Genomic DNA, 113,234 nt, shown 5'->3' with positions numbered 1-113,234 from the left:
GACCAGGTTCGGTCCACGGCGCTGGATTGCGTTGATGATGATCGTCTGGGGCACGCTGTCCACCTGCCTGCTGTTCGTCACCACGCCGACGCATTTCTACACCTTGCGCCTGTTTACCGGCGCGGCTGAAGCCGGCTTCTTCCCCGGCGTGGTGCTGTACCTCTCGCAGTGGTTCCCGACGTTCCGCCGTGGGCGGATCATGGCGTTGTTCATGTCGGCGATCCCGGTGTCCGGTTTGCTCGGCAGCCCGTTTTCCGGCTGGATCCTCAACCACTTCGCCGCCGGCCAAGGCGGCTTGGCGGGCTGGCAGTGGATGTTCCTGCTGCAAGGCATCCCGACCGTGATCCTCGGCGCCCTCGCCTACTTCCTGCTCAGCGACAGCTTTGCCCACGCCAAGTGGCTAAAGCCCCACGAGCGCGCAGTGCTGGAAGCCGACCAAGCCACCGACCTGGCCAACAAGCCGAAAACCACCACCGATTCACTCGCCGAAGTGTTCAAGAACCCGGCGATCTGGGCGTTCGGCCTGATCTACTTCTGCATCCAGAGCGGTGTGTACGCCATCAACTTCTGGCTGCCGTCGATCATCAAGAACCTTGGCTTCAGCGATAACCTGGTGATCGGCTGGCTCAGCGCGATTCCATACCTGCTGGCCGCCGTCTTCATGTTGCTGGTGGGCCGCTCGGCGGACTTGCGCAAGGAGCGTCGCTGGCATCTTGTCGTGCCGATGTTGATGGGCGCCATCGGCCTGGTGATTGCCGTGAACTTCGCCACCACGCCAGCCATCGCCATCCTCGGCCTGACCATCGCGACCATGGGCGCCCTCACCGGCCTGCCGATGTTCTGGCCGGTACCGACCGCCATGCTCAGTGCGGGCGCAGCGGCCGGTGGCCTGGCGCTGATCAACTCCATGGGCCAGATGGCCGGCTTCCTCAGCCCGTATATCGTCGGTTTTGTGAAGGACGCCACCGGCTCCACGGATGTGGCGCTGTACCTGCTGGCGGCGGTAATTGTGGCGGGCAGTGTGTTGGCGTTGCGGATGACGCGGACCTTGAAGGTATAACGCGGTCCATGTGGGAGGGGCGGTGCGACGATGCGACTTGCCCCTCCCACATTTAGTCCGCGTTTACAGCAACCCGCCGCCGTCGATATCAATGACAGCACCGGTCATGTAGCCATTTTCCATGGCCAGCACATACCCCGCCGCCACTTCCTCTGCCTGCCCTACGCGCCCCACCGGCAATGCGCCACCCGCCTTGGCAAACATCGCCAGGCGCTGGTCCTCGGCCAACCCCGCATATGCCGGGGTATCAATCACACCGGGACTCACCACGTTGACGCGACGCGGTGCCAACTCCTTGGCCAACTGCTTGCCCAGGGCTTCAGTGGCCGCGTTGATACCGACTTTGATGAACTGGCCCGGCGCCAATTTGCGCCCCAGTTGCCCGGAGGTCAGGCTGATGCTGCCGCGCTCATCAAGGAAAGGCAGCGCCTGTTGGATCGCCCGCAACGCGCCCCAGAGTTTCACGTTGAAGTTGTCCTGGGCCTCGTCCAGATCGGTTTCGATCAAGGTCTTGGCCCGCACCGAGGGGCCCGAGGTGTACACCAGATGGTCAAAACGCCCGACGGTTTCGAACAAACGCTGCAGGGAGGCGGCGTCGGTGACGTCCACGGGTTCGCTGCGCAGGCCGTTTTCGCTGCCCGACGAGAGGCGTCGCCCCGCCAACACCACCTGAGCACCGCGTGCAGCGGCGGCCTTGGCCACGGCTGCGCCGATCCCGCTGCTGCCGCCGATGACGATGACCGTTTTACCGTTGAGGGGAGAAGTCATGAAGAAGTGTCCTGGGTCAGAAAGTGAGCGCTCATCTTCCCAGCTTGGCAATCAGCGAAAAATCCCGGTAAAACGACAGGATCTTTAAAGGATTTTTACAAATGAGCTCAATCCTCGACCTTGAAGTGTTCGCACGCACCGCCGACACCGGCAGCCTGTCCGCCGCCGCACGTGGGCTGGGCCTGACCCCCGCAGCGGCCAGCATCGCCCTCAAGCGCCTGGAAACCCGGTTGGGCACCCGCCTGCTGGCACGCTCCACCCGCAGCATGCGCCTGACCGAAGAAGGTCGCCGCTACCTCGACAGCGTGCGCGAAGCGCTGGCCGCATTGGCCGAAGGCGAGCAAGCGCTCAAGCAGCAGAGTCAGGGCCTGACCGGCCTGCTGCAGTTGGCGGCGCCCTCGGATTTTGGCCGCAATGTGGTCCTGGGCTGGCTGGATGAGTTCAAGCAGGAACACCCGAACATCCGCCTGCAATTGCTGCTCAACGACAGCAATGCCGACCTGTTCCGCGACACCGTCGACATCGCCCTGCGTTTCGGCGTCCCACGGGACTCCAGCCTGGTGGCGCTGCCGGTGGTCCCCGACCACCAACGCATTCCCTGCGCCAGCCCCGACTACCTGGCGCGCCACGGCACGCCGCGCACCCCGGCGGAGTTGGCGCAGCACAACACGCTGCGGTACATGCGCCAGGGCCGGGCCAACAGCACCTGGTACTTTCGCCAGGGCACGACGTTGCAGGAAGTTGAGGTGACGGGCGACTACCTGAGCGATGACGGCGAGATTGTGCGGCGCTGGGCACTGGCCGGCCACGGTATTGCCTACAAGGCCAACCTCGACATCGCCCGGGACCTCAAGGCCGGACGGCTGGTGCAACTGTTGCCGGACTGGCAGGGAGAACCCACCCCGTTCAACCTGATGTGCCCCCACCGCCTGCAAGTGTCGGAACGGGTGAAAGTGCTGCACCGGTTTCTACAAGTGCGCTGCCAGGCCCTGTTACACCTACCGCAGCCCTAAGTTTCAGCTATTAAGAGGTGGCTTTTTAAACCTGTCATTTATGACAGTATCTCAGCGTACCCATCGCATTTAGCATGTTCATTCCGAAGTCCCCTTCACGTTGCGCAAGGAACATCGAGATGACAACTAAAGCTCAACCAACCGCAAGCACGGGCAGCCTCACCGCAGCGTTTACCGGCAGCCATACCCATTCGTTCGTATCCGATCTCGACAGACAACATATCTTCAAGTCCGGAGGGCACTGGCGTTTCAGTGGGGTTGAATTGCAAAGTGGCGACCCACACCAGAATTATTATGGGCTGAACGTGGTGCTTCCGGCTGATCTTGAAGAGGACGGCAAGAAGCACATCTACAGCTTCCCCGACGAGGTCACCGGCTTTGTCTTTGCACCCTATCGAGCAGGTATTTCCGTCTATCGGATTGTAAGTGGGGAGATCACCGTTTCAGTGCTGAATGAGGAAATGTACGCAACCTTCCATTTATCGGCGGAATTTAACGAAGCGCATGTTGACCTTACCGACGGCGAGCTTCACTTGAAGGGAATATCCTACCCAAGGCTCTATACAGATACCTTCAATGGAACATTCCGTAATAGCCCGTTTCCTTCACATGAAGATTTTGTAGCAAAGACCGTTGGCATTATCAGTCACGAATCGCCCTTTTTCCCGGACAGGTGGGAAGTCTTTGGCTCGCGGGATATCGACTCTTTTCCACCCTCAAACCAAATCGTCAGCATCCAGATAACAAAAAACCTGACCGAGCATGACTATGTCATCTCCCCAAAAAACACGGAGGTTTTCGTCAACTGCAGTGCCCGTCCCGCTTACGGCCTCTATGCCGCAGTAGGAGGAAACCTGCATTTCGATTCACTCCCCGCTACAGGCCGCGCGAAAGGCACATTGAAATGCAGTTTTATTGTGAGAGAAGGCGTGGAGTTTCAGTTCGACGGTGGATTCGACGTAGGCACGCCCTTCTATATCGCTTGATCTTGTTCAAAGATGTAAGCCCCCGCCGCTCTCAACTGGTAACGCCGAATCACCCGTGGCGTTATCAGTTGCACACGGCCACGGCGGGGGGACGGGCGGGTCCGTGCACGCCGATACGCCGACGTTGAGCTTGTTCTAGAGCCTTGCTCTCTGGTATTGCATAGCACCCGTCAATGCTGTTGAGGAATGCACCATGATTTACCGCACGTTGGGCCAGTCCGGTTTGAAGGTCAGTGCCTTGACTCTGGGCACCATGATGTTTGGCGAACAGACCAACACCGAGGACTCGCTGCGCATCATCGACAAGGCCTGGGACCAGGGCGTCAATTTTATCGACACGGCGGACGTGTACACCGGCGGGCGCTCCGAGGAAATCGTCGGCGAAGCCATCGCTCGCCATCGTCAGGATTGGGTGGTGGCGTCGAAAGTCGCCATTGGCCCCACGGAGGGCCTGCCCAACCGCAGTGGCCTGAGCCGCAAGCGCATCTTCAACGCGTTGGAAGCCAGCCTCACCCGCCTCGATACCGACTACCTCGACATCTACTACCTGCACCGCGAAGATCACGACACCCCGCTGGAGGTGACGGTATCGGCTATCGGCGACCTGATCCGCCAGGGCAAGATCCGTTACTGGGGCCTGTCCAACTATCGCGGCTGGCGGATTGCCGAGGTGATCCGTGTCGCCGAACGCCTGGGCGTGGACAAGCCGGTGATCAGCCAGCCGCTGTACAACATCGTCAACCGTCAGGCCGAAGTCGAACAGATCACCGCCGCCGCCGCGTACGGCCTGGGGGTCGTACCTTACAGCCCACTGGCGCGTGGCGTGCTCAGCGGCAAATACGCACCGGACGTCACACCCGAAGCCGGCAGCCGTGCCGCCCGCCAGGACAAGCGCATCCTGGAAACCGAATGGCGCATGGAGTCACTGCGCATCGCCCAGCAGATCCAGCAATACACCCAGGGCCGTGGCGTGGGCATTGTCGAGTTTGCGATAGCCTGGGTGCTGAACAACGCGGCGGTGAGCTCGGCGATCGTAGGGCCGCGCACCGAGGCGCAGTGGGATGCCTACACCGGCGCGCTGGACGTGAAGATCACGGCTGAGGATGAGGCTTTTATCGACTCGCTGGTGACTCCGGGGCATTCCTCCACGCCGGGGTTCAATGATGTGGGCCATTTTGTCTCGGGCCGGGTGGCGCGCGCGTAGGCTGAGTGACCGGGCTGCGGTTGTAGAGCGGGCTTACTGTGGCAAGCCCGCTCGCCACAACAACAACCCGACTGACCCTACCAAGCCGACCCAGACAGCGGTAACGAGAAATTTTCCTGAAAAACGCCCCAAAACAGCGCAACCCTCTCGACTCAAAAGCACCATAATCCCCTCTTGAAATTCCCTATTTTTTTGAAATCGGTTTTCGCGAGGACAGCGTGTCTAAAGGAGTTGTGTTATCGGTGTCGGCCTCGGTGTTGTTTGCCGTGATGTACTACTTCACGTCATTGCTGACGCCATTGAGCGGCCTGGAAATTTTCGGCTGGCGCATGTTGCTGACCGTGCCGTGCATGACGGTATTCATGATCGTCAGTGGCGAATGGCGGCGGGTGTGGGAGTTGCTGCAAGTGCTCGCGGCCAAGCCTCGGCTGATCGGCGGTGTGGTGCTGTCGTCGGCCTTGCTGGGCGTGCAGTTGTGGTTGTTCATGTGGGCACCGCTGAACGGGCGCAGCCTGGATGTGTCGGTAGGTTACTTCCTGCTGCCGCTGAGCATGGTGCTCACCGGACGCCTGGTATGGGGCGAACAGCTTTCATACCTGCAAAAGATCGCGGTGTTTTTTGCCAGCCTCGGGGTACTTAACGAGTTGTTCCAGGCCGGCGGATTTTCCTGGGCGACGCTGGTGGTGATCATCGGTTACCCGCTGTACTTCATCGCGCGCAAATACCTCAAGACCGACCACCTGGGCGGACTGTGGCTGGACATGGCGCTGATGTTGCCGGTGGCCTGGTGGTTTGTGCAAAGCGGCGAACAGGGCTTCGCGGTGATGGATGCCCACCCCAGGCTGTACGGGTTGATCCCGGTACTGGGCCTGATCAGTGCCTCGGCGCTGGTGAGCTATATCATTGCCAGTCGGTTGCTTGCATTCAGCCTGTTCGGACTGCTCAGTTATGTCGAGCCGGTGCTGTTGCTGGTAGTGGCGCTGCTGTTGGGTGAAGGCATCAAGGCAGGCGAATGGTTGACCTACATCCCGATCTGGATCGCAGTCATGGTACTGGTGTTCGAAGGGTTCAAACATTTGGTGCGTCAGCGCCGGGCCTGAATGCCAAACGACAAAAAGCCCGACCGAGGCGTCCCTCGGTCGGGCTTTTTTCATGCTCAGTCGGCGGTCAACACGCCACGACGTACCTGGTCCCGCTCGATGGACTCGAACAGCGCCTTGAAGTTGCCCTCGCCAAACCCATCATCGCCCTTGCGCTGGATGAACTCGAAGAACACCGGGCCCATCAGGGTTTCCGAGAAGATCTGCAGCAACAGGCGCTTGTCGCCTTCGATTGACGAGCCGTCCAGCAGGATGCCACGTGCTTGCAGTTGATCCACCGGTTCGCCGTGGTTCGGCAGGCGGCCTTCGAGCATTTCGTAGTAGGTATCCGGCGGCGCAGTCATGAAGCGCATGCCGATCTTCTTGAGTGCGTCCCAGGTCTTGACCAGGTCGTCGGTGAGGAACGCCACGTGCTGGATGCCCTCGCCATTGAACTGCATCAGGAACTCTTCGATCTGCCCGGCGCCCTTGGACGACTCTTCGTTCAGGGGGATGCGGATCATGCCGTCCGGGGCGCTCATGGCCTTGGACGTCAGGCCGGTGTATTCGCCCTTGATATCGAAGTAGCGCGCTTCGCGGAAGTTGAACAGTTTCTCGTAGAAGCCGGCCCAGTAGGCCATGCGCCCGCGATACACATTGTGGGTCAGGTGGTCGATGACCTTGAGGCCGGCGCCTTGCGGGTTACGCTCGACGCCGTCGAGATAGACGAAATCGATGTCATAGATTGAGCTGCCCTCACCAAAACGGTCGATCAGGTACAGCGGCGCGCCGCCGATGCCCTTGATGGCCGGCAGGTTCAGCTCCATCGGCCCGGTTTCGATATGGATGGGCTGGGCACCCAGTTCCAGCGCACGGTTGTAGGCTTTTTGCGAGTCCTTGACGCGGAACGCCATGCCGCACACCGACGGGCCGTGCTCGGCCGCGAAGTAAGAGGCAATGCTGTTGGGCTCGTTGTTGAGGATCAGGTTGATCTCGCCCTGGCGGAACAGTTGGACGTTCTTGGAGCGATGGTTCGCGACTTTGGTGAAGCCCATGATCTCGAAGATCGGCTCCAGGGTGCCGGGGGTCGGCGATGCGAATTCGATAAATTCAAAGCCCATCAGGCCCATTGGGTTTTCGTAGTGGTCGGTCATGGCCGGCGCCTCATCATTCTTGTGGGTAGCAAGTGGTTATGTGCGAGCAAGGATGAGGTCGGAGGGCGGCGCGCAGGAAAGGCCTCGCACACTGCGGGCGAGGAAGTCACCAAAGATGAGGGGGGAGCCGAGTAGCTTCATGGTTACATCAGTCTCTGATGGCCGAGGCTTGCGTGAGCGCAAGTCCATATTCTTGTATGCGTAAATCGATTCTACACAGCGTAACCGTATTTGTCCGTACTCTTATCAAATCCCCATTGCCCTGGCCTGTGCAAGGGGTTTGTTGCACAGGTAGATGCCCAACAGGATGACGGCCCCGCCCGCCAGCATGGGCGCCGTCAGTTGTTCCCCCAGCAGCAGTGCGCCGCAGATCACCGCCGTCAGTGGGTTGAGTGCGATAAATACGCCGGCGCGCGTCGCGCCGATGCGCCGGATACCATCGTAGTAACCGATATATGCCAGCGCCGAGCCCAAAACCCCGAGGTAGGCCAGGCTGAGCCAATGGGTTATCGGCAAGCAGCCAAGCGCTTCTACGCTGACGCTTGCGGTGACAAGCGCGGTGGTGGTCAACATCAACGTACCCAACAGCACCGACCAGGTGACCGTCTGCAATGGCCCCAGGCTTTGGTTGAGCCCCCGGGCACACAGCGAATAAACGCCCCACCCCGCCACACAGCCAAGGATCAGTAAATCGCCGATCCAGGCATCGGCGGTGGCCTGCAACAACTGCGGGTTACGGCTGACAATGACCGTCCCGGCACCGACCAGGCACAACAGGATACCCAGCAGCTTGATCCGACTCAGCCGCTCCTTGAATAACAGCCAGCTCGCCAGGCCGATCACCGCCGGGTTCAACGCCACGATCAACGAAGCCCGCGACGCATTGATGTACTGCAACCCATAGAAGAAGCACAGGTTGTAGAAAAAAATCCCGAAGAATCCCAGCACCGCCAGTTGCGCAAACTGCCGAAGATTGGGACGCAACAGAGGAATACGCGCGCAGGCCATGAACAGCAACAACGCCAGACTGGCGAGGATAAAACGCAGGCTGGCGGCCAGCAGCGGATTGAGGTGGTCGGCCAGGAAGCGCCCGGCGACAAAGGTGCCGCCCCAGATCATGGTGACGGCGGCGAGTTTGCAATAAGTCAGGTGATCGGAGGCGAGGCGCATGAGGGATGGGCTCAAGGTACGGGAGAATTCGCGTATTCTTCAGCTAATAACCGATCATCGTAAAATGAGCTTTCACTCATGACACTGACCCAATTGGAAATTTTCTCCCTGGTCGCCGAGCTCCAAGGTTTTACCAGTGCCGCCCACCGCTTGGGCATCAGCCAATCGGCGGTGTCCCATGCCATCAAGGCCCTGGAGCAGGAACTGGGTGTGGAGCTGTTTCGGCGCCACCAGTCGCTGGTAGAACCGAGTGACATCGGCCAGCACTTACTCGGACGTGCCCGTGCCATGCTCGGCCTGGCCAACACCCTGCAACAAGAGGCGGCCGATGCCCGTGGCATGCGGCGCGGTACGTTGCGCATCGGCTCATTCGGGCCGACCGCGTCGATTCGCCTGTTGCCAGCCATCCTCAGCCAGTTTCGCAGCGCCCATCCGGGGATTGAGGTGCATGTGGACGAAGGGCCCGACCGCCAGGTGCTGCAGTGGCTGGATGAGCGACGGATCGATGTGGGCTTTGTGGTGCTGGAACAGGAGCGCTTCGACACCTTTGCCTTGTTCGAGGACCAGATGGTGGCGCTGCTGCCGGCAGATCATCCATTGGCTGCGCGGGACACGCTGGCCCTGCAGGACCTGTGTGACGATGCCTTTATCCTGACGGAAGCCGGCTCCTCGGAGTTGGTCACCCGCCTGTTCGACGTCGGCCAACTGCGGCCAAAGGTGCGCTACCGCTGCGCGCAACTGCTGAGCACCCTGGAAGCGGTCAGCCGTGGGGACGGCCTGAGCATCGTCGCCGAAGCATCGCTGCCGCAGGCACTTGATCCGCGCTATGTGAAACGACCGCTTTCGCCCCGCGTGCCGCGCCAGATTGGCCTGGCGGTGCTGGATCGGCGGCAGTCGTCACCGGCCACCCTGGCCTTTATCGAGATTGCGCAAAGCCTTGGCAGGGCGAGCAAAGTCCAAGCGGGCCATCTATCATCGAAACATTCCCCGCCGGCCTGCCGGTAAAGCCTCCTGCGCAACAGGCCTGAACCCATGCCCCTCACCGTCAAAGGCCCGCGAAAGCTCTTCACCCGCTATTCGATCAGCGTGTTGTCGGGTGTGCTGCCGATCCTGCTGGGTGTGACCATCCTGTATTGGCAAGCTGAACACACCCTTGAACAAAGCACGGCGCAAACCGCCCAGGAAGCCGTACGTCAATTCGACCTGATGCTCGACAATACCGCCCTCGCCGCCCAGGCCTTGCTGCCACTGGCCGGACAACCGTGTGACAGTGGCGTGCAACTGGCGCTGCGTGAACAGGTCACGCGCCGGCCGTTTGTGCGGGCGACGACCTTGTCCTGGCAAAAAAACATCTATTGCAGCTCCCTGTTCGGCAGTCACTACGAGTCACCGGTGAACCCGGATGACTATGTCGATGGCCGCCTGTGGTTGATGAACGGCAACCCGGTTACACCGGATACGGCGTTGCTGGTCTACCGATTGGTAGACGGGGACAAAGCCGCGTTTGCCTCAATCGACGGCTATCACCTGACCAACGCCCTGCGCCTGATCAGCCGCTATGCGCAGCTTGTGCTGCAAGTCGGGCCTCACTGGCTCGGCGCCGATGGCAACGTGCACGACACCGCAGTCCCGGTATTTGCCGTAGCCCATCATCACCTGTCGTCCGAGCGCTATCACTACAGCGTCGACGCCGGCATGCCGGCCGGTGAAGTGTGGCGCTATATGCAGGCACGTTACCCCGCGCTGTTCAGCCTGGTAGTGTTCTTTGGCGTACTCGCGGGCCTGCTTGCGCACTGGCTGCAAAAGCGTTCCTCGGCGCCTACCCATGAGCTGCAGCGGGCGTTGGGGGCCAATGAGTTCATCCCGTACTTCCAGCCGGTGGTGCGCGGCGACACCCGCGAATGGGCCGGCTGCGAAGTGCTGATGCGCTGGCAGCACCCCAAGGAAGGTTTGGTCCGACCCGATTTGTTTATCCCGCTAGCCGAACATTCTGGCCTGATCGTGCCGATGACCCGTGCCCTGCTGCGCCAGACCGCTGCCCAACTGGCGCCCCATGCGACGCGGTTCAGCCCGGGTTTCCATATCGGCGTGAATATCACCGCGCGCCATTGCCACGACCTTGCACTGGTAGAGGACTGCCGTGAATTTCTCGCCGCCTTCACGCCAGGCCAGGTGACCTTGGTGCTGGAACTGACCGAGCGCGAGTTGATCGAGCCCACGGATACTACCCGTCGACTGTTCGACGCCCTGCATCAACTGGGCGTGATGATTGCCATCGATGACTTTGGTACCGGCCATTCCAGCCTGGGTTATTTGCGCAACTTCAATGTGGACTATCTGAAGATCGACCAGAGTTTTGTCGCCATGATCGGTGCCGATGCACTATCGCGGCATATTCTGGACAGCATCATCGAATTATCCGGCAAGCTGGACCTGGGCATCGTTGCAGAAGGTGTAGAGACCGCCGAGCAGTGCGAATACCTGGCCGCTCATGGTGTGCATTTTCTCCAGGGCTATCTGTTTGGAAAGCCATTACCCAGCGATGAATTCATTAAAAACCTGGTCAGCCATTGAATAGCCATGCACTAGCGGCGTTGAAATAATGTTAATAAGGCAAAAGACATGATTTACTCGTGGTGGATTAACTACTACAATTTTTCTTGCCTGTGCAGAACTCGCAGGACGACTTCTTCTGTGAGTCGCCTTAACGCTATTGGCTTATAGCTTTGTCTGTAGTTGACATCAGCCAAATACACTATTGGAGTACAGATTTTGTCCAGACTCGCCGAATTTCGCGCAGCAGAAAAAGCCCTTCAAGAGCAGCTTGCCCAGCTGGAGTCCCTGAAGAACGACGCCGGCCTGAAGAAAGAAATCGAATTCGAAGAAAAGCTTCAAGGACTGATGAAAACCTACGGCAAAGGCCTGCGCGACATCATCCTGATCCTTGATCCAAACCCGGGCAAGACCAGCGCTGCCGCCGCCAGCGCACCAAAACAGCGCCGTGCGCGCGTAGTCAAGGTTTACCACAACCCGCACACTGGCGAACTGATCGAAACCAAGGGCGGTAACCACCGCGGCCTCAAAGCCTGGAAAGAACAGTATGGCGCCGCCACTGTAGATTCCTGGCTTCGCGGCTGATCACCACGCACTAACAAAGAGCCCCGCACATGCGGGGCTTTTTTATTCAAGGGTTCGAAACCGAACTTAAATAACATTTCACTTTGTTCAGAATCGACGGGCGAAACGCACTTAAAGTTTGAGGCCAGCGCGCACCGAACTGACTTCATCCTTGCTTGCTTGGTAAGCGTCGGCTTGACCCGCGTATGAAAAAACATACGCTTTATCGGTATCAACCGCCCCTACCAATGTTTGTAAAAGCACGTGCCGTCCATTCTCAGTAATCACACATGTAGTTTCTACGGCCTCAAGACGACTCAGTGTTGTCGAGTGCATCTTGCTGCACACACTTTGGTAGCCGCCTTGGGCAAAATCTTTCTGGATGGACTTGCGCATCTCCAGCAATACGCCCTGAAGGTTAACGTTATGCCCAGCCTCGATCGGCGTCCCCGTCAACTCCATCACCATCACTGTGTTGCCATTTTCATCGTTCTTGATCGCACGCTGCCGCGAAACCGGCTGCGGCGTGGCTGGCGCATCGCCGTCGGGTAACACCGCCTCGACCTGCCAGCCGCTGGGCCAATGAATTTCCGGCTCGCCCGCCCATACCCAAGGGCTGGACAACAGCAAACACAGAGCGCTCAACAGCGGTAAACGACATTCGATCATTGCAAAAGACACCCAAGGTTCAAGCGACAAAGTGTGAGCCCCGCCACCGGCTGGTCGCAAGACCTACGCGTGCTTTTTCATTTGGCGCGGCAGGCGGGCCTTGCGTATCATGGTCCGGCTGCACGGACGCCAGCTGCAAGCCAAGGGAACGCTCCTCTCACCTGGAGCCGCGTTTGCCCCATTTTTTTCTGGAGGGCCCATGAGCCTGCACGAACTGAACACCTTCCCGGGCGTCACCGCCCAACCTGACACCGCCACCTCGAACTTCGTGTTCAACCACACCATGCTGCGGGTCAAGGACATCACCAAGTCCCTGGACTTCTACACCCGCGTCCTGGGTTTTTCACTGGTTGAAAAGCGCGACTTCCCGGAAGCCGAATTCAGCCTGTACTTCCTGGCCCTGGTGGACAAATCCCAGATCCCGGCCGACGCCGCCGCGCGCACCCAATGGATGAAGTCGATTCCAGGCATCCTGGAACTGACCCACAACCACGGCACCGAAAACGATGCCGACTTCGCCTATCACAACGGCAACACCGATCCGCGTGGTTTTGGCCATATCTGCATCTCGGTGCCCGATATTGTCGCCGCGTGTGAACGCTTCGAAGCTTTGGGCTGCGATTTCCAGAAACGCCTGACCGATGGCCGCATGAAAAGCCTGGCGTTCATCAAGGACCCAGATGCGTACTGGGTTGAGATTATTCAGCCAGCGCCGCTGTAAGTTTCTAACACACAACAAAAAACCCCATGATCACTCATGGGGTTTTTCGTTTCCGGGCCTGGACTTACGCCGGAGCGGAGGTACGGATCAAGTGATCGAAAGCACTCAGGGAAGCCTTGGCGCCCTCGCCTACCGCAATCACGATCTGCTTGTACGGCACGGTCGTCACGTCACCGGCAGCGAATACCCCTGGCAGTGAAGTCTCGCCACGGGCATCGACAATGATCTCGCCACGCGGAGTCAATTCCACAGTGCCTTTAAGCCAGTCGGTGTTGGGCAGCAAGCCGATCTGTACAAAGATGCCTTCCAGGTCGATGGTCTTGAACTCCCCAGTATCGCGGTCCTTGTAGGCCAGACCGGTGACCTTCTGGCCGTCGCCTTTGACTTCACTGGTCAGCGCGCTGGTGATCACATCAACGTTAGGCAGGCTGTACAGCTTGCGCTGCAACACCGCGTCGGCGCGCAACTTGCTGTCGAACTCCAGCAAGGTCACGTGGCTGACGATCCCGGCCAGGTCGATGGCCGCTTCAACGCCGGAGTTACCGCCGCCGATCACCGCCACACGCTTGCCCTTGAACAACGGACCATCGCAGTGCGGGCAGAAGCACACGCCCTTGGCCTTGTATTCCTGCTCGCCCGGTACCCCCATTTCGCGCCAGCGGGCGCCGGTGGCCAGGATCACGGTCTTGGACTTGAGCGTCGCGCCGCTTTCAAAGCGAATTTCATGCAAGTCACCGGCGTTTTTCGCTGGGATCAGGCTGCTGGCGCGCTGCAGGTTCATGATGTCCACGTCGTACTGGCGTACGTGGGCTTCCAGGGCGCTGGCCAGTTTCGGCCCTTCGGTTTCCTGTACCGAGATAAAGTTCTCGATGGACATGGTGTCCAGCACCTGGCCGCCAAAGCGTTCGGCGGCAACACCGGTGCGAATACCTTTACGTGCGGCGTAGATGGCAGCTGCGGAACCGGCCGGGCCACCGCCGACGACAAGCACATCAAAGGCATCTTTGGCGCTGATTTTCTCGGCGGCTTTTTCAATGCCGCTGGTGTCGAGCTTGGCGAGGATTTCTTCCAGGCCCATGCGGCCCTGGCCGAAGTTCACGCCATTCAAGTAAACGCTCGGCACTGCCATGATCTGACGTTCGTCGACTTCAGCCTGGAACAGCGCGCCGTCGATGGCGACGTGGCGGATGTTCGGGTTGAGCACGGCCATCAGGTTCAGCGCCTGGACCACGTCCGGGCAGTTCTGGCAGGACAGCGAGAAGTACGTCTCGAAGCTGAACTCACCTTTAAGGGCGCGGATCTGTTCGATGACTTCGACACTGGCCTTCGACGGGTGGCCACCGACTTGCAGCAGGGCCAGCACCAACGAAGTGAATTCATGGCCCATGGGGATACCGGCGAAACGCAGGCTGATATCGGCACCCGGGCGGTTGATGGAGAACGATGGCTTGCGCGCATCATCACCATCGGTTTTCAGGGTAATCAGCGTGGTGAGGCTGGTTACGTCCTGCAAAAGGGCAAGCATTTCCTGGGATTTCGCGCCGTCGTCGAGGGAGGCGACGATCTCGATCGGCTGGGTGACCCGTTCCAGGTATGACTTCAACTGAGCTTTAAGATTGGCGTCCAACATACGGGCGATTTCCTATTAATTCGGTTTATTGCAGACAAAAAAACGCCCGAGCGACTCTCGCCCGGGCGTTTTGAGGGCGGATGCAGCTTACTTAAGTGCGGAGTTCCGCCCTTGAGACGTCTTCACAGACTTAGATCTTGCCGACCAGGTCCAGGGACGGAGCCAGAGTAGCCTCGCCTTCTTTCCACTTGGCTGGGCACACTTCGCCTGGGTGGGCAGCCACGTATTGAGCGGCCTTGATTTTGCGCAGCAGCTCGGAAGCGTCACGGCCAACACCGCCGTCGTTCAGTTCAACGATCTTGATCTGACCTTCCGGGTTGATCACGAAGGTACCGCGGTCAGCCAGGCCAGCTTCTTCGATCAGTACGTCGAAGTTGCGGGAGATGGTCAGGGTCGGGTCGCCGATCATGGTGTACTGGATTTTACCGATGGCTGGCGAAGTGTTGTGCCAGGCAGCGTGGGCAAAGTGGGTGTCGGTGGAAACGCTGTAGATTTCGACGCCCAGTTTCTGGAATTCGGCGTAGTTGTCAGCCAGGTCTTCCAGCTCGGTTGGGCAAACGAAGGTGAAGTCGGCTGGGTAGAAGAACACTACCGACCATTTGCCTTTCAGGTCAGCGTCGGTCACATCTACGAAGTTGCCGTTTTTGTATGCAGTCGCTTTGAACGGTTTTACTTGGCTGTTGATGATAGGCATCGTTGACTCTCCGTCAGGGGTTAAGAAGTTGATGAGGTGAATCCTACCCACTCTCTCGGCGGATGGCTCATTGGCAAACCTGATGCTGACGATTGGTTTTCCCTATCAGGTGACGGTATTAATAGAAAAAATCTCAAAGCAGCGGTTGAGTGGCCAATGTCATGCCGAGAAAGGGCGTTGCTTCAACATAGCGCATGGCGGATTTCATGTCGCTCCAGCCGACATAACTCATCAGCGACTTCAAGTCCCAGCCGCTGCGATGGGCCCAGGTGGCAAAACCCCGGCGCAACGAGTGGCTGGTGTATTGCTCGGCGGCGATGCCCGCACGCTCAAGCGCCTGGCGCAGCAGCGGGATCACGCTGTTGGGGTGCAAGCCCTCCTCCCCCAGATTTCCCCAGCGGTCGATGCCCCGGAATACCGGACCGCGCACCAGGGCCGACGCGCTGAGCCATTCGCTGTAGGCCTGCACCGGACACAGGCGCAGCAGCGCCGGGGTGTGGTAGGTCTTGCCGAGGTTGTCGCGGTCACTTTTGCTGCGCGGCAGATACAGGCTGATGCCGGCACCGGGTGTGGCCTGCACGTGTTCGATACTTAATCGGCACAACTCATCGCTACGAAAACCGCGCCAGAAGCCCAGCAGGATGAGCGCAGTGTCACGCTTGGCGCGCAGCAATCGCGGTGGGTCCTGCGCCTCACTGGCCTCTCGCGCTTCAGCCTCAAGGGAGGCCACTACCTGCTCCAGATGCCTGAGCTGCAATGGCTCGGCCTGCTTCTCCTGCGCCGGGTGCACGGCGCGAATCCCCTTGAGCACCTTGCGCACCACCGGCGCTTTCGTCGGGTCGGGAAAGCCCTGGCTGGTATGCCATTGCGCCAGTGCCGAGAGCCGCAGCTTCAGGGTGTTGACCGCCAGCACGCCCGCATGCGCCACCAGATAACGCGCCACGCTGTCGCTGGTAGCCGGCAGAAATCCGCCCCAACTGACTTCGAAGTGTTCGATGGCCGCGCGATAGCTGCGGCGCGTGTTATCGCGGGTGGCGGCGTTGAGGTAACGATCCAGATCGCTCATGGGAGGCCTATTCGTACTGCTGGCAGAGGTATAAGCGTTCCAGACGCCGATGACACGGGATAATACGCCAATATCCCATCTGTTGAATCATGAATTTAAACGGATTTTTATTCGTGATATGGTATGTATCTACATAATACATACCACAGTACTAAATCGACGGAGACCCCATGGCTCGCGGCGGCATTAATAAAGCAGTAGTTCAAACGGCACGCCTGGCGATCCTTGCCCGTGGCGAGAACCCCAGCATCGACGCGGTACGCATCGAGATGGGCAATACCGGCTCGAAAACCACGATCCACCGCTATTTGAAGGAGCTGGACGACAGTGAAGCCCGCCTGACCATCACCGAAGCCCCGATTGACGACGAGCTGGGTGAACTGGTTGCACGGTTGGCGCTGCGCTTGAAGGAGAAAGCTCAAGAGCCGATTGACCTGGCCCTTGCGCAGTTCGAACAGCAAAAAGCCGCCCTGCTCGCCCAGATCGAGGCGCTTGAAGAAGCTCACGCCGAACTCAAGCAGCAATTCGATATTCAAGCGGCCGCCCTGGCAGAAGAAAGCGCCGCCCTGCAAACCACCAGTACCAGCCTGCAAACCGAGCAAACCCGCAACGCCGGGCTCAGCCAGGCCTGCAGTGATTACGAACTGCGGATCAGCGACAAGGACGAGCAGATTCGCTCGCTGGAAGAAAAGCACCTGCACGCCCGCGAGGCGCTGGAGCACTACCGCAATGCGATCAAAGAGCAGCGCGAGCAGGAACAGCGGCGCCACGAAGGCCAGCTGCAGCAAGTACAGGCAGAACTGCGCCAAGCCCAGCAAAGCGCAATGGTTCGCCAGGATGAGATCACCCAGCTGCATCGCGACAATGAGCGCTTGCTGATCGAGCACCGAGTGACGACAAAGGAATTGGCTGCGCTGCTGGAAGAAACCCGCAAAAGCCAGGCCCAGCAACTGAAACTGAGCGAACACGTGAGCCAGATCGACAGCGAGCGCACCCTGCTTCAGGAGCGCCTGCGGGTGGCCTTGCTTGAAAGCGAGTCACGCCAACAAGCGCTGGCTGAGCACGGGCACACCAACAAGCATCTGGAACTGGAGCTTATGAAGGCCCACGCCACTATCGAAGCGTTGCGCCTGGCGGCCGCCGTTGCAGCGACGCCAGAGGCAACACCACCCACCTGATCAGTCCGCCACAGGCGTGCGCATGGTGACGAACTCTTCCGCCGCCGTGGGATGCACGCCGATGGTTTCATCGAAGTGCTGCTTGGTCGCGCCCGCCTTGAGCGCGATCGCCAGGCCCTGGACGATCTCGCCCGCATCCGGGCCGACCATGTGGCAGCCCAACACCCTGTCGGTGTCGGCATCGACCACCAGTTTCATCAAGGTTTTTTCCTGGCACTCGGTCAAGGTCAGCTTCATCGGGCGGAAACGGCTTTCGAAAATCTGCACCCGGTGCCCATTCTTCTTCGCCTCCTCCTCCGTCAGGCCGACCGTGCCGATATTCGGCAGGCTGAATACCGCTGTCGGGATCATTGCGTAATCCACCGGACGGTATTGCTCGGGCTTGAACAAGCGACGCGCTACTGCCATACCTTCGGCAAGCGCCACCGGCGTCAGCTGCACACGGCCGATCACATCGCCGATTGCCAGGATCGACGCTTCAGTGGTCTCGTACTGGTCGTTCACCTGGACGAAACCTCGCTCATCCAGTTTGACGCCGGTATTTTCCAAGCCCAGGTTATCCAGCATCGGCCGCCGGCCGGTGGCATAGAACACGCAATCGGCCTCCAGCACGCGACCGTCGTTCAAGGTCGCCTTGAGACTGCCATCGGCTTGTTTTTCAATGCGCTCGATATCCGCATTGAATTGCAGGTCGAGGCCGCGCTTGGTCAACTCTTCCTTAAGGTGCGTGCGCACCGAACCATCAAAGCCGCGCAGGAACAGATCGCCGCGATACAGCAATGACGTCTGCGCGCCCAAGCCATGGAAAATCCCGGCGAACTCAACCGCGATATAACCGCCACCTACCACCAGCACACGCTTGGGCAACTCTTTGAGGAAGAACGCCTCATTGGAGCCTATCGCGTGCTCACGCCCTGGAATATCCGGAATCTGCGGCCAGCCCCCGGTAGCGATCAGGATGTGCCTGGCTGTAAAACGCTCGCCATTGATTTCCACCTGGTGCGGATCAACCAGGCGCGCATGGCCTTCATGCAGGGTCACGCCACTGTTGACCAACAGGTTACGGTAGATGCCATTGAGGCGATTGATCTCGCGATCCTTGTTGGCGATCAGGGTCGCCCAATCAAAATTCGCTTCACCCAGGGACCAGCCAAAGCCACTGGCTTGCTCGAAGTCCTCGGCAAAATGTGCGCCGTACACCAATAGTTTCTTCGGCACGCAGCCAACGTTTACGCAGGTGCCACCCAGGTAGCGACTTTCCGCCACGGCCACCTTGGCCCCAAAGCCTGCAGCAAAGCGCGCCGCGCGAACACCGCCGGAACCGGCGCCAATTACATACAGGTCAAAATCGTAGGCCATTTCATTCTCCTCGGCAGGACATCAGCATACCGACTTACATGGGGCTGAAAAACGAAAAAGCCACCCGAAGGTGGCTTTTCAAAGGCAGGTCAGCGTGAATCAGTAAGCTTTGCCTGTCTTGTAGAAGTGCTCGTAGCAGAAGTTGGTGGCTTCGATGTAGCCTTCGGCGCCACCACAGTCAAAACGACGACCCTTGAACTTGTAAGCGATCACGCAACCGTCTTTGGCCTGCTTCAACAGGGCGTCGGTGATCTGGATCTCGCCACCCTTGCCTGGCTCGGTTTCTTCGATCAGCTTGAAGATGTCCGGAGTCAGAATGTAACGACCGATGATCGCCAGGTTCGACGGTGCATCTTCAGGCGCCGGTTTTTCAACCATGTCACGTACGCGGATCAGACCATCACCAATGTCGTCACCGGCAATCACGCCGTACTTGTTGGTCTCTTGAGGATCAACCTCTTGAACCGCAACGATGGTGCAACGGTATTTCTGGTACAGCTTGACCATCTGGGTCAGTACGCCGTCGCCTTCCAGGTTCACACACAGGTCGTCCGCGAGTACGACGGCGAACGGCTCGTCACCAATCAACGGGCGGCCGGTCAGGATGGCGTGGCCCAGACCTTTCATCTGGGTCTGACGGGTGTAGGAGAACGAGCACTCGTCCAGCAGCTTGCGGATGCCGACCAGGTATTTTTCCTTGTCGGTGCCCTTGATTTGGTTTTCCAGCTCGTAGCTGATGTCGAAATGGTCTTCCAGTGCGCGCTTACCGCGACCGGTGACGATAGAGATTTCATTCAGACCGGCATCCAGTGCCTCTTCGACGCCGTACTGAATCAGTGGCTTGTTTACCACCGGCAGCATCTCTTTGGGCATGGCCTTGGTCGCTGGCAAGAAGCGAGTGCCGTAACCGGCTGCTGGGAACAAGCATTTCTTGATCATATAAGTCCTTACAAAGGGCTGTGCGTACGGAATTCGGCGCAGTCTAATCAGGCCACAGTCACCTTACAATGGGTTCTGCTGGCGTTGCGATGTCATCATAGAGAAAAAATGTCGGCGTAAGTTCCGCTGATTTTACAAAGAGCGACTCTGCCGTCACGGTAAAAAACCCCGTTTCCTCATGTTTAAAGGGGCTGTAACCCTTTTAGCACGCTTTTCAGCCCAGAACACTGACCTGGAATAACTTGCGCGGCATTGGGACATTTGGCGCTATCATTACGGCCTTGAATCAGACCACGAGATTGTTAATAGATGTCAGAACCCAAAGGCGTGAACGGCTACCTGATCACCAAGCGAGCGGACGGCTGGCACCTGATCAACTTCCACGGAGACAGCGTCGCGGGCGTGTTCGAGAGCGAAAGCATGGCAATCGCGGTCGCCGAAGTATTTGTGGATGAAGCGGGCCACGCATCGAGCAAAAGGCCGAAGGGCAAGTAAGCCTGCAGGCCTGTGCAAAAAGCCCCGAACCAGGGGCTTTTTTGGGTTTTGCCTGTACCTAGATGGCAGTTCGCTATAATCTTTCAAAAACGCCCCACGACAGTGTCAGCGCCCCTCCCACACCCTCGACGACGAACACACATGAACAAATTTCTGGCACTGACTGCGGTACTGGCACTTGCCGGCTGCACCACCACTTCCGATGTCTACCTCAAAAACGGCGAGCAAGGCCTGACCATCGACTGTTCAGGTGAAGCCAACTCCTGGGCCAGTTGCTACGAAAAAGCCGATGCCTCCTGCGCAGGCACCGGCTATCGCATTGTCGGCACCGAGGGCACGCCATCGCTGAAAGAAAGTGACAAAACCCTGGGCCAGGATGTGGGCAACTACAAAAGTCGCAGTGTGGTGGTGGTCTGCAAGTAACCCCGAGGGTTACAGGTGGATCTCGGCAAATTTGATGCCCAGCTCCCGAAGGATCTCGCTCAGTTCGTCAAGACTGGCAAAGGACTCGACTTCATCCTGATCATCCACCAGAAAAAAGCTGCGACCGCCGCTTTTCTTGAAGAAGACGATCCACTCGCCCAGATCGGCGGGGTTCTGGATGACATGGGTGGCCGAGATTTCACCCTCGGCATGACGGGCTTTGACGTGTTCACGCTTCATATCGGCTTTCCCCAGCGGCATCAACCGGAAATGCACTCTTCCCCGGCTTTTTTCACGTCACCCGGGCGGATAGGCACGTTGGACATGCTTTCGTAGAGCTTGATGCTGCTACCGCTGGAGCGCTCTTCAATATCGAAAATTGCCGAAGGATCGGCGGAAAATTTCTGCGGCACGATGACCTGCACACCGTCTTTATGCGGTTCAATCTGCGGCGGCCGACGGGTGGCCGACAATTTTCTTACCACACACGCGGCGTACTCCTGGGGTTTTTTCCCGGAGATGACGGCCAACGTCGGCGGGGTCTGCTTGATATCTGCAACCGAAGCACACCCACCTATCGCCAAGGCCAGAACCAACACACTCCACTTCATACAAATCCTCCAATAAAGACCCTACGACAGCGGAGATAGTAATTTTCTCCCGCCCACGTAGGATTTATCTCTTATAACTCGGTAAATAACTGTTTTAAATTGTCGACGCCGTTGAAGACGGGCCGATAATAAACGCGCTGGGGCTGATAAACTCCATCTTAACCTACGTATCATTCTGATTTTTCAGAAAAAGCCCTTCTGGAGACACCCTCATGAAATTTATCCACCAGCGCGAGCACCTCAACGAGGGGGACATTGTCGTCATCGAATGCTCGCAGACTTGTAATATTCGCCTGATGAGTGACGCAAATTTTCGCAGTTTCAAGAATGGCGGCCGCCACACGTACCACGGCGGCGCGTTCGACAAGTTCCCCGCCAAGATCACCGCACCCAGCACCGGGTTCTGGAATATCACCCTGGACGTGGTGACACGCCGCGCAATCAGCGTCACGCGCAAGCCTGCGTTGTCCCACAAGATTCGCATCGTACGTCGCACCAGCACCAAGCTGAGCTGACTCGAACAGCCACAGGAAATCACCGTGACCACCACTACCAAATACGTGATCAAGTACAAGCTCAATGGCGAACGTCGCTTTGAGTTCGCCCAACTTACCACCAGCAGCGTGGAAGAGGCCCTGCAAGCCCTGGCGAAAATCCACGATACCAGCGATGAAATCACCGACATCAACGTGAGCAAGGCGCTGTAAGGCGATGCCCGGCCCCACAGATGACCTGTTCGCCGATGACGCCCTGCAACAACCAGCAGCACGTGAGCAGATCGGCGAACAGTCTTACGTGCTAAGGGGATATGCCCTGCCCTGGATTGAGCGCCTTCTGCCAGAACTGCGCCGTGTGCTGGCGCAATCGCCGTTTCGGCAAATGGTGACGCCCGGTGGCTTTACCATGTCGGCAGCCTTGAGCAGTTGCGGCGCGCTGGGTTGGACCAGCGACACCAGCGGCTACCGCTATACGCCCCTGGACCCTCGCACCCGGCAGCCCTGGCCAGCGCTGCCGGACACCTTGCGCCAACTGGCCATAGAAGCCGCAGCAGACGCCGGGTTTGTCGACTTTGCCCCCGACGCCTGCTTGATCAATCGTTATGTTCCGGGCGCGAAAATGTCCTTGCACCAGGACAAGAATGAACGTCGCTACAGCGAGCCCGTCGTGTCGATATCCCTTGGACTGCCGGCAGTTTTCCTGTTTGGTGGTCACGCGCGTAGTGACAAGACCCGCAAGGTCTCGCTGTTCCATGGTGATGTGGTGGTCTGGGGCGGGGTCGATCGGCTGCGCTTTCATGGGGTGACGCCGATCAAGGAAGGCGTGCACCCGATCATGGGCCCGCAACGTATCAACCTCACTTTTCGCACCGCCGGCTGATTTGACCGCAAGCTTCGGAGTGCCAGGCCACTGCGGCACGGCTAATCTGGCCAGGATCCGTCAAGAGTGCCAACTATGACTACCGAACAAGATCTGCGCTGGGCTGCGATTCTTGCCCGCGATCCGAAAGCCGACGGGCTGTTCGTCTACGGCGTAAAAACCACTGGTGTGTATTGCCGCCCGAGCAGCGCCTCGCGATTGCCCCGCCCGGAAAATATCGAGTTTTTCGACACTCCGGCACAGGCCGAGGCCGCCGGTTATCGCGCCAGTAAACGCGCAGCCGGTGACCAGACGCAGCTGGCTGCGCAGCATGCGCAATTGGTGGCTGACGCGTGCCGGCAGATCGAACACGCCGACACCGCGCCCAGCCTCAACACGCTGGCGAGCCGGGCCGGACTGAGCCCGTTCCATTTCCACCGCGTGTTCAAAGGCGTGACCGGCCTGACGCCCAAGGGTTACGCCAGCGCCCATCGCTCACGCAAGGTGCGCGAGGGGCTCAAGGGCCCGCATTCGGTAACCGATGCGCTGTATGAAGCCGGCTTCAATTCCAACAGCCGCTTTTATGAGTCGGCCAACCAATTGCTTGGCATGACGCCCAGCGACTACAAGGCCGGCGGCACCAACAACCAAATTCTATTTGCCGTCGGGCAATGCTCGTTGGGTGCGATCCTGGTGGCGCAGAGTGCCCGTGGTGTGTGTGCGATTCTGCTGGGGGATGACCCGGACAAACTGGTGCGCGACCTGCAGGACCAATTCCCCAAGGCCAACCTGGTGGGCGCCGACCGTCGTTTCGAACAGCTGATCGCCCAAGTGGTGGGGTTTATCGAGGCTCCCGCCCTGGGCCTGGACCTGCCGCTGGACCTGCGCGGCACCGCGTTTCAGGAGCGGGTATGGCAGGCCTTGCGCGAAATCCCGGTGGGCAGCACGGCCAGCTACGCGCAGATCGCCCAGCGTATCGGCGCACCCACGTCTTTTCGCGCGGTGGCCCAAGCCTGCGGAGCGAACAGCCTGGCGGTGGCGATTCCCTGTCATCGGGTGGTGCGCAGCAATGGTGATTTATCCGGCTATCGCTGGGGGGTTGAGCGCAAGCGGCAGTTGCTCGAACGCGAAAAAGACCACTGACGTGCACGAAATGCCCACCTCGTCCAGTGAATAAAACAGACTGGCCGGGTGCCAGGTACCCTGCTAAAACAGCGAAAAAACCGACTGACGCTGGAGACGCATCCCATGAGCACCTGGCCAGACACCCGCATTCTCGACCTGCTCGGCATCGACGTGCCTATCATCCAGGCGCCGATGGCCGGCGCCACGACCGCCGCCATGGTCATCGCCGCCAACGAAGCGGGCGCCCTGGGATCGATGCCGGCGGCCACACTGAGCATCGAGCAACTGCGCGCCGCGCTGACCAGCATTCGCCAGGCCAGTACGCGCCCCATCAACGTCAACTTTTTTTGCCACCAGCCCCCTGCCGCCGACGAAGAACGTGATCGACGCTGGAAGGCTCTGCTGGAGCCCTACTACCGTGAACTGGGTGCCGATTTTGAGGCGCCAACGCCGGTTTCCGATCGCGCACCGTTCAACGACGCGGCTTGCCAGGTGGTTGAAGCGTTCCGGCCCGAGGTCGTCAGTTTTCACTTTGGCCTGCCGGAAAAATCCCTGCTGGATCGGGTAAAAGCCACCGGCGCCAAGGTGCTGTCGTCAGCCACCACCGTTGAAGAGGCGATCTGGCTGGAGCAGCACGGTTGCGACGCGATTATTGCCATGGGCATTGAAGCCGGGGGGCATCGCGGGATGTTCCTGAGCGACGACCTCAACAGCCAGATAGGCCTGATGGCATTGGTGCCGCAGATCGTCGACGCGGTGACCGTACCAGTGATTGCGGCCGGTGGTATTGGCGATGCACGTGGCATCGTCGCAGCCTTGGCGTTGGGCGCTTCAGCGGTGCAGATCGGTACGGCGTATCTGTTCACCCCCGAAGCCACGATCACAGCCTCCCATCACCATGCGCTGCGCCATGCACAGGCCAGCGAAACCGCCCTGACCAACCTGTTCACCGGGCGCCCGGCGCGAGGCATCATTAACCGGGCAATGCGGGAGCTGGGAGCGATCAACCCCACGGCACCCGCGTTTCCCAGGTCCGGCGGCGCATTAATACCGCTCAAGGCCAAGGACGAAGCAGGCTTCAGCAACCTGTGGTCCGGCCAGGCGCTACGCCTGGGTAAAGACACAAGCACCTATGAACTGACCCGCGAATTGGCCGAGCAGGCGTTAGCAAAGCTCAAATAGCGCTTTCACCTGCGGCAACTTTGCACTGTACCGACAATGGCCAACCGCTATATATTCCCATACATAGCGGTTACATCTTCTACCTATAACAGGCCGTACAGTCCCCTAGGAGCTGCTTCATGAAGATTCACGCCTTACGCCTGACCATGCTGGCCGCCGCGTTCGCTGTCGGTTCGGCCCATGCCGATGAGGTCCAGGTAGCCGTAGCGGCCAACTTCACCGCACCGATCCAGGCGATTGCCGCCGACTTCGAAAAAGACACTGGCCATAAGCTGGTCGCGGCCTACGGCGCCACCGGGCAGTTCTACACCCAGATCAAGAACGGCGCGCCGTTCGAAGTGTTCCTGAGTGCCGACGACACCACCCCGCAAAAACTCGAAAGCGAAGGCGACACCGTCAAAGGCTCGCGCTTCACCTATGCCGTGGGCACCCTGGCACTGTGGTCGGCAAAGGAAGGCTATGTGGACGCCAAGGGTGAGGTCTTGAAGAGAAAGGAATTCAAGCACCTGTCCATCGCCAACCCGAAAGCCGCGCCTTATGGCCTCGCCGCTACCCAGGTGCTGGCCAAGGAAGGGTTGACCGAGAAGGTCAAGGACAAGCTCGTCGAAGGCCAGAACATCACTCAGGCCTTTCAGTTTGTCTCCACCGGCAATGCCGAGTTGGGTTTCGTCGCCTTGTCGCAGATCTATAAAGACGGCAAAGTCACCAGCGGTTCGGCCTGGATCGTTCCGGCAGCCCTGCACGACCCGATCAAACAGGACGCGGTGATCCTCAACAAGGGCAAAGACAGCGCCGCAGCCAAGGCCCTGGTCGAGTACCTCAAGGGGCCGAAAGCCGCTGCCGTTATCAAGTCCTACGGTTATGAGCTGGCCAAATAAATGCCCCTGTCGAGTGCCGATTTTTCCGCAATCTGGTTGACCCTCAAACTGGCGTCACTGACCACGGTGATCCTGCTGGTCATCGGCACTCCGATCGCCTTGTGGCTGTCGCGCACCCGTTCATGGTGGCGCGGCCCTATCGGCGCGGTGGTGGCCCTGCCGTTGGTACTGCCGCCCACGGTCATCGGTTTCTACCTGCTGTTGACCATGGGCCCCCATGGCTACGTTGGCCAGTTCACCCAATGGCTCGGCCTGGGCACCCTCACCTTCAGCTTCGCCGGGCTGGTGATTGGTTCGGTGATCTATTCCATGCCGTTCGTGGTGCAGCCGTTGCAAAACGCCTTCTCCGCCATCGGCACTCGCCCATTGGAAGTGGCCGCGACCCTACGCGCCAATCCCTGGGACACCTTCTTCACCGTAATCCTGCCCCTGGCGCGCCCGGGTTTTGTCACCGCGGCCATTCTGGGCTTTGCGCATACCGTCGGCGAATTCGGCGTGGTGCTGATGATCGGCGGCAATATCCCGGACAAAACCCGTGTGGTCTCGGTGCAGATCTACGATCACGTCGAAGCCATGGAGTATGCCCAGGCCCATTGGCTGGCGGGCGCCATGGTGGTATTCGCGTTCCTCGTGTTGCTGGCGCTCTACTCCAGCCGTAAAACCAAGATGGGCTGGAGCTGATGTCGATGATCAATGTGCGCCTGAACGTGAAGTACCCAGGCTTTGCCCTGGACGTGGACCTGCAGTTGCCCGGCCGTGGGGTGACTGCGCTGTACGGGCACTCGGGCTCCGGCAAGACCACCTGCCTGCGCTGCATCGCCGGGCTGGAGCGCGCCGAAGACGGGTTTATCCAGATCAACGATGAAGTCTGGCAAGACAGCCGCAACAGGCTGTTCGTGCCTCCGCACAAGCGCGCGCTCGGCTACGTGTTCCAGGAGCCGAGCCTGTTCCCCCATCTGTCGGTGCGGGCCAACCTGGAGTTCGGTCTCAAACGCATCGCGCGCCCGCAACGCCGGGTGGATATGCTTCAGGCTACGGAGTTGCTGGGGATCGGCCATCTGCTTGAGCGTCACCCCCAACACTTGTCAGGCGGTGAACGCCAGCGCATCGGTATCGCCCGTGCCCTGCTCACCAGCCCAAAACTACTGTTGATGGATGAGCCCCTGGCCGCGCTCGACAGCAAGCGCAAAGGTGAAATCCTGCCCTACCTGGAACGCCTGCACGACGAACTGGACATCCCCATGCTGTACGTCAGCCATGCCCAGGATGAGGTGGCACGCCTGGCCGATCACATCGTGCTGCTCAGCGACGGCAAGGCGCTGGCCAGTGGTCCCATCGGCGAAACCCTGGCGCGGCTCGACCTGCCCCTGGCGTTGGGGGACGACGCGGGCGTGGTGATCAACGGCAGCGTCAGCGCCTACGACGATCACTACCAACTGCTCACGCTGCAACTGCCCGACAGTGCCCAGCATCTGCGCGTGGCCCATGCACCGCTGGCGTTGGGCAAGGCGTTGCGGGTCAAGGTACAGGCACGCGACGTCAGCCTCAGCCTGCACGCCGGAGAGCACAGCAGCATCCTCAACCGCCTGCCGGTGACGGTTACCCAAGAGATTGCAGCGGATAACAGCGCCCATGTGCTCGTGCGCCTGGACGCGGATGGCACGCCGTTGCTGGCGCGTATCACGCGGTTCTCCCGTGACCAGTTGCAACTGCATCCCGGCCAATCGATGTGGGCACAAATCAAAGCGGTCGCAGTACTGGCGTAAAAAACCTTTTGGCACGACCGCATACGGCTGCGGTCAATCAGGCAGACCGGTCTGATTTTTTGCCAAGGAATTTGCCCCATGCCCGACTCCGCGCTGCCCGCCGACCTGCCCCGCGACCTGCATTACGTTGACGACACCCAGCCCGGCATCCGCCGCAAGCAAGTGCGCGGCAAGTTCCAGTACTTCGACGCCAAGGGCGAGCGCATCCAGGACGCCGATGAGATCAAGCGCCTGAACGCCCTCGCCGTCCCTCCGGCCTATACCGACGTGTGGATCTGCGCCGACCCGCGCGGCCACCTGCAAGCCACCGGCCGCGACGCCCGTGGGCGCAAACAGTACCGCTATCACGCGCGCTGGCGCGAGGTGCGTGACAGTGACAAGTACGCTCGGCTGCAGGAATTCGGCAACGCCCTGCCGAAACTGCGCAGACAGCTGGAAGCGCAGATCGCCGAACCCGGCTTCACCCGCGAAAAAGTCCTGGCCACGGTGGTGATGCTGCTGGACGCCACGCTGATCCGTGTCGGCAATACCCAATATGCACGCGACAACAAATCCTACGGGCTGACCACCCTGCGCAACCGCCATGTGGATGTGAAAGGCAGCGAAATCCAGTTCCAGTTTCGCGGCAAGAGTGGCGTGGAGCACCAGGTCAGCGTCAAGGACCGGCGCCTGGCCACAGTGGTCAAGCGCTGCCTGGAGTTACCAGGGCAAAATCTTTTCCAGTACCTGGACGAGGACGGCGAGCGGCACACCGTCAGTTCCCATGACGTCAACGCCTACCTGCACGACCTTACCGGTGCCGACTTCACCGCCAAGGATTACCGCACCTGGGCTGGCACCGCCATGGCGCTGGCGGTGCTGCGGGAGTTGGAATGGCAACCGGAATCCGACGCCAAGCGACATGTGGTGGCGATGGTCAAGGATGTCGCCAAGCAGTTGGGCAACACGCCCGCCGTGTGTCGCAAGTGTTATATCCACCCGGCCGTGCTGGAGCATTTCAGCCTGGGTGAATTGTCCAAGCTGCCCAAGCCACGGCTGCGCAAAGGCCTGAAGGCCGAGGAAGTCGCCTTGGCGATGTTCCTTGAGCAACTGGCCGCCGACTTGCCCCAGAAAGCCAAGGCGGGTTAGGCTCTGCCTCCCTTCTGACTCCCGGGACGACCGCCGACGTGAACCACTAAGCCTTCCAAAATGTATCTGCAACGAGCCGCAAGGCGCGCTTGTTGGCCTGTTCGACATTTTTTTGGAGGTGCTGATGACTGACGTCAACCGGCTGCCCGTATTGGTTTCCCTGCAACACCTTTGCTTCCAGTTCGCCAACGGCGAGACCTTGCTGGACGACCTGAGCCTGTCCATCAACCACACGCCCACCGGCATCGTGGGGCGCAATGGACGTGGCAAAAGTATCCTCGCCAAACTCATCGCCGGAGTGCTGCTACCCACCAGCGGCTCACTCGATTGCGCGGCCAGCGTGGCCTATGTGCCGCAGAACCTGGCGGTGACCGCAGCGGAAACCGTCGCCCACATTGCCGGGGTCGCCGAGGCATTGGCGGCCCTTGAACGCATGGCCCGGGGCGAAGCGCAGGTCGACGACCTGGCGCTGATCGACGATCGCTGGGACCTTGCCGATCGTTTGCGCCGGGCCCTGGATGCAGCAGGTCTGGAACAACTCGGTTTTGCAGCGCCGGCCGAGCGACTCAGTGGCGGCCAATTGGCTCGAGTCGCGATAATCGGTGCGCTGTTGGCCGCCCCCCAACTGCTGGTGCTGGATGAACCCACCAACCACCTCGACAGGGCTGGACGCACCTGGTTACTGCGTGTGCTGAAGGATTGGCGCGGCGGCCTGGTGGTGGTCAGCCATGATCGGCAATTGCTCGACACCATGGGCCGCATCGTCGAACTATCGCCCCTCGGGCCACAGGTGTATGGCGGTAACTACCAGGCTTATCGCACCCAACACGATGGGCAGCAACAGGCCGCCATCGCTGCGTTGGAACACGCTCGCCAGGCACGCAGCCGCGAACGTCGGCGCCTGCAAATGGACCACGATAACCTGCAACGTAACGCCGCCCAATCGCGCAAACACGCAGAGACCGCCAACGTGGACCGGTTTACCAGGGCCCGGTGGAAAAGCGCCGCCACCGAGGTCGTCGACACACGGCACCGCGCACACCTCGCCGACAAAGCCCGGTTGGATGACCAGGTGCGCCAGGCCTATGCGCGCGTCATCGATGAATCCCCCACCTTGTTGGCTTTGCCAGGCTCAGCGGTGCCCAATGGTCGACAGGTGTTGGCCCTGGTCAATGCCCGGTTACCGTGGCTGGACCACCCAGCGCTCACCCTTAACCTGATGGGCCCGGTGCGCGTTGCCGTGCGTGGGCCAAACGGCTGCGGAAAATCCACCTTGCTCAAGCTGCTGGCGGGCCAATGGCAGCCGCTCAGCGGTGAATGCCACGTGTATGTGCCCAGTGCCTATATCGATCAGCACCTGGCGCTGCTGGACGACCGGCGCTCCGTCGTCGAACAGCTCGAACTGCTCGACACACCACTGGCCGAAGCCGAACTGCGTACGCGCCTGGCGTTGCTGCAACTGGATGCCCTGCGGGTGACACAACCGGCCGCGCACCTCAGCGGCGGCGAGCGCTTGAAAGCCGCGATGGCGATTGCGCTGTGGCGTGAGACACCCGCGCAACTGCTGTTGCTCGACGAGCCCACCAACCACCTGGACCTGGAATCGGTGAACGCTTTCGAGCAGGCGTTGCGAGGTTTTACCGGGGCGATGGTGGCGGTCTCCCATGACGAAGCATTCGTTCAGGCGATCAAGCCGACTCACCTTTTGACGTGGGAGACTGAGGGTTGGCGCCTGGAGAGTGTCTGAGGTCATTGCGCGCGCAATCAAAGCGTCCTAGGGTAGTGGCCGGATAATCTCACCGAGGAAGCCGGCCCTATGTTGCCTTCGCCCCACAAGCCTTATGCCAACGCCGCACTGGCCCATCAAAAGCGCTGGCGCGGCCGCGTCGGCCTGATGCTGGTGGCCAGCCTTTCGGTATTGGCGGGCATGACTGACGCCATCGGCTTTATGGCCAGCGGCGACTTTGTTTCGTTCATGAGCGGCAACACCACGCGCCTGGCAGTGGCCATCAGTGTTGGGGATCTCGGCTTGACCGCACGCCTGCTGTTGCTGGTCGCCACATTCGTCGCCGGTAACGCCTTGGGTGTAGTGGTCAGCCGTCTCAGCCGGCGCCATGCCTTGCCCCTGCTGCTGTGTATTGCAACGTTGCTCTGCGGCGCAGCCTTGTTGCCCTTCGCCGATACATTGCCCGCGCTGCTGGCGGCGATTATCGCGATGGGCATGCTCAACGCAGCCGTGGAAGAGGTCAACGGCTTGCCGGTGGGTCTTACCTACGTCACTGGGGCGCTGTCACGCTTTGGGCGCGGACTGGGACGCTGGATGCTGGGGGAGCGCCGTAACGGCTGGCGGGTGCAACTGATTCCGTGGGCGGGAATGTTTGTCGGCGCGGTGATCGGCGCGTTGCTGGAGCAGCACATGGGGCTGAAGGCGCTGGTGGTCAGCGGTGTATTGGCGGGCGTGTTGGGGCTGGTGTCGCTGAAGATTCCCCGGCGCTGGCATTTGGGTTTTATGCCGCGATAAGGAACAAAGGTGCCCGCCCGACGCTTAGGCCTCGACGTCCGTGTACTGGTAAAGAGCCATTATGTCGGGCGGGCGGATTGAATCATAAGCGAATGTCCAACGGCTGTCCCGCCGGGCGTTTCCCAAAATGACTAAGGCAACGGACTACAGACAAGTCGCGAGTGCGGCCAAACGACGTTTGGCCGGCATCGTATCTTCAACGGCGTAGTACTTGACGGACGAACCGGCGCCGGCGCTTTGCACGTCGACGAAGTAATCGCCACCCGTGGTGTAGACAGTGAAACCACCGGCGCCGTTCGGCTCTTTGAAGCCTCCGGCGTCGACGCCAAACACGCTTTCGTCCTGCCAGCCAAACTGGATGCACTCGGCAACCACCAGCGTGGCCTTATCCGATGCCATGGCCTTGTACGGAGCCCCCAAGCGCGCCTCGTTCATCTTCGATCCCGCGCAACCGGCCAGTGCTACCAATACCAATGCGCCCATTACCACCTTGTGCATGCCATTGCCTCGTTGGAAAAAACGCGACTGTACCATTGCCGCAAGGCTGACTGACGCCGCCATGAATTTTGTTTCACTGTGGAGCGAGAATGTGCCGCCTATAGTGGCCTGGCTCATTTTTAGAAGCCTTCCTTCTGCCCGCCCTCCCGCGGGCTTTTTTTCGCCTGCGCTTCAGAGCCACCAGCGAAACAGGTAGAACAGCGCCATGCTCAGCAGCACGGTAATCAATACGTTGCGCGTCCAGAACATCAGCGCCACCGCGCAGATACCTGCCAGCAAATACGGATTGGCCGGGCTGAGGTTGAGCTGGTGGTCGGCGAGGAAAATAATCGGCCCGCAGATCGCCGTGAGCATGCCCGGCACCGCAAACCCGAGAAACTCCCGCGCACCACGGTTGAGGCGCACCGGCAGGCGCGGCTCGATAAACAAATAGCGGTTGAAAAAAACCACCAGGCCCATGGCCACAATCATCAGGTAAATCATCGCTGCCCAACCCCCAGTCGTTTGCAGAAAAACCCTGCGCTCATGCCCAGCACGCCCGACACCACCACGGCCGACTCCCAGTGCAGGAAGCTCAGCCATACGGAAAACAGCAGCGACACCGCCACGCAGATCACCGTCGGCACGTCGCGCACCACCGGGGTGATCAGCGCAATAAAGGTGGCGGCAATCGAGAACTCCAGGCCCAACTGATCGAGGCCGGGGATGCTTTTGCCCAGCACGATACCGGCCAGGGTGAACAGGTTCCAGATGATGTAAAACGTCAAGCCGACGCCCAGGGCATACCAGCGATTAAAGGTTTCGCGGTCATAGTGGCTGACCAGCGCAAAGAACTCATCGGTCATCAGAAAGCCCAGGCTGATGCGCCAGCGCGTCTTGAGCGGCGAAAGAATCGGGCGCAGGTGCATGCCATACAGCAGGTGCTGGGAGGTCAGCAGCAAGGTAGTCAGTACAATGGAAATAAGACTGGCGCCGCTCTTGACCATGCCAATGGCGACCAACTGCGCAGCGCCGGCAAACACTATGGCGGACAAGCCCTGGGCTTGCAGGGGGGTGAATTGCGCATCGATGGCCATGGAGCCGGCCAGCAGCCCCCAGGGCGCACAGGCCAGGGACAAGGGAATGACGGCGATTGCGCCGCGAGCGAACGCGTAATGAGGTAAGGCAGCAGGCATGGAAACGGCTCATCGACAGACAGTCGACAAGCATGCCAGCCCTCTAAGGGGCTTGTCTTGAACGATCTTGCTCAGGCGAGCCTGACCGACACCTGCTCCACCGAATCCCGCGCCTCACGCAGTTCGTGAGCGTCCTGGTTGAGACGGTGAATCGTGTTGAGCAACCTTTGGCGCAGCACTTCATCGCCGAGCTTTTCGACGGCACGCATCAGGTCGAACGCCGCGGTTTCGTTATTTTCCGCGACGGAGTCCAGGGTCTTGCGCAGGTTGCGAGTGGCACGGGTCACGCGGGTCTTCCTTCATCAGCAATGGGGAGGCACTTTAGGACATTCGTGTTTCATTTTAATTTCAATCACTTGTGGCGTTTTTCCCGAGCTTTGATCCATATCAATTGAAACAGGATTTGACCAAAATATATGGAAATACGTATATTCGAATTTTCATATATGCGTAGGTCATGGTCATGTCGGCGCCCCTTACACCGCCCACCTTGTTCAAGTGCCTGGCCGACGCCACTCGGGCGCGGCTGACGTTATTGATTCAGCGTGAAGGCGAACTTTGCGTGTGCGAACTGATCCATGCCTTGGACGACAGCCAGCCAAAAATCTCCCGCCACCTGGCGCAACTGCGCAGTTGCGGGCTGCTGCTGGATCGTCGTCAGGGCCAATGGATCTACTACCGCGTCAACCCGGCACTGCCCGATTGGGTGACCCAGGTGCTGGACATCACCCTGCAAGCCAACCAGCCATGGTTGCACAACGACGCACAGCGTCTGGGTGCAATGGGCGACAGACCACAACGAGCCAGCACCTGCTGCTGAACCACCGGAGCGTTTATTCATGCTTGTCGCAGTCGCCATTTTCATCTTCACCATCGTCCTGGTCATCTGGCAGCCCAAGGGCCTCGGGGTGGGCTGGAGCGCCACACTGGGTGCGATCCTGGCCCTGGCCTGTGGCGTGATCAGCCTGGCCGATATCCCGGCGGTATGGCACATCATCTGGAATGCCACCGGGACGTTTGTCGCGCTGATCATCATCAGCCTGCTGCTGGATGAGGCCGGATTCTTTGCCTGGACGGCGCTGCATGTGGCGCGCTGGGGACGCGGGCGTGGCCGGCGCTTGTTTGCCTATATGGTGCTGCTCGGGGCGTTGGTGTCGGCGCTGTTTGCCAACGACGGCGCGGCGCTGATCCTCACGCCCATCGTGATGTCGATGCTGCTGGCGCTGCGCTTTTCCCCGGCGGCGACCCTGGCGTTTGTGATGGGCGCGGGGTTTATCGCAGACACGGCGAGCCTGCCGCTGGTGGTGTCGAACCTGGTGAATATCGTCTCGGCGGACTATTTCAAGATTGGCTTCAATGAATATGCCGCCGTCATGGTGCCGGTCAACTTCGTCAGTGTCGCCGCCACCCTGGCGGTGCTGCTGTGGTTCTTTCGCCGCGATATTCCGCAGACCTACGACCCCGCCGACCTGGCAGACCCCGCCAGCGCGATCCACGACCGCGCCACCTTCCGCGCCGGCTGGTGGGTGCTGGGCATCCTGCTGATCGGCTGCTTTGCCCTGGAACCGCTGGGCATTCCCATCAGCGCGATTTCCGCGGTGTGCGCCGTGCTCCTGCTGGTGATCGCCGCCAAGGGCCACAAGATCTCCACACGCAAGGTTCTGAAGGAGGCCCCGTGGCAGATCGTGGTCTTTTCCTTAGGGATGTACTTGGTGGTCTACGGCTTGCGTAACGCCGGCCTCACCACCTACCTGGCGACTTGGCTCGATACCTTTGCCACTTACGGCGTATGGGGTGCGGCCATGGGCACTGGGGTGCTGACGGCGTTGTTGTCCTCTGCGATGAACAACCTGCCGACGGTATTGATCGGCGCGCTGTCCATCGAGTCCAGCCATGCCGTGGGCGTGGTCAAGGACGCAATGATCTACGCCAACGTGATCGGCAGCGACCTGGGCCCGAAAATTACTCCCATCGGCAGCCTGGCCACCCTGCTGTGGCTGCATATCCTGGCGCGCAAAGGCATCACCATCACCTGGGGCTACTACTTCAAGGTCGGGATCGTGCTGACCTTGCCGGTGCTGCTGATCACCCTCGCCGCCCTCGCGTTGCGCCTGAGCATCTGAAGGAGAGACCTCAATGAAAGTCCTGTTCATGTGCACCGCCAACAGCTGTCGCAGCATCTTGTCCGAAGCGATGTTCAACCACCTGGCCCCGCAGGGTTTTGCCGCGGTCAGCTCCGGCAGCTTTCCCAAGGGCCAGGTCCTGCCGCGCAGCCTGAGCACGTTGCAGGCGGCGGGCATCCGCACCGAAGGGTTGTACAGCAAGGGCAATGACGCATTTGAAGGCAGCCCGCCGGATGTGGTCATCACCGTCTGCGACAAGGCGGCGGGTGAAGCCTGCCCGGTGTATTTCGGGCCGGCGGTGAAGGCGCATTGGGGCTTGGAAGATCCTTCGGATGTGCAGGGCGATGAAACCAATATCCAAGCCGCATTCGACGCAACGCTGGCGACCATCGCCACCCGTTGCCGAGCGTTTTTCGCCCTGCCCTTTGCCCACCTCAGCCCTGGCGAGCTAAAGGCCGAGCTCGACCGCATCGCGCTGCTGGAAATGACCACGCCCTGACGGCTGGATGAATCCCCCGTTGGCAAGCGGGCTTGCCACAACAGTTTCTGCAGATATGGATCGCCGACCCTCTGCCAGCGTATGCTCTCGCACTTTCCTGAAAGGACGCGGGCATGCTGACGATCTTTTTTTACGCGCTGGTATTCGGTTTTGTGTTTTGCCTCTCCCCTGGCGCCGTGCTGGCGGAGACGTTGCGCCGTGGCTTGCTGCACGGTTTCACACCCGCCTTGCTGGTGCAGTTTGGCTCGCTGGTAGGCGATGCCGTGTGGGCGGTGATCGGCCTCACCGGTATCGCGCTGTTGATCCAGCATGACGCTGTGCGCGTGCCGCTGACGATCATCTGCGCGCTGTACCTGGCCTGGTTGGGCGTACGCAGCCTGATCGACGCCTGGCACTTGCCCGAAGCCGATGATGCACCGGCCAGCACCCGACAAAATGCGCTGGCCGTGGGCGCGGCAATCTCCCTGGCCAACCCGAAAAACATCGTCTACTGGGGAGCACTCGGCAGCGCGCTCTCAGGCATCGTCGGCGCCACGCCCAGCCATGGGCAGACGCTGATGTTTTTCGCCGGCTTCATGTTGGCTTCGGTGCTGTCATGCTTTTTGATCGCTGCACTGGTGAACCTGCTGCGCAAGAACGCATCGCCCACTTGGCAGCGCATCAGTTATGGCGCCTGCGGTTTGGTATTGATCTATCTGGCCATTCTCGCCGCACGCGGCATATGAAGTTATATATCGGGTAACTTTCGAAGGTCTCTTGTCTGAATGAACGCTGAATACCGGGCTATCTAATTAATCATGCGTTGACATTTGTAACTGTCTGAGTAGATTGCCCGTGCCCGCAACTGGGGCCTTTTTTAACCCTCACAAAAGAAGCCAATGGACACAGTATCCAGTCGCTGTCCGAGCACCGCATTGGCGGGCATCGGGCGCCCAACCCAGAATATGACAGGACTCGCCTCCCCGGTCCGGTAAGCTGCGCTGGAGCTTGATGCTCCACCGTAACTGCCTCGCCGGTCGCCCGTCCGGTCCCGTTGCCCCCTCCCCCAAAGACCCACAGAGACCGACGCTTTTCAGCCTGGGATATTGCTGAGCGTTCGCGCCGCTCACCCCGCTGAAACAACAACTTCCTGATTAAACCTCTAGAGTTTCTTATGAAATTTTCCAGTTGTAGTCCGCTGCGCGTCTTATAACTAACGCGCCAGTAGAAGTTATCCAAACACTTTATTTAAACCGATCGCGAAGTCAGCGACTCGACATGCTTTCGCTCGCCTGTATTCAGGTAAGTCCCGGGTATGTTTTATCGAGAATTGGCGACAGGAGTACAGACAATGGGCGCCGTAAAAAACACGCTACTGCATAAGAAAAGTGGTCCATGACAAACCGCCTTACGCCATCGTCCAGTTCCTGCAGGCACTGAACAATCCGTTCATCTACGTGCTGCTGACCAAGCAGGCGGAACGCCAGCGCAACCATTTCACTGGGCTTGGCCAGTTGCGCCAGGTGCCGTTGCAACTGCGGGTCGTCCAGGTAATTGCCTTATGATGACGGCACCATTGCCAACGAGGGGTAAAGCACGTGGACCGTATCGAACAAATGGCGCTGCTGGCGACCTACAACCAGTGGATGAACCGCAAGGTCTATGACGCGGCGGCCAAGCTCACGGACGATGAATTGCGCGTGGACCGCCGAGCATTTTTCGGCTCGATCTTCGGCACGCTCAACCATCTCACGTTGGGCGACACGGTCTGGCTCAAGCGCTTTGCCCTGCACCCCGCAGGCTATGAGGCGCTGGCGCCGCTGAGCGCCATTGCCGCCCCCTCGGACCTCAAGCAGCTGGCGTTCGCCGACCTGAGTGAACTCGCGACCCGGCGGCGTTGGCTGGACCAATTGATCATCGAGTGGGTCCACACCCTGCGCGAACCCGACCTCGACCATCGCCTGCACTACCACAACATGCGTGGCGCGGCGGCCGGTAAGCCGTTTGGCGCCCTGTTGGTACACTTTTTCAATCACCAAACCCACCATCGAGGCCAGGTCACCACGCTGCTGACCCAGGCCGGGCAGGACGTAGGCGATACGGACCTGCTCGCTTTGATTGACTGAACTCAGCGAGCACTGAACTCGGCATAGGCCTGCAACAACCGTACAAAATCCTCGGGTTGCGGCAACTGCTCGAAGCTTTCGATGGCGGGAGTGGAAGCCCAGGCCAGTTTTTCGCGGGTCCAGGTCTCCATAAAGGGCACGTAATCAGCGGCACTATCCAACAACGTCGCACGCACGTTGACGAACTCATCGATGCCATGGGGCCGGGTGAACAGCCAGCTCATGCAGTGCGGGCAGCAATAGTGACGATCGACCCCGTGCAGGCCGCCGACCACCGGGCAACCCTGGGTCACGGTGAACGCGCTGGCGGGAATCAGCGCGCTGAGGGAGAACGCACTGGCGGTCATCTTCTGGCAACCGGTGCAGTGGCACGCCATGGTAATTACCGGCGCCTGGCTCACACTGAAGCGCACCCGGTTACAACGGCAACTGCCTTCCAGGGGCAGGGTTTCGACGCTCATCACACACTCCTTTTCATGATCAGTGGCGTGGCAGGTTAGCGTCCAGGCAGGGGTATTGAACAGGTCCAGGGGCAAAACCGAACGCTGCCGCACCCACGGAGTCGAAATTTCAGGTGCCCGGATTTTTAATCCCCGCCCTCCCCGCGTGCATTGTGGGTTTACCGATGCGCGCACCCAATAAGAAGGAGACGCTTACATGGTCATTCACTTCAAGGTTGCCGGGCATCTGGCCTGCGGTCATCACGGCAATAACCTGCCCTCCAGCACCGAGCTGAAACGGGTCAAGTGCCGCACCTGCCGCAACACCGATGCCTTCAAGGAAGCGCGCCGCAACCAGCGCAACGCCGCTCGCCGTGCTTCGCGCCAAGCCAAGACCCACACCAGCACCGACTGGCGCAGTGCCTGGACGCAACGCCTGACCGAGCTGACAGGGCTGCAACGCTTGCCACGTGGCTTCGGCGCACAACCCTTCGTATAAGCCAGAAACGCAGAAGCCCCGGTCAAACCGGGGCTTCGTTTTCAATCAATCATCATTGGACACCGGCCGGTTGCGGGCCTGGTAGCCCGGCAACGTGGCGGCATACGCCAGCGCCTGTTCGCGGGAGTTAAAGGACGCCAGCCGGTCCTGGGGCGTACACACCCGCCATGGCCCGAAATTGACCTGCACGATGTCGTACCCATTCAGATGCAGCTTCTTCAGCAGTGGAGCGCTCATAGTCACCTCGCTTTCCTGAGATTAGCGTTGCACGCCCTACCTTACACCCGAGTCCAGGCTCATGACCGACCGCATGTCGCGGCGGCCAGGCTACTTGACCTTGTTGCTCAAGGTATCCACGGTGCGCTTGAGATCATCCAGGCTGCGCTTCAAACCGTCGATGTCGCTTTTCTGCCGTTCGATCGTGCTGTTCTGATTCTCGACCGTGCGCTTGAGGCTCGCCAACTGGCTGTCACTGGAGCTGGCACTCGAACCGTCCCTGCGCTTGAACTCATCGAACGCGCGGTCCTGACCCTCCAGCTTGCTTTTCAGGCCTTGCACCTCGCTATCGGTACGTTTCTGCGCGGCTTGCAGCTGTTCAATATCCCCCACCGAAATGCTCGACGCCTTCAACACATACTGATTGCCGGCCTCCAGCGAAGCCCCCGTCAACCGGTCACCGCCTGACGCGCTGAAATCCCCCCACTTCACCGCACTCCCAGCCTGTGCCGTACCGGCCAACAGTCCCATGACACCTGCAACCACCCACCAGGATCGCTTGCGAACACTCAGCATCAACTGATTCCTTTCCAGACTGCCGGGATGGCATATCGCTATGACTGTCATTTATGCCGCTTGTTCCCCTGCCGTAGGAATCCTCTGGTTCGCCTGTTAAAGCCGATGTAGATCACTGATCTGCCAAGCTTTTTCAGGCGCTCCTGAAGCAAGAAAGCGGCAGTCCGACCTTGCGTCGAAGCGCCTGGATCTATATATTCCCAACCCTGTAACAACGCGCTACCGCCCGAATGGCGAAACTGGTAGACGCATGGGACTTAAAATCCCCCGCTCGTAAGGGCGTCCCGGTTCGATTCCGGGTTCGGGCACCATATATATCAAGGGCTTGCATGATGAACTTCATGCAGGCCCTTATCTTTTTTGCTCCGCAGTTTCCATTGCTCCGGCGTCCTGCCGACCTAAATCAAATCCCAAGATCAAGCCCCCTGCTAAGCCGTCCACTCCAACGAACAGAAATGCCGAACAGCGGATCTTCGCGTCGATCACCTCGGTGAGGCCGGCAATCTGCATAGTGTTGGAGATTTTGTTGTTCTGGTTAGCAGTCAGTCGAGTGATCCGCAACAGCCGTCCGGTTGTCACGCGCGGCAGATTGACGGCGCGTGCTGCACTCCTGCTTTTCTCCAGGCAATAAAAAAAGCCCGCCGAAGCGAGCCTTTGATGAAGTGGTGCTGACTATAAGCAGCCTAGCAGCGCGACCAATCGCTTATTCGCAATCCAGTTGGCGACCACCACGTAGTAAGTGGGAGCGCATGCTCGCCTCCTTGTACTTCGGTAAGAGGAGCACGCCGCGCGGTTCTTCGAAGCCGTCGGCGCCTGAAGCCAGGTAAAGGTCGATTCATGCGCCACATAGCCCGCATCCAGCAACGCAAACGTCAAACCTGGCTCGCGCTGCCGGCCAGCGGAATAGAAGAGGTAGGCCTTGGCTGTGACCCAGGAAGAACGAACGGCCAGGCTCGCCGAGAAGCGGCAGGAACTGGGCGATGCGGCACACAGTCCCGTACGGTACCCGGCAAATGCTCGACGAGCTGATGCTCTGGCATTAGCTCGAGGAAGTCAGCGAGGCGGTGCATCTGCTGGTGCTGAATGGCCGAGCCGAGGATCTTGAGCGCGACGACGTGAACATCAAGGAGACCTTGCGAGGCTCAGCCATAAAGCTGGTGAAGCCGCAAAGGCCGCGAATGATGATGTTCAACTGCGATGGTTGCGGTCGGTTCATAAGCGACGCTCAGCGCTACCGGGAAGACTGCCGGAACTGCGGAACAAGCAACACACCTTAAGGAGCGTTACCGTGCGTGCTTAACGCTGCCTTGCTGAGCGAATTGTTCAAACTCGGCGAGCATGATAACCGCCGTGAACTGCAGTTCCCCGTACTGAGCGGCTATCTCGTCAGTCTGGAACGGCCAGTATTTGTCGTAGAAATCTTCCGCCGCTGCCTCAGCTTCGTCTTTTGCGATTTGAAGCTTATGAAGGCCTGCTTCGTAGTTGTAATCACGCATACATACCTCCTTGATCCGGCTCCATGCCGGTCACCCGCAATACCCTATATCGCTGAATAGCGCCAGACGGCTAGGCTATCAGCGCTTATCGCGAGCTTTGGCATTCCATGCATTGCAGAGAAATATGATCCCAGGAGCAATAAAGATACCCCAATAGCCATTAATGCTTGGATAGAAAAGCGGCCCGAATACCCCAGTGACAAGCAAGGCGAGCCCTGCCCATAACCGCTTACGCGGCGTGAACCACTCGCGGAACGCTTCAAGCTTTTTACCCGCCATTACCACCTCCTTGTTTGATAAGCAGCAAAGCATATCACCCACTTAAACGAATCACGCCAGCCGGCGAGGCGAAGCCATGCCTATCGCCCCTGAATACCTGAAATCGATACTTGCCTACTCGCCAGAATCGGGCGTTTTCACCTGGCTTGTCAGCCGAAGCAGAACTGTTGCGGGCACGGTAGCGGGCAGCCTGGTTTCCAGTGGCTATCTGAAGGTGATGATCGACAGAAAGCGGCACAACCTGCACCGACTCGCATTCGTCTACATGCTCGACCGGCATTTGCTCAATCATAGCAATCGCGATGGGCCTAACCTCGTTCTCCTACACCAGCATCTGGAACGATGGCGCCGGAAGGATAAGCATCACAAGCTACAGCTACGGATTTTACGTTTGGATGCTTTCTTTTTTTATAACTTGCCGCCACCTCTGTTATTGAACTTCAACGTGATAAAAGACGCTCACTGACCGCAAGCTCGTAAAACAGGCTGACATTACAACTCGGTCATGGCGTTTTGCACTTTCGGCACATCACAAAGGTCACGAGGAATGAGCTCACCAGAAAAGGACGCAGCAAGATCTACCGGTATATCGATAGCAGTAATAGGTATTGCTCTGGGCCTAGCCGTCGCCGTCTACATAAGCCCTAAAAACCAGTATTTCTTGGGTACTTTTGCATACCTCTGGTTACCGCTCCACAGGCTTGCATCATCCTTTAGGGGCTGAATCTACAGTCTTCCTGGACAGGCACACAGTGTGTATGGAATGCCAGTAACTACGTACATTACGAAATGGTAGCGTTGCGCCACACTAATTCATCAAGCGCATGAGGAAGCCATGGCAATAGGCGACAAGATAAGACAATTATCTGTAGCACCCGCCAAAGATCATCAGTGGATCCGGGGGCTGCGCTACGCGATCATGTTAGAAATTGAAGATTTCAAGGACCGCGAGGGTATGCGCTTATCTCGTTCAGCGGAACGGATAAACGCTCTCAAGGGCAACGAACGTTTCGCTCATCGACTTTCGAATCTGCAAGAAATTATGGATCTCATAGCACCTTTAGAAAACGAAGATCCTATACGGTCAGCCGAATTAGGAAATGAGTTGGCCGACTACCTATCGGCTAGAGAGAACAATCCTGATTGTAGTAGCCCGAACAGGCTCAAAGGCGAGTTGCTAGGGATGGATCTTGGCCTTTGAATTTATTGATGTCCCCAGCCCCGTCGCCCGCAGCCCAAGGAATGGGGGAGTGCCAATACCGGCGCGTTTATGACTTGGAAGTCAAATGAGCGAAAACACGTTTGCAGTAGCGGCTGGACATCTCGCACATACATCAGCATTGCTGGCTTTAATCCTTAACCTTACCGGGCGCAGCAGCCTGGCGATTACTTGGATGGGACGTGCTCATCTACTCGATCCCCAGTGCTCGTGTCGACAATGATCATGTCCCGCCAGGTATTACTGGGGGCGGTTGTGAGGTGCCAACCGATCGCGAGAAGCTTGAGACACAGTTCCCTTGGATCAACGGCGAGTACATCGAAGCGTTCAACAAGATCGCGACAATCCTCACCAGCCGCAAGGCTTTCGCAGGCGGCGGCCTGCATCGCAAGCCCGAGAGGATTGCCGATCGGCAGTTATCGCGATAGCGACCTGCGAAACCCGCTAGAAAAACTTAAACCATAGAAGTTAGTGATCGGAATGTACTTTTGCGCAGAATTTAGTCATTTAGGGACCTACCTGGCTCAGCCCTCGGCACTTTAAAGTACGCCAATCATTCAACTATCGGTGTCTGTATGAATCTCTGGTTTCGACTTCTCCTCATGCTACTTCGTCGACCTTGGCGCAGACCGGCAAAAGCGCTGGAATCGACCGTCATCCGAATGCGCGTCTGGCCACTGGACCTCGACTTCAATCGACATGTCACCAACGGCCGATATTTCACACTGGCCGATGTCGGACGCATGGATTTCGTTTTGCGCAGTGGCGCCTATCGAGTAGCTATTAGAGCAAAGGCGCTGCCCATCGTCGGAGACACTTGGGGTAAATTTCGTCGTGAGCTTAGACTGTTTGAAGCGTTTGAAATCCACACAAGGATGCTTGGCTGGGACGACAAGTGGAGCTTCATGGAGCATCGATTTGTGAGCAAAGGCAGAGTGATCGGCGTTGTCGTAATGCGAGGTCTATTTCGTTCAGCGAAAGGTGTTATTCCGCCAAGCGAGTTTGTTCGAGAACTGGGACTGCCCGAACGGTCGCCAGAGATGCCGACATGGCTGACCTCGTGGTCGCAGAGCTGCGATGCCATGAGCCGCCAGCTCAGGGATGAAGAAAGCACCAACGATTGACTTGACTTGCAGGCAGCCCGTGACCAGTGCGCTATTGGTTTACCCGCCTTAACCGTAAATTAACGCAACCCATTCCGGCATTGTTCGATGTTCAACGCTTACTCTGCGGCGCATCAAGGGGGATTTCGAGGATGAAGGTTGCGCCCTGCCCAGCCCCGTCGCTGTGCACGGTCAAGCTGCCACCCATTTCCTGCGCGGCGAGCGCGCAGCTGTGCAGGCCGAAACCGTGACCGTCTTTGCGCGTTGTGAAACCATGGGAAAAGATACGCGTGAGGTGCTCTGGCGTAATCCCGTTGCCATTGTCGGCCACCGTGATACGCAAGACTGTTCCGTCAGCAATGAGGGAGGCGCTGCACGTGATGCACGGGCCGCGATCGACCACGCCGTCCAATGCCTGCCTGGCGTTTCTGATCAGGTTCACCAGAATCAGCAGCACCCGGTGCCGGTCCAGCGACAGCAGGGGCAAGTCGGCAATGTCCTTGACCACCGTCACCTCCTGATTCATCCGTGAGCCGGCACTCATGCGCAAGGCATCATCGATCAATTCCGAAACCGGTATTGTCTCGACGACACTGACAGCAACGGCATAGGACTGCTGGGCAGCGACAATGGTCTTGATGTGGTCAATGCCTTTGGTAAGTTGCTCGAGCTCTTCGATGATGCCCTGCTGCTCTGCCGCCACCGCCTGCGCCAGCTTGAGCAGGTAGTCGGGCAGCATCTTTCCCCTCTGGTCCTGGGTGAGGAAATCGCTCAACTCATGGATGTGTTCGTTCATCATCTGCGCCACTTTGCCCAGGCCCTGGGCCTTGGAGGTGCGCATCTGGCTGCTGACCAGCTCTGCCGAAACGTTCACGCTGTTGAGGACGTTGCCGACATTGTGCAGCACCGTCGTGGCGATCTCGGCCATGCCCGCCTGACGGGATTTCGCATGCAGCTCGGATTGCACCTGGCTCATGCGTAGCGCCGCGCGTACGCGAGCCTTGAGCTCCAATGGCGAGAAAGGTTTGGCGATATAGTCATCGGCGCCACTCTCCAGCCCGGAGATGCAAGCCTCGCTGCCGCCGCGGGCAGTCAACAGGATGACGGGCAGATGGGCAAAACCGGCGCTCGCCTTGATTCTGGCGGTCAGGCCGAAGCCATCGAGCTCCGGCATCATCACATCCGAGAGAACGACATTGATCGGTTGGCGCTGCAGTATGGCCCAGGCCTGCTCTCCGTCAGCCGCGGTGACGACGCTGTAGTCGTCGCGCAAAAGCTCGCCGAGGTAGCTAAGCATTTCCGGGCTGTCATCAACCACCAGAACCCTGGACTGCGAGGCGCGTTCCGGGTGCTGCTCGTTGTCTGCATCGCCCATGGACGCTGGGTCGTTGCTACTGCCACGGTGGCCGTCGTCGAACAGCAAGTGGCGCTGCTCGGTTGTGATCATTGCGGCGGGTGACGATCCCTCATGCAGATGACTGGCTTCGGTCGGCACGGTGTTTTGCTCAGTTCCCCGAGGAAATCGAACAAGGAAGCACGACCCCTTTCCTGGCTCACTGTTGACGCGGACTTCGCCCCCCATCAGCTCGACCAGATCCTTGACCAAGGCCAGACCGATGCCCGTACCGCTGTAATGCCGCGTGGCGGAATTGTCGATCTGGGAAAAGCGCTGGAACAGCAGGGGCAATTTGTCAGACGCGATGCCAATGCCCGAGTCTTGCACCGCGAGTTCAAATCGCTCGTCATCAAGCGCAGTGACGGCCAGATGCACCGTACCGCCAGCAGGGGTGAACTTGATGGCATTACTCACCAGGTTGAGCAGAATCTTCTCGAAGTGTCGGGGGTCCAGGAACACGGTACCGAGGGCAGGATCGATGCTGCAGGTCAACGTGCAGCCTTTGCCCTTGGCCACCATGGCGGCGTCCTCGGCCAGCACGCCCACCGCCTTGTTCAGATCAACGGGCGCCGGACACAGCTCAAACTTGCCTGCTTCGGCCTTGGAGAAGTCAAGGATATCGTTCACCCGGTTCATCAAGCGCAGTGCGTTTCGTTGTGCGCGGTCGATTTGCACGTGCCAGTCCGCCGGCGGGGTCATCGCCACCGAAAGCTGCTCCAACGGGGCGAGAATAAGGGTCAGGGGGGTACGCAGTTCGTGGCTGACCGTGGCGACGAAATCACTCTTTGCCTGGTTGGCCGTCTCGGCCTGGTTGCGCGCCTGAATAAGTGCGACCGCCTGTGCCTCCAGCACCTCGGTCTGTCGGTGCAGCGTGTCGGTCCGTTCGGCGACCATCCTCTCCAGAGAGGCCTGCACCTGTTGTCTTTCGGCTTCGGCCTCGGCCTCCAGCACCCGGATGCGCAAAGCATTCTCCTGGAACACCCGGACGGCCCGCGTCATGATCCCAATCTCATCGCCGCGTCCAGCGCTGGCGATCTCGGCGGTCAGGTCACCGGCAGCAAGCCGGCGCATGACCGAGGCCAGGGCGACGATGGGCTGCGCGACAAACCGCGAGGTGCTCCAGGCGATGGCACCGGCCAGCAGGATGGCGACGGTACCCGCGATGATCGCCGCAAACATGCCGCGATCCTTGTGGGCCAAGGCGTCTGAGCGCGCCTCGCCAGCGAAGCGCGCAACCAACAGGCCCGCGCTCCGTGCCTCATTGCGAACTTGGTCGCGCGCGTCGCTCAAAGCGTTGCTCGCCTGATGGAACCTGGCAAATGCCGCGCGGTAGCCAGCAATCTGATCGCTGACCGTCAGGGGCGTAGCGTTGGCCTGCGGCCCCACAGAAGAAGGGAGAACCCGCGCGAGACGGGAGAGCTCATCGAGGATGACGCCTACAGAGCTGGCGACCTCGGCCGACGGCGCCAGGCGAAACGACAAGGTCTGCGCCTCCAGGGTGGCAACACGTTCGGCGAAACGCTTGGACAACGCGGCTGCATTTTGCAGTAAACCAGTGGCGGCCTGAATGTCACTTGCGTCATGGGCAATATGCTCGTCCACGTCAGCCAACATGACTTCAAGGCGCTCTGCCACACCTCCAACAGCACCCAGATACCGCAACACCTCGCCTCCCCGAAGCTTGGGAGCCTCGCCAAGCTGCTCGAGCGCCAGGCTGGCTGCAGCCACCGCCTTCGCCAACTGCTCCAGGGTCTCCACCTGCTGCGGCGCCCCCATCAACTCGCGCAATTGCTCGACCACAGGCGGCAGCGCCGCACAGGCGCTGCGTGCCGCAGTGGCGGCCGCACCATCACCGGTCACCAACACCTTGGCTACATTGGCGGTAATGATGCGTTCGCCGTTGCGCAGGATATCCAGGATGCGATGGGCGCTCTGGGCGTTGCTCACCCGCGCCTCGTGGTCGGCGGCGCGGGAATCCAGGCCCTTCAGCCCATCGGCGATACCCTGTTCAACGAGGGCCGTCGCCTCTCGCATCCGGGCGTAATGGGCCGTCATATTCTCGGTTTCGCCATCCATGGTCAGGGTCGCCGCCCGCAAGGACGCGATCGCCGCAGCGAGCCTCTCCAGGCTGCCCTTGAGCGATTGCGCCTCTGCCGCCGGAATAGCGTTAAGGCCGCTGATAGCGGTCGCTACCAAGCCTTCGGCCTGGGACAAGCTTTCCTGGTCGCGGGTGGCAATGAAGTTTTCCACCCGCCCGGTGGCCCCGTTGACCGAGGCCAGAATTTCCGCGGAATGGCTGGCGGAATCCACCGCACGCACCATGCCTCGCAGACCGTAGAGATTCACGAGCGATACCGCCAGCATCAGCAACACCAGTGCGGCAACCGCCAGGCCAATCCTGACGGCAATAGGCCTGGCCGTGGCTGATTTGAATGTCAACATGGACCTCGCCCGCCGCTACTGCTTCGTCACCTCCGGCAAAAACGCCGGCGGCGCCGTATGGTTGATGGCCGCATCGATCATCGCCGCAACGGAAGCCTGGCCGTATAAAGGATTGGCGGCGCCCCCCACCGGCATGGTGGCGAGCCAGGCGTCCAGGTCTTTGGCATCAATACGTACCAGCGGCACCTCGACGAACTTCGGCACCTGCTTGCCCGCCAGTATCTGCTGGGCCACCCAGAAACCCATCTGGGAGACGCTCGGGGAGGCAGAAACAGAGACGGTCTCGTAGCCATTGGCATCGCGTTCCTGTTTCCACAGGGCAAGTTCGTCCTGACGGTTCCCCATCACAATGATCGGCAAAGGGCGTCCCGCCGCCTTGAACGCCATGGCCGCGCCATATCCGTCGCCACCCTGAGTCGCCACGGCATCAATGGTGGGCAGCGACGGCAGCGCCAGCGTCACTTCCTTGCGGGCGACAGAAGCCGTCCAGTTCCCGTATACGGTCTTGACGAATTTCAGGCCCGGATAGTCGCTGGCGGCCTTGCGAATGCCATCGCTGATGTTTTTATCCGTGGCATCGCCAGCGATGCCACGGATCTCCAGCAACGTCCCGTTCCCCTTCAAGCGCTCGGCGATGTAATCCATTTCCACACGGCCCATGGCGGACCAGTTGTAATCCACGGTATAGACACAGGGCTCGGTGACCAGGCTGGCCATGACAACCACCACGATGCCGGCGTTGCAGGCATCGCGGATCACCCCGTTGAGGGCCGTGTCGGAGGCAGCGAGGACCACGATGGCATCGACGCCCTTGACGATCATGTCCTGGATATGGGCCGCCTGCTCCGAAGCCGAGTTATTGGCGCTGACGACGGGAGCCTCACGGATCAAGCCGTCTTTTTGCGCCTGGAGCGCAATTTCCTGCCAGTTGCGCACCATCACCTTGCGAAAATCGCTGCCCGCATAGGAATTACTGAAGGCAATGCTATAGCTTGCGGTAGGGCCGCTGGCGATGCCGTCGTCGGCAGCATGGGCTGGGTTGGCGGCAACTATCGCCAGCCCCGCCACGCAGCCGGCGAAGCGCCCCAAGATCGTGTAGATCGGTTTGGTGTTCATGCTGTTCTCCATCATGCTTGGCATTTACCCACAGTCATCCATCTGCACCTGCCTACAGCCTGGATCGACGGCTTGTCCTGGTTGGAGCGGTTGGCCCCCGGTTTGGAGATTTTCGAGCATGTAAGTTTGGGGCAGGCATTGAACGTTTCCCCGTATGCCGCGTGCAGGTTGTTGCGTAGTGCCGTTGAAAAAGCCTGAAGCCCACCCCCCGGCTGTCTTGCCGATACAAGGCTCCTGGCCAACGTCAATGATTTCGATAAGGTCAGTGCCCTTGGCAGCCAAACATTGAAACCCGTATAGGGCTCGCATTGGCAATGAGCATAGTATCAAAGTGCCCGCTTCGCCCGCGGTCTGTGAACGGATACGGCGTTCTGAGCCACGGTTATGTGTTTGCTGCTGCCCTACTCAAACCCGCTTGCTGTTCTACGCTTGCTGCTTGACCCACTTATCGGAGACCCGACATGAACCCACACACCACCGCCCTTGTGCTTATCGAATACCAAAACGATTTCACCACCGAAGGCGGCGTATTCCATGACGCCGTCAAAGACGTCATGCACACGTCCAATATGCTCGCCAACACCGCCACCACGGTTGAACAGGCGCGCACGCTTGGCGTGAAGATCATCCACCTGCCGATCCAATTCGCCGAGGGCTACCCGGAGCTGACCACCCGCGACTACGGGATTCTCAAGGGCGTTGCCGATGGCAGCGCCTTTCGCACCGGCAGTTGGGGCGCCGACATCAGCGAAGCGATTACCCGGGAAGCCGGCGACATCCTCGTGGAGGGCAAGCGCGGGCTGGACGGTTTTGCCACCACGGGCCTGGATTTGGTGCTGCGCAACAATGGCATCCAGACCCTGGTGGTGGCGGGCTTCCTGACCAACTGCTGTGTCGAAGGCACGGTTCGATCAGGTTATGAGAAGGGCTATAACGTGGTAACGCTGATCGATTGCACCGCGACCTTCACCGACGAGCAACAACAGGCTGCCGAACGCTTCACGCTGCCGATGTTTTCCAGGACGTTGCAACACACCGAGTTTCTCGACGGACTGAACGCCCGCTAGCCATCGCCCAGGAGGCGGCTTTACAGCCGCCTTCGGATTCGCAGTCACCTGCGACACCCTGGCCGGGTTCGTTGATCTGAAACACCTCAGTTGTCAGGGTGTTCGCTCGCCACTGAATCGGCGGCGTCCACATCAGACATATCCTCCTCAAGGGGTGCATCGTCGTCCGGCGGCAGCGGGATCTTATCCTCATCACGCTTCGGGTCGTGCCCTGTCTCGTTGTCCGTGCCGCGCGTTACAGCCTGCTGTGAAATGTTGCCCGGGGCATTCTCATTGATTTCCATGCTGGCTCTCCGTTCTTGGGCTCGGGATATCCGTGCTTAAGGTTGAGAAACGCCATGCCCCCCAGAGTGCCGGGCAACAGACGAATGGACGCGCCCAGACTGGCACAAGGTGACCCTGTCGGTGTGTATTTCGATCTATTCGGCGCCGTGGGTATTTCCTGGATGGCGCGGCTGGAGGCAGTGCGATGTGGGGAACTGAAATTGGATAAGTCATCCAGCAGGCTCCAGGGGGGCTGCGTAAACGGTAGCACTAACGCCAGACGGCCTGGTCCGGTACCCACCGGTAAACGTCAGCACCTGGCTCGCACTGCCGGCCGGCAGCATAGGGCAAGACCTCCCGGGAGCGCTTAAATCGCTGCCCGCAACTCACGGGGTGACAGGCCATAGTGTGAGCGAAAGCGCACGGCAAAACGTGAGGCCGAGGCGTAGCCGCAGGCGCCGGCAATTTCACCGATCGGGCGAGACGTTGTTTGCAGCCGTTGTAATGCTGTCGACAACCGAACGCCCTCCAGAATGTTCCTGAAACTATTCCCCTCTTTCGCCAGTTGGCGACGCAATGTCGACTCACCCAGGTTCATGTGTTGTGCGATGCTCGCAACCGTCCAGTCTCTCTCCGGGCTGGCCATTACCAGTTGCTGCACCCGTTCGCACAATGGATCGTTGCGCCCCATCAGCAGCGGTCCGGCCTGGCCGCCAAGGCATAGGCTCAGAAGCACCGCTTCGCCATAATGTGTGCAGAGTGCCTGCGGGGCGTTTCCATTGATGGCGGCCAGCAACTGCTCCCATGCCTGGGTCGTGTGCCTGTCCAGGGGAACGCACAGGTCGGTCTTCAGTGCGCCGCGGCCGCTCATGATCTGCTGGCTATATCGGGTGCTGAAGTGACGCAACGTCGAGACGGGAAAGGTCACCGCATCGGCGATGTAGTGACCACGAGGGCCGGGGAAGTTGGAGATACCAAGCTCGCGCCCGGCCGGCATCAGAATCAGATGCTGAGGCCCTGCGCGCATTTCCCGGTCATCCCATTGCAACAGTTTTTCCCCCTGCCGCACTCGACACAAGGTGGTCACGAATACCGGCACCTTTGGCAAGGTAAGGGCATGTCGCGCCCGTATGACAGATGCATCGATAATATTTTCCCGGTGCTGTATGCCGTCACAAGGGCGCATCGTGCTTAACGTCCGTAAGTTGAAGTAATGGTCGCTTTGGCCAGGACGTTGGCGTTGAGCATGTAACCTACCAAGGCTCCGCTGGCCTGGTTGTCGAGCGGTAGCTTATCGGTTTTCAAGGCCCACACGGTGAATTGATAGCGATGGGGTTTATCGCCGACAGGAGGGCAAGCGCCACCGAACCCCGGCTGGCCATAATCGGTTCGCCCTTGTACTGCACCGGCAGGCAGGTTCGTCCCCACTCCGCTTGGCAAACTATGGGTGGAGGCTGGCAAGTTGACCACCGTCCAATGCCACCAACCGCTGCCGGTAGGTGCATCGGGATCGTAAACGGTGATCGCGTAGCTTTTAGTCCCTGCGGGGGCGTTTTTCCACGAAAGCTCAGGAGACGTATTGCCACCTTCGCAACCGAAGCCTTTGAACACTTCGCGACTGGTCAGCGGGCGGTTGTCAGCAATATCCCGGCTGGTCAGTGAGAAATCCGCAGCGTAGCCACTGAGTGTTACGGCCATGGAGAGTGCAGGCAGGATTAATCTGATGTTCATTGCGGCTCCAGCTGAGTCTGAAAGTGAAGCTCGAGTCTAGGTTGAACAAAGACGGGTGACTGTGCCGAAATGCTCGATAACAGTGCCGAAATGCTCGATTGTCCGGGCGAACGATGACTCTCGTCCTGCCTGACAGCCTTCAGATACTCAAGAGCTCGCTGACGGGCAGTCGATGGGTGGTCTTCATCTCGCGCAGGGAGAGGTTCGAGCGAATACTTGAAACCCCAGGGAGCTTCCTCAGCACTGTTTCGACAAAGCGGCTATAGCTGTCCAAGTCCCGTGCAACCACCTCAAGTAGAAAGTCCGCCTCCCCCGTTGTGTTATGGCAACTCAATACCTGCGGGGCCGCCTGAATAATCTTTTCAAACCTTGCCGTGGCTTCTTCGCTGTGATCCGTGCAGGAGATCTGGACAAAGGCCTTCAGGCCCAACCCGAGTTTCTTTCGATTGAGAATGGCTTGGTATCCCTCGATAACCCCGCATTCTTCCAGCCGTCTTTGCTTGCGCCAACAGGACGCTTCGCTGAGGGACAGCTGCTCGGCCAGCTTGACATTCGACAGCTTGCCGTCCCGCTGCAAACGCTCCGATATTGCAATGTCAGCCTTATCGAGCTGCTCAATCATGAAATAACTCCTCAAATTCAGACTTGAAAATGAAGGTTAATTTCAATTCTTGCGTTCGGTCAATTGCAACTTGAAAGGTAATTTCAAGGCGCTCATTCATAATGGCAATGCCTGAATCGCCCCTCCAAGCCTAGGTAATTTGAATGAAAGCAGTCGTCTACGAAGCCTTTTCCAAGCCGCCGCGCCTGATGAACGTGGCAGACCCATCCCCGGAACGTCATGGTGTGGTGATCCAGGTGCTCGGCACCGGGGTGTGCCGCAGCGACTGGCATGGCTGGAAAGGTCACGACCCCGACATTGAACTGCCCCATGTACCGGGTCATGAGCTGGCGGGCATCGTGGCCGAAGTGGGCAACGACGTCACGCGGTGGAAGGTCGGTGACCGCGTGACCGTGCCGTTCGTGGGCGGGTGTGGTGCTTGTGCGCAGTGCAACAGCGGCAATCAGCAGGTCTGCCACACGCAATTTCAGCCGGGCTTCACTCATTGGGGTTCTTTTGCCGAGTACGTCGGCATCCACCAGGCCGATCTGAACCTGGTCGCGCTGCCTGAGAGCATGGATTTCGCTACCGCCGCAAGCCTGGGTTGTCGCTTCGCCACCTCGTTCCGTGCAATCGTCGACCAAGGCAACGTCAGCGCCGGTCAGTGGGTAGCGGTTCACGGCTGTGGTGGCGTAGGCCTGTCTGCGGTGATGATCGCCCAGGCCATTGGCGCGAACGTGATCGCCATCGATATTTCCCAGGAAAAACTCGACCTGGCACGCGCGCTCGGCGCTGTCGCCACCCTTAATGCCCAGTGCGTCGCAGACGTCACCGAAGCCGTGCTGGAAATCACCCAGGGCGGTGCCCACGTCTCGCTGGACGCATTGGGCCACCCAACCACCTGTTTCAACTCCATCAACAACCTGCGCCGTCGCGGCAAGCACGTCCAGGTCGGGCTGATGCTCGCTGATCACGCCACGCCGGCAATCCCCATGAGCAAGGTTATCGCCCATGAACTTGAGATCTACGGTAGCCACGGGATGCAAGCGCATCGCTATGGCGCCATGATCGAGATGATCACCTCAGGCAAGCTGGCACCTGAAAAACTCGTGGGTAAAACCATCAGCCTGGCGCAGTCCATCGATGCGTTGACGAACATGGACCGCTTCGAGACGGCAGGTGTAACCGTCATAACCGAGTTTTAACGCATGACGCCACCCTGAGCCGCACTGAACAATAGTTTAGAAATCTCTGAACTATCTATTTGCACTTCCCTATTCTTTCCGCCAACCGCACCTCCCTACTATTGGCGGCAACAAAGGAGCCTTTCCACAGAGATGCGGCCCGAAGATTGCCTTTTCTGATTGTCACTGCCGTTTTTTGTGCGTTTCGGTTAGCGCCGCAACGCCGCTGTGTCAATCATGCGAAGGCACCTTTGGAGCAGATCGATGAAGTTGGAAATATTCCGAACGTTGTGGGGCTACACCGCGAGCAAGGCACTAGCGCTGGAGGAGCTGCTTGAAGCCGGGTTCGATGGCATGGAAGCTCGCCTGCCGATGACCGCCAGCGAACGCGCCGAGTTCGCAGCCTTTCTACGCGCCAACCACGTCAGCTATATCAGTACCGTCTTCAGCGCCTACGATGTTCTGCCGCAACAATCGGCGAGCGTCGACGAACACCTTCTGGACCTCGATAAAAAGCTCGGTTGGGCGGCTGAGTTGTCGCCGCGCTTCATCAACCTGCTGGCTGGCAACGACCGCTGGCCACTGGCACAGCAAGTCGACTTCTTTGGCCGCGCGATGGACGTCGCGCGCAAGCACGGCCAGGTGTGCTCCTTTGAAACCCATCGTGCGCGCTCGTTGTTCAACCCCTGGGTCACCCTCGAGCTGATTCGTCAACTGCCGGACCTGCGCTTCACCAGCGACATCAGTCATTGGGTCGTCACCTGCGAGCGTCTGCTCAACGATCCGGAAGACGACCTCAGCGCCTTCGTCGAACGCGTCCACCACATTCAAGCCCGGGTCGGTTATGACCAGGGGCCCCAGGTTCCCCACCCCGCCGCCCCCGAGTATGCCCAGGCGCTGGCCTTCCATCAGCAACATTGGGAGGCCATCTGGCGATCCCAGGAAAACCGCGGCTATCAGGTCAGCACGCTGACACCGGAGTTCGGTGCCGACGGCTATCTGCATCACCTGCCCTTCACCAATGTGCCGGTGGCCGACCTGTGGTCGCTGAATGTGTGGATGGCAAACACCGAGCGCGAGCATTTCCGCCGCTTCAGCGGTGCCTCAACCCGATAAGGAGCGTTCCCTCATGCCTGAAAAAACGCCAAAGGCCGCCAACTTCAATCGCATTCCGCTGGTGGACATCGCCGGGCTGTACAGCGACGACATCACACAGCGCCAGGCAGTGGCCGAAGAGCTCGGTAACGCCGCCCGCGCAGTGGGTTTTCTGTACATCAAGAACCACGGCATCGAGTCGTCGCTGATCGACGGCTTGCGTCACGCGGCAAAGGACCTGTTTGCGCAATCCCTTGCGTACAAGATGCAGCACTACATTGGCACCTCCCGCAGCCACAAGGGTTTTGTACCTGAAGGCGAAGAGGTCTATGCCAAAGGCAAACCCGATCACAAGGAAGCCTTCGATGTCGGTTTTGAAGTGGGCGAGGACGATCCGCTGGTCATAGCCGGGACCCCATTGATCGGCGCCAATGAATGGCCAGACCTGCCGGGTTTCCGTCCCGCCGTCGAAGCTTACTACGCAGCGGTGTTTGCGTTGGGTCGTCGCCTGTTCAAGGGCTTCGCGCTCGCATTGGGCCTGGAAGAGGACTATTTCGAAGCACTGGTTACCCGCCCACCGTCGAAACTGCGCCTGATTCACTACCCATTTGACCTGGCCGCCCAAGACGCACCCGGCATTGGTGCGCATACCGACTATGAGTGCTTCACCATTTTGCTTGCCGACAAGCCAGGCCTCGAGGTGATGAACGATCAGGGGCACTGGATTGATGCGCCGCCCGTGGAAGGTGCCTTTGTGGTCAACATCGGCGACATGCTGGAGGTCATGACTGCCGGTACGTTCGTCGCTACGGCTCACCGAGTGCGAACCGTCAGTGAAGAGCGCTACGCCTTCCCACTCTTCTACGCGTGCGACTTCCATACGCAGATCAAGCCACTGCCACAGTTTCTTGAAGGCGCTAAGGATTACGAGGAAATCACCATCGGTGAGCACATGTTCGGCCAAGCGCTGCAGACCTATCAGTACCTGCGCCGCAAAGTCGAACGGGGCGAACTCAAGCTGTACGAGAAAGCGCGCAAGCCATCGAGCTTCGGTCACTTAAAGAGCCAGGCGCAGGACGCGTCCTGATGCAACCCTCTGCCTGGTCACACCGCCCTGTTTAACCACCCGCCCAGCCCTACTTTACCGACGTGGAGTCATCGATGATGCACAATCCAATCAATAATGCTGTCCGCTTGACCCTGCTGGCCGTCGCACTCCTTGGTGCGGCAGGCGCCCATGCCGCAACGACGGTGACACCCGGCATACTCAAGGTCGGCATGGAAATCACCTATCCGCCCTTCGAGTCATACGACGAACATAAAAACGTCGTCGGTTCCGACCCCGAGCTGGCGCACCTGCTCGCCAAGCACCTGGACCTCAAGGCCGACTTCGTTGACACCAAGTTTTCCAACCTGATCCTCAGCCTGAACGCCGGTCACTACGACGCGATCATCTCCGGCATGTACATCACGCCCCAGCGGCAGACGCAAGCGCAAACCATCCCGTACGCCAAGACCGGCGCAGCGATCATGGTGCTTAAAGACAGCCCGCTGAAACCGAAAGTACCGGAAGACCTCTGCGGCCTGAAAGTCGGCCTGGAAAAAGGCACCACGTGGGTGGCGCAGTTCAACACGCTCTCGACGGACTACTGCACCCCGAATAACAAGGGCGCGATTATGGTCAGCGAGTTCCCGTCCGCACCGGAAGTGACCCAGGCGCTGCTCTCCGGCAATGTGCAGGCTCAGGTCGAGATCGACGGCGCCGCCGGCATGATCGCAGAACGTACCAAGGGTCGCGTCGTGGTCAGCACCGAGCACTCGATCTACCAGCAGACGCTGGGTATTTACGTCAAGAAAGGCAACGACGCGCTCTATCAGGCGCTGCTCAAGGCCTTTGAGGCGAGCAAGGCGTCCGGTGAGTACGCCGCCCTGTTGAAGAAATACAACCTCGAAGAACCGACTAACTGACTCAGTGCAGCCCTGTGGGAGCGAAGCCGCTCCCACCGTCGGCGGCTTTCGCTTGACTGCCCGGCCCAGGTGAAGCCTGCGTCGACGCCAGCAGTTGGAGGTACACATGCAATTTGAATGGCCTTACTTTTTTTCTCTGTTTTCGCTCTCGGACTTCTGGAAAGCCTGCATTACGGTGGTGGAGCTCAGCACGCTGGCCTGGTTCATCGGCATGCTGCTGGGCTTCCTGCTGGCTTCGGCCAAGCTTTCGGCCACGCGTTGGATCAGCGTGCCGGCGTCGATTTATATCTGGTTCTTTCGCAGCGTGCCGCTGCTGGTATTGGTCGTGTTCGTCTATAACCTGCCGCAGATGTTCCCGGTCACCCGTGGGATTCTGTCCAACCCGTTCTATTCCGGCCTGTTGGCCCTGGTGGTCACCGAAGCAGCCTATATGGCGGAAATCCACCGTGGCGGCTTGATATCCGTGGCCAAAGGACAAAAAGAGGCCGGCCGCGCGCTGGGCATCGGCCTGCTCGGTTTACAGCGTCTGATCGTGATCCCACAGGCGTTCCGCATTTCCCTGCCGACGCTGATCAACGAATACATCACCGTGGTGAAACTGACCTCGCTGGTCTCGGTGATTTCCTTGACCGAACTGTTGACCGTGGGCCAGCGCCTTTACGCGCAAAACTTCCTGGTCATGGAAACCCTCTCGGCTGTGGCGGTGTATTACGTGCTGATCGTGACCGTGCTCGGCTGGCTGTTTCATTGGCTGGAGCACCACCTGGAACTCAACAACCGCACACCCCAAACGCTGGATGACATCAGCGTGGGGCGTCTACGCGCGTCACGGGCGACGCCCCCTTCGACAAGCGCTGGTAAAGCGCCTGGGCCTGGCTCCGCACCCGCCCTGCAACTGGTCAACATTCACAAGCGCTACGGCCAGCATGCTGTGCTCAAGGGCATCAACCTTGATGTAAATGTGGGTCAGGTGATTTCCATCATCGGCCCCTCGGGCTCGGGAAAAACCTCGCTGATTCGCACCGTCAACGCCCTGGAAAGCATCGACCAGGGCGAGATCATTCTGTTCGGCGAAAGCTATATCCACGCCGGTGACAACACCAACACGCAACAAGTACGCCGTGGGGTACAGCACATCGGCATGGTGTTCCAGAGCTTCAACCTGTTTCCTCATCGCACGATTCTCGACAACGTTACCCTCGCGCCGCGCTATCACGGCCGCGACCAACTCATCAGCGAACAGCGCGCCTACGCCCTGCTGGACAAGGTCGGACTGCTGGCTCACGCACAAAAATATCCGCATCAGTTGTCTGGGGGACAGCAACAACGCGTGGCAATCGCCCGCGCATTGGCCATGGACCCGCACATCATGCTGTTTGATGAGCCGACGTCAGCCCTTGACCCGGAACTGGTGGGCGACGTGCTCAAGGTCATCGGCGACCTGGCAAAAGAAGGCATGACCATGCTGATCGTGACACACGAGATGGACTTCGCCCTGTCCATTTCCGACCGGGTGATTTTCATGGAAGACGGCCTGGTTGCGCTGGATGCGGAGCCTGGGATGATTCGTGCCGATCAGTGTGGCGAGAGAATCAAGGCCTTCATGCGGGTTTAAACCCGGCGTGAGTGGGGCCTGAAACTCGAAACGCAAGCGTCGCTGATCAGCGCTCACACCCACTCACTGTGCTCTCAGCTCCGTGCCTTGAGCCGGACACTGGCAAACGTCGATTCCCCCCGCGCCTGCTCCAAGGCACTCATCGGCATCGGCATCGGTACGGCGCGAATCATCGGCTTCAGAATGACGGCTCGCTCTCCTGCCGTCACCAGGCGCTCGTCACTGGGCGGCACACCAAAGTACTCGCGGTAGCATTTGGAGAAGTGCGGTGTGGACACAAACCCGCAGAGCAAGGCCAGCTCCACGATCGAAATGGGGGTTTGCTTGAGCAACTGGCGCGCGCGGATCAGCCGCAACCGCAGGTAGTAGCGCGAGGGTGAACAGTGCAGGTACTTCTGGAACATTCGCTCAAGCTGACGCCGTGACAGGGCCACATACTCCGCCAGTTCATCCAGGTTGATCGGTTCTTCCAGGTTGGCCTCCATCAGCGCGACGATTTCCTGCAGCTTCGGTTGCTGGGTGCCGAGCATGTGCTTGAGCGGCACGCGCTGATGGTCTTGCTCATTGCGCATGCGCTCGTACACGAACATGTCCGAAATCGCCGCCGACAGCTCGTGCCCATGCTCACGCCCAATCAGGTGCAACATCATATCCATGGGCGCGGTGCCGCCCGAGCTGGTCAGGCGATCGCGGTCGAGGGTAAACACGCTGGCGCTGAGGCTCACCCGTGGAAAGGCTTCCTGCATGGCCGCCAGCCATTCCCAATGCACACTGCATTCAAACCCGTCGAGCAACCCCGCCCGGGCCAATACCCAACTGCCGGTACAAATACCACCCAGACGCTTCGAATAACGTGCCTGGGTACGCAACCACTTCATCAACTCGTCGGTCACCGTGCCTTGAATGCCCGTACCGCCGCACACCAGCACGATATCGGCGCAAGGCGCACTGCCTATCGAACAGTCAGGTGTGATGGGCATGCCATCGCTCGCCCAAACGGGATTACCGTCGGTGCTGGCCGTCTGCCAAGAGTAGAGTTCCTGGCCTGCTAGCTGGTTGGCCATGCGCAGCGGCTCTACGGCAGACGCCAGTGAGATCAGGGTGAACTGGTCCAGCAACACAAACACCAGGCGGGTCACCGGCCGAGCGTTCATGGCTGCGAGGCGACCGGCATCGGCTTGCGCTCAGGTTCGGGTTGGCGTGCAGTCAGGACGCCGACCAAGGAAATCAGCAAGGCCAGGATGATCGTCGAAGACACCTCGAAGCGATGCTCGGGGGTCAACAGCATCACCGCCAATGCGCAACAGATGAAGACAATGACCACCCAGGTCAGCCAGGGAAACAGCCACATCTTGAACGTCAGCGTGACATTGCGGCGCTGCAGGACCTTGCGCATGCGCAGCTGCGAAACGGCGATCACCAGGTACACCAGCAAGGCGATGGCCCCCGAACTGGCCAGCAGAAACTGGAACAGCCCGGCCGGCATGAAGTAACTGAGCAAGGTCACACCGGCACCGAGGACCGTGCTGGCGATCACGGCGGCCCTTGGCACACTCGCCGCCGAGGTCTTTTTCATCAGCGCTGGCGCGTCCCCGCGCTTGCCCAGGGAATACAGCATGCGCGAAGCAATGTAGATGGACGAGTTCATGCAACTGGCCACGGCGATCAACACCACCACGTCCACCAGTAACTTGGCGTGGGGAATGTTCATCAGTTCCAGGGCACGTTGATAAGAGCCTACCGACGCCAACAGCGGGTCGTTCCAGGGCACCACGGAAATCACCACAAAGATCGACAACACGTAAAACACGCCGATACGCCACATCACCGAACGCGTGGCCCGGGCGATATTCTGCGCCGGGTTGCTGGACTCGGCTGCCGCAATGGTGACGGCTTCCGTGCCAATAAAGCTGAACATGATGGTAATGAAAGCCCCGACCACCGCAGACAGGCCGTTAGGTGCGAAACCACCGTGTTCTTCCATCAAGCGACTCAAGCCGCTGGCCTCCCGCTCGGGAATCCAGCCCATCAACACTGCGCCTCCCAGGCCGATAAAACCGATGATCGCCACGACCTTGGCCATGGCAAACCAGAACTCGAATTCGCCGTACTTGGAGACGCTGAACAAATTGGTGACCACCAACAAAAAGATCGACAACAAGGCAAACAGCCAAGCGTCGATCTGGGGGAACCACTGGTTGAGGATATGCCCGGCGGCCAAGGCTTCGATGGGAATCACCAGCACCCAGAACCACCAGTACAACCAGCCGATCGTAAACCCGGCCCAGCGGCCGATGGCCTGGTCGGCGTAGGTCGAGAATGAGCCGGTGTCCGGATTGGCCACCGCCATCTCCCCCAGCATGCGCATGACCAGCACGACCAACAGGCCGGAAAACAGATACGCCAGCATCACCGCCGGCCCCGCCGCCGCAATGGCGTGCCCGGACCCGACAAACAACCCCGCGCCGATAATGCCTGCGATGGAGAGCATGGTGACATGGCGCGGCTTGAAGCCCTGCGCCAACTGGCCGTTTGAATCCTTGGAACTCAGGCTATTCATCGTTGTTTTTATTCTCTGTGATCGACGTTAAGACGTACTGACTGGAGGGTCAGGCGATCATCGTTTCTTAATGACGAGTCACAGTACGCGGCATCCCTGCCGCGAAAACAGCCTGATAACGGCACTCAGTCGCCTGATATCGACATCGAGACAGGCTGCTTAGCCGCATCGCAGAGCCTCGCTAACCACAGCACACCTGGGACTACTGCCACCCTCCCCCCATCACCTTATACAAACTCACCCGATTACTCTGCTCTGCCAGGCGCAGGGTGATCAGGTCCTGCTGGGCGCTGTACAGCGAGCGCTGGGAGTCCAGGGCTTCGAGGTAGCTTTGCGAGCCGGCGCGGTAGAGCGCGTCGGACAGGTCGTAGCTCTTCTGGCTCGCCTCGGTCAGCGCTTGCTGGGCGGTGAGACGCTGGTCCAGGGTGCTGCGCACGGCCAGGGCATCGGCGACTTCCTTGAACGCGGTTTGCAGGGTTTGCTGGTAGGTCTGCACCTGGATCTCTTTCTCGACTTTGGCGGCATCCAGGGTCGCGCGGTTACTGCCGGCATCGAAGATCGGCACGCTGATGCTCGGGGCGAAGGTCCAGGCGCCGCTGCCGGCCTTGAACAGGCTGGACAGTGACGAACTGGCGGAGCCCGCATTCGCGGTGAGGCTGATGCTAGGGAAAAACGCCGCACGGGCCGCGCCAATGTCAATATTCGCGGACTTGAGGCTGTGTTCCGCCGCGAGAACATCGGGGCGTCGCTGCAACAGGCTCGACGGCAGTTCGGCCGGCACCTGCACCAACGCCGCCGCCGATTGCAGGTGGGCGTCGGGCAGCAAGGCGTCTGGGATGTCGCTGCCAACCAGCAGGCGCAAGGCGTTGCGGTCCTGGAGAATCTGGCTCTGATACTCGGCCACATCGACCCGCGCCGACTCGACGGTGGTCTGCGCCTGGGCCACGGCCAACGCCGTCGAACCACCCAGGGCGTGGCTGCGCTGGGTCAATTCGTAGGTGGATTGCTGGCTGGCCAGGGTCTCCTCGGCCAGTTGCAGGTGCTCGTTGTCGGCGGCCAGGGTCAGCCAGGCGGTGGCCACTTCGGCCACCAGGCTGATTTGCGTACTGCGCCGGGTTTCGGTCAGCGCCAGGTAGTCTTCCAGCGCTTCGTCCTGCAGGTTCTGCACGCGGCCGAACACGTCGACTTCATAGCTGCTCAGCCCCAGTTGCGCACTGTAGTCGTGGCTGGTGACGGCCGTGCCGCTGCTGGACAGCGAACCCGGCGTGCGGCTATGGGTACCGCTGACACTGGCGTCGATGGTCGGGAACGCCGCGGCGCGCTGGATGCGGTATTGCGCCTGGGCCTTCTCGATATTCAGGCTGGCCAGGCGCAGGTCGCGGTTATTGGCCAGGGCCAGGGTTTGCAGGTGTGCCAAGCGGCGGTCAGTAAAGAATTGCTGCCACTGGATGTCGGCCGGCACCTCACCCTGCACACCCGCTTGCCATTCGCCAGGCACCGGAGCCTCGGGCTGCTGATAGTGAGGCGCCAGGTTGACGCAGCCACTCAGGACCAATGCGGCCACTAATGGGCAGAGAAAGCGAATCATGCGTCACCTTTTTCGACAATGGGCGCCGTGCTGACACGGCCAAATCGGCGGCGGATCAACACAAAAAACAGCGGTACAAAGAAGATCCCCAGCACCGTGGCGCTGAACATGCCGCCCAGCACGCCGGTACCGATGGCCCGACGCCCGGCGGAACCTGCGCCACTGCTCACGGCCAGGGGCAGCACGCCGAACATGAAGGCCAGGGAGGTCATCAGGATCGGCCGCAAGCGCTGGCGCACGGCGATCAGCGTCGCCTCGCGCAGGCTGTTGCCCTGCTCTTGCAGGTGCTTGGCAAACTCAACGATCAGGATCGCGTTCTTCGCCGCCAGCCCTACGGTGCTCAGCAGGCCGACCTGGAAGTACACGTCATTGCTCAACCCGGTCAATCGCGTGGCCAACACCGCGCCGACGATGCCCAGCGGCACAACCAGAATCACCGAGAATGGCACCGACCAACTCTCGTACAGTGCGGCCAGGCACAGGAACACAAACAGGATGGACACCGCATACAGCAAAGGCGCCTGAGACCCGGACAGACGCAACTGGTAGGACTGGCCGGTCCATTCGTAGCCGATGCCATCGGGCAGTTGCCGAGCAATCGCCTCCACCGCGTCCATCGCAGCGCCGGAGCTCACGCCGGGCGCCGGGTCGCCGACCACTTCCAGGGAGGATGTGCCGTTGTAGCGCTCCAGCAAAGGCGAGCCATAGCTCCAGGCACTGCTGGCAAATGACGAAAACGGCACCATTTCATCGTTGCTGTTACGCACGAACCAGTGATCCAGATCCGCCGCTTGCATGCGGGTGCTGGCCTCGCCCTGCACGTAAACCTTCTTCACGCGGCCCTGGTTGAGGAAGTCGTTCACATACGTACCGCCCAACGCCGTGGACAAGGTGCTGTTGATGTCGCTGGTGCTCAGGCTCAAGGCCCCCGCCTTGCGGTCATCGATGCTGATTTTGAGTTGCGGTGCGTCGTCCAGGCCATTGCTGCGCACGCCCAGCAGGCGCGGGTCTTGCCTGGCCAGCGCGATAAACTGCTCGCGCGCCGCCACCAGCGCATCGTGGCCAAGACCGGCGAGGTCCTTGAGCTGCAAATCAAACCCTGAACTCTGGCCCAGGCCTCGCACGGCGGGCGGTTGCATCACGAACACATCGGCATCGCCAATGCTTGCCAGGGCCAACGTGGCGCGTTGGGCAATCGTGGCGGCATCGTCTGAGCGCTCACTCCAGTCCTTCAAGCGAATAAACGCACGCGCGGTGTTCTGGCTGTTGCCGCCCATACCCAAGCCGCTGATGCTGATCATCGCCTCGACTTCCGGCTGCTTGAGCATGTACTGCTCGAACTGGTGCAACACCGCCTGGGTACGGCTGTCGGTGGCCCCCACTGGCAGCTGGATTTGCGCCATGAGAATGCCCTGATCCTCATCCGGCAGAAACGAGGTGGGCAAGCTGGCGTAGCCCGCAGCCATGGCTGCGGCGATCAGCGCGTACACCACCAGGCTGCGCCGTGAGCGTTGCAGGACAGCGCCGACCAACGCTTCATACGCGCTGGAGCAACGGTCAAAAGAACGGTTGAACCAGCCGAAAAAACCCCGTTGAACTGCGTGCCCCGGCTTGAGCAACGTGGCGCACAGTGCCGGCGTGAGGGTCATCGCGACCACCACCGAAAGCACCATGGCCGAGACGATGGTCACCGAAAACTGCCGATAGATAATCCCGGTGGAACCCCCAAAAAACGCCATGGGAATAAACACCGCACTCAACACCAGGGCGATGCCGACCAGTGCACTGGTGATTTCATCCATCGATTGCCGCGTGGCCGCCAGGGCCGACAAGCCCTGCTCGGCCATCACCCGTTCGACGTTTTCCACCACCACGATCGCATCGTCGACCAGCAACCCAATGGCCAGGACCATGGCAAACATGGTCAGGGTATTGATCGAGTACCCGAACAACGCCAACACACCCAACGTGCCCAGCAGGACCACCGGCACAGTGATCGCCGGGATCAGCGTGGCCCGCAGGTTTTGCAGGAACAGGAACATGATCAGCACCACCAGCACGATGGCCTCGCCCAGGGACTTGACCACTTCCTCAATGGACAGGCTCACAAAGGGCGTGGTGTCGTAGGCGATCACGTTCTTCAATTGCATTTCAGTGGGGTAAAACGGCGCCAGCTCCTTGAGCTTGGCCTTCACTGCCTCGCCCACGTCCAGCGCATTGGCGCCTGCCGCCAGTTGCACGCCCATGGCGGCGGCCGGCTTGCCATTGAGGGCCGAGTTGATGTCATAGCTCTCGCTGCCCAACTCTACGGTCGCCACGTCGCCGAGCAGCACTACCGCGCCGTCGCTGCTGGATTTGACCACCACATTGCGGAACGCTTCGGCCGTTTGCAGTTTGCTGCGCGCGCTGATGGTGGCATTGAGTTGCTGGCCCTTCACCGCCGGCAATGCGCCGAGCTGGCCGGCTGACACTTCGGTGTTTTGCGCCTCCAGCGCGGCGCTCACATCCGACGGCATCAGCGCGTATTTTTCCAGCAGCGCCGGGTTCAGCCAGATGCGCATGGCGTAGCCCGAACCGAGGGTCTGTACTTCCCCCACCCCATCGATACGGCTGATGGAATCGAGCAAGGTGCTGGAGATGTAGTCACCGATCTGGGTGCCGGTGACACTGGGATTATCCGAGGCCAGGGCGGCAATCATCAAAAAGTCCGAGCCGCCCTTGGTCACGGTCAGGCCTTCGCTCTGCACCGACTGCGGCAAGCGCGACTCGGCCTGTTGCAGCTTGTTCTGCACCTGCATCTGCGCCACATCCGGGTCGGTGCCGGCGCCAAAGGTCAGGCTGATACTGGCACTGCCCGCCGAACTGCTGGAGGCCGACATGTAGGTCAGGTTGTCCAGGCCTTTCATTTGCTGCTCGATGACCTGGGTCACCGAGTCCTCGACGGTCTTGGCCGAAGCGCCGGTGTAGGTGGCGGAAATACGCACGGTGGGCGGCGCGATGTCCGGGTACTGTTCCAGCGGCAACTGGCTGATGGATAACGCGCCGCCGAGCATGATCACGATGGCGATGACCCAGGCGAAAATCGGTCGATCAATAAAGAAACGTGCCATGTTCAACCCTCCTGCGCCAGGGCGCCGGCATCTGCGGCCTGGGTCTGGACCACGGCGCCGATGCGGACTTTTTGCCCACCCTCGACGATCACCTGGTCACCGGCCTTCAAACCGGCGGTGACCCACCACTGGTTGCCCACGGCGCGGTCAACGGTGAGCACGCGTTGCTCGACCTTGCCGTCAACCACCAGCAACACCGAGGTCACGCCGCTGGCGCTGCGGCTCACGGCTTTTTGCGGGACCAGGATCGCCTGGTCATCGCGGGCCTGCTCTAACACGCCGCGCACGTACATGCCGGGCATCAGCAAATGCTCCGGGTTGTCGAACACTGCACGCAAGGTCACGGTGCCGGTGCCCTGGTTGACGCTCACCCCGCTGAACTTGAGACGGCCGTCGTGGTTGTAGGCGCTGCCGTCATCCAGCTTGAGGCTGATGCGGGCCTCGCCGTCTCCATTGGCCTGCAATACGCCACGGGCCAGGTCGCGCTTGAGGGCGAGCAACTCAGTGGTGGACTGGGTCACATCCACATAGATCGGGTCGAGTTGCTGCACAGTGGTCAGCGCGGTGTCCTGGTTGGCCACCACCAATGCACCGGGGGTGACCGTGGAGGTCTCAATGCGCCCGGCCACCGGCGAGCTGATGCGGGTGTAGGCCAGGTTGATGCGAGCGGTGTCGAGGTCGGCCTGGGCCACTTGAACATCAGCGGCAGCGGTCAGCAGGGTGGCCTGTGAGTCCTCGTTGGTTTGCTGGCTGATGGCGTCGATCTTCACCAATTGGGCATTACGCGCGGCGGTGGCCTGTGCCGACTTCAAGGTGGCGCGCGCCTTGGCCAGGCTCGCCTGCGCCTCAGCCAGCGCCGCCTTGTACGGTGCCGCATCCAGTTGGTACAGCGCCTGCCCGGCTTTCACCTCGGCGCCTTCGACAAACAGGCGCTGTTGCACGATACCGCCGACCTGCGGGCGAATCTCGGCGACCATAAAGGCCTGGGTACGCCCGGCCAGTTCAGTGGTCCGCACCTGGCTCTTGGGTTGCACGGTGATCACCGAGACTTTGGGGGTGGCGACGTCGGGCGCGGGGTCGCCAGCCGAGCAGCCGCCGAGCAGCACCAGAATGATGAAGGACATGAGAACCGCGGCGGTTACCAGGTATTTGGCGAAAAATTTAGTCGACATAGTTGCCTCTGCAAGACGGGGTGGTGCAAGCCTCACCCTCATGCTGAAAGGCAAATGTGCAGGAAAATTGAAGATTGCCGGCCTGGGTTGAATCTTTCGTCCGTGGGGGCCTAAATGGACGCGTCCCTTTGGTTACGGCCCCCATTCATGAAGTTGAGTATCTCCACCAAGTTGTTTGTCGCGGTGCTGGCCGGTGTGTTGCTGGTCATCCTGAGCATGGGCCTGGCCACCAGTTGGAGTTTTGGTCGCGGGTTCCTGGGCTTTATCAATGAGCAGGCAATGGAGCGCATGGCCCAGGTGGTGCCGCGCCTGGCCACGGCTTACCAACGTGAGGGCAACTGGGACTTTCTGCGCAATCGGCCGGATCGCTGGTTTGACGTCATGCGGCCTGACCCGGATGCCGCGCGTGCGTCGGATGATTTCCGCCCGCCGCTGGCCTCGGACTTGACCGGTGCACTGTTTCGCATCGCCCTCCTCGATAAAGACAAGAAACGCGTCACCGGCTACCCGGCCATTGGCGAGGATGCGCTGATACAGCCCGTGGTGGTGAACAGCGAAACCGTCGGCTGGCTGGCCGTCACGCCGTTCCAGAGCGTGACGGAAGCCGGTGGCGAACGCTTCCAGCAGTACCAACTGCGCACCAGCCTGGTGATGGGCGTGTTCTCGTTGCTGCTGGCGATGCTGATAGCCTGGTGGATCGCCCGCACGCTGCTGGAGCCGGTCAAGCGCGTGGCCGCCGCCACCCACCGTCTGGCCAGCGGCGACTACGGCAGCCGCGTGGCCGTGGCCTCCGACGACGAAGTCGGCCAATTGTCCCGCGACTTCAACCAATTGGCCTACACCCTGGAGCGCAACGAAAAAATGCGCCGGGAGTTCATGGCTGATGTCTCCCACGAACTGCGCACGCCGCTGTCGGTGCTGCGCGGCGAACTGGAGGCGATCGAGGACGGTGTGCGCAGCCTTGACCAAAGCTCAATGAAGTCGCTGCAAGGCGAAGTCAGCATGCTCAGCAAGCTAGTGGATGACCTGTATGAACTGTCGCTGGCGGACGTGGGCGCCCTGACCTACCGCAAGGCCCCATGTCGGCTGAACGATTTGCTCGAAAACAGCCTGGCGATGTACCGGGAGCGCTTCACCGCCCGCCAGTTGCAGATCGACCTGGAGCTGCCGCGCCAGCCCGTGGAGCTGCTGGCGGATGCCAGTCGCTTGCAGCAATTGTTTTCCAACCTGCTGGAAAATGCCGTGCGCTACACCGACGTCAACGGCACGTTGCGCATCAGTGTCGGTGTCGACCGCGACACGGTGCGTATCGACTTTCTCGACTCCGGGCCGGGCGTGTCCGCCAGCCAGTTGCCACGCTTGTTCGAGCGGTTCTACCGCCGCGAGTCATCGCGCAACCGCGAGCATGGCGGCGCGGGCCTGGGCCTGGCAATCTGCCGTAGCATCGCCAACGCCCACGATGGCAGCCTGGTTGCCGACCACTCGCCCTACGGCGGCCTGTGGCTGATCCTGCGCCTGCCCCGGAGCCTGTGAACCATGAACGATGAACAGCCGATCCTGATCGTCGAAGACGAACCCAAGCTCGCGGCCCTGATGCGGGACTACCTCGAGGCGGCCGGCTACACCACCCTGAGCCTGGACAATGGCCTGCATGTGGTGCCCGCCGTGCACGCCCACGAACCCAGATTGGTCCTGCTCGACCTGATGCTGCCCGGCCGTGACGGCATGCAGCTGTGCCAGGACCTGCGTGGTTTCAGCGCGGTGCCGATCATCATGATCACCGCCCGCGTCGAAGAAGTGGACCGCCTGCTTGGCCTGGAACTCGGCGCCGACGATTACATCTGCAAGCCCTTCAGCCCCCGTGAAGTGGTGGCCCGGGTCAAGGCAATCCTGCGCCGCAGCCCGCAGTTGCTGGACACCAGCGCGCCACGCCTGCAGATCGACGAGGCCCGCTACCAGGCCTCGCTGGACGGCATCACGCTGGACCTCACGCCTCTGGAGTTGCGCCTGCTCAACACCTTTGCCCGCGCCGCCGGCCGCGTATTTTCCCGCGACCAATTACTGGATCACATCTACTCCGACCACCGCGTGGTGACCGACCGCACGGTGGACAGCCATATCCGCAATCTGCGGCGCAAGCTGGAACAGGTGTGCCCGAGGGAAACGCCGATTGAGTCGTTGTATGGGGTGGGGTATCGGTTTCAGTTGGCTGAAAAGCAGCCACATGCCTGAAAAGACCCCCTCCCACATTGGGTTCTTCGGTATTTGGAGGATTGGGGTTACATCGGCGTGCTGCCGATAACCCGCAGCGCCAACCCCTCGTACGCATCCAGAGTAATGGTGAACTCACCCTCTGCAGTCAGGTCCCCTTCTACCCGTTCGTTGATGATGTCCACCACCATCCCCGCCGCGATGTCCGGCAGGTGCAGGGTCTCGGTGATTGGCGTGGCGCCGAAGTTCAGCGCGGTGATTTGCGTGCCCTTGTTGGCCGGCAGTTCGTGGACCATGATCAACAGCCCAGGGTTCTGTACGTCTGGCACCAGTATCTGGCGGCTGGCGGCGATGTCGTAGGCACGGCGCACGGCGAGGATTTTTTGCAGTTGCGAGGCAAACGATTCCGGGTCCTGCAACTGACTGTTGAGGCTGCCGTAGAGGCTTTTCGAACGCGGCATCTGGCCGGCCGACAATTCTGCGTCCGGGTTCAGGTCCACCAGGTCGTAGGCACCGCGATGAATCCAGCGGGTGTCGCCATCCTGCATCAAGTGCGCAACCTCATCGGCCGCCAGCGGCAGCGCGCCTACCAGGTCCCAGCCGGACAAGGCGAACACCCCCGGCTGCATGGCGTTGTACATCACCAGCAGCAAGTGGATCTGGCGAATCTGTTGAATGTCCGCAGCACTGATCGCCTCCAGGTCGCGAATGCCCAGCGCCGCCGTGATGATGCTGGCGGTGGTGCAGGACACCCCATTGGTCACGAACTTAAGGTTATACGGCGCGTGCTCGCCGGCCAGGCGCTCGTACATCTGCTCGCGGATATGCTCGCGCAGGATATTGCCGGGGAACGTCTGGCCCTGATACAGGAAGGTGTCGTGGGCATGCAGCGTCCAGAAGTGCACCAGCTCCAGGGTCAGCTCATCGTGGTTCTGCAACGCATGGATCAGCGAACCGGGGTCGATGCCCTGGCGATGCATTTCGCGCAGCATCAGGCGCAGGAATTCGGCATCGCCCATCAACAGCGCGTGCTGGTACGCCGGACGGGTGATGAAGTCATAGGACAGGTCGGCACCGCCATGGGACATCGACGCAATGTCATCCACCGTGAGGTTCAACTCCTGGAAGCTGAAACCGCCCGCTTTGCGAATCGCCCCGCCCAGCAACTGGTTGCCGGTAATCGACAGCGGATGGCTCTCGGACCAGGCCGTGCCATCGAGGGTGCGTTCCACGCCGAGGAAACCATTGGCGTCCAGGCGCAGGATTTTCGCGCCCATCACGTCAATGGCGTGCAAGGCGTCGCCGATGATCATCTGCTGCGCGGCGAAGGTCGGATCGAGCCAGTTCAGCGAGGGCTGGCCTTCCTTGAAGTAGTGCAGGTACACCCAGCGGCGCGGCTTGCCATCCACGCCGATGACCACGGGCGTAGTGCTCCAGTCGGTTTCCTTGACGCCGGGCTCGAAGAAAATCACCCGCTGCAACTGGCCGACAATATAGTGCTTGTCGCGCAGGGCATCGACTTGCAGCGGGCTGAGGTTCTGCGCGTCGCGGCCCTCGGCTACATCGGGCAGCAACGGCCAGTCTTCCTCGCGGATCTCCACCATGTGGTAAAGGCCGGGATAATCCTCGTAGGCCATCTCCGCCAGGCGAAAGTCCGCGCCCTTGCCGGTGTGGGACGGAATCACGTCGTCGATGATCACCGCGTTGTGCGCCGCCGCCATGCGCGTCAACGCCTGCAACTGCGCCTCGGTGCCCAACTGCGGGTCGATCTCGAAGCTGATGCGGTCGAAATTGCCGTCAATGGTTGGCGTGTGCTGGTTGCCGGTGAGGCCACCGGATTTTTTCAGCGGGCCGTTATGAATGCCCTGGATGCCGATCTTCGACAGCGCGTGCCACAGCGTCTCGTCCCCCAGCGCCTCCAGCACCGTACCGCCCTCGCGCGTCACAATCGACGCCGGGTAGGCGGTAAACCACACCGACGACAAAGCCGAAGCATCACGCGGCCGGGTCTGCGCATACGGCTGTTGCCACAACCGGCCCTGGCCCGAATAGAGCTTGGCGCGCTGGCGTGCTGCGTACAGCATCGATTGTTCCACCAGCCAGTTCACATGGTTGTTTTCAGCCGCGGTCATAAGCTTGGTACCTGTCGTCGTTAAACATTACTCGTGAACATATGAGGGTTCGGCGGGCCATTCGTTGCATTGCAATGTGGCTTGCCTGAACGGGGGCTCGGGCGTTCAGCAGGTTTCCCGATACTGCCTCGGCGTAAACCCCGTCGATGCCTTGAACTGCCGCGTAAATGCGCTGTGGTCGGTATAGCCGCACTGCAGCGCGACTTCGGTAATCGGCATATCGCTGTGCAACAACCGATGGGCGTGTTCCAAGCGTACTTTCTGGATCATCTGCCGGGGTGTCAGGTGGAACACGCGTTTGCAGTAGCGCTCCAGTTGCGCCACGGAAATCCCGGCGATGCGCGTCAGTTCGCCGAGGGTGACGCGGCGGTTGAAGTGCGTGCGGATGTGCTCGTCCACGGCGGCCAGTCGTTGATAGGCCGGGTGGGTTTGGCTGGCCGATTGCAGGTCGACCGAGATGCCGGCCAGGCCGATGATGCGGCCTTCGTGGTTGTACAGCGGCCATTTGTGGGTGAGGCACCAGCCGGGTTCGCGACTGCCGTAGAGGTGCAGTTCGAGTTGGTCCTCCAACACAAAGCCCTGCTCGAGCACGCGCCGATCCTGCTCGGTGTAGCCCGGCCCCAATTGTGCGGGAAAGACGTCGGCGCTGGTCTTGCCCAGCAACGGTTGCAACTGCTTGAGGCCGCAGCGCTGCACCAGGGTGCGGTTGGCGAGGACGTAACGGGCGTCCAGGTCCTTGATGAAGATAGCGGCATTGGGGATCACATCCAGCATCGGCAGCAGCTGCGCCACACCGGCCAATAGCTGCTCGATGCTGTGGGGAGGGCTTGCCCCGTGCCCTTGGCAAAGGCTCGCAAACGCGCTTTGAAGCATGAGTGTCACTCCCCGTTTTCACCTCGATGGCAAGCAGATTGCCCCATGCCCGGGGAGCTGTCGAGCATGGCGGACTGTGCTGAATTCGTCATCGATGCCAGCAAAAAACATCAATCGCCGCCGCGCTTGCGCGTTCACGATAGGGCCACTGCATGCCTATCCATACACTCACAAGAAGGCCCCCCCACAGCCTTCATAGAGGGAGCGCGTTATGAAGCGACTGCATGTGATCGACTCCCACACCGGCGGCGAACCCACGCGCCTGGTGATGACCGGTTTCCCCGCGCTCAAGGGCGCGAGCATTGCCGACCAGCTGGAAAACCTGCGCACCGAGCACGACCCGTGGCGCCGCGCCTGCCTGCTGGAACCCCGTGGCAATGACGTCCTGGTCGGCGCGCTCTACTGCGCGCCCGTCACCCCAGGCGCCACCTGCGGGGTGATCTTCTTCAACAACGCCGGTTACCTGGGCATGTGCGGCCACGGCACCATCGGCCTGGTGGCGTCTTTGCACCACTTGGGGCGCATCCAGCCGGGCGTGCACACCCTCGACACCCCGGTGGGGCCGGTGGCCGCGACCTTGCACGACGACGGCGCCGTGACCCTGCGCAACGTGCCTGCCTATCGCTATCGCCAGCAGGTGACGGTGGATATACCGGGCCACGGCTCAGTCCAGGGCGATATTGCCTGGGGCGGCAACTGGTTCTTCCTGGTGTCCGAGCACGGCATGGCGCTGGAGATGGACAATGTCGACGCCCTCACCGACTACACCTGGGCGATGCTCAAGGCCCTCGAGGCCCAGGGCATCCACGGCGCAGACGGCGCCCTGATCGACCATATCGAACTGTTCGCCGACGATGCCCACGCCGACAGCCGCAACTTCGTCATGTGCCCCGGCAAAGCCTACGACCGCTCACCTTGCGGCACCGGCACCAGCGCCAAGCTGGCGTGCCTGGCCGCCGATGGAAAACTCGGCCCCGGTGAAACCTGGGTACAGGCCAGCATCACCGGCAGCCGCTTCGAAGGCCGTTATGAATGGGACGGCCAATGTGTCATCCCCTCCATCACCGGCCGCGCCTACATGACCGCCGACAGCACCTTGCTGATCGACGAGCAGGACCCGTTTGCCTGGGGCATCTGAGCCCATCCCTTTTGATTGAACGCTGCAAGGAGCTAGGACAATGAGCGACAACGTCTTCACCGGTTGCATCCCCGCGCTGATGACCCCGTGCACCGCCGCGCGCAAGCCGGACTTCGACGCGCTGGTCGCCAAGGGCCGCGAGCTAATCGATATCGGCATGAGCGCCGTGGTGTACTGCGGTTCCATGGGCGACTGGCCGTTGCTCACCGAAGCCGAACGCCGGGAAGGCGTGGCGCGCCTGGTGGCGGCCGGCGTGCCAACCATTGTCGGTACCGGTGCGGTGAACAGCCGCGAGGCGGTGGCCCACGCCGCCCACGCGGCCAAGGTCGGCGCCCATGGCTTGATGGTGATCCCACGCGTGCTGTCCCGTGGTGCTTCGGCCACCGCGCAAAAGGCGCATTTCTCGGCGATCCTCAAGGCCGCGCCCAACCTGCCGGCGGTGATCTACAACAGCCCTTACTACGGCTTTGCCACCCGCGCGGAGTTGTTCTTCGAACTGCGCCGCGAACACCCGAACCTGATCGGCTTCAAGGAGTTCGGTGGCGCTGCCGACCTGCGCTACGCCGCCGAGCACATCACCTCCCAGGACGACAGCGTGACCCTGATGGTCGGCGTCGATACCCAAGTGGTGCACGGTTTCGTCAACTGCAACGCCACGGGCGCGATCACCGGCGTCGGCAATGCCTTGCCCCGCGAAGTGCTGCACCTGGTGGCCCTGAGCAAGCAAGCCGCCAAGGGCGATGCCAAGGCCCGGCGCCTGGCCCGGGAACTGGAAGCGGCGCTGGCGGTGTTGTCGTCCTTCGATGAAGGTTGCGACCTGGTGCTGTATTACAAGCACCTGATGGTACTCAACGGCGACCAGGGCTACGCCCTGCACTTCAACGAGACCGACGTGCTCAGCGATGCCCAGCGGCGTTACGCAGAAACCCAGTACGCGCTGTTTCGCCAGTGGTACGCCAACTGGTCGAGAGAGGCGTAGCTGATGCACGACCCTGACCCTGCAGATATCGCCGTAATCGGAGCCGGCATCATTGGCGTTGCCTGCGCCCTGCAGCTGGCGCGCCAGGGGCGGAAAGTGCTGGTGATCGACCAGCAGGCACCCGGCATGGGCGCCTCCTACGGCAATGCTGGGCACCTGGCGACCGAACAGGTGTTCCCGATCGCCGACCTGTCGATCCTCAAGCGCTTGCCCGCCATGCTCATGGACCCCATGGGCCCGCTACGCCTGGACTGGAAATACCTGCCGCGCGCCCTGCCCTGGTTCATCCGCCTGCTGCTGAACCTGCGCCCGGCGAGTTACCAGCGCACGGTGGAGGGTATTCGCGCGCTCAATGAAGCGAGCCTCGGCGCCTGGCAGCGTTTGCTGGCAAGCATCCAGCGCGGGCACCTGTTGCGTGAAGACGGCTCGCTGCTGGTGTTCGAACGTACAGACTCCCGCACCGCCATTGATGAGTTGCAACGCCGCATGCAGGCGCAAAACGTGCCGGTGGATTTCTGGTCGGGGGATGCCATACGCGAGGTTGCCCCGCAATTGAGCGCGCAGATCCAGGGCGGCCTGTTTTTCCCGAGTACAGGGCACTTCCTCGACCCTTACCGGTTGGTCTGCGAATTGGTGGATGCGGCCAAGGCCAAGGGCGTGCAGTTCCTCCAACACCAGGTGCTGGATGCACGGGTTGAAGGCGACGGCGTCAGCGTGAGCACCGATCAAGGCACCTTTGCCGCCCGCCAGGTCCTGATCGCCTGTGGCGCCCACTCGGCCAGACTCACCGCCGCCCTGACCGGCAAAAAAGTCCCGCTGGACACCGAACGGGGCTATCACCTGATGCTGCCCCATGAACAGCAACGCCTGCCGTTTGCCGTCACGTCCCTGGAACGCAAGTTCATCATGACGCCGATGGCAGGCGGCCTGCGCCTGGCCGGCACGGTGGAATTCGCCGGCCTCGACCGCCCACCGAACATGGCACGCGCGTGGCAGTTGCATCGGTTGAGCCAGGGGCTGTTTCGTGAGGACCTGAGTGCAGAGGATGCGACGCCGTGGATGGGTTTCAGACCATCGCTGCCGGATTCGCTGCCGATTATTGATCGGGTGTGTGACGGGAAGGTGTTGCTTGCGTTTGGGCATCAGCATCTGGGGCTGACGCAGGCGGCGGTGACGGCGGAGATGGTGGGGCAATTGGCGTCAGGGGCGCCTGCGTTTTCAGGGTTGCCGGCGCTAGGGCCGTATCGACTAGGGAGGTTTTGAGAAGAACCGCCACGTCCAAGCACAGCAACTTGCACAAGCTATTTCAAACGCGTGCTTTTTGTGGTGAGCGGGCGTGTCCCGCGTGGGGGGAGGCGAAGCGCCCCTGATCAAGACGAATGCGGAGTCTCAGGCACTCCTCTGCGCCTGGTTTTGGGGCTGCTGCGCAGCCCAACGCGGGACAAGCCCGCTCACCACAATTGAGCTCGACAACTCCCACATTTGATCTTCATGGTTTTGCAGACGGTGCTCGCTTCACTGAACGAGATTACCGGTCGAAGCTGCCAACAGGGCATCCGCCATGCCTTGGATTTCTTCGCGCATCCACAGCTTTTCCAACCAGCCGCCAGGAATCGCTTGGGCGCCATAATACGCACCGGCCAGTTGGCCAACGATGGCTGCGGTAGTGTCGGCGTCATCGCCCAAATTGGCCGCCATCAGCACTGCCGCCGCAAAGCAGTCGGTATGGTGGAAGCACCAGAGTGCGGCTTCAAGGGACGCCACGGCGTAGCCGGTGCCGACGATGTCGTCACGGGACTTCTCCAGGTAATTGCCCTGCGCAAGTGCGGCGACTTTGGCGGTCGCGAGGTCCATCTGCGCCAACTGCAATACCTGATCCTTTGAAACCCCCACAAGCGCATTGCTGATTGCCTGGGCCAGCACCAGGCAGCACTCGATTGCTTCCTGAGCAGCGTGGGTGGTGCGCGAGCTTTCGGCGGCGTAATGGCGGATACGTTGAAGGTCCGGAAAGTAAAACAACACCACCGGTGCAAGGCGCATCATCGAGCCATTGCCGGCGGAATACGGATCCGTAGAACCTGAAAAGGGGTTTGCACTGTCTTGATACGCCGTGAGCGCTTTGCTAACGGTCAGGCCGATATCGAAGCAGTCGCCGGTGGAGCTCAAATAGCCCCATTTCCACCAATTCAGATAGCGGCCCATCTGATCTGCCGCGTCAAACCCCTCTTTGCGCAGCAGACTTTCGGCCAGGCACAGCGCCATTGAGGTGTCGTCGGTCCACTGGCCAGGCTTGAGGTTGAATGGCCCTCCTCCCACCATATCGGTGAGCGGTGTAAAGGTGCCACGGGGCATGAACTCGACCGTGGTACCGACTGCATCGCCGCAGGCCAAGCCCAGCAAACTGCCGCGATAACGATCCAAACGTGTAAGAGACATGGGTCCTCCTTGAAAAATCATGCCAGCGTGCATAGAGCGGCAGCCACTTTACTTGACCAACCGCTTCTCCTTGGAGGGGCGATATCCGAAATACGAGCTGTAGCACTTGCTGAAATGGCTCGGCGAGACAAACCCGCACGCCACCAGCACCTCCACCTGTGACAGTTCGGTGTGCTGCAACAGCCGGCGTGCTTCGGTGACGCGCAGTTCCATGTAGTAGCGCTGCGGCGTGGTGCCCAGTTGCTCCTTGAACAGGCGCTCCAGTTGGCGGCGCGAGCGGCCGGCATAGACAGCGAGTTGGTCGAGCTCCAGCGGCTCTTCGAGGTTGGCGTCCATCAGCTTGACCACTTCGCGTAGGGGCGCGCTGACGCTGACGTTTTCGGTGGGTTTGATCCGCCGATAACGCGATTCTTCGAAGGCCAGGATGTCTTCGATCCCTTCGACCAGGGCTTTGTCATGCAAGCTTTTGATCCAGTCCAGGGCCATGTGGAAGGCACCGGAGGGGCTCGACGCGGTGAGGCGGTCGCGATCGATCACGTAGGGTTCGCTGGTAACGTGGGTGGCCTTGGACACTTCCGCCAGGGCCGGGCGGTGTTCGGGGTGGATGGCGCAGCGGTAGCCTTGCAGCAGGCCGGCGCGGCCGAGGAACCATGCGCCGTTCCATAACCCTGCGAGGCTCACGCCCTGCTCGGCGGCCGTGCGCAGCAGCTGGATCAAGGGGTCGCCAGCCTTGAGTTCGGTGCGAAAGCCGCCGCAGATCACCAGCAGATCCAAGCCTTGCAGCGCCGGGGCATCGAGACGCGCATCCGGGCGGATCACCAGGCCAAGGTCGCTGATGACTTCCCCGTCATCACAACCGTAGGTGCGCGAAGCGAACAGGTCAGGACGCAGCAGGTTGGCGGTGACCACGGTGTCGAGGGTCTGGGTGAAGGCAGGCAGGGAGAAGTGTTCGAGCAGCAGGAAGCCGACGCGGGTGACCGATGCCGGCTGGGAGGTTTCGTTGAGGTAGCGCAGGTTCTTGCCTTTCATGCCACCGCTGAACTGACGTCTTTCCATCGAGGGTTGGCCCACTTTTATTGTTGATGCAATGGGCGCCATCTTAGGGGGAAAAGCCGTGGTTGTCCCAGGCACTGATCTTGAAAAAATCGCAGGCCCCCAAAGCCCGTAGCAGAACAGTCGCAAGCGCATCTGATACGGTTTTTTCTTTGCTATCTGCGCCTGTATTGAAATGCCGCCTGGGCGGACAATAGCCCACATCCCCACCCCCTTCCCTTCGGAGGCCGTATGACCAAGATGGCGATTTTCCTGTTCGGTTTTTTAGTGCTGACCATCGGCATCGGCCTGCTGGCGACCATCTCGCCGGTCTGACGCCTAGCCGGCAAACAACATCGGGTACAGCGACAGCACCAACAGCCCGGCCATTGACCAATTGAACAGTCTCAACCAGCGCGGCTCGCGCAGCACATTACGCAAGCCGCTGCCACATCCGACCCACACGCACACGCTGGGCAGGTTGACCACGGCAAAGACCAGCGCAATCACCAGCACGTTGGTGACATAGCCCTCAGCGGGCGTATAGGTGGTAATAGCCCCCAGCGCCATGATCCACGCCTTGGGGTTCACCCACTGAAACGCCGCCGCGCCGAGGAAGGTCATGGGCTTGCCGTGTTCATCATTACTATCGGACAGGCCGCCCGCCGTGGCGATCTTCCAGGCCAGGTACAGCAAGTACGCCGCGCCCACGTAGCGCAACACCGTGTAGGCCCACGGGAACACCTTGAACACTTCGCCCAGGCCCAGGCCGACCGAAATCACCAACAGCATGAAGCCGATACTGATCCCCAGCGCATGGGGCATCGAGCGGCGAAACCCGAAGTTCACCCCCGAGGCGAGCAACATGGTGTTATTCGGACCCGGGGTGATCGAGGACACGAAGGCGAACAGCACAAAGGCTGAGAGCAGGCTGGTAGACATGACCATGGTGCGGCATCCGAGCGGTGTGATATGCCTGTGACAGTAGTGGGTTATGCCCCTCGGCGCCCCGTACAGCCAGGCACGGATCGAGGCATACACTTCAGGCGCAAATAATTCAGGCGCTTTCACAAACCTTTCACAGACGCCCCCTTATGGTGAATCCAGCTCCTAATGAACATCCCTTTTAGCCCGTGCTCCCCATCGCGGGCTTTTCTTTGCCTGGGATTTAAGCCGGGCAAAAAAGAGGCAGGCCCTTGTTCATGGCCTGCCTCTCGTTGACTAACTGTTAACGCGGACCGCCACCAGGGCCGCCGCCTTGACCATGACCCCCACCGCCATGGCCACCACCCCCGCCACCGCCCGGCGGCATGAATATCCAGCAGCCCGACAAGGTCGACAACAGCGCGACAACAACAGCCGCCTTGGTTAGGTAATTCAACTTCATGACAACGCTCTCTGCTTTACAAGGTTGGGTGTACGTAAAGTAAGACCGCCGCCAATGAAGTCCGTCACGGGTTTCGTGTAACGTCTTGGTAGGGTTTGTGTAGGGGTGGATACACGTCAATTCATTGATGCGAGTTAATCCGGAGTGACGGAAATGAAGGAGTTGATACAGGGCCTGGACGGACCCAGAACTGCCCAGCAGGAATTGTTTTACGACCTGGAAGATGCAGCGGCGGTCATCGGCTGGTCCGTGGTTGAACTGACAGCCCTGGCAAACAGCAGCAGGACGCCGAGTGAAGCGGTGGCGTTGATGAAGGTCTGTACGTTACTGACAACTCAGCAGGAGAAACTGGCCAAGTACGCGGGTGAAGTGAAGGAGCAGCGCATCAGCAGGTCCGAGACTGAGTGCTGAAAATTGAGGTCAGTACGGTCAAGAATGGGGGCCTTGAGTCGGAAATCGTAGTCGGCGCCCAATTCTTTACGTCGGTGAATAGCGCGAGCCAGCTGCAGCCGACTGGCTCGAACAGGTCGTTGAACCGCAGCCTTACGTTGAGCGGCGTTCGCCAGGACTATGTTGTTTTTTAACGCCCTTCCCAGTCTTTCGCTCGTATTGATGATGAAAAAACCAAACGACCAAAAGCAGCATCGCCAGACCAAAAACGAATAGCATCAGCTCTATCGCGGGACCTTCGTGTGAAAACATTTTCGTTCCTCATCCTGAAGTAGCGTGACCCGAAAACGGGCACAACCGAAACTGTTCGTAACAATACGAACATTTTCAGGGTAGTCGCCAACACAGGCCGTGACAACCTTAAAAGCCGCCTAACCCTTGATCTAGACACGTCACTCGTCGAAAAACCCTGCGAACTCGTTAAGGGACACGGCACATCGTTCTATTCAAAGAGAAGGAAATGGCGCCTGCACGGGCTGCCTATCGCACGTTCAGGCAAGAACAACTGCCTATGTCAGACCTTAAAGCGCGCCACCAGGTGATTCAACTCAATTGCCAGGTTGGACATCTCACTGCAGGCAGCGGCGGTCTGACTGGCGCCCGCCGCGCTCTGGATCGATAGTTCGCGAATGCTGGTGAGGTTTTGGTCGGCCTCACGGGCCACCTGCGCCTGTTCTTGGGAGGCGGTGGCGATCAAAAGCCGCCAGTCGCGAACAACAGCAGTCGGCCAGCAGCGGACACTTGGTATGGATTACAGATATCGTACAGACACTACCCAAGGGCTATGGAGACCTGTTCAAACCTGATGGCAAAGTTTGGCCAACTTTCGTCTATAGTTCCGTTGTGGGAATAGTATCGAACAACACCAGCCTGCGATATGCAGAAAATGATAGATCTCAATTAAGATATATTCTAAAGTGTGGGTAACGCTAGAGCCGCTGCGCTTCGAAAACATACTATTGGCTAGAAGTTTTTTCAGGAGTGCATTTATGACAGTAGGAAGTTTTAACTAATGACTATGACAAAAGAAGAATGGTCGGCAATCTTAGAAAGTGACGCAAAATTAAGCCGCTCACTATTAAATGAAAATCAAATAGATGAACTATTGCGCAATGTAAGAAATTACGTCGAGCTATTGGGGTGTTCTAGCACGATAAAGCCAAAAGTGGTAATAGATATTGATGGATTACAAGTCCTCAATTACGCGCAGCTACCATCGCTTTCAAAAACACAAATTGAATATGTTCGCCAATCTCTCAGCGACGTAAAAGCACGCCAAGAAGATATGATATTCTGGGGGCTTAGCTCGCTGATATCGTTCAGCTGGGAGTTACCCAACAACATTGAGGAAGCTAGGGCCTCAGCGATATATGCCGCCGCTTTGAATACTGCCCTGCATCAAATATCCGAGATAATGGATTACAACTTCTGGAAGGAAGATACCCTGCTCCCATATTGGATCAGGCTAGGTTGGCTGCGCACCACGAGAAGCATACCGAAAGAAATAATGCGAAAATTCGGAATTGACAGGGTAGCCTGTATACCGGTTAAAAGCTGCGTATTCAACGCCAGCTCAACGGTTTACCACGACGAATACTATATCTCTTTCAACTATGCGCTAGAACCGATTCTAAAATTCCTCAACAAATTTTTACTCCATTATTTTTCTACAGACGGAAGTCATTCGGGTCCGAGACGTTACGCACGAGCATTTGAAGAAATCGCGCCGATAGTACTTCATTTCAATAGAAGCACATTGGCTAATACAATGTCCGCATTTTCGATTTTGTACGGCAATGATGTGGTAACCGCAGTCCATCGGCTCACAGCAGATCAAATAGACTTCATTTTCATGCATGAGATTGGCCATCTTTGTCATAAACACCCGCAAAGGCTGGCTAGCCTCGCCGGCCACCCGGATGCACTTAGCACGCGGCATAAATTTGAGTATGAGGCAGATTCATTCGCGGCAGCATCGCTTAAACAGTCGGGCCAGTCGCCTTCACCAATTATAGTGATAAGGGGTAATGACGAAACAGCGCATAAAGAATCTTTATCTCAATATATCGGTGACTTTAACTCAGTCCAACTGCTTTTCATCTATATGAGATTTATTGAAAACGCAGGGAAACGGCTCCGAAATCATCTATCTGACGTAGTAGATTTCATCCCCGAAAATCATAGTCACCCGTCCTCCGCTGATCGATTATTTGCGCTGAGAAACATTATGGAAATTGATATGAATCACGAGAATTTACTCACTCAATACGCTGAGAGCTTTTTCGATAAAATACTTTCACATATGGATAGCCTAGAAAAATCCACATTAATTTCTTTTGTAAAGCGATTTTTATAAGTCGCCGCTTACTACCTGAAAATTAACATTGACTGTTTCTTTCTCTGGTAGTGATCGTGCGGACAGAAGGTCGCCACTGGTAATTCGAAAGGCGGCTTCTAGCCGAGGCTGTGTAAAAACGTTTTCTAGCACGCCAGATGCTCACCACGGGACTGGAAATCGCGCATCTGCGCGTAATCCACATCTGCTGACGTGCCGATACATTTCAGATTTAACGTAGAAGCGCGCACTTCTTTTTTTACGAAGCGTTTTTACACACCCGGGGCCGATTGCTGACTGTCGTAGCGGGCAACAATCTGCCAGAAACGGATTATTAAAGCTCGGAAAATAAACCCGTCGAATTTCTCCCCGCTTTGAGAATTTGCTGACGCCCTTTTACAGACTCCGGACTGGCAAGTAGAGTTAGGAAATCAACCCGACTCTTTTTCTAAAGTAGGTGCAAATGGTGGCTACCTTCGTTCTTCAGGACTTTGATGTTGGGTGGGTCGCCACCGACGCCGTCGGGCAGGTTGCGCTCTTCACTACGGGTGGTCCGGGGCCGGTTCCTGATTCCGCACTGCCCTCCGTCGAAAACTCCGAAGAATTTGTCCTTTCATTGCCGGAGGTGTCCGATGTAGATCGGGCCACCGCCAGGGCAAGCGCAAACGCTTTCGTTGAATTTGCCAAACGTGGGTTCTTTACTTACGACTGGTCGGACGTTCATCGCAATTCACGCCTGGCCCTGAGGGGGTATGAGCTGCAATACCGTCCACTGAATCCACAGACACTTTTCAATTTGCCTGCCCCTTTGCGGGCATTGGCTGAGGTTACCCGGCTGTCTGATGTAACCTTCGGAGCACCCATCATAGTGATAGGTGATGAAGTTTCTTAGCCTTCATTTGGCGATTAGCGACCGCTTTGGGGCCGGAAGCATTCGGCATAGGGGCTGGAGTCGGCCAAAAGCGGGCATTCAATTTCGCTATTCATCAATCTCTCGAGCGTGCGAAATTATCAGACATTCCATTTCTCTCAAAGGCAGGCTCATGACCTCCACCCTGGCAGTCTCGGATATTTTAGGTCCATGGAGTGGGGATACCCCCACAGGACTCATTCAGCGTTGCAGGGAGGCATGGGACATACCTCTAGAAAATTTGAGTGATCTTATGGTCGCCACGTTTTTGAATCAGAACATCGCGACTAAACACTTGCTGATTGAGGCGAAGCGCCGCATGAAAGACCAGAAACGAGATGAAACTGAGTACTTCGACGGCCAGCTTCTCGAAGCTATAGAGCGCTTGCAATGCGGGGAGTAATTCATCCCGACAGTTTGTAGCGTTCAACATGGTCTATCTATGTTGGGTCGCTTTCTGTCTCGCGCGGCTGACAGAGAACGGCCATGAACTGCATTTCACCTGTCCACAGAAAGAAACTTAACGTACCCTGCTGAACAGACAACATTGAAAAGGATACAGACCTAAAAAGACTTGAATCTATCTGGAACATACTCTTGCCGCTCAACTAATTTTAGCGCATCCAGCATATCTTCCAAGAAGTGAGATAGCTCCTCTTTAGACTCGCAAACTGTTAGATCAGCTATTTCCGAATTGCAAAGACTCTCTTTTATAATGCGCATGCAATCTGCATAAACCATTAGCTCCCCTTCCGACAGGCGCAAATCAAACAACGTTACACTGGCAACACACTCTTTTTTCAAAATATCCATTACTCACCATTTAACAGTCAGAAAATTTAGATTGAAATACCTTAAGCTTGCCTGAGTCGCCCCCGATTTCATAGAGGCCTTCAACTGACTGCTTTTGGAAGTTTGCTGCCCCTCATAGCCGTTAGTTTTACAGAAAATAATTTATTCTTTCGCTAAAAAAAGTTAACGAATATTCATAGTTTAGCGTAGGCAGCGTCAAAATCTTTAAGAGCTTGATTGACCTTGTATCGAAGCATCAGAGATGCGGAAAGCTTGACCATTGACTCGAAAAGTACATGACCTGATTGAATTTTACATTGACCAACGCATAGCCCACCATATCCGCCTGGCTCATATGCATAGACAGTATAGAAAACACCTCGAGACTCTCGGTTTAATCCGGCCGTGATATGCGTTACAGGGCTACCCTCGGCAGGACCGTTTGGCAGCGAAAACTCCAACACATCTTCAAAAGGAATGAACATAGCAGAAGCAGACATTACAAATAGACTGGCGACATCCAACGCTTCCTCAACTATTTTAATCTCAGGAGTTTCGTATTCGTGTTCAAGAATATTCCGCATGCTAACTGCTTTACGCAAAAGACTCGGCGCCAATAAGCCGAGGGCTCTCAACTTCTCTATTTTTTTCGGCACATTCCATCTGAACGACGGATAACCAAACGAGATCAATAATTGGTCAAGCTGACAGACAATCGCACGTTTAATATTAGTCGTTGCATTGACGAGGGCTGACAAACCTCCACGTTCAAAATCGTCTTCCGCCAAACTCAAGAATTCGACAGGTGACGTTTTCAGATCCGCCAACTCGAAGCTTCCGCCACCTGATGCGACTGCGCATTTGCTCATATCGAATCGATGAGCGAGGCAAAACTCTTTGATATCCATCTCTCGGCCCAACTCATTGGCTGCCCAAATGGCTGCTGTAGGAATATTGTATCAGCGACGCCACCGGGATGATCGAACTGAGACGTGCGGGCAGATTGGGAGGGTTACCCGCCGGAGGGCTATATCCCATCAACGTCCTGCTCAAGTCAAAGCGCATGCACCATTTGCCTCTTAGCATACGGCACTGCGGCTGTTTTTTGCCTGTTGCCGGCAGCTACGGGTCGATTGCTGACTGTCACGGCCGACCGCAATCGGCCCAGGGTGTGTAAAAACGCTAAATCGGGTTTTCTATAGCGACGCCAGGAGACCGTGCTCGGGTTTTGCAAACTGATCAAGGCCACGACGTTTTCAAGAACAGTTAAAACGGCTCAGTAGCCTCTTAAGGTCCTTCGGATGGGGTAAAAAAGACCGGTTTTTACGCCGTTAACGCTTTCATCAAGCCAGTGGTGCCGATGATTTTCATCACCCGTTTCAGGTTGTAGGCGAGCACATTCAGGCTCATCTCTGCACTCACCCCGTTAAGCTTTCGGGTCAGGAAGTGCGTCGCGCCCATCCATTGCTTGAGCGTCCCGAAGGGATGCTCAACCGTTCGTTTTCGGATCCGCATCATTTCCGGCGCGTTGCTCAGCCTATTCTGCATTTCCTCCAGTACGGCTTCATGCTCCCAGCGCCGAACCCGTCGTTCCGTGCTCGGTGTGCACTGCGGTTTCATTACGCAGCCCCGGCATTTCGAACTCCAGTAACGGTGCAACGTCAGGCCTTTTTCAACGTTGGTATAGCGCCAGATCAGTGTTTCTCCAGCCGGGCAAATGTATTCGTTTTTTGCCGCGTCATAGATGAAGGCATCGTTATTAAAGCGCCCGTCTGCCTTGGCTCCAGAGGTCATCGGCTTAGGCACATAGGCAGTGATTCCTGCATCGTGACAAGCCAAGATTTCTTCGCTTTTGAAGTAACCTCGGTCAGCCACTACCGACAGCGTTTCTGACGCCATCGCCTCGCGGGCCTGCTTGGCCATCGAGCTGAGTTGGTCGCGGTCGTAACCGACGTTGGTCACCTCATGCGCAACGATCAAATGGTGCTGGGTATCGACCGCTGTCTGCACGTTGTAACCGACGATGCCCGTGCCGCGAGTCATCATGGAGCGGGCGTCTGGATCGGTCAGTGAGACCTGTTTATCCGACGATTCGTTGAGCTGAGTTTCAATGACCCGTAACTCTTTCATCTGAGCTTTGAGCTTGTCGATTTTCTCTTGCAGACGAGCAGCCGTGGGCTGAGCAATCGAGGGTTCTTGCCGATCGGCTTCGTCGAGCGCATTCAGGTACCGATTGATACTCGATTCAATTTCTTCCATCCGCCGCTTCAGCTTGGCGCTGGTGAAATTGCGGTCGCGGTTGTTGACGGCCTTGAATTTACTGCCGTCAATGGCAACCAGATTTTCTCCGAACAGTCCCAACTGCTGGCACAGCACCACGAAATGGCGGCAGACGCCTCGGATGGCCTTGCTGTTGTCTTTTCGGAAGTTGGCGATGGTCTTGAAATCGGGCATCAAACGCCCTGTCAGCCACATCAACTCGACGTTGCGTTGGGCTTCTCGTTCAAGACGCCGGCTCGATTGAATGCGGTTGAGATAGCCGTAGATGTAGATCTTCAGCAAGATTGCGGGGTGGTAAGCAGGTCGGCCGGTATCAGCTGGAATGACGCCTTCAAAACGTAGATTGACCAGGTCGAGTTCGTCGACGAAAACGTCGACTACTCGCACCGGATTTGTGTCACTGACGTAGTCGTCAAGGCTTTCGGGAAGCAAAGTGCTTTGTCCGCGATGCTCACCTTGAATGAAACGTTTCATGGGCAATCCTGCGTTAACACTTTGGGTAATCATAGCAACGTTAGCCGGGTCTTCACGTACTCTGACGTAAGCACGATATGCTACTGAATTTGAAGTTGAAGGGCTTACCCATGGATGTAATTTCAGCGCACCGATTTTGTAAAAATCACCGAGCCCAAATTGAAGCAAGTGATCGTTGTGGCTGTTTTTACTGCTTAAGTGTGTTTTCGTCCGCAGAAATCACAGAGTGGGTCGATCTGGATACCACCGCTTTGTGTCCGAAGTGTGGGATTGACGCGGTCATCGGCTCAGCATCCAGCGCGCCGGTTAACCCAGAGTTTCTTTCGAAAATGAACGAGCACTGGTTTTAGACGACCCCATCGTTCGATGGTTTTCGGTCTGTCGGGCATCTACACAGAACGTGGTTTGACCCCGCGCCTTACGATGCTGCTGATCGAATACGTTTTTACACACTCTGGGCCATTAGCGGACCTAGAAGCTCCTGCAGTTATACTGCTTTGGGCACGGTTAAAATGAACAGGGACGGATCGTTCAATAGCGCTAGCTAAATCATCCAATTCGCTCGCGGATAGGCTCTAAACGTCCGCTAATGAATTTGAAGCGGCGGAGTTAAGCACTGCGTGCGCTTGTCATCATCAAGATAATAGAGTCCGTCGATTTGCCCCGTCATCTGTGCCATTCCAAGCAAAGGCTCGGATTCAAACGTGATCGGAAAAACCAAGCGTGCGGCTTCACCCTGAATCCAGTCCTCCCATACAGCTTTGATAACTCCTCCCCAAAAGGTCATGGAGGACCCATCGGGTAAAAACAGGTTAGGTTGGATATGACCGATGTCGTCGGTAAGACTCCAGTACACATACCCAGCGTAACTGGCTCCATCAGCGCCGCGAAAAACTGTTCTCACCAGCACAGTAGTATCGCTCTCGTCCAGGCAGGGGCGAACAATTTCCCAGTCATCATCGTCCATCGGGAAATACCAGACACCGTGCTCTCGGAAGTCTTCCTCAGTTAATTCATAAATTAGCTTGCCTTGCATGCTGACCCTCCATCTACGCCGCCGAGCTCATCCATTGCCCGCCCTGAGGCAACGTTACTTAGCCGCTAAGGCGTTGTCGATCATTCTAAGGAGCGATTTGCACACGGTCTGGGGAATGCTCGACGTCCGCTTTTGGCCGATTGTGTTGAAAAAGTCGGTACCTCCAGACTGCCCGCGTACTGACTGCTTAAAATGCATTTTTTGCGCGCAGCTACGCGAAATCTGAGCCCGAAATCCTCTGCACAAAGTAAAGATTTCAATCTCAAGCGCTTACTTTTCTGCCGCGGAAACCATGGTCGACTTTTTCAACAGAATCGGCCGTTAGTAGACGCTCAGGCTCCTTAGTCTCGAGCACAATCCCACGTCCAATCGCGGAGAGGCATACCGATAACGGCGTCTTAAATTTCCCGAAAAAAGGTAGGGATGCGGAAGCGATCCGAAAAATTGCGGAAGCGACGACCAAGCCGCAGACAATAAAAAACCCCGCAGACGTTAATCTACGGGGTTTTTAAGAGTGGAGGCCGAGGTCGGAATCGAACCGGCGTAGGCGGATTTGCAATCCGCTGCATAACCATTTTGCTACTCGGCCTCAAACGATCAATGCCCTTGCCGCTGACATTCACCGCATAAAAACTTGAGTGGGCTATAGAACCCTGCCTCTACTCTAACTCATTGAATACATTGAAGTTTTTAATGCTTCGTTGCGTTCGATGGGCGCCATTATGTACTCATTTGCTTTTACCTGCAACCCCTTGATTTCGAAAATATTTCGCATTGGCATCAAGGGGTTGCGTGCCTGCCCTACTCCTTGAGGAGCTGCTGCTGGTACTGCGGGTCGGCCTTGATCTGGGCGTCGGTGAACGGCAGCGGGCGGAGTTTTTTCTGTGAGAACGCTTGGGTCTGGTCCTTGGCGTAGGGGGATGCCGGGTTGCTGGACAGGGAAAACGCGAGCACGCCTTGGGCGTGCGGGCCCTGGTCGTCGAAGGTGACGATCTGCAGGTAGCTGCTGCCGCTGACCACTTCACGCTTGCCGTCCGCCCGTGGCACGGTTTGCATGGCGTTGTAGACCCCCAGTTCCTGCGGGCCGCCGTGAATCGGGGTTTGGCCGCTGACCTGGACATCCCCCCATTTGCTGTCGGCGTTGAGGCCGAGTTTGTCGACAGATGCGGTGGAGGCCAGCATGGCTTCGCGCAGGGCCTTGGCCACGGGCGCGCGCTCGATGGCCAGGCCGCGTGGGGTGGTCAGGGGCTGGGCCGGGTCGAACGCGACGCGCCAGGCATCGGGGATTTGCTGCAGGTGTTCAACCAGGTTGATGAAGTGCACCAAGCCCAGGCCGCTGTCGAGGTTGGCGCGTCGGTCCCAGTCGTTGAGGCTGGTGCACAGTGGCTTGAGCGCAGCCGCGTCGGTGCCGAGGTGTTTGGCACAGAACGCCAGCAGGTCGGGCATGACCTGGCCGGCGAGGTAGACCTCGTTGTCCATGACCATGTTTTGCAGGTCGGTGACACTGATCGGTTGCTTCTCCAGGGATTGCAGGCGTTGCAAGGCAAAGCGTGCGCGCGGGCCGAGGCCGATGTGGTCCTGGCTGATCACCGGGGAGAAGCCGGTCAATGGTGCCTTGGGGTTGGCCAGCCACGCCGAATCATTGGAGTGCTGCACGTAGTCGCTACGCTCCAGCTGCGGCAACTGGTCGGCGGGGAAGATGCCGGCCTGGGCGGCTCGCGGGTCGACGTCCCAGGCACAGGCACTGCGGGCGCCGTCGAGCATGATCATCTGCAGGCCGGCACGTGGGTCGCTGCATTGCGCCAGCTTGGCCGCGCTGACGTTGGGCACCACCGACAGGTTCATGTACAGGCTCTGGCCCTGGTCATCGGCGGCCAGGGTATTGACCCACGGGATGCCTTGCAGGGTGTGCACCGAGGTTTGCAGGTCCTTGAGGCTGGCCGCGCGGTTCATTGCGTACCACTGTTGCAGCACGCGGTCGTTGCCCAGGTTGGCATCGCGCAGGCTGAAGGCGTGGTGACTGTCCCAATCCAGCTTGCCGGGCCATTGCACCACGGGTCCGAACTGCGAGCTATAGACAGGATGGGTCACCGGTTTCACGCGGCCGTCCGCTTGCCTGACCTGCACCGTCACCGAGGTTTTTTCCAGGGGGATGGATTTTCCATCCAGCATATAGCGCGTGGAATCCTTGGGATCCAACGTCAGGCGATACAGGGTGAAATGCTTGGACGTGTCCACCGTGTGGGTCCATGCCACATGCTGGTTGAAGCCGATATTGATCACCGGCAGGCCGGGCAACGCGGCGCCCATCACATCCAGCTGGCCGGGAATGGTCAGGTGCATTTCATAAAAGCGCATGCCGCCCACCCACGGGAAATGCGGGTTGGCCAGCAACATGCCACGGCCATTGAACGAACGGTCGCGGCCCACCGCCACGGCATTGCTGCCACGGTCGAGGCTGAAGCGCTGTTGATTGGCGGCGGCCAGTTCAAACGCCTTGGCGCTGGGCTGCACACTCGCCGTTGCCTGAGGCGGCTTGGCGCCGACCAGGGCTTCGGCGAATTGGCCGACACCGCCCTCCACCAATAGCCTGCGGGTCAATTTCACCAGATCCTCAACCATCAGCGGCCGCACCCAGGCGGCCTGGCACTGGGCTGGCGTGCCGTGCTCTCTCAGGTAGCGGTTGTAACCGGCCACGTAACCTTGCATGCGTTGTTGGATCTGCGGGCTCTGCGCCTTCCAGAAAGCAGCCACGGCATCCGGTGTGTTCAGCCAGGTGAAAAACACATCGCTGGCCAGGTTGTTGCGCTCTTCCAGGGTCGACTGTTCAGGGCCGAAGTACCTGGCTCGCTCGCCGTTCACGGTAACGACTTCATTGGCCAGCAGGCACAGATTGTCCTGGGCATACGCGTAACCGATGCCGAGACCCAGGCCGCGCTCATCGTGGGCGCGAATGTGCGGCACGCCGAAGCTGGTGCGCCGGATATCCGCCGAGGCCTGCATCATCGACTCCCGTGCTGTTGCAGCCAGGCTCACCCCCAGCAACAGCCCTGCCACGCATACCCTGGACAACCCGTTGGAAATAATCACGCAGACTCCACAGTCAAATTGAACACCCTCATCGGGGGCTACTACCCCACCGTAAGGACGCAAAAAACCGGGAGAAATTTAACCCTGGCGCGGGTTTATTCAAGGCGCTGCAGATGTGACAAAACCGATACCGACAAATTTTCTACATCCTGCACTTCATGATTTCGCTCGCTCGTTCGTCTTATTGACTAAGAGCGCCATCATTTTCCTGATCAGGCTCTGATAAGGAGTTTTTGCATGTACAACCCGCAAGTGCCCACGGACGGACATTCATCCGCAGTCGATGCTCAATTTGGCAACGGCGCACAACCGTTCAGGAAAACGCCCGAACAGCAAGGCAACCAGCGTATTCGCCATTTGCTCAAGTGTTTCGGTCTGCGCACCAGCCTGATTCGGCTGAAGGTCATCGACGCCCTGCTCACCGCCGCCGACAACCAGCGCACCCTGGGCGTGCGCGGCGTGCACAGCCATTTACTGGAGCTGGGTATCCCGTTGTCGTTCCTGAGTGTGCGCGAGGTGCTCAAGCGCCTGTGCAGCGAGGGTGTGATCACCCTCAACGCCGATAAAAGCTACAGCCTCCATGAAGAGGCTGCGAAGGTACTCGACGCTCGAAGCTGAGGTAGACCTTAAAGCTTGACCTTGCGGCGCATGATGCCGTTGATCACCACTACGACCACTGCGACGGCAATGGCGATGGTCTGGAACGTCTTCTCACTGATAAACCCGATGTTCTGCAGGTAGGACAGGCCAAACATCGTCGCCAGTACGGCCAGGGCGATCAGAATCGAGTATTTCAAGCGTTGCTTTTGGGTCATGACGGGTTCCTGAACCGGAAGAATTATCCACTGTGTAGCGCCGAACAGGCCAGGCACATACCCGGGCGACGGGATGCACCGAGGTCGACAGGGGCTTATGTTACAGGTGATGAAAAGCTTTGGCTCGTCCGGCGTGCCGCTCACTCCGACGGCGGTGGGCCGCTGGGCTTGCACGATGGATGGACGAGTGCATTGAAACACTCACGCGAGCATTTACACCCTACCTTACACACTGCATGCCTTCGAGAAGGAACCCCGGCGGGTGTTTTCCGCACCCAAAAGGGGCGTCTGGGGAACAGGGAACCTCCTAATAACAGGCGCCTTTGTTGATACGTCAAAAAAGGTACCCACCCATGCAGACTCCCTCTTCCGTATCCATCCAACCGCCTCACTCTTTTCTGCCCTCCCCCCAAAATGATAGCCAAAGCCAGCCAGCGCCCGACCAGTCGTCCACCGTCCCACAACCCGCCACGCCCCTGCATTTAAACCGCCACAAGCGTGTTGCCAATGCCGGTTTGGAGCAGGCGCAGGCAGACAAGCACAACCTGCGGACCCTGGGGCAAACACTCAACGAAACCGCCAAACGCCTGGGCGCGGACGCAACGCCCCAGGCCATCCTGGGCGCGCTGAAAACGACGACCATCGATATTCATCCCGAGTCCTCCTCGTCCGAAGCCGGTGCCACCGTCACGCTTGAGGCTTACATCAGGTCCTCCGGCTTGAGCGTACCCACCAGCCACTTTGCCCTGACCGCCCTGGCGGACGCGGTGCTCAACAGAGCCCAGGAACACCCTCTGGGCAACTTTGGCGGCGCGCTGTCCTGGCCACTACCGTTGGGGGCCGATGGGCAACGTTCGCTGGTGGACGCCGCCCGGCGCTATGCGACCCAGCATTCGAACCCACCACGGATGGGGGTAAGCCCGAGTGTGCTGGAGTACTTGAACAGCAACCAGCCACTTTCCGCCGAGGCCATGAAAGATCCGGCCAAGGCGCTGGAAACGCTCCTTGGCACGCCCCGCGCGCAAGCGTTGGGCAAATTCTTGCAGACTCAGTTGAACGGTATTGCCACCGACTCCAGCGTGAACGACTACCTGTTGGCCACCATGCATCTGCTGCTGGATCCGTCATCCATTGCCGAGACCCAGCCGAACAAGGTTGCCGGCTTCGATCTGGCACAGCGAGATCACTGGGGCAAACCCGCTTCAGCGCTGTTGGGCAACCTCAGCGCGCATTTGGATAACGAAGGCCACACCACGCCTGGAATGGCCAAGGTCGGCGCTTACCTGTTACTGGCGAGGAAAGCCCCCGAACTGCTGATCAAAGACATCCCTGCCAGCGTGACCTATGGAAGTCCAGCCTGGGTCAGCCTGTCCATCGCAGCGGCAACGATAGAAGCCCAGACACCGGGTAAAGTACCCAATATGACCTTTGCCCAAGTCATGCTGGAAGCCGAAAATGCCGGCCTGCAAGACCTGGACGTGACCCAGCAGGCACAGACCGCCGCGCTGCGGACCTGGGGCGTCGTCAACGGCGTGCTCTCTGAAGATGAAGCCGCTCGGTACAACACCAGCGACATTGAAAAGGTCAGAGGCGCCTTCAACCTGCAGGCCGATGCGCGGGTAAATGCCAGCGACCAGATCGAAGCCAAAATCCCCAGTCGCAGGGAAATCGCCCTGGCCAAGCTGAAAGAAAGGTTTGGCGAGAACGTGCCTTTTGAAGAGAAACTCCTGACCGTAAAGAGCACCACACAGCCCTACGTCCAACCGCTCTATGACCCCAATCGGGCGCCCGCCGGCCCACACTCGTTGCTGGATATCGCGATGAGCGGGCTGCATCAGTATGAGTGGGAATCCACAGACGATCGGATCATCGATGCCACACGAGGCAAGTCCCTGCAATTCGACGTAAACCAAGTGTTCGACGCAGAACTCACCCAGGCCATGAGCACTCGGAAAAAAGGCATCGCCACGGCCGTCAAGCAAATGATCAGTCAGCTTCCGCTCAAAGACCGGGAGAATCTGGAATATGGGAAACTTGAGTTCTATCAAAACCATACCTACACCCTGGGTATGGGTTTTACCGACCGAACCCTGACGGAAAAAAATCACAGGTTATTGATCAAGTCCACGGGGGTGAATAGCCAAACGGTTTATGAAGTGGATTTAAAGCAAGGCACTGTTAAACCCGTTCCCGACACCGTATTGACCCAAGAGCGCGAGCGCAACGCCAACCGGGTCTACCCCATAGAAGCGCTCCCCCCCAAAGGTATGGCTGAAACGGTGTTTGAACAAAGCCAGAAAGCCCAAAACCCACTGCCCGTTCCCAACAGCTTCTACAGTACCCGGACGCAGGCCCTCACCGACGTGTTTATCCAACACTTGGATATCGATAACGAAGATGTGATCAAGGAGGCCAAGGGCGCGACCACCTTCGACCGGCAAATGGAGACCCAGTCGAAACTCGCCAATTTCTTCCTTGACCTGATTCCGTTCAAATCGGCGATCCAGAACTTTGTCGAGGGCAACTACCTGGATGGCGCCATCGACCTGGGCATGGATATCTTCGGTTTTGTCACTGCCGGTGTGGGCACGGCAGCGAAAGTGGCCAAAGTCGGCGCCAAGGCGGTCAGCGCGACGACCAAGGCCCTCAAGATCGCCAGAATCCTCGGCACCACCCTTATCGGCGAACTCAATCCTGTCAGTGGGGTGGGCAATCTCATCGAGGGCAGCGTCAAGATGATCGGCAAGGGCGTGGACAAGATCAAGGCCACCAGTGGCACGTTAATCCAGGCTGTCAGCCGCGAGCATGGGCCCATCACACGCGGCACGTTCAAGGTCGCGGACCAGACCTATGAGGCAGACACGATCCTCTCTAATGGACAACGGTATGCCTACGACTCGGCCAAGATGAAACCCTACGGGACGCCCCTGAACGATTTCAACCCGCTTGACACACTGTCACCCAGGTCGCCATTGACGCACTCACCCAGGCAGCGTCATGGGCAGCGATTCAACCCCATTGACAGCAGCGGCCGGTCGCTACGTGTTCGAAAACCATTGCCCGAGGGCGACTATGTCGAAAGCATGCGGGGGAAACTGGAGGCGGACCATTTCAAACCGGATACCAAGCTGGCAACGATGAACAAATTCAAACAGGAAATGGACGATTACTACGATGCGCTGAAGCATTCGGGGCTTCCGGCACGCCCAACCCTGCCACCGATGCCTAAAGAGGTGTCTGTACCCGAGCTGATTGAAGAGGCCTATAAAGCCTCGGACGGCGTGGTGTTTGGGGAAAGCCATAAACAGATGGCGAGTTTCCGGACAATTTTCGAAAACGTCGAAACGTTAAAAACCCAAGGCGTCAAAAAATTCTATTTCGAAGGCTTGATCGATATGCCCCACGGGCTTGTGGATGACGGCATTGGCATCATCGGGCAAACCAAAACCCCTCGCACTAACCCGACCTTTGAAGAGCTGAAAAAAAAGCTCAGTGACAACGGCATAGAAGTCTTGCCGCTCGACCACTATTACCTCACTCGACATAAGGACCTTCACGACGCGCGCGTGCCAACCACTACAGGCGCCGGCTCTGAAAAACGACTCAGAGAGTTCAACTACTATGCCGCAGAAACCATCCAGGCAAATTCCGGCACTGAAAAATGGGCGGCGTTGGTGGGGCATTCACACATGAATACCTCCGAAGGCGTCCCCGGCCTGGCTGAGTTGACTGGTGGCATCGGCGTTGGTGTCTACACCCATCCAAAATACTCAGCCCCTACGGGCATGAGGCTGAGGAACCATGCGACAGACCCTGCCAAACCGGTAAATGCTGGAGGCGTTCCGGGGGATCTACAGATATACCGGACGCAGTAGGTTTCCCCCACGCGAAAACCATAGCCCAGGGCCAGACCTCGGGCTATGGTTTCACTGGCTACCCCCATGCACCCACCGCTGATGCAACCCGCGTGCGAACGCATCCAGGGCAAAGCCCAGCAGCCCGATCAGCAACACCATCGCCATCAGCTCCGAATAGGCCAGGCGATCACGCGTATCGAGGATGTAATAGCCAAGCCCCGCACTGACCCCGAGCATTTCGCACGGCACCAGCACGATCCACAGGATCCCGATGGCCAGCCGCACGCCGGTCAGCACGTGGCCCACCACCCCTGGGATGATCACTCGACGCAAGGTTTCCCAGCGCGTGGCGCTCAGGCTGCTGCTCAACTGCAGCCAGCGTGGGTCGAGCTGACGCACGCCAGCCGCGGTGTTGAGCATGATCGGCCACACCGCAGCAAACGCCAGCAGGAAGTAGATCGGTTGGTCCCCTACCCCCATCAGCATCACCACGATGGGCATCCAGGACAGCGGTGAGATCATCCGCAGAAACTGGAAGGCCGGCGTGGTCGCCGCTTCCAGGTTGCGCGAACTGCCCACCAGCAGTCCCAGTGGCACCCCTACCAGCAAGGCCAGGAACAGCCCGACGAAAATGCGCTTGAGGCTCACGGCGATATGCAGATACAGCTCACCGCGCCCCAGCAATTCCCACAGACTGCTGAAGGTGGCCGCCAGCGAAAAGCGCGCCGACAGACCACCTGCATCCCCCCACACCTTCACCCCCAGCCACCACAGCAGCAACAAACCGCCCAGGCCACTCAACCCGAGCAACCACCCCGGGACTCTGCGGTTATTCAAACGCCAATCTCCTCGGTCCGCTCAAAACCGTCGGGCAAGCCGAAGGTGCCCATGCCGCCCACCGCTTCGATGGCGTTACGCACGAAGCGGTCATCCACCAGATCCTTGGCGACAAAGGCCGGGTCCAGGTCGGCGAGGAATTTCTTGTCCCCCTCGATCAGCGTGTCTTTCAAGCGTCGCACCAACTCCTCGGTGTAGCTAGGGAATGGATAGGGCTGGAAGTCGATGCGGTGCTCGTCCCAGTTGGCGTGCTGGATCGCGCCATCGGCCAGGTAAGCAGCGCGGTCGGCAGCGGCCGGCGCCAGGACTTTGCTCAACACCGGCTCGGCATGTGGGGTGTAGCGGTTCGGGCCGTCCTTGGACAGCAGTTTCACCGCCTCTGCGCGGTTGTCGCGGGTCCACACCTGGGCCTTGACGATCGCATTCACGACTTTCTGCGACCACTCCGGGCGATTGTTCAGGTCGTGTTCGTGCATGAACACCACGCAGCACGCGTGATTGCGCCACACGTCGCCGGTAAACCGCTGCACACGCCCGACCTTGAGGTTCTCCGCCAGGGCGTTGAACGGCTCGGCGACGATATAGCCGTCGATGCGCTTGCTGGCCAGGGCCGGCGGCATGTCCGAAGGCGGCAGCACGATCAGGTTGACTTCGTTGGCGCCAATCGCACTGCCGGCGGCACGCGCCACCGGGGTCAGACCGTTGTCGCGGAACAGTTGCTGCACCACCACGTTATGGATCGAATACCAGAACGGGATCGCCACCGACTTGCCGCCCAGTTGCTTCACCTCGGTAATGCCCGGTGCCACGGTGAGCCCCGAGCCGCCCACATGGTTCCACGCCACCACCTTGGCCGGTACCTGGCTGCCATAGCGTGCCCACACGGTCATCGGCGACAGCAGGTGAATCACGTTGACTTGCCCCGAGATAAACGCCTCGATCACCTGCGCCCAGCTGCGCAGCAACACCGGGCGCTCGGCCTTGATGCCTTCGGCTTCGAACAGGCCGTTGTTATGCGCCACCAGCAAGGGCGTCGCGTCGGTGATCGGCAGGTAGCCGATGCGCACCGGGGCATCCGGCTCGCTGGCGGCGCGGGCATGCAGGCTGCTCAGCAGCGGCAAGGCGCCGGCGGCACTGAGTACTGCGGAAAGTTTGAGAAAGTCACGGCGCGAGTGGGTCAGGTCATCCAGGCACATGGCTGGGCTCCGGCAGGTCAAGGGATTGGGGTTGAGGGCGGCTCGCCTGCCGTAGGGTTTTAAGAATCTCGATGCGCAGCGCACCGATGGCTTCCACCTGTTCTTCGCGCGGTTGCGGCAGGTCGATGCGCCATTCGCCCAGCGTCCGCGCCGGGCGGTTGCCCAGCAGCAGGATGCGGTCGGACAACAACAGCGCTTCGTCGATGTCATGGGTGATCAACACCGCCGCCGAACCCTGCTCACGGTTGACCTTGAGCAACAGGTGCTGCATATCGGCACGGGTCACTTCATCCAGCGCACCGAAGGGCTCATCCAGCAACAGCACCTGGGGCTGGCGTGCCAGGCAACGGGCCAACGCGGTGCGCTGGGCCATGCCGCCGGACAGCTGCGACGGAAATTGCTGGCGGGCGTGCTCCAGGCCAACCGCCGCGATGGCGTGGTCGACACGCTGGCGGCGCTCATCAGTGCTCAGGTGCGGCTGGCGGGCGAAATCCAGGCCGAACGCAACGTTCTTTTCCAGGCTCAACCAGGGCAACAGACTCGGGTCCTGGAACGCCACGGCCACACGCGGGTGGGGTCCGCTCAACGGCTCGCCCAACACCTGCACCTTGCCCTCCTGGGGCGTCTGCAAACCGGCGAGCACACGCAACAGGCTGGACTTGCCGACCCCGCTGGGACCCAGGATCGACACCACTTCACCGCGCTGCAATTGCAGGTCGAAGCCTTGCAACACCGAACCGCTGGCGTACCCCAGGCAAATCCCCTGGGCGCTCAATACCACCCGGCTCACAGGTTGGCCTGGCGCTGCAACTCGGTGCGCAATTGCACCAGGCTGGGCGTAACGATCGGCACAAACGCCGACTCACGCCAGCGCCGCGCAAACCCACCGCCATGGGCCGTGAGGTAGGCCTTGCCACCGCTGGCCTGCAATTCCAGCTGCACGGCGCTGGCGGCGGTTTCGGCCAGGCCGATGCGCACCTTGAACAACGCCACCGGCTCAGCGGCGAAGCGCCCGGTGAGCAGGCCAGTCTGCAGCTCGGTCACCAGGTGATCCAAGGTCCCGCGCAGCCCTTCTAGCTCTTCGCGCAACACGGTGCGTGCAGCGCCCAAATGGTTGGCGACTTCCGCCAGCGAACGACGGGCCAGGCCGATCGACATACCGCACTGCAAACCGAGGAACGCCGGGCGCACGGCCGGCAGGAACTTGCGTGCATCCTCATGCAGCAGCCAGTCGCGACTCAGCTCGACGCCTTCGAGGCCCAGCGCTGCGGTGTTGCTCGATTGCAGGCCGAGCAGTTCCAGGTCGCCGGAACGTTGCAGGCCCGCCACCGAATCCGGAATAGCCAGGATAAACGGCGCGCCGCCGCCGGCATGCTCGATCGCCGCCGCTGCCACAAAGCCGCTCTTGCGCAGGTTGGTCACCCAGTGCAGGCGACCGTTGAGGGTCCAGCCGTGACCGTTCGGCTCGGCGCTGATCTGTAGTGTCTCGATGCCCGACAGAAACTTCATTGCATTCGACAAACCGGTGGCCCCCGCCAGCCTGCCGCTGAGCAGGTCCGGCAGCAGTTGCTCGCGCAGCCGCGCATTCGGGCTCTGCAGCAAATACTCGATAAACGAGCGCTGGCCCCAGCACACAAACGCCGCCGCCAACGAATGGCTGGCGACATTGGCGATAGCCTCGACTGCCCCGGCCACATCGCCGCCCAGGCCACCGAAGGCTTTTGGCACACCAATACGCAATATGTTGGCCTCTGCCAGCCGTGGCAGCACTTCCTGGGGATCGCAACTGCCCACATCCAGGGCCTGCGCTTGAACATCGAGCCAACGGCTCAAGATTGGGTCAAGCATTCATGTTTCTCCTTGTCAAAGCAGCGGGACCATCAGCCATTCAGCTGGCCGGTTTTTCCCAACGGTATTGCGCCAGCTCCGGGTTCAGCGGGGTACGGGCAAACACGTTAGCGAAGTTGCACAGGGTTGCCAGGCTCACGCCCAAAATAACTTCCAGGGCCTGGCCTTCGGTGAAACCGGCGGCGCGGAACGCCTCGAAACCGGCATCGCTGACATCGCCACGGGTGGCAATGACTTCCCGGGTGAAGGCGGCGAGTGTCTCATAACGGGCGTTGGGCAATTCGCCGCGCTGGCGCAGGGCGTCGATGACGTCTTCCGGCAGCTTGGCCTTGTTGCGCGCCACGGCAGTGTGGCCGGCGACGCAGAAATCGCAGCCGTGGGTGGTGGCGGCAATCAACTGCACCACTTCGCGATCGGCCAGGCTCAGCTCGGCCTTGGCGTTCAGGCCCGACACGGTGATGTAGGTTTCCAGCGCCGCCGGGGCATTGGCCAACACGGCCAGCAGGTTGGGGATGAAACCCGAAGCTTTCAGCGCATTTTCCAGCAACGGCTTGGCGGCGAGTGGCGCGGTTTGTGGGGTGAGCAGCGGTACACGGGACATGGAGCGGTCTCCTGAAGGTTCGTGTACCCAGTCTGTTGGTTATAAGAAATCGTCTCAATAGGCTAAAGTAGCGATTACTTGCTCTTGAGTCTTTCCATTAGATGAATTCTTCCAGTGCACTTGTCGATTGGTTATTAGACAGCCTCGAACTCACTACCAGCCTGTTCCATGTGGGGCGCTATTGCGGCGATTGGCACGCCAGCACCCACGGCCTGGCGCGAGCGAGTTTCCACCTGATCGTGCAGGGTGAGTGCTGGCTGCATATCGCCGGCGAACCCACGCCCATAGCGTTGAAAAACGGCGACGCGGTGTTCCTGCTTCGTGACCTTGAGTACCGGTTGTCCGGGGAAGCCACGGCGGCCGGCGCGCAGGAATGTCCGCGGCGCCCGATGCTGCCCCTGGACACCAGCGCCAGCGACGGCGTGGGGCTGGTGTGCGGGTTCTTTCACTTCCAGTCGGGCTTGTCGGCGATGATCGTCGATACCCTGCCCGCGTGGATCGTCCTGCGGGCAGGCGACCCATCGCTGACGGCCGCACGCAACCTGTTCGAGCTGATCCTGCAAGAGTGCAAACGCACCCCGGCGCCTTCTGGCGCCTTGCTGGAGCGCCTGTGCCACCTGCTGTTTCTGTATGTACTGCGCCAGCAAGTGCTGGATAACAACGAACTCGGTGGCCTCGCCGCACTGGGCCGCCAGCCGGCGTTCGCGAACCTGCTGGAACACCTGATCGCCCGCCCGGCGGATGCCTGGACCCTGGAAAACATGGCGGCCTGCACCGGCTTGTCACGCTCGGCGTTTTTCAAGCGTTTCACTGAATTGTGCGGGCGGTCGCCCGGCCAGGTGCTGCTGATGATGCGCATGCGTCACGCCTGCCAATTGTTCAAGCAAGACCAGACGGTAGCGGAGGTCGCAGTGGCGGTGGGTTATCAGTCCGTGGCGGCATTTACCCGAGCCTTCCACAAAGTGACCGGGCAGCAACCCGGCGCTTATCGCAAGGCCCAGGCCTAGCGTTGCAAACCGGTGCCTGGCTGGCTGCACAGCTCAACCAGCCAATCCACAAACACCCTCACCCGCTGCGACAACTGGCGATGCGGCGGATACAGCGCCGTCAGTGCCATTTTCGGCACCGGCAATTGCGCCAGCACGGGCACCAGGCTGCCCTGGGCCAGTTGCCGCATCGCGTGATAGTGCGGCGCCTGAATCAGGCCGTAGCCGGCTTCGCACGCGGCGAAATAGCCGTCGGAGCTGTTGACCGCCACGCGCTTGGGCAAATGGATCGGGTGCACGGCGTTGTCGACCAGAAACTCCAGGCCGAACCGCTTGCCACTGGCCGTGGAGACATACTCGACCATCTGGTGATTGGCCAAGTCCTCAAGGGACGCGGGTACGCCCATGCGTTCCAGATACCCGGGGCTCGCCAAGGTCAACTGATCCATCATTGCCAAAGGCCTGGCCACCAGCGACTCATCCAGGGCCAGGCCGCCACGCAGCACACAATCCACACCTTCGCGGATCAGGTCCACCGGGCGGTCGTTCAGGCCTATGTCCAATTCGATCTGCGGATAGCGCGCGGTGAACGCCGGCAACGCGGGAATCACAATCAAGCGCCCGATGCCCGAAGGCATGTCCACACTCAAGGTGCCGCGCGGGTTCTGGCGGCGAGTGGAGAACACCGCCTCGGTTTCTTCCAAATCGGTGAGCAACTGTACGCAGCGCTGGTAATACGCAGCGCCATCCAGGGTCGGGCTCACCTGGCGCGTGGTGCGTTGCAGCAACTGCACGCCCAGGTGCGCTTCCAATTGCTTGATCAGGATAGTCACCGAAGCGCGCGGCAGTTGCAGGCTGTCGGCGGCCTTGGCAAACCCGCCCAGTTCAACAATTCGGGTAAATACGCGCATCGCGTTGAAACGGTCCACGGGCGACTCCTTACGCGGATTATTTAGATATTACGAATAGTGATAGTGCTTTTAGCCGGTTTATCCCAATTTTGTCGAGAGTAACAATGGAGCCCTTCCCCACTCAGGAGCTGAACCCATGCACACTCGTCCACTCGGAAAAAACGGCCCACGGGTCTCTGCCATCGGCCTCGGCTGCATGGGCATGACCGACTTCTACACCCCCGGCACCGACACCACGGAGGCCACCGCCACCCTGCATCGCGCCTTGGAGTTGGGCGTCAACTTTCTCGATACCGCCGATATGTACGGCCCCCATACCAATGAGCAACTGATCGGCAAAGCCATTGCCGGTAAACGTGACCAGGTGTTCCTGGCGAGCAAGTTCGGCATCGTGCGTGACCCAACCAACCCGGCGTTGCGTGGGGTAAACGGGCGCCCCGAGTACATTCGCGATGCCATCAACGGCACCTTGCAGCGCCTGGGGGTGGACACCCTGGATCTCTACTACCAGCACCGTATCGACCCACAGGTGGCCATCGAAGAAACCGTCGGTGCCATGGCCGAACTGGTGCAGCAAGGCAAGGTGCGTTACCTGGGGCTGAGCGAGGCATCCGCCGCCACGCTGGAACGCGCCCATAACGTGCACCCGATCAGCGCCCTGCAGAGCGAATATTCCCTGTGGAGCCGCGACCAGGAAAGCAACGGCTGCCTCACGGCCTGCCAACGCCTGGGGATTGCGTTTGTGCCTTACAGCCCACTGGGCCGAGGATTCCTGACCGGCGCCCTGAAAAGCCCGGATGACTTCGATGCCGATGACTACCGCCGCACCAACCCGCGCTTCCAGGGCGAAAATTTCGCGAAGAACCTGGCGTTGGTGAAGCAGGTTCAAACCCTCGCAGCAGACAAAGGCGTAACCGCCGGGCAACTGGCATTGGCGTGGGTATTGGCACAAGGCGACTTCATCATTCCGATCCCCGGCACCAAGCAACGCAAGTACCTGGAGGAGAACGTCGCGGCCGTATCGCTCGACCTCAGCTCGACCGAGCGGGCGGCACTCGATGCGATCTTTCCCGCAGAGGCAACCGCCGGCCTGCGCTATCCCGCAGACGTGATGGCCATGCTGGATATCTGACGGCCAAGCTCACAGGGGGCACCTGGATTGCGGTGCCCCAACGACGAAACCTGGTGCACTAAATCTGCCCCGAGCGCCTGGAACGTTTGCGGTCGGAACTCCACGTAATAGCAACCCTGATGCGAAGTCAGGCTTCTATTACGCGTCGACCCAAAAGGACATGCCCATGTTATCTGCGCTTGCGCACTCCTTGACCTCCCAACTAAACGCCCAGCTACCCAAGCCTCTCGACAAGACAGACGCCTCGCCCTACACACCCCCGACCGACCTGACGCCAGGCATCATTAACCGCAGGGCGCACCTGCTGTTCGCCGAAGGTGACATCAAAATCAGCAGGATCGTCGACTGGGACCCAAGTGACCCCGCAAAACCGCAGATCCTGAATAATTATCTGCAAGTGGAAACCGGTGATCGCGCTGACCATCTGCATGTGCGCAGTTGGCCGGGCGACAAGCTGCAAATACTGATCAACGGCAAGCCCCACGTGATTGATATGAAGGAAGAAAGAGACCGCAATCAAGAACTGTGGATCGACACCACTGGCGGTGACGACACAGTCATCATCGACGATGACGTCAAGCTTCGTGTGACCGTTGAAGGCGGTGATGGCCATGACTTCATACAGGCGGGAGGTGGCCGCAGCAGGCTCTACGGCGGGCTTGGCAACGATACCTTGCGCCTGGGCAGCGGCCTCGGTTATGCCGAGGGCAACGACGGCAACGACACGCTTATCGGTGGCAGCGGCAATACTGTCATGTACGGTAATAAAGGCAGTGACTTGCTTCTCGCGGGCTTTGGCCCTACTCATAAACAGAGTTATCTGGACGGCGGGGATGACGGCGACGTGCTGGTCTCAGGCAGCGGACATACCGTTGCACATGGCGGCAATCAGAATGACGTGTTGATCGGCAACCACTTCGGTCGCACCACGTTTTACACCGGCAAAGGCAATAACGAGATCTGGAATAACCAGCGGCACGACCGTATTTACGCCAGTGCCAATGATCGGTTTGACCGTACGACAGGCTCTGCCTTTACCGAGGTGAAACCGAGTAATGTCGGCGAGCAGGGATTTACGGTAGAAGGAGCAACACGTGCCTCGGAGGAGCAGCAGCAGGCATTCAGACAACGCGTTGCCGACGATTTCGAATTTCTGCGCAGCTCACCTATCGGCCAACAGGCCCTCACCAAAATGGATGAACTCGCAGTGACGAATGGTGGGAAGGTCACTGTTCGGCAAGAGGGTAATGCCAATACTTCCTACCTGTTTGACGCCTCGCAAGAGCATGAAGAATCATATGTTGAAGAAGCAAGCTCGACAGCGGATGACGTGCCAGAAGACACTGGGGTTCCCGCGAGTTACTTCATCGAGAATGGCGTTGCAGGTGATGCGCGGGCTGATCTCGCCACGATCACTTATGACCCTGCGGCCACCAGGGAGCGCGCTGACGGTAAACACACGTGGGTTCCCGTAACCCAACTCTTCCATGAGATTGGCCACGCGTACAACGGCGCTACCGGAACCTTCCTGGATGGTGTAACCACCGAGCATCTGCACCCGGGCAAAGATTTGCAGGTCAACAATTTTGAGCGCCAAGTTGTTGGTTTACCTAACGACGCCGACCCCTTCGACTTCGATAACGACCCCTCGACAGCACCGGGCACAATCAATCCGAAACCGTTCACCGAGAACGCCTTGAGCGAAGAGATGGGCAAGCCATTGAGGCGTTTTGTCACTCTTGAGACCAGCGAACAAGGCGACGGTACCTAGTAGAACGCTTATAGATCAGCCTATATAGCGAGGAAAGCCGTCAACCTCGCTGTATAGCCGTTCTTGAACTTCGCACCAGGATACCTAAAGCTCTTCCTCGCCAAGCCGATAGCCCTACGAAGCTCCAAAAAGCCGCGTCGATAATAAACGCTTCGTAAGGACGACCCCCATGCCCCCACTGCGCTCCATCCAAGCTCGCTATACCCTGTTTCTGGTGCTGTTCGTCCTGGTGCTATTCGTGTTGACCGTCGTCGGTATCGGCCAGTTGGTCGCCCCCACGCTGCGCCATACCGAAGAACAGGTGGTGCTCAACCGCATCAGTGAGGTGGCCGAACAGATCCAGGGCGAACTGAACAAGGTTCAGTCCCAGCAACGCACCATCACCCAAACCATCCCGCTGCTCGACAGCGACGCCATCGACAAGGTCCTGCCCGGCCTGGTCGACCAATATGGTGAGCTGAAGGTCTTCGGTGGTGGTATCTGGCCGCTGCCCAACCAGCGCACGCCGGGGCGCAATAAACACAGCACCTTCTGGCACCGTGATGCGGCGGGCAAGCTGGCAGTGAACACGTTCTGGAACAGCGACCCCGCCCCCAACTATTACGACCAGAGCTGGTACAAGGGCGGCCTCGCTTCGCCACGCGGACAATGTGCCTGGGCCGCGGCCTACAAGGACGACGCCAGCCAGGAGCCACGCACCAACTGCGCCATGGCGATCCAGCGCGACGGCGCGGCGTACGGCGTGGCCACCATCGACGTGACCCTCGGCTTCTTCAACGAACTGGTTGCGAGCAAGGAAAAGGACATCGGCGGGCAGATGCTGATCGTCGAAGGCGACGGCAAGATCATCAGCAACAGCACACGCCTGAGCAGCCCCGTGGTCCTGAAGAACATCAGTGAATTGACCGGCACCTCAGCCTTTGCCACCCAGGTCAGCAAAGCCCTCGCCCATCGCGACCAGGCCTTGCAGCGCAGCGAGTTCGACAACCAGGGCGTGGCCAGCACCTTCTACATGCGCCCCATCGAAGGCACACCGTGGTTCCTCGCCACCGCCCTGCCCACCTCGCTGATCACCGCCCAGCGCGATGACGTGCTCGGCAGCCTGGCCCTGCTGCAGATTCCCATGGTGTTGCTGCTGGTGCTGCTGGCGGTGTATGCGATCCGCCAACTGGTGCAGCGCATGAAAACCCTGAAGACCAATATCGACGCGCTGTCCACCGGCGATGCCGACCTGACGCGGCGCATCACCATCCGCGCCGAAGACGAACTGGGCGCCATCGGCCATTCGGTGAACCGCTTTATCGTCTACTTGCAAGACATGATCGGCGAAGTGACCCAGGCCACCGGGGCCATGTCATCGGGCCTTGAGCAATTGCAGCACACCTCGGCGCACACCAACAGCATCCTGGTGCGCCACGCCTCGGAGACCGACCAGACCGTCACCGCGATCACCGAAATGAGCTCCACCGCCGACACCGTGGCGCAAAACGCAGCGGAAACCGCCTCGTTCACCCAACGCGCCAACGAACATGCTGACCGCTCCCGCGTGGTGGTGGGTGAAGCGTCCACCAGTGTCAGCGCGCTGATCGGCGAAGTCGCCAGTGCCACCCACACCGTCGAGAACATGCGCCAGGACGCCGCGCGCATCACCGAAACCCTCGGCGTGATCGGCGCGATTGCCGGCCAGACCAACCTGCTGGCCCTCAACGCCGCGATTGAAGCCGCGCGGGCTGGCGAGCAAGGCCGTGGTTTTGCGGTAGTGGCAGACGAAGTCCGCGCACTGGCGGCGCGTACCCAGGCCAGCACCTCGCAGATCAATGAGATGCTCGCGCGCCTGACCACCGGTGTGAGTTCGTCGGTAGCGGCCATGGAAAACACCCAGGCCAGTTGCCAGTCGGCGGCGGATGCCACGGCGCGGGTAAACAGCGGCCTCGACGAGATGGCCGGTTCGGTCAGCCATATCAATAACCTCAGCACCCAGATCGCCACCGCTGCCGAGCAGCAAAGTGCGGTGACCGAAGAGATCAACCGCAGCATGGTGCATATCCGACATATGGTCGAAGAGCTGGTGCAAAGCGGGCATGCCACGGAAACCAATACGCAAAGCCTGCTGGACGCCAATGGCCGGGTGATTGCATTGATGAGCCGTTTCAAGGTGCGCTGATAAATGGCTGAAACACTCCCGTGCAATGTGCGGGAGTGGGACTATTCTGACAGTTCCAAGTGTTCAGCCCCGCCACACAGGAGGTGTGCCATGCGCGCTGCCGAGCAGTCGGTCCGATTGGAGCGGATCAGTCAGGAACGTTTTATCCAGGCCCCTATCGATGCCGTTTACGACTATGTGACCCAACCGGATCGCTGGCACGAATGGCACCCCACTTCCCTCGGTGCCGACACCGGCACCACCGGCCCACTCCACGCCGGTGCACGCTTTACCGAAATGATCGACTTGCTGGGCGTACGCGTGCCCATGAGCTACCGCGTGCAGATCGCCCGGCGTCCCGACGAGTTCAAGACGGTGTTCACCTCACTGGCGGTCGACGGCTCGATTCACTACTTTTTGCAGGCCTTTCGCGACGGCACCCTGTTCAAGCGCGTGCTGACCTATGAAACCGAATTGCAGTTGGCCAGCCTCCATGAACGGATGAACGAGCTGTCGGCGATTGCACTGGACCGTCTCAAGCAGCGGATGGAAAACGCGCACTCTGTATAATTTTGAAACATTACCGCGACGCCCTCTGCGAAAAAGCAGGGAGAATGCCCCGCCTACTGCCCGGTATTGGACGAGACCTCGATGAAAACCCCCTTGCGATTGGCCCTGCTTTCAGCGCTGCTCACCACCACCTTGGCCCAGGCCGCCGACCTGATCCCCATCGATGTGCACCGCGACGCCAATTGCGGCTGCTGCAAAAAGTGGATCAGCCATCTGGAAAGCAACGGCTTCAAGGTCAACGACCATGTCGAAGCCGACATGAGCGCCGTCAAGCGACGCCTCGGCGTGGCCCCGCGCCTGGGCTCGTGCCATACCGCCGTGATCGACGGCAAGTTCGTCGAAGGCCATGTGCCCGCCGAGCAGGTATTGGCCTTGCGCAAGCGCGACGACCTGCTGGGAATCGCCGCACCGGGCATGCCCATGGGTTCGCCCGGCATGGAAATGGAGGGTCATGCCGAGGCGTATCAAGTCATCGGCCTGACCCGCGACGGTCAGGATGTGGTGGTGGCGGACTACCCGGCGCACTGATCGGTGCCGGTGGGTTACCTGGGGCTGTTTCTCGCCGCATTCGGCGCGGCGACGTTACTGCCGCTGCAATCGGAGGCGGTGCTGGTCGGCCTGTTGATCAGCGGGGATTACAGCCTGTGGTTACTGCTGGGGATTGCCACCTTGGGCAATGTCCTCGGCTCGCTGGTCAATTGGTGGCTGGGACGCTGGGTGGAGCACTTCAAGCAGCGCCGCTGGTTTCCGGTCAGCGACAAGCAGTTGGAAAAAGCCCGCCACCATTACCAACGCTGGGGGCACTGGACGCTGCTGCTCAGTTGGGTGCCTGTCATAGGCGACCCGCTGACGTTGGTGGCCGGGGTGATGCGTGAGCCGTTGTGGCGGTTCCTGCTGCTGGTGACCCTGGCCAAGGGCCTGCGATACGCGGTACTCGCCGCTATCACCTTGCAGTGGGTGTTAATCCCCCGTTAATCCCCCGCAAACAGCATCCGAGCACCCTACTCGGAGCCCCGCCCATGCCTCTATCCCGTGCTTTTTGCATCGCCGGCCTGCTGACGGCCAGCATCGCCCCGGCGTTCGCCGCCAGCTATGGCCCTGAGCTGCAAGGCTTCCAATACCCCTATCCCCTCGAACATTTCCAATTCCAATCCCAAGGTAAATCCCTGCAAATGGGCTACATGGACGTGCCGGCCAAGGGGCAACCCAACGGTCGCAGCGTAGTGCTGATGCATGGCAAGAACTTTTGCGGCGCCACCTGGGAAAGCACGATCAAGGCCTTGAGCGACGCCGGTTACCGGGTAATTGCACCGGACCAGATCGGCTTCTGCAGTTCCAGCAAGCCCGACCACTACCAGTACAGCTTCCAGCAGTTGGCCCTCAACACCCACCAACTGCTGGAAAAACTCGGCATTCAGAAGGCCACGCTGCTCGGCCATTCCACCGGCGGCATGCTCGCCACCCGTTACGCGCTGATGTACCCCGAGCAGACCGAACAGCTCGGGCTGGTCAATCCTATTGGCCTGGAAGACTGGAAAGCCTTGGGCGTGCCCTCGCTCAGCGTCGACCAATGGTATGCGCGGGAGCAAAAAGTCAGCGCCGAGGGGATTCGCAAGTACCAGCTCAACACCTATTACGTCGGGCGCTGGAAGCCTGAGTACGAGCGTTGGGTAGACATGTATGCGGGCCTGAGCAATGGCCCCGGGCACACGCTGGTCGCATGGAACTCGGCGTTGATTTACGACATGATCTTCACCCAGCCGGTGTACTACGAGTTCAAGAACCTGCAGATGCCCACCCTGTTGCTCATCGGTACCGCCGACACCACCGCCATCGGCAAAGACATTGCGCCGCCGGCGGTCAAGGCCAGGATCGGCAACTACGCGGTATTGGGCAAGCACGTGGCCAAACTGATTCCCCACGCCACACTGGTGGAGTTCCCAGGCCTGGGCCATGCACCGCAGATGGAAGAGCCCGCGAAGTTTCACCAGGCGCTGTTGCAGGGGTTGAACGCCCTTTAATCCAACTTTTTCGAGGCACGCGTGCATGTCGGTACAGATCGCAGTCATTGATGATTGGCAGAATGTGGCCAGTGGCGTGGTGGACTGGTCGGTGCTGGAGGCCGTGGGGCAGGTGCATTTCCTGCACGACTACCCGGCAGATACCGTCACGATGATTGAGCGTTTGAAGGGGTTCGCGGTTATTTGCGTCATGCGTGAACGCTCGACCTTCGACAGAGCCCTGCTGCAGGGTCTGCCCAACCTCAAGTTGCTGGTCACCGGCGGCATGCGCAATGCCGCCATCGACATTGCCGCCGCCAAGGCCCTGGGCATCCAGGTGTGCGGCACCGACAGCTATAAGCAAGCGGCGCCGGAGCTGACCTGGGCGCTGATCATGGCGTCTACGCGCAATCTGCTGGCCGAAGCCAGCTCACTGCGCGCGGGTGGCTGGCAGGTGGGCCTGGGAGGCGACCTGTACGGCAAGACCCTGGGCATTCTCGGGCTGGGCAGCATTGGCCAGAAGGTCGCGCAGTTCGCCCAGGTATTCGGTATGCGGGTGCTGGCCTGGAGCGAAAACCTCACGCCGGAGCGCGCGGCGCAAGCCGGGGTGACCTGGGTCAGCAAGCGCGAGCTGTTTGAGCAGGCCGACATTCTCACGATTCATTTGGTGCTCAGCGACCGCAGCCGTGGCCTGGTCGACGCCGAGGCATTGAGCTGGATGAAACCGACGGCCCGGTTGGTGAATACCGCGCGCGGGCCGATTGTGGATGAGCAGGCGCTGGTGCAGGCATTGACCGCTGGTCGCCTGGCAGGCGCGGCACTGGATGTGTACGCCGAAGAGCCGCTGCCGGTCGATCACCCGTTCCGCCACTTGCCCAACGTACTCGCCACGCCGCATGTGGGCTATGTAAGCGAGCAGAACTACCGGCAGTTCTATCAGCAGATGATTGAAGACATCCAGGCCTGGACCAAGGGCGCGCCCATTCGCGTGCTCGGCTGACGCACCATTACAGGGCGGCCGCGCTACTGTGGAGAGGGAGCTTGCTCCCGTTGGGGCGCGAAGCGGCCCTGAAATCCAGGGAGCGCTTCGCATTCCAGCGGGAGCAAGCTCCCTCGCCACAGGCCCCCCCGCCCCCCACAAAAATCTCGTCGCGTACAACTTCGCATATCGTTACAAGTTTTTTGTCCTACAAAATTCCCACATAAACCCTACAGGCTCTGGGATCTGTCCTAGACTGATGACCGATGGGTCCGTTCCAAAACAAAAACCCCGCAAAAAATCGAAACTTTCGAACTCTGCCGTAGGTCCAGTTTTAAGGTAAGGCGAGCGCATACGGTTTACAGCCCGATGCCCGTCTATCCAATCTATTTAAGCCGACCGTGCAACTGGCATAAGCCTTGCCAGTTTGTATAGCGCTTGTGCGCCTGGCCGCAGGATGCGGTCTTCGGAGCTAGTGGCAGCGGGCCATTAGCCAACCAACATTGGGAGAGAACTATGATCAGTGCCGCTGTAGATACTCAGGGAGAGCGTTTTAGTAAGGCGGCAGAGGGGCCAACGTCACTGGCCGACCTGCCCAACACTGCGCGGCCGATCGTGAGTAATAATCCCAATCGAAAGAAGGTATTGTTCGTCACCTCCGAGTTCGCCGACCTGGTGAAAACCGGTGGCCTGGGCGACGTGTCCGCGGCTCTGCCGCGCGCCATGGCTCATTTGCACGATGTTCGCGTCCTGATCCCCGGTTATCCGCAGGTGATTGAAAGCGACAACCCGATCCATATCATCGGTGAGCTGGGTGGCCACGCCGCGTTGCCGCCGTGCAAGATCGGGCGCATGGACCTCAAGGACGGCCTGGTCATCTATGTGCTGATCTGCCCCGAGCTCTACGAGCGCGAAGGCACGCCGTACGGCGCCAACAACGGTCGCGACTGGCCGGACAACCATATTCGCTTCGCCCGCCTGGGCCTGGCCGCTGCCGACATGGCCGCCAACCTCGCCCAGATCCACTGGTGCCCGGACCTGGTGCACGCCCACGACTGGCCCGCCGGCCTGGCGCCCGCCTATATGCACTGGCGTGGGTCACGCACACCGACCCTGTTCACCATTCATAACCTCGCCTATCAGGGCGTGGTCAGCCTGGCCTCTACACCGGAGCTGGGCATTCCGCCGCACGCCCTGCAGCAGGAAGGCATGGAGTTCTACGGCAAGATGTCGTTCCTCAAGGCGGGCATGGCGTATTCCAGCCACATCACCACCGTGAGCGCGACCTACGCCCAGGAAATCACCACGCCGGAATTCGGCTGTGGTCTCGACGGTTTCCTCGCCGCCAAGACCCAGCAGGGCCTGCTCAGTGGCATCCCCAACGGCATCGATGAAAGCTGGGAAACCTCCACCGACACGCACCTGACCCATAACTTCAATATCGGTGACTGGGAAGGCAAAGCCGTCAACGCCGACCACGTTCGCGAACTGTTCGGCCTGCATGCTTCCACCGGCCCGCTGTTCGCGGTGGTCTCGCGCCTGGTTTATCAAAAGGGCCTGGACCTCACCGAAGCAGTAGCAAGCTTTATCGTCGAAAACGGCGGCCAGATCGCCATTATCGGGCGCGGCGAGCCGGAAGAAGAACAGGCTATGCGTGAACTGGCGCTGCGCTTCCCGGGCCAGGTCGGTGTACGCATCGGCTTCAACGAGACCGATGCGCGGCGCATGTTCGCCGGCAGTGACTTCCTGCTGATGCCTTCGCGCTACGAGCCCTGCGGCCTGAGCCAGATGTATGCCCAGCGCTTCGGCTCGCTGCCGGTGGCACGTAATACCGGCGGGCTGGCGGACACCATCGAGAATGGCGTCACCGGCTTCCTGTTCAATGAGTCCACCGTAGAAAGCTACGAAGAAGCCCTGAGCCGCGCGTTCCGGGTATTCGCCAATAAAGGCCTGCTCAACGCCATGCGCAGCCGCGCCATGACCCAACCCTTCAACTGGTGCCAGGCGGTGGAACCGTACGCCGAGCTGTATGAACAACTGGTGGCCAAGGCCTTGGGGAAATCGACTAAATAATCAAGGGAGGTCTTCATAGATGCCGTTACGGACTTTGGAAACCTGGCCCCACGGCGCAATCATGCTGGACGCGCAACACACGCGTTTTGCCTTGTGGGCGCCAGACGCGTTTTATGTCAGCGTTGAATTGGAAAACGGTAAATCCATCGCCATGCTGCCCCAGGCAGATGGCTGGTTCGAGACTGAAGTAAAGTGCCCGGCGGGCACGCGCTACCGCTACAACATTGATGGGGAAATGGATGTTCCCGACCCCGCGTCCCGGGCCCAGGCCTCGGACGTGCATGGTTGGAGCCTGGTAGTCGACCCGCTCGCCTACCCATGGCGCCACGCCAATTGGCAAGGCCGTCCATGGCACGAAGCAGTGATCTACGAATTGCACGTAGGCGCGATGGGCGGCTACGCCGAAGTCGAAAAGCACCTGCCACGCCTGGCCGAGCTGGGCGTCACCGCGATTGAATTGATGCCGCTGGCGCAATTTCCCGGTGAGCGCAACTGGGGTTATGACGGCGTGCTGCCCTACGCACCGCACTCCTCCTACGGTTCGCCCGAGCAACTCAAACACCTGATCGACAGCGCCCACGAGCACGGCCTCGCCGTGATCCTCGACGTGGTTTACAACCACTTCGGCCCTGACGGCAATTACCTGGGCCAATACGCCAAGGGCTTCTTCCAGGAAGACGTGCACACGCCGTGGGGGGCCGGTATCGACTTCGAGCGTCGTGAAGTGCGGAATTTCTTCCTCGACAACGCACTGATGTGGCTGCTCGAGTACCGCTTCGACGGCCTGCGCCTGGACGCGGTGCACGCTATCGACAACCCCGGTTTCCTCCAGGAACTCGCGCATCGGGTACGCCAGCAGGTGGATACCGGTCGTCATGTGTGGCTGGTGCTGGAAAACGAGCTGAACCAGGCCAGCCTGCTCAAGGAGGATTTCGACGCGCAATGGAATGATGACTTCCATAACGTGCTGCACGTGTTGCTGACCGGCGAAACCGATGCCTATTACAGCGACTTTGCCCAGGACCCCACGACCAAACTCGCCCGCTGCCTGGGCGAAGGGTTTATCTATCAGGGCCACACCACCCGCCATGGTCATGAACGTGGCGAGCCGAGCAGTGAACTGCGGCCCACGGCCTTTGTGTCCTTCCTGCAGAACCACGACCAGATCGGCAACCGCGCCCTGGGCGAACGCCTGCACCAGCTTTGCTCGCCCCAGGCGCTCAAGGCTGCAACCGCCCTGCTGCTGTTGTCGCCGATGATTCCGCTGATGTTCATGGGGGATGAGGCGAACGCCAGCGAGCCGTTCCTGTTTTTTACCGACCACCACGGTGAACTGGCCGAAGCGGTCCGTGAAGGCCGGCGCAATGAGTTTGCCGACTTCGCAGCGTTCCACGATCCCGAGCGACGTGAACGCATCCCCGACCCCAACGCGCTGTCGACATTCGAGCAATCGGCCCCGGTGATCGCCGGCAACGAACACGCTCAGCTCTATCGCCAACTGCTCAGCCTGCGCCATCGGCATATCGTGCCG

108 protein-coding genes, 2 tRNA genes and 5 pseudogenes (2 of these 115 cut by a window edge) are annotated in these 113,234 nt (G+C 59.6%); 63 read left to right on the top strand and 52 right to left on the bottom strand.

Annotated elements, in window-relative coordinates; translation table 11 throughout:
* On the top strand, positions 1-1,060 hold the 3' portion of the coding sequence (locus ACHPFG_RS15205) for an MFS transporter (protein ID WP_131696233.1). Its footprint begins 251 nt before the window's first position; the window shows 1,060 of its 1,311 coding nt (coding positions 252-1,311); the start codon falls outside the window, past its left edge; the stop codon is at positions 1,058-1,060.
* A 63-nt stretch (positions 1,061-1,123) separates the two neighbouring features.
* On the opposite strand, the gene ACHPFG_RS15200 is transcribed toward ACHPFG_RS15205, so the two are convergent.
* Entirely contained in the window at positions 1,124-1,828 is a 705-nt protein-coding gene (locus ACHPFG_RS15200; protein WP_145337802.1) for an SDR family oxidoreductase, read from the bottom strand.
* Positions 1,829-1,929: 101 nt separating this feature from the next.
* On the opposite strand from ACHPFG_RS15200, the gene ACHPFG_RS15195 reads away from it, so the two are divergent.
* The 4 genes from ACHPFG_RS15195 (at position 1,930) to rarD (ending at position 6,131) form a co-directional block, all read left to right on the top strand.
* Positions 1,930-2,841 (top strand): LysR family transcriptional regulator, encoded by a 912-nt coding sequence (locus ACHPFG_RS15195; protein ID WP_431703405.1) that lies wholly within the window; start codon positions 1,930-1,932, stop codon positions 2,839-2,841.
* Between the two features lie 119 nt (positions 2,842-2,960).
* Complete coding sequence (locus tag ACHPFG_RS15190) at positions 2,961-3,827, top strand: hypothetical protein (RefSeq protein ID WP_431703404.1); 867 nt, start codon at positions 2,961-2,963, stop codon at positions 3,825-3,827.
* A 193-nt stretch (positions 3,828-4,020) separates the two neighbouring features.
* Positions 4,021-5,031: an aldo/keto reductase gene (locus ACHPFG_RS15185; protein ID WP_131696229.1), complete on the top strand. Its 1,011-nt coding sequence runs from the start codon at positions 4,021-4,023 to the stop codon at positions 5,029-5,031.
* 218 nt (positions 5,032-5,249) lie between these two features.
* Entirely contained in the window at positions 5,250-6,131 is an 882-nt protein-coding gene (gene rarD / locus ACHPFG_RS15180) for an EamA family transporter RarD (RefSeq protein ID WP_131696228.1), read from the top strand.
* 56 nt (positions 6,132-6,187) lie between these two features.
* On the opposite strand, the gene hppD is transcribed toward rarD, so the two are convergent.
* Together hppD and ACHPFG_RS15170 are read right to left on the bottom strand one after the other, a co-directional pair.
* Positions 6,188-7,264, bottom strand: a complete 1,077-nt coding sequence (gene hppD / locus ACHPFG_RS15175; RefSeq protein WP_027606579.1) for a 4-hydroxyphenylpyruvate dioxygenase — start codon at positions 7,262-7,264, stop codon at positions 6,188-6,190.
* A gap of 246 nt (positions 7,265-7,510) precedes the next feature.
* Entirely contained in the window at positions 7,511-8,434 is a 924-nt protein-coding gene (locus tag ACHPFG_RS15170; RefSeq protein WP_431703403.1) for a DMT family transporter, read from the bottom strand.
* A 78-nt stretch (positions 8,435-8,512) separates the two neighbouring features.
* Here ACHPFG_RS15170 and ACHPFG_RS15165 point away from each other — a divergent pair, with 78 nt between their 5' ends.
* The 3 genes from ACHPFG_RS15165 (at position 8,513) to ACHPFG_RS15155 (ending at position 11,572) form a co-directional block, all read left to right on the top strand.
* Entirely contained in the window at positions 8,513-9,439 is a 927-nt protein-coding gene (locus ACHPFG_RS15165; RefSeq protein ID WP_431703402.1) for a LysR family transcriptional regulator, read from the top strand.
* Between the two features lie 27 nt (positions 9,440-9,466).
* On the top strand, positions 9,467-11,008 hold the full coding sequence (locus tag ACHPFG_RS15160) for an EAL domain-containing protein (RefSeq protein WP_431703401.1): 1,542 nt from the start codon (positions 9,467-9,469) through the stop codon (positions 11,006-11,008).
* Positions 11,009-11,206: 198 nt separating this feature from the next.
* Positions 11,207-11,572 (top strand): histone-like nucleoid-structuring protein, MvaT/MvaU family, encoded by a 366-nt coding sequence (locus ACHPFG_RS15155; protein WP_027606583.1) that lies wholly within the window; start codon positions 11,207-11,209, stop codon positions 11,570-11,572.
* A gap of 111 nt (positions 11,573-11,683) precedes the next feature.
* On the opposite strand, the gene ACHPFG_RS15150 is transcribed toward ACHPFG_RS15155, so the two are convergent.
* Complete coding sequence (locus tag ACHPFG_RS15150) at positions 11,684-12,220, bottom strand: DUF4946 domain-containing protein (RefSeq protein WP_431703400.1); 537 nt, start codon at positions 12,218-12,220, stop codon at positions 11,684-11,686.
* Positions 12,221-12,419: 199 nt separating this feature from the next.
* Between ACHPFG_RS15150 and gloA the strand changes: the two genes are divergently transcribed.
* Positions 12,420-12,941, top strand: a complete 522-nt coding sequence (gloA, locus tag ACHPFG_RS15145) for a lactoylglutathione lyase (RefSeq protein ID WP_053129696.1) — start codon at positions 12,420-12,422, stop codon at positions 12,939-12,941.
* A gap of 64 nt (positions 12,942-13,005) precedes the next feature.
* Here gloA and ahpF read toward each other — a convergent pair whose 3' ends face one another.
* The 3 genes from ahpF to ACHPFG_RS15130 all read right to left on the bottom strand — a co-directional run bounded on the left by ahpF (position 13,006) and on the right by ACHPFG_RS15130 (position 16,331).
* Positions 13,006-14,571 carry an alkyl hydroperoxide reductase subunit F gene (gene ahpF, locus ACHPFG_RS15140; protein ID WP_145337796.1) on the bottom strand — a complete coding sequence of 522 codons (1,566 nt, stop codon included), beginning with the start codon at positions 14,569-14,571 and terminating at the stop codon, positions 13,006-13,008.
* A 130-nt stretch (positions 14,572-14,701) separates the two neighbouring features.
* The gene (gene ahpC / locus ACHPFG_RS15135; protein ID WP_003173835.1) at positions 14,702-15,265 is read right to left on the bottom strand and encodes an alkyl hydroperoxide reductase subunit C; all 564 of its coding nucleotides are present in this window, start codon (positions 15,263-15,265) and stop codon (positions 14,702-14,704) included.
* A gap of 133 nt (positions 15,266-15,398) precedes the next feature.
* Positions 15,399-16,331 carry a site-specific integrase gene (locus tag ACHPFG_RS15130; protein ID WP_131696221.1) on the bottom strand — a complete coding sequence of 311 codons (933 nt, stop codon included), beginning with the start codon at positions 16,329-16,331 and terminating at the stop codon, positions 15,399-15,401.
* Positions 16,332-16,501: 170 nt separating this feature from the next.
* On the opposite strand from ACHPFG_RS15130, the gene ACHPFG_RS15125 reads away from it, so the two are divergent.
* Positions 16,502-17,509 (top strand): DNA-binding protein, encoded by a 1,008-nt coding sequence (locus tag ACHPFG_RS15125; protein ID WP_431703399.1) that lies wholly within the window; start codon positions 16,502-16,504, stop codon positions 17,507-17,509.
* Here ACHPFG_RS15125 and gorA read toward each other — a convergent pair whose 3' ends face one another.
* Both gorA and galU read right to left on the bottom strand, forming a co-directional pair.
* Positions 17,510-18,868: a glutathione-disulfide reductase gene (gorA, locus tag ACHPFG_RS15120; RefSeq protein WP_431703398.1), complete on the bottom strand. Its 1,359-nt coding sequence runs from the start codon at positions 18,866-18,868 to the stop codon at positions 17,510-17,512.
* A gap of 99 nt (positions 18,869-18,967) precedes the next feature.
* Positions 18,968-19,807, bottom strand: a complete 840-nt coding sequence (galU, locus tag ACHPFG_RS15115; RefSeq protein WP_003212579.1) for a UTP--glucose-1-phosphate uridylyltransferase GalU — start codon at positions 19,805-19,807, stop codon at positions 18,968-18,970.
* A gap of 309 nt (positions 19,808-20,116) precedes the next feature.
* Between galU and ACHPFG_RS15110 the strand changes: the two genes are divergently transcribed.
* Positions 20,117-20,302 (top strand): hypothetical protein, encoded by a 186-nt coding sequence (locus ACHPFG_RS15110; protein WP_131696218.1) that lies wholly within the window; start codon positions 20,117-20,119, stop codon positions 20,300-20,302.
* Between the two features lie 141 nt (positions 20,303-20,443).
* The gene (locus tag ACHPFG_RS15105) at positions 20,444-20,725 is read left to right on the top strand and encodes a hypothetical protein (protein WP_027606590.1); all 282 of its coding nucleotides are present in this window, start codon (positions 20,444-20,446) and stop codon (positions 20,723-20,725) included.
* A gap of 9 nt (positions 20,726-20,734) precedes the next feature.
* On the opposite strand, the gene ACHPFG_RS15100 is transcribed toward ACHPFG_RS15105, so the two are convergent.
* Both ACHPFG_RS15100 and ACHPFG_RS15095 read right to left on the bottom strand, forming a co-directional pair.
* A complete protein-coding gene (locus tag ACHPFG_RS15100) occupies positions 20,735-20,965 on the bottom strand; it encodes a hypothetical protein (RefSeq protein ID WP_027606591.1) in 231 nt (76 codons plus the stop codon).
* Between the two features lie 20 nt (positions 20,966-20,985).
* Complete coding sequence (locus ACHPFG_RS15095; protein WP_431703397.1) at positions 20,986-21,336, bottom strand: hypothetical protein; 351 nt, start codon at positions 21,334-21,336, stop codon at positions 20,986-20,988.
* A gap of 212 nt (positions 21,337-21,548) precedes the next feature.
* Here ACHPFG_RS15095 and ACHPFG_RS15090 point away from each other — a divergent pair, with 212 nt between their 5' ends.
* The 11 genes from ACHPFG_RS15090 (at position 21,549) to ACHPFG_RS15040 (ending at position 31,292) form a co-directional block, all read left to right on the top strand.
* On the top strand, positions 21,549-21,851 hold the full coding sequence (locus tag ACHPFG_RS15090) for a DUF1883 domain-containing protein (protein ID WP_003173824.1): 303 nt from the start codon (positions 21,549-21,551) through the stop codon (positions 21,849-21,851).
* Positions 21,852-21,875: 24 nt separating this feature from the next.
* Positions 21,876-22,043 (top strand): hypothetical protein, encoded by a 168-nt coding sequence (locus tag ACHPFG_RS15085; protein WP_431703396.1) that lies wholly within the window; start codon positions 21,876-21,878, stop codon positions 22,041-22,043.
* Positions 22,044-22,047: 4 nt separating this feature from the next.
* A complete protein-coding gene (gene alkB, locus ACHPFG_RS15080) occupies positions 22,048-22,713 on the top strand; it encodes a DNA oxidative demethylase AlkB (protein ID WP_131696216.1) in 666 nt (221 codons plus the stop codon).
* Between the two features lie 75 nt (positions 22,714-22,788).
* On the top strand, positions 22,789-23,835 hold the full coding sequence (gene ada / locus ACHPFG_RS15075) for a bifunctional DNA-binding transcriptional regulator/O6-methylguanine-DNA methyltransferase Ada (protein ID WP_431703395.1): 1,047 nt from the start codon (positions 22,789-22,791) through the stop codon (positions 23,833-23,835).
* Between the two features lie 105 nt (positions 23,836-23,940).
* Positions 23,941-24,999: an NAD(P)H-dependent flavin oxidoreductase gene (locus ACHPFG_RS15070; RefSeq protein ID WP_431703394.1), complete on the top strand. Its 1,059-nt coding sequence runs from the start codon at positions 23,941-23,943 to the stop codon at positions 24,997-24,999.
* A 119-nt stretch (positions 25,000-25,118) separates the two neighbouring features.
* Positions 25,119-25,877, top strand: coding sequence for a molybdate ABC transporter substrate-binding protein (gene modA, locus ACHPFG_RS15065; protein ID WP_431703393.1), 759 nt, complete (start codon positions 25,119-25,121; stop codon positions 25,875-25,877).
* Positions 25,878-26,558, top strand: coding sequence for a molybdate ABC transporter permease subunit (gene modB, locus ACHPFG_RS15060; RefSeq protein WP_131696212.1), 681 nt, complete (start codon positions 25,878-25,880; stop codon positions 26,556-26,558).
* A 5-nt stretch (positions 26,559-26,563) separates the two neighbouring features.
* Positions 26,564-27,643, top strand: a complete 1,080-nt coding sequence (gene modC / locus ACHPFG_RS15055) for a molybdenum ABC transporter ATP-binding protein (protein WP_431703475.1) — start codon at positions 26,564-26,566, stop codon at positions 27,641-27,643.
* 78 nt (positions 27,644-27,721) lie between these two features.
* Entirely contained in the window at positions 27,722-28,771 is a 1,050-nt protein-coding gene (locus ACHPFG_RS15050) for a DNA topoisomerase IB (protein WP_431703392.1), read from the top strand.
* A 124-nt stretch (positions 28,772-28,895) separates the two neighbouring features.
* Positions 28,896-30,518 carry an ABC-F family ATP-binding cassette domain-containing protein gene (locus ACHPFG_RS15045; RefSeq protein ID WP_431703391.1) on the top strand — a complete coding sequence of 541 codons (1,623 nt, stop codon included), beginning with the start codon at positions 28,896-28,898 and terminating at the stop codon, positions 30,516-30,518.
* A gap of 69 nt (positions 30,519-30,587) precedes the next feature.
* Positions 30,588-31,292 carry a YoaK family protein gene (locus ACHPFG_RS15040; RefSeq protein WP_431703390.1) on the top strand — a complete coding sequence of 235 codons (705 nt, stop codon included), beginning with the start codon at positions 30,588-30,590 and terminating at the stop codon, positions 31,290-31,292.
* 144 nt (positions 31,293-31,436) lie between these two features.
* On the opposite strand, the gene ACHPFG_RS15035 is transcribed toward ACHPFG_RS15040, so the two are convergent.
* From ACHPFG_RS15035 to ACHPFG_RS15020, 4 genes are all read right to left on the bottom strand, one after another.
* Positions 31,437-31,790, bottom strand: coding sequence for a hypothetical protein (locus ACHPFG_RS15035; RefSeq protein WP_131696208.1), 354 nt, complete (start codon positions 31,788-31,790; stop codon positions 31,437-31,439).
* Between the two features lie 171 nt (positions 31,791-31,961).
* Positions 31,962-32,273, bottom strand: coding sequence for an AzlD domain-containing protein (locus ACHPFG_RS15030; RefSeq protein WP_167656285.1), 312 nt, complete (start codon positions 32,271-32,273; stop codon positions 31,962-31,964).
* Entirely contained in the window at positions 32,270-32,965 is a 696-nt protein-coding gene (locus tag ACHPFG_RS15025) for an AzlC family ABC transporter permease (RefSeq protein ID WP_431703389.1), read from the bottom strand. Before ACHPFG_RS15025 ends, ACHPFG_RS15030 begins: the two co-directional genes overlap by 4 nt.
* A gap of 71 nt (positions 32,966-33,036) precedes the next feature.
* Entirely contained in the window at positions 33,037-33,252 is a 216-nt protein-coding gene (locus ACHPFG_RS15020; RefSeq protein WP_025856028.1) for a hypothetical protein, read from the bottom strand.
* 176 nt (positions 33,253-33,428) lie between these two features.
* Here ACHPFG_RS15020 and ACHPFG_RS15015 point away from each other — a divergent pair, with 176 nt between their 5' ends.
* The 6 genes and pseudogenes from ACHPFG_RS15015 to ACHPFG_RS14990 all read left to right on the top strand — a co-directional run bounded on the left by ACHPFG_RS15015 (position 33,429) and on the right by ACHPFG_RS14990 (position 37,692).
* Entirely contained in the window at positions 33,429-33,785 is a 357-nt protein-coding gene (locus tag ACHPFG_RS15015; RefSeq protein WP_145337788.1) for a metalloregulator ArsR/SmtB family transcription factor, read from the top strand.
* 19 nt (positions 33,786-33,804) lie between these two features.
* Positions 33,805-35,088, top strand: coding sequence for an arsenic transporter (locus ACHPFG_RS15010; RefSeq protein ID WP_259242619.1), 1,284 nt, complete (start codon positions 33,805-33,807; stop codon positions 35,086-35,088).
* Between the two features lie 13 nt (positions 35,089-35,101).
* The gene (locus tag ACHPFG_RS15005; RefSeq protein WP_131696203.1) at positions 35,102-35,587 is read left to right on the top strand and encodes an arsenate reductase ArsC; all 486 of its coding nucleotides are present in this window, start codon (positions 35,102-35,104) and stop codon (positions 35,585-35,587) included.
* Between the two features lie 113 nt (positions 35,588-35,700).
* The gene (locus ACHPFG_RS15000; protein WP_131696202.1) at positions 35,701-36,312 is read left to right on the top strand and encodes a LysE family transporter; all 612 of its coding nucleotides are present in this window, start codon (positions 35,701-35,703) and stop codon (positions 36,310-36,312) included.
* A gap of 639 nt (positions 36,313-36,951) precedes the next feature.
* A pseudogene (locus tag ACHPFG_RS14995) lies at positions 36,952-37,035 on the top strand (hypothetical protein); the annotation flags it as partial.
* A 129-nt stretch (positions 37,036-37,164) separates the two neighbouring features.
* Positions 37,165-37,692 carry a DinB family protein gene (locus ACHPFG_RS14990; protein WP_431703388.1) on the top strand — a complete coding sequence of 176 codons (528 nt, stop codon included), beginning with the start codon at positions 37,165-37,167 and terminating at the stop codon, positions 37,690-37,692.
* Between the two features lie 2 nt (positions 37,693-37,694).
* Here ACHPFG_RS14990 and ACHPFG_RS14985 read toward each other — a convergent pair whose 3' ends face one another.
* Complete coding sequence (locus ACHPFG_RS14985) at positions 37,695-38,153, bottom strand: GFA family protein (protein WP_431703387.1); 459 nt, start codon at positions 38,151-38,153, stop codon at positions 37,695-37,697.
* 196 nt (positions 38,154-38,349) lie between these two features.
* Here ACHPFG_RS14985 and ACHPFG_RS14980 point away from each other — a divergent pair, with 196 nt between their 5' ends.
* Positions 38,350-38,631, top strand: coding sequence for a hypothetical protein (locus ACHPFG_RS14980; protein WP_131696199.1), 282 nt, complete (start codon positions 38,350-38,352; stop codon positions 38,629-38,631).
* A 45-nt stretch (positions 38,632-38,676) separates the two neighbouring features.
* Here the strand turns inward: ACHPFG_RS14980 and ACHPFG_RS14975 are convergent, their stop codons facing one another.
* Positions 38,677-38,868, bottom strand: coding sequence for a hypothetical protein (locus tag ACHPFG_RS14975; RefSeq protein ID WP_027606617.1), 192 nt, complete (start codon positions 38,866-38,868; stop codon positions 38,677-38,679).
* A gap of 90 nt (positions 38,869-38,958) precedes the next feature.
* Complete coding sequence (locus ACHPFG_RS14970) at positions 38,959-39,423, bottom strand: hypothetical protein (RefSeq protein WP_131696198.1); 465 nt, start codon at positions 39,421-39,423, stop codon at positions 38,959-38,961.
* A 224-nt stretch (positions 39,424-39,647) separates the two neighbouring features.
* On the opposite strand from ACHPFG_RS14970, the gene ACHPFG_RS14965 reads away from it, so the two are divergent.
* Positions 39,648-39,734: transfer RNA gene (locus tag ACHPFG_RS14965), tRNA-Leu, on the top strand.
* A gap of 972 nt (positions 39,735-40,706) precedes the next feature.
* Here the strand turns inward: ACHPFG_RS14965 and ACHPFG_RS14960 are convergent.
* Both ACHPFG_RS14960 and ACHPFG_RS14955 read right to left on the bottom strand, forming a co-directional pair.
* A complete protein-coding gene (locus tag ACHPFG_RS14960) occupies positions 40,707-40,919 on the bottom strand; it encodes a hypothetical protein (RefSeq protein WP_167656281.1) in 213 nt (70 codons plus the stop codon).
* Between the two features lie 78 nt (positions 40,920-40,997).
* Positions 40,998-41,198 carry a hypothetical protein gene (locus tag ACHPFG_RS14955; RefSeq protein ID WP_431703386.1) on the bottom strand — a complete coding sequence of 67 codons (201 nt, stop codon included), beginning with the start codon at positions 41,196-41,198 and terminating at the stop codon, positions 40,998-41,000.
* 76 nt (positions 41,199-41,274) lie between these two features.
* On the opposite strand from ACHPFG_RS14955, the gene ACHPFG_RS14950 reads away from it, so the two are divergent.
* The 4 genes from ACHPFG_RS14950 to ACHPFG_RS14935 all read left to right on the top strand — a co-directional run bounded on the left by ACHPFG_RS14950 (position 41,275) and on the right by ACHPFG_RS14935 (position 43,541).
* Entirely contained in the window at positions 41,275-41,664 is a 390-nt protein-coding gene (locus tag ACHPFG_RS14950) for a hypothetical protein (protein WP_431703385.1), read from the top strand.
* A 369-nt stretch (positions 41,665-42,033) separates the two neighbouring features.
* Positions 42,034-42,399 carry a hypothetical protein gene (locus tag ACHPFG_RS14945; protein ID WP_431703384.1) on the top strand — a complete coding sequence of 122 codons (366 nt, stop codon included), beginning with the start codon at positions 42,034-42,036 and terminating at the stop codon, positions 42,397-42,399.
* 200 nt (positions 42,400-42,599) lie between these two features.
* Positions 42,600-42,845 carry a hypothetical protein gene (locus tag ACHPFG_RS14940; protein WP_431703383.1) on the top strand — a complete coding sequence of 82 codons (246 nt, stop codon included), beginning with the start codon at positions 42,600-42,602 and terminating at the stop codon, positions 42,843-42,845.
* A 147-nt stretch (positions 42,846-42,992) separates the two neighbouring features.
* Positions 42,993-43,541 (top strand): thioesterase family protein, encoded by a 549-nt coding sequence (locus tag ACHPFG_RS14935; protein WP_431703382.1) that lies wholly within the window; start codon positions 42,993-42,995, stop codon positions 43,539-43,541.
* 91 nt (positions 43,542-43,632) lie between these two features.
* Here ACHPFG_RS14935 and ACHPFG_RS14930 read toward each other — a convergent pair.
* The 4 genes and pseudogenes from ACHPFG_RS14930 to ACHPFG_RS14915 form a co-directional block, all read right to left on the bottom strand.
* Positions 43,633-43,977 (bottom strand): annotated as a pseudogene (locus ACHPFG_RS14930) (ATP-binding protein); the annotation flags it as partial.
* 519 nt (positions 43,978-44,496) lie between these two features.
* Positions 44,497-44,832 (bottom strand): annotated as a pseudogene (locus tag ACHPFG_RS14925) (response regulator transcription factor); the annotation flags it as partial.
* 213 nt (positions 44,833-45,045) lie between these two features.
* Positions 45,046-46,095: pseudogene (locus ACHPFG_RS14920) on the bottom strand (sensor histidine kinase); the annotation flags it as partial.
* Positions 46,096-47,373: 1,278 nt separating this feature from the next.
* The gene (locus tag ACHPFG_RS14915) at positions 47,374-48,474 is read right to left on the bottom strand and encodes an ABC transporter substrate-binding protein (protein ID WP_431703381.1); all 1,101 of its coding nucleotides are present in this window, start codon (positions 48,472-48,474) and stop codon (positions 47,374-47,376) included.
* 461 nt (positions 48,475-48,935) lie between these two features.
* Between ACHPFG_RS14915 and ACHPFG_RS14910 the strand changes: the two genes are divergently transcribed.
* Positions 48,936-49,541, top strand: coding sequence for a cysteine hydrolase (locus tag ACHPFG_RS14910; RefSeq protein ID WP_431703380.1), 606 nt, complete (start codon positions 48,936-48,938; stop codon positions 49,539-49,541).
* Positions 49,542-49,627: 86 nt separating this feature from the next.
* Here the strand turns inward: ACHPFG_RS14910 and ACHPFG_RS14905 are convergent, their stop codons facing one another.
* From ACHPFG_RS14905 to ACHPFG_RS14890, 4 genes are all read right to left on the bottom strand, one after another.
* Positions 49,628-49,825, bottom strand: coding sequence for a hypothetical protein (locus ACHPFG_RS14905; RefSeq protein WP_027606646.1), 198 nt, complete (start codon positions 49,823-49,825; stop codon positions 49,628-49,630).
* 347 nt (positions 49,826-50,172) lie between these two features.
* On the bottom strand, positions 50,173-50,991 hold the full coding sequence (locus ACHPFG_RS14900) for a helix-turn-helix transcriptional regulator (protein WP_431703379.1): 819 nt from the start codon (positions 50,989-50,991) through the stop codon (positions 50,173-50,175).
* A gap of 5 nt (positions 50,992-50,996) precedes the next feature.
* Positions 50,997-51,536 carry a kinase inhibitor gene (locus ACHPFG_RS14895; RefSeq protein WP_431703378.1) on the bottom strand — a complete coding sequence of 180 codons (540 nt, stop codon included), beginning with the start codon at positions 51,534-51,536 and terminating at the stop codon, positions 50,997-50,999.
* A 139-nt stretch (positions 51,537-51,675) separates the two neighbouring features.
* Positions 51,676-52,158, bottom strand: coding sequence for an Lrp/AsnC family transcriptional regulator (locus tag ACHPFG_RS14890; RefSeq protein WP_131696185.1), 483 nt, complete (start codon positions 52,156-52,158; stop codon positions 51,676-51,678).
* 143 nt (positions 52,159-52,301) lie between these two features.
* On the opposite strand from ACHPFG_RS14890, the gene ACHPFG_RS14885 reads away from it, so the two are divergent.
* The 5 genes from ACHPFG_RS14885 to ACHPFG_RS14865 all read left to right on the top strand — a co-directional run bounded on the left by ACHPFG_RS14885 (position 52,302) and on the right by ACHPFG_RS14865 (position 57,999).
* Positions 52,302-53,342: a zinc-dependent alcohol dehydrogenase family protein gene (locus tag ACHPFG_RS14885; protein ID WP_145337776.1), complete on the top strand. Its 1,041-nt coding sequence runs from the start codon at positions 52,302-52,304 to the stop codon at positions 53,340-53,342.
* A gap of 243 nt (positions 53,343-53,585) precedes the next feature.
* Positions 53,586-54,437, top strand: coding sequence for a sugar phosphate isomerase/epimerase family protein (locus ACHPFG_RS14880; protein ID WP_431703377.1), 852 nt, complete (start codon positions 53,586-53,588; stop codon positions 54,435-54,437).
* Positions 54,438-54,450: 13 nt separating this feature from the next.
* The gene (locus ACHPFG_RS14875) at positions 54,451-55,503 is read left to right on the top strand and encodes an isopenicillin N synthase family dioxygenase (protein WP_431703376.1); all 1,053 of its coding nucleotides are present in this window, start codon (positions 54,451-54,453) and stop codon (positions 55,501-55,503) included.
* A gap of 77 nt (positions 55,504-55,580) precedes the next feature.
* A complete protein-coding gene (locus ACHPFG_RS14870) occupies positions 55,581-56,384 on the top strand; it encodes an ABC transporter substrate-binding protein (protein WP_431703474.1) in 804 nt (267 codons plus the stop codon).
* Between the two features lie 106 nt (positions 56,385-56,490).
* Positions 56,491-57,999: an amino acid ABC transporter permease/ATP-binding protein gene (locus tag ACHPFG_RS14865; protein WP_431703375.1), complete on the top strand. Its 1,509-nt coding sequence runs from the start codon at positions 56,491-56,493 to the stop codon at positions 57,997-57,999.
* Positions 58,000-58,073: 74 nt separating this feature from the next.
* Here the strand turns inward: ACHPFG_RS14865 and ACHPFG_RS14860 are convergent, their stop codons facing one another.
* The 5 genes from ACHPFG_RS14860 to ACHPFG_RS14840 all read right to left on the bottom strand — a co-directional run bounded on the left by ACHPFG_RS14860 (position 58,074) and on the right by ACHPFG_RS14840 (position 66,429).
* The gene (locus ACHPFG_RS14860; protein ID WP_131696180.1) at positions 58,074-59,153 is read right to left on the bottom strand and encodes a GlxA family transcriptional regulator; all 1,080 of its coding nucleotides are present in this window, start codon (positions 59,151-59,153) and stop codon (positions 58,074-58,076) included.
* Positions 59,150-60,559: a GABA permease gene (gene gabP, locus ACHPFG_RS14855; protein WP_131696179.1), complete on the bottom strand. Its 1,410-nt coding sequence runs from the start codon at positions 60,557-60,559 to the stop codon at positions 59,150-59,152. Before gabP ends, ACHPFG_RS14860 begins: the two co-directional genes overlap by 4 nt.
* A gap of 202 nt (positions 60,560-60,761) precedes the next feature.
* Positions 60,762-62,147, bottom strand: a complete 1,386-nt coding sequence (locus ACHPFG_RS14850) for an efflux transporter outer membrane subunit (RefSeq protein ID WP_431703374.1) — start codon at positions 62,145-62,147, stop codon at positions 60,762-60,764.
* The gene (locus tag ACHPFG_RS14845) at positions 62,144-65,257 is read right to left on the bottom strand and encodes an efflux RND transporter permease subunit (protein WP_431703373.1); all 3,114 of its coding nucleotides are present in this window, start codon (positions 65,255-65,257) and stop codon (positions 62,144-62,146) included. The genes ACHPFG_RS14850 and ACHPFG_RS14845 overlap by 4 nt, the downstream gene beginning before the upstream one ends.
* A gap of 2 nt (positions 65,258-65,259) precedes the next feature.
* Complete coding sequence (locus ACHPFG_RS14840) at positions 65,260-66,429, bottom strand: efflux RND transporter periplasmic adaptor subunit (protein ID WP_259242634.1); 1,170 nt, start codon at positions 66,427-66,429, stop codon at positions 65,260-65,262.
* A gap of 147 nt (positions 66,430-66,576) precedes the next feature.
* Here ACHPFG_RS14840 and baeS point away from each other — a divergent pair, with 147 nt between their 5' ends.
* The gene (gene baeS, locus ACHPFG_RS14835; RefSeq protein WP_431703371.1) at positions 66,577-67,962 is read left to right on the top strand and encodes a sensor histidine kinase efflux regulator BaeS; all 1,386 of its coding nucleotides are present in this window, start codon (positions 66,577-66,579) and stop codon (positions 67,960-67,962) included.
* A 3-nt stretch (positions 67,963-67,965) separates the two neighbouring features.
* Positions 67,966-68,661 carry a response regulator gene (locus tag ACHPFG_RS14830; RefSeq protein WP_431703369.1) on the top strand — a complete coding sequence of 232 codons (696 nt, stop codon included), beginning with the start codon at positions 67,966-67,968 and terminating at the stop codon, positions 68,659-68,661.
* A gap of 47 nt (positions 68,662-68,708) precedes the next feature.
* Here the strand turns inward: ACHPFG_RS14830 and treS are convergent, their stop codons facing one another.
* Together treS and ACHPFG_RS14820 are read right to left on the bottom strand one after the other, a co-directional pair.
* Entirely contained in the window at positions 68,709-70,772 is a 2,064-nt protein-coding gene (gene treS, locus ACHPFG_RS14825) for a maltose alpha-D-glucosyltransferase (protein WP_431703367.1), read from the bottom strand.
* A gap of 105 nt (positions 70,773-70,877) precedes the next feature.
* Positions 70,878-71,645: an AraC family transcriptional regulator gene (locus tag ACHPFG_RS14820; protein ID WP_131696172.1), complete on the bottom strand. Its 768-nt coding sequence runs from the start codon at positions 71,643-71,645 to the stop codon at positions 70,878-70,880.
* Positions 71,646-71,856: 211 nt separating this feature from the next.
* On the opposite strand from ACHPFG_RS14820, the gene ACHPFG_RS14815 reads away from it, so the two are divergent.
* The 3 genes from ACHPFG_RS14815 to ACHPFG_RS14805 are packed head-to-tail and all read left to right on the top strand — an operon-like array spanning position 71,857 to position 75,025.
* Entirely contained in the window at positions 71,857-72,783 is a 927-nt protein-coding gene (locus ACHPFG_RS14815) for a 4-hydroxyproline epimerase (RefSeq protein WP_431703365.1), read from the top strand.
* A gap of 40 nt (positions 72,784-72,823) precedes the next feature.
* Entirely contained in the window at positions 72,824-73,762 is a 939-nt protein-coding gene (locus ACHPFG_RS14810; RefSeq protein WP_431703363.1) for a dihydrodipicolinate synthase family protein, read from the top strand.
* A gap of 3 nt (positions 73,763-73,765) precedes the next feature.
* Positions 73,766-75,025 (top strand): FAD-dependent oxidoreductase, encoded by a 1,260-nt coding sequence (locus tag ACHPFG_RS14805; RefSeq protein ID WP_431703362.1) that lies wholly within the window; start codon positions 73,766-73,768, stop codon positions 75,023-75,025.
* 252 nt (positions 75,026-75,277) lie between these two features.
* Here ACHPFG_RS14805 and ACHPFG_RS14800 read toward each other — a convergent pair whose 3' ends face one another.
* From ACHPFG_RS14800 to ACHPFG_RS14790, 3 genes are all read right to left on the bottom strand, one after another.
* Positions 75,278-76,198 (bottom strand): ADP-ribosylglycohydrolase family protein, encoded by a 921-nt coding sequence (locus ACHPFG_RS14800; RefSeq protein ID WP_431703361.1) that lies wholly within the window; start codon positions 76,196-76,198, stop codon positions 75,278-75,280.
* A gap of 48 nt (positions 76,199-76,246) precedes the next feature.
* On the bottom strand, positions 76,247-77,254 hold the full coding sequence (locus ACHPFG_RS14795; protein WP_131696167.1) for a GlxA family transcriptional regulator: 1,008 nt from the start codon (positions 77,252-77,254) through the stop codon (positions 76,247-76,249).
* Between the two features lie 315 nt (positions 77,255-77,569).
* Positions 77,570-78,178, bottom strand: a complete 609-nt coding sequence (locus ACHPFG_RS14790; protein ID WP_145337763.1) for a LysE family translocator — start codon at positions 78,176-78,178, stop codon at positions 77,570-77,572.
* Positions 78,179-78,770: 592 nt separating this feature from the next.
* Here ACHPFG_RS14790 and ACHPFG_RS14785 point away from each other — a divergent pair.
* Positions 78,771-79,028 carry a hypothetical protein gene (locus ACHPFG_RS14785; RefSeq protein WP_131696165.1) on the top strand — a complete coding sequence of 86 codons (258 nt, stop codon included), beginning with the start codon at positions 78,771-78,773 and terminating at the stop codon, positions 79,026-79,028.
* A gap of 553 nt (positions 79,029-79,581) precedes the next feature.
* On the opposite strand, the pseudogene ACHPFG_RS14780 reads toward ACHPFG_RS14785, so the two are convergent.
* A pseudogene (locus tag ACHPFG_RS14780) lies at positions 79,582-79,767 on the bottom strand (methyl-accepting chemotaxis protein); the annotation flags it as partial.
* A gap of 312 nt (positions 79,768-80,079) precedes the next feature.
* Between ACHPFG_RS14780 and ACHPFG_RS14775 the strand changes: the two are divergent.
* From ACHPFG_RS14775 to ACHPFG_RS14765, 3 genes are all read left to right on the top strand, one after another.
* Entirely contained in the window at positions 80,080-81,423 is a 1,344-nt protein-coding gene (locus ACHPFG_RS14775) for a hypothetical protein (protein WP_431703359.1), read from the top strand.
* A gap of 442 nt (positions 81,424-81,865) precedes the next feature.
* Positions 81,866-82,294, top strand: a complete 429-nt coding sequence (locus ACHPFG_RS14770) for a hypothetical protein (protein WP_431703357.1) — start codon at positions 81,866-81,868, stop codon at positions 82,292-82,294.
* Positions 82,295-82,445: 151 nt separating this feature from the next.
* Positions 82,446-82,715: a hypothetical protein gene (locus ACHPFG_RS14765; protein WP_123718702.1), complete on the top strand. Its 270-nt coding sequence runs from the start codon at positions 82,446-82,448 to the stop codon at positions 82,713-82,715.
* Between the two features lie 161 nt (positions 82,716-82,876).
* On the opposite strand, the gene ACHPFG_RS14760 is transcribed toward ACHPFG_RS14765, so the two are convergent.
* The 6 genes from ACHPFG_RS14760 to ACHPFG_RS14735 form a co-directional block, all read right to left on the bottom strand.
* A complete protein-coding gene (locus tag ACHPFG_RS14760; protein WP_431703355.1) occupies positions 82,877-83,125 on the bottom strand; it encodes a hypothetical protein in 249 nt (82 codons plus the stop codon).
* A gap of 173 nt (positions 83,126-83,298) precedes the next feature.
* Complete coding sequence (locus tag ACHPFG_RS14755) at positions 83,299-84,012, bottom strand: hypothetical protein (RefSeq protein WP_431703353.1); 714 nt, start codon at positions 84,010-84,012, stop codon at positions 83,299-83,301.
* Positions 84,013-84,427: 415 nt separating this feature from the next.
* A complete protein-coding gene (locus ACHPFG_RS14750; RefSeq protein ID WP_431700200.1) occupies positions 84,428-85,858 on the bottom strand; it encodes an IS1182 family transposase in 1,431 nt (476 codons plus the stop codon).
* A gap of 586 nt (positions 85,859-86,444) precedes the next feature.
* The gene (locus tag ACHPFG_RS14745) at positions 86,445-86,894 is read right to left on the bottom strand and encodes a hypothetical protein (protein ID WP_431703351.1); all 450 of its coding nucleotides are present in this window, start codon (positions 86,892-86,894) and stop codon (positions 86,445-86,447) included.
* 515 nt (positions 86,895-87,409) lie between these two features.
* Positions 87,410-87,483 (bottom strand) — tRNA-Cys (locus ACHPFG_RS14740).
* Positions 87,484-87,695: 212 nt separating this feature from the next.
* The gene (locus ACHPFG_RS14735) at positions 87,696-89,984 is read right to left on the bottom strand and encodes an acylase (protein WP_431703349.1); all 2,289 of its coding nucleotides are present in this window, start codon (positions 89,982-89,984) and stop codon (positions 87,696-87,698) included.
* A gap of 237 nt (positions 89,985-90,221) precedes the next feature.
* Between ACHPFG_RS14735 and ACHPFG_RS14730 the strand changes: the two genes are divergently transcribed.
* On the top strand, positions 90,222-90,602 hold the full coding sequence (locus ACHPFG_RS14730) for a fe2+ zn2+ uptake regulation protein (protein WP_145337761.1): 381 nt from the start codon (positions 90,222-90,224) through the stop codon (positions 90,600-90,602).
* Between the two features lie 8 nt (positions 90,603-90,610).
* Here the strand turns inward: ACHPFG_RS14730 and ACHPFG_RS14725 are convergent, their stop codons facing one another.
* The gene (locus ACHPFG_RS14725) at positions 90,611-90,799 is read right to left on the bottom strand and encodes a hypothetical protein (protein ID WP_027606724.1); all 189 of its coding nucleotides are present in this window, start codon (positions 90,797-90,799) and stop codon (positions 90,611-90,613) included.
* A gap of 353 nt (positions 90,800-91,152) precedes the next feature.
* Between ACHPFG_RS14725 and ACHPFG_RS14720 the strand changes: the two genes are divergently transcribed.
* The gene (locus ACHPFG_RS14720; protein WP_431703347.1) at positions 91,153-94,674 is read left to right on the top strand and encodes a membrane-targeted effector domain-containing toxin; all 3,522 of its coding nucleotides are present in this window, start codon (positions 91,153-91,155) and stop codon (positions 94,672-94,674) included.
* A gap of 51 nt (positions 94,675-94,725) precedes the next feature.
* Here ACHPFG_RS14720 and ACHPFG_RS14715 read toward each other — a convergent pair whose 3' ends face one another.
* The 5 genes from ACHPFG_RS14715 to ACHPFG_RS14695 are packed head-to-tail and all read right to left on the bottom strand — an operon-like array spanning position 94,726 to position 99,138.
* Complete coding sequence (locus tag ACHPFG_RS14715; RefSeq protein ID WP_431703345.1) at positions 94,726-95,493, bottom strand: ABC transporter permease; 768 nt, start codon at positions 95,491-95,493, stop codon at positions 94,726-94,728.
* Positions 95,490-96,689: an ABC transporter substrate-binding protein gene (locus tag ACHPFG_RS14710; RefSeq protein WP_339542579.1), complete on the bottom strand. Its 1,200-nt coding sequence runs from the start codon at positions 96,687-96,689 to the stop codon at positions 95,490-95,492. The genes ACHPFG_RS14715 and ACHPFG_RS14710 overlap by 4 nt, the downstream gene beginning before the upstream one ends.
* The gene (locus tag ACHPFG_RS14705) at positions 96,676-97,479 is read right to left on the bottom strand and encodes an ABC transporter ATP-binding protein (RefSeq protein WP_431703342.1); all 804 of its coding nucleotides are present in this window, start codon (positions 97,477-97,479) and stop codon (positions 96,676-96,678) included. Before ACHPFG_RS14705 ends, ACHPFG_RS14710 begins: the two co-directional genes overlap by 14 nt.
* The gene (locus tag ACHPFG_RS14700; protein WP_339542581.1) at positions 97,476-98,537 is read right to left on the bottom strand and encodes an acyl-CoA dehydrogenase family protein; all 1,062 of its coding nucleotides are present in this window, start codon (positions 98,535-98,537) and stop codon (positions 97,476-97,478) included. The genes ACHPFG_RS14705 and ACHPFG_RS14700 overlap by 4 nt, the downstream gene beginning before the upstream one ends.
* A gap of 40 nt (positions 98,538-98,577) precedes the next feature.
* Entirely contained in the window at positions 98,578-99,138 is a 561-nt protein-coding gene (locus tag ACHPFG_RS14695) for a carboxymuconolactone decarboxylase family protein (RefSeq protein WP_431703340.1), read from the bottom strand.
* A 101-nt stretch (positions 99,139-99,239) separates the two neighbouring features.
* Between ACHPFG_RS14695 and ACHPFG_RS14690 the strand changes: the two genes are divergently transcribed.
* Entirely contained in the window at positions 99,240-100,145 is a 906-nt protein-coding gene (locus ACHPFG_RS14690) for an AraC family transcriptional regulator (RefSeq protein WP_431703338.1), read from the top strand.
* Here the strand turns inward: ACHPFG_RS14690 and ACHPFG_RS14685 are convergent.
* Positions 100,142-101,053 carry a LysR family transcriptional regulator gene (locus tag ACHPFG_RS14685; protein ID WP_339542584.1) on the bottom strand — a complete coding sequence of 304 codons (912 nt, stop codon included), beginning with the start codon at positions 101,051-101,053 and terminating at the stop codon, positions 100,142-100,144. The two genes, ACHPFG_RS14690 and ACHPFG_RS14685, sit on opposite strands and share 4 nt — an antisense overlap.
* 118 nt (positions 101,054-101,171) lie before the next feature.
* Between ACHPFG_RS14685 and ACHPFG_RS14680 the strand changes: the two genes are divergently transcribed.
* The 10 genes from ACHPFG_RS14680 to treZ all read left to right on the top strand — a co-directional run.
* Positions 101,172-102,167, top strand: coding sequence for an aldo/keto reductase (locus ACHPFG_RS14680; protein WP_431703335.1), 996 nt, complete (start codon positions 101,172-101,174; stop codon positions 102,165-102,167).
* Positions 102,168-102,333: 166 nt separating this feature from the next.
* Entirely contained in the window at positions 102,334-103,938 is a 1,605-nt protein-coding gene (locus tag ACHPFG_RS14675) for a M91 family zinc metallopeptidase (protein ID WP_431703333.1), read from the top strand.
* 169 nt (positions 103,939-104,107) lie between these two features.
* Entirely contained in the window at positions 104,108-106,102 is a 1,995-nt protein-coding gene (locus ACHPFG_RS14670; RefSeq protein ID WP_131696159.1) for a methyl-accepting chemotaxis protein, read from the top strand.
* Between the two features lie 90 nt (positions 106,103-106,192).
* Positions 106,193-106,651 carry an SRPBCC family protein gene (locus ACHPFG_RS14665; RefSeq protein ID WP_431703331.1) on the top strand — a complete coding sequence of 153 codons (459 nt, stop codon included), beginning with the start codon at positions 106,193-106,195 and terminating at the stop codon, positions 106,649-106,651.
* An 81-nt stretch (positions 106,652-106,732) separates the two neighbouring features.
* On the top strand, positions 106,733-107,179 hold the full coding sequence (locus tag ACHPFG_RS14660; protein ID WP_145337757.1) for a DUF411 domain-containing protein: 447 nt from the start codon (positions 106,733-106,735) through the stop codon (positions 107,177-107,179).
* A gap of 3 nt (positions 107,180-107,182) precedes the next feature.
* Positions 107,183-107,626, top strand: a complete 444-nt coding sequence (locus ACHPFG_RS14655) for a YqaA family protein (RefSeq protein WP_431703328.1) — start codon at positions 107,183-107,185, stop codon at positions 107,624-107,626.
* A gap of 44 nt (positions 107,627-107,670) precedes the next feature.
* On the top strand, positions 107,671-108,672 hold the full coding sequence (locus ACHPFG_RS14650) for an alpha/beta fold hydrolase (RefSeq protein ID WP_431703326.1): 1,002 nt from the start codon (positions 107,671-107,673) through the stop codon (positions 108,670-108,672).
* A gap of 25 nt (positions 108,673-108,697) precedes the next feature.
* Positions 108,698-109,651: a D-2-hydroxyacid dehydrogenase family protein gene (locus ACHPFG_RS14645; RefSeq protein ID WP_431703324.1), complete on the top strand. Its 954-nt coding sequence runs from the start codon at positions 108,698-108,700 to the stop codon at positions 109,649-109,651.
* Positions 109,652-110,146: 495 nt separating this feature from the next.
* A complete protein-coding gene (glgA, locus tag ACHPFG_RS14640; RefSeq protein WP_431703322.1) occupies positions 110,147-111,703 on the top strand; it encodes a glycogen synthase GlgA in 1,557 nt (518 codons plus the stop codon).
* 19 nt (positions 111,704-111,722) lie between these two features.
* A protein-coding gene (treZ, locus tag ACHPFG_RS14635; protein WP_339450837.1) for a malto-oligosyltrehalose trehalohydrolase crosses the window boundary here: on the top strand, positions 111,723-113,234 show its 5' portion. Its footprint extends 234 nt past the window's final position; the window shows 1,512 of its 1,746 coding nt (coding positions 1-1,512); it begins with the start codon at positions 111,723-111,725; its stop codon lies off the right edge, out of view.

It is taken from the genome of Pseudomonas sp. BR20 (assembly GCF_050780135.1).
Lineage (GTDB): Bacteria > Pseudomonadota > Gammaproteobacteria > Pseudomonadales > Pseudomonadaceae > Aquipseudomonas.
The sequence above is the reverse complement of the archived record's forward strand: the minus strand, read 5'-3'. Positions and strand labels throughout refer to the sequence as shown.

Bases quoted from the DNA above. Each gene is read 5' to 3' on its own strand.
- ACHPFG_RS14765 (WP_123718702.1), top strand. From the start codon at position 82,446: ATGACCTCCACCCTGGCAGTCTCGGATATTTTAGGTCCATGGAGTGGG.
- ACHPFG_RS15025 (WP_431703389.1), bottom strand. From the start codon at position 32,965: ATGCCTGCTGCCTTACCTCATTACGCGTTCGCTCGCGGCGCAATCGCC.
- ACHPFG_RS15070 (WP_431703394.1), top strand. From the start codon at position 23,941: ATGAGCACCTGGCCAGACACCCGCATTCTCGACCTGCTCGGCATCGAC.
- ACHPFG_RS14805 (WP_431703362.1), top strand. From the start codon at position 73,766: ATGCACGACCCTGACCCTGCAGATATCGCCGTAATCGGAGCCGGCATC.
- ACHPFG_RS15200 (WP_145337802.1), bottom strand. From the start codon at position 1,828: ATGACTTCTCCCCTCAACGGTAAAACGGTCATCGTCATCGGCGGCAGC.
- ACHPFG_RS14850 (WP_431703374.1), bottom strand. From the start codon at position 62,147: ATGATTCGCTTTCTCTGCCCATTAGTGGCCGCATTGGTCCTGAGTGGC.
- ACHPFG_RS15190 (WP_431703404.1), top strand. From the start codon at position 2,961: ATGACAACTAAAGCTCAACCAACCGCAAGCACGGGCAGCCTCACCGCA.
- ACHPFG_RS14865 (WP_431703375.1), top strand. From the start codon at position 56,491: ATGCAATTTGAATGGCCTTACTTTTTTTCTCTGTTTTCGCTCTCGGAC.
- ACHPFG_RS14880 (WP_431703377.1), top strand. From the start codon at position 53,586: ATGAAGTTGGAAATATTCCGAACGTTGTGGGGCTACACCGCGAGCAAG.
- galU (WP_003212579.1), bottom strand. From the start codon at position 19,807: ATGATCAAGAAATGCTTGTTCCCAGCAGCCGGTTACGGCACTCGCTTC.
- ACHPFG_RS14845 (WP_431703373.1), bottom strand. From the start codon at position 65,257: ATGGCACGTTTCTTTATTGATCGACCGATTTTCGCCTGGGTCATCGCC.
- ACHPFG_RS14770 (WP_431703357.1), top strand. From the start codon at position 81,866: ATGGTGGCTACCTTCGTTCTTCAGGACTTTGATGTTGGGTGGGTCGCC.
- ACHPFG_RS14955 (WP_431703386.1), bottom strand. From the start codon at position 41,198: ATGGCGGGTAAAAAGCTTGAAGCGTTCCGCGAGTGGTTCACGCCGCGT.
- ACHPFG_RS15090 (WP_003173824.1), top strand. From the start codon at position 21,549: ATGAAATTTATCCACCAGCGCGAGCACCTCAACGAGGGGGACATTGTC.
- ACHPFG_RS15105 (WP_027606590.1), top strand. From the start codon at position 20,444: ATGAACAAATTTCTGGCACTGACTGCGGTACTGGCACTTGCCGGCTGC.
- ACHPFG_RS14755 (WP_431703353.1), bottom strand. From the start codon at position 84,012: ATGGATATCAAAGAGTTTTGCCTCGCTCATCGATTCGATATGAGCAAA.
- ACHPFG_RS14815 (WP_431703365.1), top strand. From the start codon at position 71,857: ATGAAGCGACTGCATGTGATCGACTCCCACACCGGCGGCGAACCCACG.
- ACHPFG_RS14950 (WP_431703385.1), top strand. From the start codon at position 41,275: ATGCCTATCGCCCCTGAATACCTGAAATCGATACTTGCCTACTCGCCA.
- ACHPFG_RS14905 (WP_027606646.1), bottom strand. From the start codon at position 49,825: ATGGAAATCAATGAGAATGCCCCGGGCAACATTTCACAGCAGGCTGTA.
- ACHPFG_RS14895 (WP_431703378.1), bottom strand. From the start codon at position 51,536: ATGAACATCAGATTAATCCTGCCTGCACTCTCCATGGCCGTAACACTC.
- ACHPFG_RS14785 (WP_131696165.1), top strand. From the start codon at position 78,771: ATGAAGGAGTTGATACAGGGCCTGGACGGACCCAGAACTGCCCAGCAG.
- ACHPFG_RS14840 (WP_259242634.1), bottom strand. From the start codon at position 66,429: ATGTCGACTAAATTTTTCGCCAAATACCTGGTAACCGCCGCGGTTCTC.
- ACHPFG_RS14660 (WP_145337757.1), top strand. From the start codon at position 106,733: ATGAAAACCCCCTTGCGATTGGCCCTGCTTTCAGCGCTGCTCACCACC.
- ACHPFG_RS14810 (WP_431703363.1), top strand. From the start codon at position 72,824: ATGAGCGACAACGTCTTCACCGGTTGCATCCCCGCGCTGATGACCCCG.
- ACHPFG_RS15045 (WP_431703391.1), top strand. From the start codon at position 28,896: ATGACTGACGTCAACCGGCTGCCCGTATTGGTTTCCCTGCAACACCTT.
- ACHPFG_RS14860 (WP_131696180.1), bottom strand. From the start codon at position 59,153: ATGAACGCTCGGCCGGTGACCCGCCTGGTGTTTGTGTTGCTGGACCAG.
- glgA (WP_431703322.1), top strand. From the start codon at position 110,147: ATGATCAGTGCCGCTGTAGATACTCAGGGAGAGCGTTTTAGTAAGGCG.
- modB (WP_131696212.1), top strand. From the start codon at position 25,878: ATGCCCCTGTCGAGTGCCGATTTTTCCGCAATCTGGTTGACCCTCAAA.
- ACHPFG_RS14670 (WP_131696159.1), top strand. From the start codon at position 104,108: ATGCCCCCACTGCGCTCCATCCAAGCTCGCTATACCCTGTTTCTGGTG.
- ahpC (WP_003173835.1), bottom strand. From the start codon at position 15,265: ATGCCTATCATCAACAGCCAAGTAAAACCGTTCAAAGCGACTGCATAC.
- ACHPFG_RS15005 (WP_131696203.1), top strand. From the start codon at position 35,102: ATGAAAGTCCTGTTCATGTGCACCGCCAACAGCTGTCGCAGCATCTTG.
- ACHPFG_RS15125 (WP_431703399.1), top strand. From the start codon at position 16,502: ATGGCTCGCGGCGGCATTAATAAAGCAGTAGTTCAAACGGCACGCCTG.
- treS (WP_431703367.1), bottom strand. From the start codon at position 70,772: ATGACCGCGGCTGAAAACAACCATGTGAACTGGCTGGTGGAACAATCG.
- ACHPFG_RS15100 (WP_027606591.1), bottom strand. From the start codon at position 20,965: ATGAAGCGTGAACACGTCAAAGCCCGTCATGCCGAGGGTGAAATCTCG.
- ACHPFG_RS14745 (WP_431703351.1), bottom strand. From the start codon at position 86,894: ATGCAAGGCAAGCTAATTTATGAATTAACTGAGGAAGACTTCCGAGAG.
- ACHPFG_RS14675 (WP_431703333.1), top strand. From the start codon at position 102,334: ATGTTATCTGCGCTTGCGCACTCCTTGACCTCCCAACTAAACGCCCAG.
- ACHPFG_RS14650 (WP_431703326.1), top strand. From the start codon at position 107,671: ATGCCTCTATCCCGTGCTTTTTGCATCGCCGGCCTGCTGACGGCCAGC.
- ACHPFG_RS14680 (WP_431703335.1), top strand. From the start codon at position 101,172: ATGCACACTCGTCCACTCGGAAAAAACGGCCCACGGGTCTCTGCCATC.
- ada (WP_431703395.1), top strand. From the start codon at position 22,789: ATGACTACCGAACAAGATCTGCGCTGGGCTGCGATTCTTGCCCGCGAT.
- ACHPFG_RS14985 (WP_431703387.1), bottom strand. From the start codon at position 38,153: ATGAGCGTCGAAACCCTGCCCCTGGAAGGCAGTTGCCGTTGTAACCGG.
- ACHPFG_RS15015 (WP_145337788.1), top strand. From the start codon at position 33,429: ATGTCGGCGCCCCTTACACCGCCCACCTTGTTCAAGTGCCTGGCCGAC.
- ACHPFG_RS14980 (WP_131696199.1), top strand. From the start codon at position 38,350: ATGGTCATTCACTTCAAGGTTGCCGGGCATCTGGCCTGCGGTCATCAC.
- ACHPFG_RS14970 (WP_131696198.1), bottom strand. From the start codon at position 39,423: ATGCTGAGTGTTCGCAAGCGATCCTGGTGGGTGGTTGCAGGTGTCATG.
- ACHPFG_RS14945 (WP_431703384.1), top strand. From the start codon at position 42,034: ATGGCAATAGGCGACAAGATAAGACAATTATCTGTAGCACCCGCCAAA.
- ACHPFG_RS14960 (WP_167656281.1), bottom strand. From the start codon at position 40,919: ATGCGTGATTACAACTACGAAGCAGGCCTTCATAAGCTTCAAATCGCA.
- ACHPFG_RS14725 (WP_027606724.1), bottom strand. From the start codon at position 90,799: ATGACCCAAAAGCAACGCTTGAAATACTCGATTCTGATCGCCCTGGCC.
- baeS (WP_431703371.1), top strand. From the start codon at position 66,577: ATGAAGTTGAGTATCTCCACCAAGTTGTTTGTCGCGGTGCTGGCCGGT.
- gorA (WP_431703398.1), bottom strand. From the start codon at position 18,868: ATGGCCTACGATTTTGACCTGTATGTAATTGGCGCCGGTTCCGGCGGT.
- ACHPFG_RS14910 (WP_431703380.1), top strand. From the start codon at position 48,936: ATGAACCCACACACCACCGCCCTTGTGCTTATCGAATACCAAAACGAT.
- gloA (WP_053129696.1), top strand. From the start codon at position 12,420: ATGAGCCTGCACGAACTGAACACCTTCCCGGGCGTCACCGCCCAACCT.
- ACHPFG_RS14900 (WP_431703379.1), bottom strand. From the start codon at position 50,991: ATGCGCCCTTGTGACGGCATACAGCACCGGGAAAATATTATCGATGCA.
- ACHPFG_RS14790 (WP_145337763.1), bottom strand. From the start codon at position 78,178: ATGGTCATGTCTACCAGCCTGCTCTCAGCCTTTGTGCTGTTCGCCTTC.
- ACHPFG_RS14795 (WP_131696167.1), bottom strand. From the start codon at position 77,254: ATGGAAAGACGTCAGTTCAGCGGTGGCATGAAAGGCAAGAACCTGCGC.
- ACHPFG_RS14750 (WP_431700200.1), bottom strand. From the start codon at position 85,858: ATGAAACGTTTCATTCAAGGTGAGCATCGCGGACAAAGCACTTTGCTT.
- ACHPFG_RS14885 (WP_145337776.1), top strand. From the start codon at position 52,302: ATGAAAGCAGTCGTCTACGAAGCCTTTTCCAAGCCGCCGCGCCTGATG.
- ACHPFG_RS15110 (WP_131696218.1), top strand. From the start codon at position 20,117: ATGTCAGAACCCAAAGGCGTGAACGGCTACCTGATCACCAAGCGAGCG.
- ACHPFG_RS15160 (WP_431703401.1), top strand. From the start codon at position 9,467: ATGCCCCTCACCGTCAAAGGCCCGCGAAAGCTCTTCACCCGCTATTCG.
- hppD (WP_027606579.1), bottom strand. From the start codon at position 7,264: ATGACCGACCACTACGAAAACCCAATGGGCCTGATGGGCTTTGAATTT.
- ACHPFG_RS14695 (WP_431703340.1), bottom strand. From the start codon at position 99,138: ATGTCCCGTGTACCGCTGCTCACCCCACAAACCGCGCCACTCGCCGCC.
- ACHPFG_RS14975 (WP_027606617.1), bottom strand. From the start codon at position 38,868: ATGAGCGCTCCACTGCTGAAGAAGCTGCATCTGAATGGGTACGACATC.
- gabP (WP_131696179.1), bottom strand. From the start codon at position 60,559: ATGAATAGCCTGAGTTCCAAGGATTCAAACGGCCAGTTGGCGCAGGGC.
- ACHPFG_RS15000 (WP_131696202.1), top strand. From the start codon at position 35,701: ATGCTGACGATCTTTTTTTACGCGCTGGTATTCGGTTTTGTGTTTTGC.
- ACHPFG_RS14760 (WP_431703355.1), bottom strand. From the start codon at position 83,125: ATGGATATTTTGAAAAAAGAGTGTGTTGCCAGTGTAACGTTGTTTGAT.
- ACHPFG_RS14730 (WP_145337761.1), top strand. From the start codon at position 90,222: ATGTACAACCCGCAAGTGCCCACGGACGGACATTCATCCGCAGTCGAT.
- ACHPFG_RS14830 (WP_431703369.1), top strand. From the start codon at position 67,966: ATGAACGATGAACAGCCGATCCTGATCGTCGAAGACGAACCCAAGCTC.
- ACHPFG_RS15040 (WP_431703390.1), top strand. From the start codon at position 30,588: ATGTTGCCTTCGCCCCACAAGCCTTATGCCAACGCCGCACTGGCCCAT.
- ACHPFG_RS15185 (WP_131696229.1), top strand. From the start codon at position 4,021: ATGATTTACCGCACGTTGGGCCAGTCCGGTTTGAAGGTCAGTGCCTTG.
- ACHPFG_RS14935 (WP_431703382.1), top strand. From the start codon at position 42,993: ATGAATCTCTGGTTTCGACTTCTCCTCATGCTACTTCGTCGACCTTGG.
- ACHPFG_RS14645 (WP_431703324.1), top strand. From the start codon at position 108,698: ATGTCGGTACAGATCGCAGTCATTGATGATTGGCAGAATGTGGCCAGT.
- ACHPFG_RS14915 (WP_431703381.1), bottom strand. From the start codon at position 48,474: ATGAACACCAAACCGATCTACACGATCTTGGGGCGCTTCGCCGGCTGC.
- alkB (WP_131696216.1), top strand. From the start codon at position 22,048: ATGCCCGGCCCCACAGATGACCTGTTCGCCGATGACGCCCTGCAACAA.
- ACHPFG_RS15195 (WP_431703405.1), top strand. From the start codon at position 1,930: ATGAGCTCAATCCTCGACCTTGAAGTGTTCGCACGCACCGCCGACACC.
- ACHPFG_RS14775 (WP_431703359.1), top strand. From the start codon at position 80,080: ATGACTATGACAAAAGAAGAATGGTCGGCAATCTTAGAAAGTGACGCA.
- ACHPFG_RS15150 (WP_431703400.1), bottom strand. From the start codon at position 12,220: ATGATCGAATGTCGTTTACCGCTGTTGAGCGCTCTGTGTTTGCTGTTG.
- ACHPFG_RS14870 (WP_431703474.1), top strand. From the start codon at position 55,581: ATGCACAATCCAATCAATAATGCTGTCCGCTTGACCCTGCTGGCCGTC.
- ahpF (WP_145337796.1), bottom strand. From the start codon at position 14,571: ATGTTGGACGCCAATCTTAAAGCTCAGTTGAAGTCATACCTGGAACGG.
- ACHPFG_RS14720 (WP_431703347.1), top strand. From the start codon at position 91,153: ATGCAGACTCCCTCTTCCGTATCCATCCAACCGCCTCACTCTTTTCTG.
- ACHPFG_RS15035 (WP_131696208.1), bottom strand. From the start codon at position 31,790: ATGCACAAGGTGGTAATGGGCGCATTGGTATTGGTAGCACTGGCCGGT.
- ACHPFG_RS14710 (WP_339542579.1), bottom strand. From the start codon at position 96,689: ATGTGCCTGGATGACCTGACCCACTCGCGCCGTGACTTTCTCAAACTT.
- ACHPFG_RS14690 (WP_431703338.1), top strand. From the start codon at position 99,240: ATGAATTCTTCCAGTGCACTTGTCGATTGGTTATTAGACAGCCTCGAA.
- ACHPFG_RS14700 (WP_339542581.1), bottom strand. From the start codon at position 98,537: ATGCTTGACCCAATCTTGAGCCGTTGGCTCGATGTTCAAGCGCAGGCC.
- ACHPFG_RS15095 (WP_431703397.1), bottom strand. From the start codon at position 21,336: ATGAAGTGGAGTGTGTTGGTTCTGGCCTTGGCGATAGGTGGGTGTGCT.
- ACHPFG_RS15165 (WP_431703402.1), top strand. From the start codon at position 8,513: ATGACACTGACCCAATTGGAAATTTTCTCCCTGGTCGCCGAGCTCCAA.
- ACHPFG_RS14890 (WP_131696185.1), bottom strand. From the start codon at position 52,158: ATGATTGAGCAGCTCGATAAGGCTGACATTGCAATATCGGAGCGTTTG.
- ACHPFG_RS14665 (WP_431703331.1), top strand. From the start codon at position 106,193: ATGCGCGCTGCCGAGCAGTCGGTCCGATTGGAGCGGATCAGTCAGGAA.
- ACHPFG_RS15170 (WP_431703403.1), bottom strand. From the start codon at position 8,434: ATGCGCCTCGCCTCCGATCACCTGACTTATTGCAAACTCGCCGCCGTC.
- modA (WP_431703393.1), top strand. From the start codon at position 25,119: ATGAAGATTCACGCCTTACGCCTGACCATGCTGGCCGCCGCGTTCGCT.
- ACHPFG_RS15010 (WP_259242619.1), top strand. From the start codon at position 33,805: ATGCTTGTCGCAGTCGCCATTTTCATCTTCACCATCGTCCTGGTCATC.
- ACHPFG_RS14875 (WP_431703376.1), top strand. From the start codon at position 54,451: ATGCCTGAAAAAACGCCAAAGGCCGCCAACTTCAATCGCATTCCGCTG.
- ACHPFG_RS14820 (WP_131696172.1), bottom strand. From the start codon at position 71,645: ATGCTTCAAAGCGCGTTTGCGAGCCTTTGCCAAGGGCACGGGGCAAGC.
- ACHPFG_RS15030 (WP_167656285.1), bottom strand. From the start codon at position 32,273: ATGATTTACCTGATGATTGTGGCCATGGGCCTGGTGGTTTTTTTCAAC.
- ACHPFG_RS15050 (WP_431703392.1), top strand. From the start codon at position 27,722: ATGCCCGACTCCGCGCTGCCCGCCGACCTGCCCCGCGACCTGCATTAC.
- modC (WP_431703475.1), top strand. From the start codon at position 26,564: ATGATCAATGTGCGCCTGAACGTGAAGTACCCAGGCTTTGCCCTGGAC.
- ACHPFG_RS14800 (WP_431703361.1), bottom strand. From the start codon at position 76,198: ATGTCTCTTACACGTTTGGATCGTTATCGCGGCAGTTTGCTGGGCTTG.
- ACHPFG_RS15130 (WP_131696221.1), bottom strand. From the start codon at position 16,331: ATGAGCGATCTGGATCGTTACCTCAACGCCGCCACCCGCGATAACACG.